We start from the raw sequence: 105,572 nt of genomic DNA on the forward strand, positions 1-105,572 counted from the left end.
TCTGGCCAGCCGGGCTAGCTCCTCATTCGTATAAGGGCAGCCTTCCTGTTTTGGGTCGGCCCATTTCCATTGGGGCTCATTGACCGGACTGAGGTACTTAAATTCTATTCCGGTCAGTTTCTTTACACCTTTTACAGTGTTTACGATGTCATCAGTAAAAAGGTCGAGCTTGCTAAAGTCCAGATTGCATTCGCCTGCCGATGAATAAGCCCTTTCGTTTAACGTAAAGCTTACATGCGGACTGTTTACAAACCCCAGAAAATCTTTTACCCCATATTTTTTTGCAGCTTGCAAAAACCACACCTGTCCGGGCATGGCGGTCCAGTTGTATTTTCCGTCGAGGCCCAGAAAACTCGCCTGTCTTTTCCATTCGTCCCTGATGGTACTCGCAGGGCCCTGTTCGGCACTTCCGGCACCTATGCTAAAACGCCAGAAGTTCAGCCCGATACCAAGCGGTTGCCCATCTTTTGTGCTTTCATTGCTAAACAGCAGCTCAGCCATTCTGTTACGTTTTTCATCCGGCCATTTCCCTGCAAACTGGCATCCCCATGCATCAGAAGCACCGAAGCTCTCTATGGTCTGAACCGGGTGGAACTCGTCTATCGTAACTTTTACAGTAGGTTTTTCTTGCGCAGTTGTATAAAATACCGTCAGCAGCAGTAGGGTGAGGGCTTTGAAGGATTTGAACATAGGAATTGGCTTGTTTGTATGTATTCAAAAATGGGATTTATTTATTAGATTAGGCTACGGATCACATTGATTTTACATTGATAAACCCAAACCAAATGAAAAAAATATTTATAGCAGCCATAGGCTTGCTTTTACTCGATCCTTTTAGCATTTCAGCACAGAGCGGAAAGAGCGGGAAGGTTTTTGATGAACTGACCCTGACTAGCAAAATTCTAAAAAGTGAACGTAAATATGCCGTTTATTTACCGCCAGACTATGAAAGTTCAGGTCGCAGTTATCCGGTACTGTATCTGCTGCACGGGGCAGGTGACGACCAGACGGGCTGGGTGCAATTTGGCGAGGTGCTAAACATTACAGACAAAGCCATCGCAGAGGGTACAGCAACACCGATGATCATTGTCATGCCCGATGCAAATACTGGTAGAAGAGGATATTTTAATGACATAAAAGGCGACTGGAATTATGAAGATTTCTTCTTTACGGAACTGATGCCATTTGTAGAAAAGAAATACCGGGCCAAGACAGATAAACGTTCCAGGGCGATTGCGGGACTGTCCATGGGCGGGGGCGGTACATTTATGTATGCGCTGCATCGTCCGGAAATGTTTTCGTCAGCGTGTCCGCTAAGTGCATCCGTAGGCCCTGTCACTTTAGAAGATGCTAAAAAATCAATACAGAGAAACAATGCGAATATTGCTGATTCTGCCGTTACGAATTACTATAACCGTCATAGTGCCATTGCATTGATCAATAATATGCCTGACAGCCAAAAGAAGGCCGTACGCTGGTATATCGACTGTGGTGATGATGACTTTTTGTACGAGGGCAATGCCCTGGTACATATCGCGTTGCGTAAGAAGGAAGTTCCGCATGAATTCCGGGTACGTGATGGAGGACATAGCTGGACCTACTGGAGGGGATCGCTGCCAAAGGTACTTGAGTTTGTATCTGATGCTTTTCATCAGTTTTAATTTACAAAATACTACCTTTGTAACTACTTAATTGTGCGTCTCAATTAAGTAGTTACCCTATGGCAACCAATGATCTCACAAAATAAACACAGGTTCTTTTTAAGCCTGTTCTTTTTCATTTCCGGCTTTAGTTTTGCTACCTGGGCATCCAGGATCCCGACCATTAAAACTGCTTTTGGATTTAATGAAGCAGAGTTAGGTACCGTTTTATTGGCAATGCCTATAGGTTCTCTCATCGGTCTGCCTATTTCCGGCTGGTTGGTTTCGAGGTACAATAGCCGTGTACCATTGGCGGTAGGGTATGGTTTAAATGCTTTTTCGCTAGCGCTTATTGGTTTTACGCATACTACTTTCAGCCTGGTTGTAGCTGTAGTCCTTTTTGCTTTTACTACCCGGATTTTTAATATATCTGTCAATACCCAAACGCTTACTTTGCAGAAACAGTTTGAGAAGAAGATCATCGGTTCTTTTCATGGATACTGGAGCATTGGCGGGATAGCAGGTATTTTATTATCTACCTTGTTGCTTTCACAGAATGTTTCTATCCAGCATCATTTTCTTGCTGTGGGCATAATTATGGTGCTGATCACCATTTATTCATTTCAGTTCCTGCTGAGGGGCGACAGGTCGAAAACCGGAAATAAGATTATTCTGAGCAAGCCTGACCCCTATATTTTTTACCTGGGTGTGGTAGTGTTTTTATGTGCGATATGTGAAGGGGGGATGTTTGACTGGAGTGGGATCTATTTTCAGGAAGTGTTGAAAGCAGACATTTTCACTTTTGGATATTTGATATTTATGACTTTTATGGCGGCCTCCAGGTTTTTGTCAGATTTCATAATTGCCAGGTTCGGTATGCCCAAAACCTATATCATGAGTGCAGTATGTGTTACTGCAGGGATTAGTTTGGCAATTATTTTTCCAACGTTTTGGATAGCTATGATCGGATTTTCAATGGTAGGCTTTGGCACAGCGTCAATCATACCGATGTCTTATGCACTGGCAGGGGCATCCAAGAAATATTCTCCTGGCATGGCGATCTCTATCATCGCTACATATTCTATTACAGGAATGATGCTTGGCCCGCCATTGATAGGATACCTTGCACATGCTTTTAATCTCAGGTTTTCCTTTGTGATATTTGCGTTATGCGGATTGGCATTTATACCGATCACCAGGATGTTTTTTGACCATCAGCGACGGATATTGGCAGAAGACAACAAGGATTAACCCCTGTTGTCTTCAATTTCACCTTCTATAGCACCATTTGCTTTAGCAATTTCTGCATCCCTGAATTCTTTAAACTCTTGCGATGCCTGGTCTACTTTGGACTTCACATTGTCCACTACGCGGTCCTTTAAGTTAGTAATGCTGTCCCGGCCCATTGCCACTTTGTCTTTGATGGAATACAAGCCGTCTTTGGCATTGTCGGCAAGATCAAGTGCCTTGTCAGTAATCTTTTCCCTGGTTTTTTTACCGCTGTCCGGCGCAAATAATACACCCAACACAGCACCCACTGCAAGTCCGGCTAATAATGCGATAACAGCTCCTGATTTATCATTTGAATGATTTGACAGGTCAGATATACGGTTGGATATTAATTTTCTGTAGTTCATGATTAAAGTATTTTATAAGTACTAACACAATCTGCAACAGAGTGTTTTAATTTTTAAATTTTATCTAAGTTTGTCGTTATGACAAAGAAGCGTTGGATGCTCATGATTTTGCAGATTGTATTTCTCTTAGGCAATACTAAGGCGCAGTCTATTGATCCCGATGATACTGCTAAAGTATTTGCTGCTCTTGTAAAAGCCAGGGCAGCTGTTTTGGCCGGCAAGCTCACAAAGCCGGAGGCCATTAGGGAAATGCTCAGGTTGGGGATGGCCGGTGATGCTAAAGCGGCAATTGATAAACTGGAAGCAAAAACAACTGAAGAGCAACTTGTCTCTGCAGAATATTTGATATTTAACAATAGTTTTAAGGCTGCTGGGGAATTGGTAAATGGGCTGCTAAAGCAATGGCCCAAAAATGAAAATGCACTTTTGTTGAAAGGATTTTTGGAGATTCAGGCCTGGCGCTTACCCGAAGCGGCGGACATAGCTACACAGCTGCTGGTCTACAATCCCGAAAGTGAAAAAGCAGCGCTCCTGCTGGGTAAGGTAAGGCTGCTTCAAAAAAACTATCCGGAGGCGATGGCTATCGTTAAAAAAGTACAGCAAAAGAATAAAAATAGCGCAGGGGCGTACCTTCTTGAAGCAGATGTCTATTTCTGGGACCAGCATCCTGAACTGGCCGAAAAGCCATTGATCAGGTCGTTGAGTCTCGATCCTTTCAATGCAGACGCGCGCTTTAGCTACGGGTATGCGATCTGGAGGAGGGTCGACGCATCCCAGCTGAATGCCATGGCAGCGCAATGGGAACTGGCACTGGCCATCAACCCGCTCCACTATCAGACCCACTGGCATTGGGGAAACGGGCATACCAACCTTACCTATGCTGACTACGTAGAAAAAGACGATGAGGCCATCAGAAAAGTGCTGGAAAGGGCTGATGAACTGGTAAAAAAAGGCGATATACAGGGAGCAATTGCTTTCACGAGAACGGTAGGACTGCAGTACCCAGGTTCGGTATTGCCACAGATGCACAGGGCATCTATTTATTATAGTGCCTTTGATATAGATCGCGGGCTGCGCCTGGATTCTGCCGAGGCGATCTTCAAAATCATATTGTCCAAAAAGAAGCATTATGGCCCTGCCCACAATGGGCTTTCTGCTGTGATCAAAAGCAAACGCATTCCTTACCTGCAGGTTTTCGATTCTATAACCAATGTATTGAAGCATACCACCATCACCGATCCTGAAAACTTTAACAAGGTATTTCCTGATGTGGCCTATTACCAGGGAGCAACTGCAAAGGCAATGGTGTGGAACCAATTGTACACCTCCGTAGTCTATTTTCCGTTTCTATCCAAACAGCATAATTATTTCAGGATTCCGCCTTTACACCATGATCTCGCCATTACTATGAACTCGCCTTCATTTCGGTATATGACCACATTTGACAACAGGCAGTGGATGGATATCCGTGGCGTAGGCAGCGGTGCTGCAGCGATAGAATATGCGGAGCGGGGCGCTTTCCTGGAGCGCAATGTGGTGTTGCATGAGTATGCCCATCTGTTTCATGGTACCGTGCTTACCGATGCAGAGAGCAGGAAAATCCGGGCTTTGTACTATAATGCCATGAAAGAAAAGCGTACGCTTGATTACTATTCCCAAAATAATGAAAGCGAATACTTTGCGCAGACTTATCCCGCCTATTTTGAAGCGGTAAAGGTGCACCCGCTTGATTTTAAATCAATGAATACTACAGCTGATCTTAAAGCCAAAGATCCGGCAATGTACCAGTTTCTGGACCAGATGGTCAAAAAGGAAAAAGCTTACCTGGCCGGCGATAAAAAAGCAATGGCCAGCAATTGGGCAGAGGTGTATGTAAACCTGAGCAACAGGAACGGCAATTCCCCTATTGCAACCAGGTATCTGGATACAGCACTGACTTATGACGGCAGATATTTGCCCGCCTATCTGGCTATGGCCCGGCTAAAGCAGTTTAACAAGGATTTTAAGGCAGCAGAAGCATGGTTGGTAAAGGCAAAAGAATTAGACCCGAAATATGCACCTACATATGCTGCTTATGCTGCGCTAACAGCTTCCCGGTTGGCGGCAGGAGATCTGGATGAAAAAAAGGCGCTCGCCATACAGACCGCTTATCTGCAACAGTCCATTGAACTGGAAGATGATTATCAGGAGCTTGCCCGGTTAAATCTATTATTAAGAGAACTATATCGGAAAAATGCGCTGTTTGCTGAGGCAATAAAGGTGGCAGATCAATATGTCAGGACCGGAGCCACTGTTTCCACCTATCTGAGGGACAGAAGAGATGAGGCAATCGCCTTTTCAGCGGTGCTAAAGACAGGCATGGGGAATAAAGCAGCAGTTGCGGTGTTAAAAAACCTGGTGGACCAGAAACCGCAGAATTTCGAGTTCAGGAATATGTATGCCGATGCGCTGGCTGCAAATGAGGATTATACAGGGGCAATCGCCACCCTTCAGCAGGCACAACGCATACTAAACGCCTCGGGTAATGCCAGATCAGATTACAACCTGAGGATTGCTGAGTATTATCATGCGATCAATGAAAAGGATAGTCTGTTGGCCTATCTAAGTCCATTCCTGAGGGATAAATCTTCTGTTCGCGGTGCAGACCAGTTCAGGTATATTAATCTGCTCATCAAAACAGGGCACAAAGATAAAGCTGCTGAGCTGTTCAGTACCCTGAGTGCAAAAGGAGATAATCCATATAAAGCGGCCTATTTTTATACACAGGGGAAATTAAGTGCAGCCGAAGGAAGGTCAGCCGAAAGTGCAGCCTTTTATGAGAAGGCCATTCAGGCCAATCCATACTATACCCAGGCCTACAAGGACCTGATAGCCTTTGCGAAGGATGCAAAACTTAGCAATAAGGTTAAAGAAATGCAAGGCATGATGAAAAGTATGGATTTAAAATAACCGATATTTTTTACGAAAAAAAGACTATTAAAAGACAATTTTAGTATTACTTTTGCATAGTGTAATTATTACACTAACTAAGGTGTATTTACCCTTCAAAAGTATGTTATGAAAAAGAGCTTGCTTACATTGACCCTCGGCGGACTGGGTATCGGAATCACAGAATTTGTGATGATGGGGCTACTGCCTGACATTGCCAAAGACCTTCATATCTCCATTCCACAGGCCGGCCACCTGATATCAGCCTATGCGCTTGGTGTAGTGATCGGGGCACCCTTGCTGATTGTGATAGCCGGAAGCTATCCGCCAAAAAAGATACTGATTGTTCTGATGATGATGTTTACGGGATTCAATGCACTATCTGCATTCGCACCTGACTATAGCACTATGTTCATCGCACGCTTGCTTGCAGGCTTGCCCCATGGTGCCTTTTTTGGGGTAGGTTCAGTGGTGGCCAGCAGATTGGCCGATAAAGGAAAAGAAGCACAGTCCGTATCGCTGATGTTTGCCGGTCTTACCGTAGCCAATATCCTTGGGGTGCCGCTGGGTACCTATATAGGGCATAACTTTTCATGGAGATATACTTTTGTCATCATTGTCATAGTCGGGTTGATTACCTTATTGAGCCTTAAATATTGGATGCCAGCTATGCCGGCTACCAAAAATAGAGACCTGGGCAAAGAACTGAACTTCTTTAAACTACCAGAATCATGGCTGATTATTCTGATGATTGCCATCGGAACAGGCGGCTTATTCTCCTGGTACAGTTATATTGCTCCATTGCTTACGGAAGTATCAGGTTTCCAGGCTAGCAGCATCACCTATATATTGGTGATAGCAGGAGCGGGGATGATGGTAGGTAACTTCATTGGGGGCAGGCTTGCAGATAAGTTTTCACCTGCCAAGGCAACCATCACTTTGCTGATCGCGATGTCGATATCTTTGGTTATCGTACATTATGTATCGTCCAATCAGATCATGGCCCTTGTAATGACCTTCGTAACGGGTGCCATTGCATTTGCGGCAGCTTCGCCTATCCAGATGCTAATGATCAATACAGCAAAAGGTTCAGAAATGCTGGCGGCATCAGTCAGCCAGGCCAGCTTCAATATCGGAAATGCTTTGGGTGCTTTTCTCGGTGGCCTGCCCTTACTAGCAGGTTATGACTATACCTCTCCAGTGGCTGTTGGTGCTGTAATGGCATTAACAGGTGCAGCATTTGCCTGGATGCTAATTGCCAGGGGCAGCAGGTCGGCCAAGTTTTCTTATGCTAAAACCGCTAGTGCTTAGTTTTTGATCAGCGCAAGGAATTTAGGCAGGTCCTTGTCATTGCTAGACCAAAAAATAAGCTTTTTATCCTGTCCGTAGAGATACAGGGCGGGATATTGCTTAGGATGAAAAAGCGGAAGAAATACGTGGTCCTTATCCTGCAGCACCGTCACATTTTTCATAGCCAATAATGGCTTGCCATATTTGTTCATGAAATAATTTATAGACGTTTGCTCATCATGGGTGACCAGATATAAATCTATATGCCCCAGTTCTTTACTCCTTTTAGACAGTTCGGCAGCTACTTTCTGACAATGGCCACAGGTAGCATCAAAAAACATGATGAGTGATTTTTTGCCTTTACTAATCTGTTCAGTCGTAAAAGTCTTGCCATCAGTTTTGTAAAAAACAGCCTTTGGGAGGTCTGACCCTTTCATTAGTTCCTGTGAACGGACCGCAAGAAAGCAAGAAGAAAACAGCAGGATCAACAGAAAATGTTTCATATCGTTACAATTATTGCAACGAATATCAGCTTCTTTACAAAGATTTATGTCATTTTAAAATCTAAATTTCGCAAATTTGAATCCTGACCACACAATGTAAACCTTTAGCAATACTTATGAAACCGTATGTCTATACTTTTTTAATTCTCATTATTTTTACACTTTATCAATGCCAAACTTATAAGCCACTTTCAAAATCAGCTGAATTTAAACCGGCACCTGTCAGCCTGGATTCATCGCCGGTGATAGCGGCATCCGAATCCATTTCAAAGATGAAAGTAGAAGAAGGCTTTGAAGTGCAACTGATTGCTTCAGAACCCCTGGTAAGTACTCCTGTGGCCATGTCCTTTGATCAGAAAGGACGGATGTGGGTAGTAGAAATGAGCGGCTATATGCCGGATAGTTTAGGAACAGGAGAAGATCTCCCGAGTGGGAAGATCGTGATCCTTGCCGATAAAAATAAGGATGGGGTCTTTGATGAAAGAACAGTATTTCTTGATCAATTGGTATTGCCAAGGGCAATCTGCTTGATAGACAGTGGAATTTTGGTGGCTGAACCACCAAGACTATGGTATTACGACATTAAAGACGGAAAGCCGGTAAACAAAGTACTGGTCGATGCGAAGTATGCCGTTGACGGCAACGTAGAGCACCAGCCAAATGGTTTACTAAGGGCAATGGACAACTGGATCTACAATGCTAAATCCAGCAAGCGTTATAGAAAAATTAACCGAGAATGGATCATTCAGGATACCCATTTCCGTGGACAGTGGGGCATTACCCAGGACGATCACGGCCGTCTTTATTACAATGGCAACTCTACGAATTTAGTTGGCGATTATTTTTCTCCGGGATTTGGCTCGAGCAATAAAAATCAGCATGATGTAAACGGCTATACAGAACGGACGGTAGCTGATAACCGGGTGTACCCGATCAGGCCTACTCCAGGTGTAAACAGGGGATATAGCAAAGGTACGCTGGACGATAGTCTGCGGCTTACCAATTTTACTGCTGCCTGCGGACCTGTTATTTACAGAGGTGATCTTTTTGGAGACGCTTACCAGTTTAATGCTTTCGTAGCCGAACCTTCAGCCAACCTTATCAAGCGCAATGTGCTTACACAAAGTGGCTTTGTAGTAAAAGGAACCCAGGCATACAAAGGCAAAGAATTTTTGGCCAGTCTCGACGAGCGTTTCCGGCCTGTTAACTTATACAATGGTCCAGATGGTGCATTATATGTATTGGATATGTACCGGGGCATTATCCAGCATAAAACCTATGTAACGCCCTACTTGTCTGAACAATTCAAGCGCAGAGATTTGTCTGCGCCGCTCAACTGTGGCCGTATTTATAAGATAGTCCCTAAAAACAAGAAAGCGACACCTGTTGTCCTTCCGGATGATTCAAGACAATTGGTTTCTTTGTTGGGTCATGCCAGTGGGTATGTGCGCGACATGGCACAGCAGCTATTGATAGATAAAAAAGATAAAACAGTTATCCCTTACCTGGAGCAGGCTTTAAAAAACTCTGCAAATCCGATGCAGGTAATCCATTCCATGTGGGTATTGGAAGGATTAAATGGGTTGCAAACCAATGAAGTGCTTGCTTTGTTAAAAAGTACTCAGTGGCCCGTAAGGATGCAGGCATTAACAGTGCTTCCATCAGTGATCAACAGTTCTTCCTATGGTTATTATGCAACTGCGCTGCAGGAGCTACTCAGGCAGAATGATGAGCTTTCGGCACCATATCTTGGCTACCTTGCTTATTACCTGAAGCCATTTGATGAAGTAGCGGCAAATGATATTTTGATCTCCCTGACAAAAAAATATCCGGACAATAAGTTTGTAGCGGATGCGGTGATCAGCAATCAGGCTTACCGTGAGCAAGCATTTGAAAATACAATTGCGAAGCTTGTTCCCGATTCTAATCTGGCAATACGCAAGCAACTGAGCAATGTGATCTCCAGGTTTAAGAGTGCCCAGAAGAACCGCGACCCGCAATTGCTGGCCAAACAGTATCCTAAAGGTGCAATGCTGTTCAAATCCAGCTGCCAGACTTGCCATGCAGTCGACGGAAATGGGATACAGTCACTGGCACCACCGCTCAATAAATCCGCATGGGTAACCGGTAATAAGAATAAACTTATTTCTATTGTGTTATATGGACTTACCGGGCCTATAAATGTAAATGGCCATGTGTATCAGGCTCCGGAGATCTCAGGAGATATGCCGGGCATAGGGCATAGTGAAGAAATCACTGACGAAGACATTGCCGAGGTGTTAAGTTTTATCAGAAGCTCATGGCAAAACGATGCTGCTAAAATAGCGGTAAAAGATATAGCCAACATTCGCGAGAAATATAAGGGGCGTAAAAGTGCATTTACGCAGGAAGAGTTAACCACAGTCCAATAAACAATGTTTTATGTCCCGACAGTTACCGCATGCGTACGGTTCCTGCCGGGAACATTTTTATAGGGAGATATAGGGTATTAATTAATTGCTGATCACTAGTCCGCCAAAAGGCTGCTCTATTTCCAGAGGGGTAAGCAAACCTTTAGAAATTACGGTATAAAACTTTCCTTTTTTAATGTCTACATTAGGCAGGTCCTTATTAATGGTAGCTCCTGTTACTTTGTCCCTGATCTGCAGGGTATATACTTTAGGATTAATCTCTACAAATGCACTGGCCGATTTGTAAGTTTTATCAGATACTACGGCAGCACTGTCTTTAGCTACCAGGCTCAGGGCAGGTGCGTCAGGAGACAGGTTTATAAAGCGTATGTATGCCTTTTCTACAGAAAGTGTCCTGATGTCATCGTTGATTACCAGGTATTCGAGTCCGGCACCTTTACCGATGGCAAACATCGAATAGATTTTGTCTTTTTCAAAAGCAAAATCTTTGGTAAGCAGGCTTTCCGTATTACTTTCGGTAGTAAGTTTAGCAGTGTAAGTACCTGATTTTACCTGGAAGTAATTGATGGTACCTCCAAAAGGCAAGGCCCCATTGTTGACCCGGTTTTGATTCAGGTACAAGTTGAAAGTACCTAAGGTAGGAGAGGTGTTGGTAATACTAAGGAATGAAATATCAACTTCTTCAATCGGCTCTTTTTTGCAGGAAATAAATAGTGTTGTGCTCAGGAGCATTATCAAAGTAACAATGCCTGTGGTCAACTTGTTGAATGAAGGCTTTTGAGTAGAGAGTTTCATCATGAATTGGGCTTAATTTATATATTTAATTGTTAAACGCTCAAACTTAACAAATCGCTACAGGTATTAGAAAATAAACTCGTCTGCTTTGTGTAAAACTTGTTAAAAACAGGTGGATAACTTGTTAAGAACTTGTTTATAAGTATTTTATATTTTATTTGCATTTTAAGGGTATTTCTGGCTATATTAGATCTATCAATTACGGAGTACTTTGACAGTCTGAAGAAAATCCAAAAAGAACACTTAGCCTACGGGCAGCAAGGTTCTGGAAATTTCGAAGATCAGCGGGAGAGGCCGGAGTTCAAAGGAGACAGAGAACGCGGTACTTAAGGTTACCCTAGCTTTAGAGCGAAGGTATAACAGCTGCATCAGGACAGACATTACCTCATATGGTTTATTCTAAGGAAGACGCCATTAAGCAGGAATTTAGACGGGTTTCAAAGTTTTTAGGAACTAAGACAACTACGAAATGTCAGGAACAGACGAATTGATAACTTTTCTCACTGCTAAGGCGGTAAAAAAGTGAAAACGGAGCGCAATAATCGAAAGAAGACAGCCTCCGTTTTCTTTTTTTACCAGTTTATCCAGCTCACATCCCTTTTCTTATTAAATCCTACTTTTTCTGTAGAGTATATTTTCGTGTATTTATTTTTTAATGTGTGTTATTTATGTTACAATTCATGATAGTATTTATTTTGAAATGATAATTTTTAGATTCATATTTATCAAACACACAAAACAAATATAAAATGAAACGACAATTATTAACTGCTATGGCAGTAGTGCTATCCGTATGTGGATACGCCCAGACAAAAGGTACCAATGCTTTAGGATTTGGTGTAAATTTTAGCACTACGAAAAGTGAGCAAAACACCACTGGCTCAGGTCACGAATCAAAAAACAAAATCGCAACCTTCCAGCTTGGATACGGACACTTTATTGCAGACAATAGCAAATTAGGTTTTAATGTGCTCTACGGTAAAACAGAAGTCCAGAATAGTGGCTATGAAAATAACGCAGAGGGTGAACGTGTAAGCGTAGCCCTTGACTACCAGCATTATTATCCGCTAATAAAGAAATTATACGCTTTTGCTGGCGGAAATGTTGGTTATGGCACTTACGACTATACTTCGACATCAAATGATAATCAACATGACTATAGAACTAATGATTATTTTTTGGGTGCGCAGGGTGGCTTGACCTGGTTTTTTTCTAAAACATTTGCACTGGAGACCTCACTGATAAATGCAAATTTTGGATATTCTGAGGTGAAATCGACAAATCAGGGCCCCAATAATAACACAGTCCAGTCCAGCACTAATTTCAACATCAACACCCAAGGTCAATTTACTAACCTCAACTTCAGAATTTACCTAATGTTCTAGTCAAGTTATAAACGTTTTTTTTATTTCAGGATCTCCGCTTCAACATTAGTAAATGCCATGGCCGGGATCCTGAAATAAATTCAGGATTACGTGATGTATAAACTAAAAATCCTTATTTTTAGCTATCATGAGTAAAGCCGTTAAAACCTCTTCTTTGCAGCAAAAGATCTTCGTTCTGGATACCTCCGTTATTTTATATGACCACAATGCGCTAAATAATTTCCAGGAACATGATGTCGCCATTCCCATCGTAGTACTGGAAGAGCTGGATAACATGAAGAACGGGAATGAAACACGCAATGCAGAAGCACGCAACTTTATCCGTTTAATAGACAATGCATCCGGCAGCAAGCTCATGAACCAATGGATTTCACTGAACGGCAACAAGAGCGGTCGCTTTAAAGTAGTAATGGACAAGAAGCCGGACCATGCTGATGCTGAGGCCATCTTTGGCGGAGCTAAGTTTGACCACCGAATCCTAAATACCGCACTGAGTTTAAAGCAGGAATTTCCTGCTAAAAAGGTAGTGTTGGTATCCAAAGATATCTGCCTCCGGCTAAAAGCCAAGTCACTGGAACTACACGCAGAAGATTATGAAACAGGAAAAATCAAGAATGTAGATGAACTGTACACTGGAAAAACTACGCTTACTAAAGTACCGGAATCATTATTTCTGGAGCTTAAAAAAGAAGGATCAGTTGGTGCAGAACTATTAGAAATACCCGACAAAGAAGCAAATCACTTCTGTATTCTCAAAAGCAACAGGAAAACGCTCAATACCTGGTATGATGCCTCCTCCAGGCAGCTTCATGTGGTTGGCACAAAGAAAATATTCAATATTTCCCCAAAAAACCATGAGCAGGCTTTTGCCATTCATGCCTTGCTAAATCCGGAGATCAAACTGGTTACCATTCAGGGAAAGGCCGGTACCGGAAAGACACTTTTGGCCATTGCAGGCGCATTGGAACAGCGCAAAGATTATAGACAGATCTACGTGACCCGTCCAATTATACCGCTTAGCAACAAAGATATCGGGTTTTTGCCAGGTGATGCCAAGTCCAAGATAGACCCTTATATGGCACCCATTTGGGACAATTTAAGATTTATCAAGGAACAGTACAGCCATGATCTCAAAATGCAGGGTAAAATAGATGAGTTCGTGAGTACAGGAAAAATCGTGATCACCCCGCTTGCTTATATAAGGGGCAGGACGCTGTCGAAGATATTTTTTATAGTAGATGAGGCGCAAAACCTGACCCCTCATGAAATCAAGACCATCATTTCGCGGGCAGGAGAAGATACCAAAATTGTGTTTACAGGGGATATTTACCAGATCGACACTCCGTATCTGGATGCCGAGAGTAATGGTTTGTCTTACCTGATAGAAAATGCCAAAAACCATTCGCTCTATGCGCACATTACCTTAGATAAAGGGGAAAGAAGCGAACTGGCCAACTTGGCAAATGACCTTTTGTAGGTATTATTTAGCCTTTTTACAGACCAATATTTTGATTTTCTCTCTAACCATTTGATAATACAGTCAATGTTTTGTTTCTTATTGAAATACAATATTAATTAAAATGTATTATTTTATTTCTTTATTTGTAAATAAGCCTGTATTTTAGCCTGGACTATTAATGTCGTCATGGAAGAAAATAAAGACCCTAAAAAGCAAAAGGAATATACTATCGATGATCCTGTGTTACCCAGTCGCTTGTTTTAGTGATGGGAACGTTAACCTCTTTACCGCTACTGTTTTTAAAGGAAAGAACGAACACCAGGGTATTGGCATCTGTAGTTACGTTCATTTCAAACTCGGTTTGGGATTTAAATTCGTAGGCTACAAGAAATGGCTTGCTGCTGGCAGATGTCAGTTCATAAGTCTCATGCAGTTTTGGCAAGTCTTTTTCCCCCTTTATTCTTATTGTAGTAAGTTGCGAGTTGTTAACCACCGGACTGGTTTTAGCGCTGACCTCAAACAGTTCTTCAGGAACTTCCTTTTTCTTGCATGTAGTAAATGATAGGGTAAGGATGGTAAGTAACAGGAGGACGTTGCGCATATTGTTCTTGTTTGTGACACAAAAGTATTGAAAAAATTAAATTTAAACCGATAACTTTACGGGATAATGAAAGCTTATCTTTTTTTAAGTGCCCTTGCATGGTTGTTAATGGCAAATGTAGTGGCAAACGCCCAAAGTGCGGTCGACTACGCTACACTCCGAATACGTGACCCTTTTATCCTGGCAGACAAGAAGACCAAAACCTATTATGTGGCGGTTAATAATAACCCTTCGTTCAGACTATACAGCAGCAAGGACTTGAAAAACTGGAAAGATGAAGGCAACTGCTTCAGGGCAGATGCAGATTTTTGGGGTAAAAAGGATTTTTGGGCACCAGATCTGATTGAATACAAAGGCAAGTACTATATCTGGGCTACATTTAGCGGCACCGATGGCAAGAGAGGGACTTCAATATTAGTGGCGGATAAACCTACAGGCCCCTATAAGCCGCTGGTAAATCAATCAACTACTCCGGCAGACTGGATGGCATTGGATGGTACTTTATATATCGACAAGAAGAATAAGCCATGGATGCTGTATTGCCATGAATGGCTGCAGGTAGGAGACGGAAAAATAGTAGCGCAACAGTTATCAGATGATCTTAAAAAGACCGTTGGCGAGCCCAAAGTACTTTTTACGGCCAGTGAAGGACCATGGGTAGGACCGATAAATAAAGAGAACGGTTATATAACCGACGCACCCTTTATATATAAGGCTAAAAATGGTGAAATGCTAATGCTATGGTCGAGCTTTTCAAAAAACGGAAAATATGCAATCGGTGTGGCCAGATCAGCCAGTGGAAACCATTTGGGACCATGGACACAGGACGAATTGCCACTTAATGACGATGATGGTGGACATGCGATGATCTTTAAAGATTTCGACGGGAATTTGAAAATATCCTACCATGCACCAAACAGCAAGGCCGAACGAGCGGTTATTTATTCATTAAAAGACGAGAGAGGTAGGCTCAGTATTATCAAATAAATTAGCAGGGAATTTGATATATTTAATCAGGACTTTTACGTTCTATTTGTATATTAAAATCGAATTCATAAAAAAGCATGGAGAAATTTGAAGTAAAAGCATATGGAGCTGAATCGCCTGTAGCTGAATTAAAACTGATAAACATTAACCGCAGGGAAGCAACTGCCAAAGACATAGAAATAGCTATTTTATTTTGTGGAGTATGCCATTCAGATCTGCATACTGCCAGAAACGACTGGGGCGGAACGGTTTATCCTTCTGCACCGGGCCACGAGATTGTGGGCAGGGTTACCAAAGTTGGAAGCGATGTAACGAAATTTAAAGTTGGTGACCTTGCAGCTGTAGGCTGCATGGTAGATTCTTGTCAGACTTGCCCAAGTTGCGCGCAGGATCTGGAGCAATATTGCCAAAATGGCTTTGTTGGTACGTATAATGGAAAAGACAAGCACCTGGGCGGCCGCACATTTGGCGGGTACTCAGAAAAAATAGTAGTAGACGAGCATTTTGTATTGAGGGTACCAGAAAACCTGGACCCGGCAGCTACAGCACCGCTACTATGTGCCGGTATTACCACCTGGTCGCCATTGAGACACTGGAATGTAGGCGAGCACAGCACTGTAGCGGTAGTGGGTTTAGGCGGACTGGGCCATATGGCCATCAAACTGGCCAAGGCGCTGGGTGCAAAAGTAACCCTATTTTCCAGATCACCAGGTAAAGAGCAGGATGCGCTCGAGCTGGGGGCAGATGAAGTAGTGATTTCTACAGATGACGCACAAATGGCCGGCGTGACTGGTAAATTTGACCTGATCATTGACACGGTTCCCTATGTACACGATGTGAACCATTACATCCCTTCGCTGAGTACCAACGGAACATTGGTGCTGGTAGGCTACCTTGGGCCGCTTGATCCTATGCTAAACTCTGTACCTTTGATCATGGGCAGAAAATCTGTAGCCGGCTCGCTTATTGGCGGTATAGCTGAAACACAGGAAATGCTCGATTTTTGTGGCAAGCACAATATTGTTTCGGAGATTGAAGTGGTAAACATACAAGATATCAATGAAGCTTACGAGCGGATGCTGAAAAGTGATGTGCGCTACCGCTTCGTAATCGATATGGCTTCTTTGAAGTAAAAACCAGGGGAGCACCTCAATTGCGTAGTCATTGTTATATTTTCGGGATATATTGTTAGTTGTCTATGTATTTCTGTATAGTTTTGTTAAAATTCTATTTGCTATTGATGGGAACTAGATTGCTGGTGAAAGATATTGCGTTTGAGCTGGGTTTTAATGACCAGAGGTGCAAAAAGCTACCTAGGTGAGTAAGTCTGTACCCTGCCAGGTGCCAATTTTTTCTCAACTTTGTTTCTGATTTCGTAACTTATACCGGATCATAAAAACAGAAAGATTGATATGCAAAGTTCACCAAAAGCAGAAGAACTCCTGGGACAAATCAATAGTAAGACTAAACTTGGCGACCTGCGCAAAATGGCAAAGGAAATCAAGATGGATCATGCCCTGGCTATTGAGCTTTGGACCAGTGGCAATTTCCTTCCCAGGCAACTGGCTATCTTAATTATGAATAATAAAATGCTTACGCAAGAGGTGATCGATAAACTGGATAAGGATATTCAGGTTCACCCGCTTAACGAACGAAATCAATTAATAGACTGGCTCATGGCTAATCAACTTGCCAAAGACAAGAAAACGATTGCATTGATTGCGTCCTGGGAGAACAGCCCTTCACCTCTTCAAAGGCGGGTCTTTTGGTATTATCAGGCACGGTTGAGATGGGTTGGGCAGGTTCCTCCCGAAAACACTGCATACCTGCTTTCTGCAGTTGAAGCTAACATTGCCAGGGAGGCATCGGAAGTGCAGTGGGCCATGAATTTTACCGCGGGCTGGATAGGCGTTTTTGATAAAAAATTCCGGGAACGTTGCGTGTCGATAGGCGAGAAAACAGGTCTTTACAAAGATGAAATGGTGTCAAAAGGATGTACGCCAGATTATTTGCCGGAGTTCATAGCGATTGAAAGTAATAAACGAGGCTTGTAATGACATTCGTGAATAGCAAACGACTTAGCTAATTTACCAGTTCAATTTTTAAAAGATTAGATCAACAGATGCTGGAAATTTTGTAATTTTTGTCATATAAAGCAAATCCTATGACCAAACTCAATAAGCAAATCTTAGAACAAGCGAACGCCGCAGTCACTGCTGGTGACTATGAGGGCTTTCTTTCCTACTGTACCGAGGATACTGAATGGAATTTCATTGGGCAGCAGGTGCTTAAAGGAAAAGAAGCCGTCCGCAGGTATATGCAGGAGACTTACATTGAACCGCCAAAATTCGAGGTCAGTAAGCTGATTTCAGAAGATAACTTTGTCGTCGCCGTTGGAATGATCAGCCTAAAAGATGCGCATGGAGTATCAACCGAATATGATTATTGTGATGTCTGGCGGCTTAGGGATGGGAAGCTGCACGAATTAAAGGCGTATATAGTCGCAACAGTATAATAGTTCAGTATCCTATGGATACGAACAAATCTATTAATGTCGTTTCAATCGATATAATGGCCTTGACTCATATCACGAAAAACAGCCCGGAGGTATTAATCCCCGGACTGCTAACCTTAAAACTATGTTTGTTGACTACTTCTTTTTTGGTTTGCTATCTGATTTGACAGATACGCCTGATTCATTAATAGACCTTGCTGCCGTGTTTTGCCCACTGAGGCCTTGTGATTCATAAAGCGGATTTAGTGTAATGGCATTTGGATCGCCTGTCTTATTGCTCTTCAAAACTTCCACTCTTCTTCTTTGTGCCGCATTTTTAGTGCTGTCTGCTGGGCTAGAAGTAGGGGTGGAAACCCTACCTGTAGCGGCATAGGAAGCAGCTGCTGCACCACCACCTGCTCCGGCAAGTGCACCTACTGACGATATGGCTAGTGTTGGTGCCACGGGTTGGTTTTGAACTTTTACAGGTTCTTGTTTTTGATTTTGAACTGGTGATTGGGCGATAGCTACTGCACTTGTCATTGAAAGGATTAAAGCTGTCAGTATTGATTTCATGATCTTGGTTTTTAAATGTTAATTTATGGTTGTTTACAGGTATATCAACCAGGACCAGATTTTGTTACCCCTCATATTTAACTTTTTATGTTTTAAAGTGTTATAGTATGAAAAGATCACATCCTTATGAGAATTAACTGATGTTAAAAAAGATTTTAGGTATAAACCTGCTGGTGTTTGTGGCATATGCCATACTTATAAACATAAATTCCGCTGTGGCTGACAGGGGATTTAATATTGCCATTGGTATGGGGGTATGCATAGCATTACAGGTTGGACTGAATGTGGTAGCAGGAATCGTGTGTTTAATAATGGGAAGGAAGGAACCTGCCAGATCTTTTCTAATAAGCTCGGCAACACTGGTACCGATTGGTTTCTGTACCTGGCTTATCTTGCTCAGCATTTTTGGATAAAAAATACTGTTGCAGCGTAATTGGAGGATTTAAACCGCGATACATAATCAACCAAATATGTATCCTAAAATGAACTCAATGATCCCTTTTGCCCATTCCGGCAGATATGTCACGACTGCCTGCGGAGCTGTATATTTCTTTTGTGTCTGAAGACCGGAAGCGAATGGCCAAAAGCTTATATGTAGGCCGGGAAGGTGTGAAATTAAATTTTCAACGTTGTGTAGCAATTTGACCATTCATTGCGTCTAAGCATAAATAGGCTTAGGTAAACCAAATATCAGATCAAATGAACAATTTAAATTCACAATTCCTGGTGATAGACAGGGATGACATGGAACAGGTAGAAAACCTGGCGGTGATGTTTCCAAAACTGACTACACTGATAAAGAATAATAGCAATAAAAACTTCGTAATCAACTTTAAAGATGATAGACAGCGTTCCCTCATTGTAATGGTTGTCTCCAAATCCCAGGTTCCGCTGGCGAGCTAGCGTTTATTTAAAACTTTTTTATGGTAATGGTACTTATTTAATAAGAACACTTTATCATGGAATTAAATATAAGTACTGCACCAATAATGATTGGCGCAGAGATTTTTATAGAGCCGGGGCAGACTAAAGAAGAAATAGCAGGCTGGTTCAGAACGATGCAGGACAGCGGAATGACCCTGACAAGGATTAGGATGTTTGAAAGCTATATGCACAAGAAAGACGGCAGCTGGGACTTTACACTATTCGATCATGCTTTTGAAGCCGGGGAGCAATACGGGATAAAGATCTACGCAAATCTGTTTCCGGAAACGGAATTCTCTGATGTTGGAGGGTTTAAATTCCCGAAAAGCAAAGACAACTTTGAAGCAATAGCCAGTTATATTAGGCACATAGTGCCTCATTTTGTCCGCTTTACTTCTTTGTATGGCTGGGTGCCCATCAATGAACCGGGCTCTGGTGAGTTGCCGGCAGATCCGTTTACAGAAGAGAAACTGGCAGAATGGAAACTGAACCGGACCAAGCCGGACTATAACAGTAACGGATTTACCACATTTGAACTTGCAGAACAGCGCTTTCTACTGGATCATAATACCTGGTTTCTAAACTGGCTGACACAGCAGATCAGGCTTTATGATGCTACGCACCCCATTCATGTAAATAACCACGATATCTTTAAGCAGGCAGCGGAATATAACTTCCCTGAGTGGCGGTCATTTCTATCCAGTCTGGGCGGCTCTGCACATGCGAGCTGGCATTTTGGCTATTTTACCAGATCGCAATATGCGCTTGCCATGTCCGCCAATGCAGAGATATTGCGCTCGGGGGCGGGAAACATTCCATGGTCGATGACGGAGCTGCAGGGCGGAAATAATACTTACAGCGGAAAGACCCCTTTGTGTCCCACAAAGGAGGAGATAGCGCAATGGCTATGGATAAACATTGCTTCGGGAAGCAGGGGCGCTATTTTTTGGTGCTTAAATCCCCGGAGGTCTGGCTTTGAGGCCGGTGAATGGGCACTGCTGGATTTTCAAGACCAACCATCTGACAGAATGCTGGCCGCATCGAAGGTCTGCAAGGTGATAGCCGAACATAAGGAGTTCTTCGACAACAGCACGGTATTGGATTCGGGTTTTAATGTGTTGTATATTAGGGAGTCTATGTGGATCGAAAAGGCCCTGCAAATAGCAGGCGCGTCTTTTGAAGGCAGGCAGGTGGGTGGTGTCATGAAATCGGCCCTGGCATATTTTGAAGTGCTAAGCGAAATGGGAATCAATGCCAATTTCAAGGAAATAAGTGAATTTGATTTTGACAAGGCAGATTTTAGCGACGAAGTGATCATACTTTCGCACCAGATAAGTATTCCTTCTATGTATTGGCAGCAGCTGAGGGGTTTTGTGGAACGGGGAGGCAAACTTCTGGTAGAGGGACTGACAGCCTATTATGATGAAAATGCGTATTTAATTATGGGGCCTGGATTTCCGCTAAAAGATGTTTTTGGTGGTCTTGTAAAGGAGTTTAAAATGGTGGGTGATTTGTATGATGTAAAGTTAAACCATCCTGATATTACACTTAAAGCTCATTTATGGGCGGGTAGTCTCGCGCCGGATAAAGGACAGGCGATGGCATATTACAATGATCAGGTAATAGGCTTGCGAAATGATTATGGAAATGGCGAGGTGATTTGGATGCCTGCTTTATTTGGGCTGGCCGCAAGGAATACCGCTGATTACTCACAACTGGCGAAATTGCTGGAGGCTGAATTTTCAGATCGGATAAGGGGATTGTCAATTGTTTTCAGGCATCATCACCCAGGGGTATTGCTGAAAGTTTTGAAATACGGGGAGCAGTTGATAACGGTATTGGTCAACAAATCTAAGCAGCGGCATGAAGTAGCCTTTAGAAAACACAATTTGACAAGTCCAGAGGTACTGTGGTCAGAGAATGCCAGGGTCATAAATTCTCAGCATATCCTGCTGGCTGCAGAAGGGATGCTGGTGATAAAGTGGAATTAGGCGAACGTACTGTTTTAATGAATTATTTTGTATCTTCATCTTGATTGAAACAACAAGTGACCATATGAAAAGACTATTGATACTGATGACTGTAGTGTGCATATATTCGGGCTGCAAGACTACCATGCCTACCGGATCTAAAAACGTTGTTCAAATAAATGGAACCATAGAGAAGCTGGGTATGACTACTTTCCAGTATGGCACGCACCTGATCAAATCAGGAAATGTTACCTATGCCCTGAAAAGCAACAAAGTAAATTTAAATTCTTTTTTGGCAGAAGAAGTCAGGCTTAAAGGAACCAGGGTAGAAGGCTATCCAATTGAAAACGGCCCCGAACTGATAGAAGTACTGGAAGTCGATTTTAAATAAAAGCTTATCTTCGCAGCAAAATTTAAAGATGCTGGAGATTGTATATCAGGATGATCATTTGATCGCTGTAAATAAACCTCATGGATTGCTGGTTCACCGCTCATCCATTGCTGGTGATGCCAAAGAATTTGCCTTGCAGATACTGAGGGACCAGATAGGAAGGCATGTAAGTCCGGTACACCGGCTGGATAGGAAAACAGGGGGACTGCTGCTCTTTGCCTTTGAAAAGGACATAGAGATTGCTATGCACAAGCAATTTATGAATGGCGAGGTTCAGAAGAAATACCTGGCTGTTTTGCGTGGTTATGCTCCTGATAAGGAAGATATTGATTACCCCCTGGCTAGGGAAAACGGGACATTGCAGGAGGCATTTACCAGTTTTATCACCCTTGAAAGAGCAGAGTTGGAAATTGCTTTTGGCAAACACCCCACATCCAGGTATTCTTTGGTAGAGGCTACACCTACAACAGGCAGAATGCATCAACTTCGCAGGCATTTTGCACATATATTCTATCCGATCATTGGCGACCGCAAACATGGTTGTAATAAGCAAAACAGATTTTTTAAAGAACAATGGGAAATGACCACAATGTTGCTCCATGCCTCGGAGCTTATGTTCAAGCATCCGGTCACACAACAGGAAATTCATCTGAAAGCTCCCGTTCAGGAAGCGTTTAAAAAAGTAATGAAATTGATGGGCTGGGATAATTAATCCGCCATTTTTCATTTTCATGTCATAACATTTGAAATCAGACTTATTTCTGACTTTATTACTCTAAAATTCAAAAGTTGAGTATTAGTTTTGTGGCATGTATAAATTTATGTTGGGCTTTTTAGCCGTGGCAATGTTTAGTTTTTCCTCCTTTGCACAGCAAACGGTACTGAGCGGAACTGTTACTGATGCAAAGACCAAAGAAACACTTCCTTATGTATCTTTTTTAATTTCGGGAAGTACCAAAGGCGGCCGCACAGATCTGGACGGTAAGTATAAGATCGTTCTGGAAGGCAGTTCCGCAGAAATCAAATTTAGTTATATAGGGTATAAAACGCAGGCAAGAACGGTGAAAGCGGGAGGATCGCAGACCATTAACATTCAACTGGAGAGTGAATCTACCCAGATGGATGAGGTAGTGATCAGGGCTGGAAAAAAACCTAAGTATACAAATAAAGAGAATCCTGCCGTTGAACTGATCCGCAAGGTAATTGCCAATAAAGGCCGCAACAGGATGGAAAACTATGATTATGTATCGTACAGCAAATACGAGCACATGCAGTTTTCTTTGAGTAACGTATCTGATAAATTTAAGAATAGAAAGGTCTTTAAAAACTATCAGTTCCTGTTTCAAAATCAAGATTCTGCCAAAATTGGTGGGAAGACCTTGTTGCCGGTATTTCAACAGGAGAAGTTGTCTGATAACTACTTCCGAAAGGATCCTGAAAAAATGAAAACCATAGTCAGGGCCGACAAACAGGTGAACTTTGACGAGCGGTTTATAGACAATAAAGGCCTGAGTACGTATTTTGAAAGGATGTACCAGGACATGGATATTTATGACAACAATATCTCTGTGGTAAGCAACCAGTTGCTGAGCCCGATAGCTGATGGGGCTCCTGCTTTTTACAAGTTTTTTATTACCGATACGCTGGTAAATAAACAGCTGATAGAGCTTTCTTTTACTCCAAGGGCTAAAACTGACTTATTGTTTGAGGGAAAGATCTACATCACAATGGATGGAAATTATGCTGTGCAGAATGCATTTCTTACCGTAAATAAAGACATCAACCTGAATTTTGTAAGGGCGCTGGAGGCGAAATTAGAATTTGCCCAGAATCCTGACAAGCGTTATCACCTCAGTAAAAGTAATCTGATAGTGGACTTTGGGATCAGCAAAAATGGTGGGACCGGATTTACGGGCGAGCGCACAGTAACATTTAATGATTACCTGGTAAATCAGCCATCGCCGGATACTGTTTTTAATGGTGCTTCTCAGTTGATAGTAGCAGCAGATGCAGATCAGAAGTCTGATCTCTATTGGGCTAACAACAGGCCTGAAGCACTCAGTGCTGCAGATACAAAGATCTATGGCAATCTGGATACACTACAGAGCATCCCTTCTTTTAGAAGGACAATGGATGTGGTGACACTCTTTTTTGCAGGATATAAGGATTTTGGACCATTTGAAATGGGTCCTGTAAATACGTTTTACAGTTTTAATGAGGTGGAAGGATTCAGGCTTAGGCTGGGGGGGAGGACCACACCTGCGCTAAGTAAGCGCTACTATTTTGAAACGTATGGTGCTTATGGATTTACTGATCAGAAATGGAAGTATTTTCTGAGCGGTACTTATTCTTTAAATAACAAATCGATCTATGCATTTCCTCAAAATTACCTGAGGGCCAGTGTTCAGCGCGACACCAAGATACCGGGGCAGGAACTGCAATTTGTGCAGGAAGACAATTTTCTCCTTTCTTTTAAAAGGGGGGAGAACAACATGAGGCTGTATAATGATTTTTATCGGTTGGATTATGTACACGAGTTTGAAAATCATTTCTCCTACAGCCTTGGTCTCCGTAAATGGAAGCAATCACCTGCCGGATCTTTGTATTTCAGCGATGCTGAGCATGCTAAGTTTGGAGGGCTCAATCAAATCAATACCTCAGAGGTTACGCTGCAGCTTAGATACGCACCACATGAGAAGTTTTACCAGGGAAAAGTATACCGTACTCCTATAGTGGATAAGTACCCGGTATTTAACCTGCGTTATACTGCTGGGATTAAAGGACTGGCTGGCGGAGAATATTCGTACCACAATTTTATGGGAAGCATAGATAAGCGTCTCTACCTATCACAGCTTGGCTATACGGATATGACCCTGGAAGGTGCATATATAGTGGGGCAGGTGCCATTCCCATTGTTGTCTATACACCGTGCTAACCAGACCTACGCCTATCAGTTAAATACTTATAACCTGATGAATTTTCTGGAATTTGTGAGTGACCATTATGCCAGCATCAATCTAGATCACAATTTTAACGGCTTCTTCTTCAACAAGGTTCCATTGCTGAACAAATTGAAATTAAGAGAAGTGATGTCGTTCAAAGCACTGTACGGTGGATTGAGGAATGAAAATAATCCGGCAAAAAACGATGCTGCTATGCAATTTGTGCGTAATCCGGATGGGCTTCAGATTACCAACTCATTAAATAATGAACCATATATGGAAGGCAGCGTAGGAGTAGGGAATATCTTTAAAATCCTTAGAGTGGATATGGTTAAGCGGTTTACTTACCTGGATAATCCGATGGTTTCTGAATGGGGAATACGTGCAAGGGTGAAATTTGACTTTTAATGGCCTGTTTAAAACAATTACCCGATAATGCGGTTATCCAGATATGGAACCGTTTAACATTAAAATTGGTTATGGCGAGAAGGAAGTAACGCTAACCATCTTACCGATAGAAACAGGATATTATAAAGTGATATACTTTGGTGGTATACTTGGTGCGGTGTGTTATGACGAGCCGAGTGATTGCTGGCAGGCTGTTCCTGCAGATGAGATAGAAGCAGGTGATCTTCCGTTTTATAAACATGACCTTAATGCAGACCGACTGGAGATTGTTCTGAATGATGGTTGTATTCAGGAAATAGGTACTGAAATAGAAAACAGGATTGCGTAGATAGGCCTGGATTATACGTATCCGAGGAATTTAAGGTCTTCAACACATTTGGTTAAATGTGTCTTTCCGTTTGCTAATAGGTAAAGGTGGTCACTGATCTCGATAATTGTCTGGTACATGTGATCGGTTACCAAAATCCCTTTGTTGTTTTTAGCTTGGTTGATCAGTTCAGTTATCTTTTCAATCACGAGCGGGCTCTGATGGGAGAACGGTTCATCCAGCATAGCAAATTTAGAATTTGACATGAGTACCATGTAGATTTCTATTATCCTTCTTTGCCCCCCGGAAAGCGTTTTAAGCGTGGTGGTGTATTTGGAATTAAATTCTGGAAAGAATTTTTCAAACACCTGGAAGTCGAGGCTGAAATCAGAAAATATTCTTTTTAGGCTCAATCCTGCCGGGATGAAGTTGAATTGTGGCAGGTAGAGCAATAGATCAGGTCTTTTATACAGTTCAGCTACATGTGATTCATCAAATCTGATGGACTTACTATTGGGCTGGAGCTGACCGTAGATTATTTTCATCAGGCATGTTTTGCCATTGCCGTTTTTACCCAGTAAGCCGGTAACCTTTCCGGTTTCAAATTTCATGTATACGTCTGACAGGACTCTTCTTGGACCAAAATCAAGCACTACACTGTCTACTTCTAACTTGTGGATCATACCTGTTTAAAAGCTATAACAATGGCAAGGACATACATTAGAAAGTCTAGCGTCATAGTAGTGCCCCAAAGTTGTTTTTTGGATAAGCCAAGACTTTGGTAGTAATAAAATTCCTTGTTCTTATAGTTGTTGATGTAATAAATAATGATGCCTGAAGTAAAGATTTTGAACCAGGTGATCAGCGTTAATGCTCCCGGCCCTAATTCTGTAAACATGTAAACACAAATTGCACTGAGCACCACCGTACTCACGATAAAACTGTTGTAAAATGTCCAGAGGATGCGCAGGGTTCTTATTCTAATCATTAATAAAAGCTAAAGTCTTAAAGATAACTCTTTATTTTATCTATGATGCCAGTTTTATTTCGTTTTTCTTTTTCCGTACCTATTAAAAATCCATACGGCTGAAGTTCCGGGACATTGTCGCAGATAATCTTTACAATGCCTAGTAAAGGGATTGCCAGGATCATTCCGGGGATGCCCCAGATTAGTTCGCCGAATACAATTGCCATGATGGTGAACAAAGGATTGATATTTACCTGCTCGCCGACTATCAATGGTTCGAGGATATACGTTTGTATGAACTGGACTACAAAATAAATGCCTATCACGGAAAGGATCATTTTCGTGTTTCCACCTTGTGCCATTACGGCTAAAATGGTAATGGAGGTGCCTGTAAGGTTTCCTACGAAGGGAATGATCTCCAGTAATCCGCAGAGGACGGCAAAAAATATGGCGCTTTCTACCCCAACAAGACTAAAACCAATTCCATACATGACCCAAAGGATGGCTATCATGGCCCCAAGTCCACTTAAGTATTGTTGAGCTACTTTACCAGACTTATGCACCACTTCATCGGCTTCTGATTTCTCAGTTTTAGGTACAAGTTTGAGGATAAACTTTTTGATATGTGTACGATAGAATAGAAAAAGGTACATGTATACCAGAACTAATACCGTGTTAATCAGGATGTCCAGTACTGTGCTGGCAAATCCAGCAGCCATACCACCCCCTGCCGTGCCTCCGCCTTCAGCCTGTTGTTCTATTATATTTTCCTGAGTCTTCTTTGATACTCCGATGGAATCATCCACCCAGCCTTTCATTTCTTCTATGATGGTAGTTACACGGTGTTTCATTGCGTCCATGTTTTCCAACAAACTACTCAATTGCCAGGAAAGCAGAAACAGGATCAGCGCTATTGAGGATGCAAAGATCATAATGCAGAACAGTGACGCCAGACCCCTGGAGATATGCCTGGATTCAAACCAGTTGCACAACCTGATAAAGAGCATTGACAAAATCGCGGCAAGGGCTACCGGAATTAGAAATTCGCGACCGATGTATAGCCCCGCAAAGGCCAATATGAAAAATAAGAGAATATATACGCTGCGTTGAAGTTTATCCATGCCTGTAACAACAAATACTATTGATATAAGTTTAATTATCAAATACCGTTTATGAAAGTCGACTTAGATTGGCTTGGTGGGCAACTAATTTACTTCTTTAAATAAATCTTTTTGCCTTCTTTAGCCGATTGCTTAGCAGCTTCCAGTATCCTGACAACCATAAGGTTATTCTCCAATGAAGAAAGGTCATTTTGCGGATTAATTTGGTTTTTCAACACTCGGGAAAGGTAATTGAGGTGATCGCGGTAGGCAACCTCCAGCGGTTTGGCTGATAAGGTCTGGTAATCTTTACCCCGGTTTTTTATACGCAGGGTATTTGGGTTGACTGCCTGTACGTACCCTGTCTCACCAAAGACTTCAAGGTCTTTGATGCTAAACGGCCAGTTCCATGACCCTTGGATTATGCCGGTGGCTTCTGGATATTCCAGCACAATAGTAGCATCATCGTCTACCTTCGGGTATACTTCTTTTTTAATTTGTTTGGTAACGGCCGATACGGAAATAGGCGCCTGCCCATCCATTAGCCAGGTCATCAGATTCGCACCATAACAGCCAAAATCAATGATCGCACCTCCACCATTCATAACCGGATCTGTAAGCCAGCCTAGAAATTCCTTGCTTACTCCAATCTCCTTTGGCCCCTCATGGCCATCATGCGCCACGATCTTTCTGATCTCACCAATTGATTTATCTTTCTTTATTCTGGTATAAGCTTCCTGATTGCTTGAATACCATGTGGTCTCGTAATTGGTCAGTAAATGGATTTTATGTTGCCGGGCCAGCTGGGCCATGCGTTCGGCATGTTTTACAGATACAGCAAGGGGCTTTTCTACCATTACGGAAATACCGAGCGGTGCGGCTGCTTCTACTACCGATAAATGATCAAAAATGGCATTATAAGCCAATACTATATCTGGTTTCTTAACTTTAAGCAGAGCCTTTATGTCTGTATAAAAGATATTATCAGCTAGCTTATACCTTTTTTTAAATCTTTCTACCAACTCTGGGTTAGCTTCTGCGATTCCAATAATATTTACTTCGCTTTTCTCAAACGCGTTCATAATCAGGTAGACATGATCGTGGTTTAGACCGGCAACAGCTACGTTGAGCTTCTCCTGGGCAATGCTGTTAAATGTGATTACCGTAAAGCCTAGCAGGCATAGTATATAGCTCCTTATTTTCAAATGATGCTTCATTAACCCAGGTTTTGCTATTTTACTTTACTCCAAACCTCATAAATCTTAGCCCCTTTGCTGCTCAGTCCACTATGGTGCCATTTGCCCGCTTCAAGTTTACCGTCAAATGCAAGTGAAGCTCCTACACGGGTATTATCGCGACTAAAAAACTCGATATTTTCTGTATACTTTCCGTCTTTAAAAGTATACGACCCTCCTCCGGTACCAGAAAATTGCTTTTTCTCCGGATCAATTGCTACCCATTGGAATTTGGTGCCGGTCAGCATTTTATAGGTTTGTCTTGAACCGGTCTGGTGAATATCCGCTACTTTTCCGTCCTCGCCCATACGTCCGGTGATGCGCCATACACCTGCCAGTGGAGCATTTCCGTTGTCAACTCTTACAAAACTGGCATTTCCGTCGGATACAGTAACCGTTAATGATTGGTCATCTAAAGAAAATGGTATATTCATTACCTGGCCTACATCGTTTGAATCTGCACTATTGTACATTATTTTAGCACTGATGCTTTCTGCCTTAATTTCATATGAACCACCACGACTCATCCCAAACTGCTTTCCCTGCTGCGCAGTGTGAAAAAAGAATCCGTCCTGGAAAAATAGATGATGGCGGTTTTCACCATCCTCAAGTATCCATGCGCCTGTTACTGACTTGTTTTGAGCCTTCACTGCAAATGCCGAAAAGGTAATTAATAAGAATGCTATAAAAGTTTTCATAATGGTAGTTTTTGATAAACAGCTTATTTAAAGGTAGGTAAAATTTATCAATCTTCCTTTTTTCTTCTTTGGGTTCGGTACTGGTTGGGTGACGTCCGCATGTTCTTTTTAAAAAGCCTTGAAAAGTGAAACGGATCATCATAGCCCAGTTCAAGCGCAATATCTTTCACTTTAATTTCAGAGGTATACAACAATACACAAGCTTTTTGAAGCTTAAGGTGGATAAAATAATCAAGAGGGGACATGCCGGTAGCTTTTTTAAACAGGTTGGAAAAATGAGAGGTAGACAGGTCGTTTTTCATCGCGATATGCTCTACGGTCAGTTTTTCAGAAAGGTTATTTTGCAGGTATTGAATGGTATCCTTTATCATGGTTTTTTCATCCTCCACTTTCACATTGGTATGTTTGTCAGGAAAAAAGAAGGTGGCCAGAAAGTGGTAGAGGCATAAGTTTGTATTGATGAGGTTTTCTTTACTGTAGCCCATTTCGAGGTTCTTGTACATGGCTTCCCAAAGCTGTATGCCTTTTTCGTTAAATACGATCTGCCTCGCACCGTCAAATAGCTTGATGTTGAAGCCCTTATTAAAGGTGTCCATATCTTTTCCACTGAAGTGGACCCAATAAATAGTCCATGGATCATTCTCATCTGCACCATAGCTCATGGCTGCCTTAGTACTTGGCACGACGATGAATTCATTGGGGCCCACCTCAAACTCTTTACCGTCCAGCATAAACCAGCCCCTTCCTCTCACACAATAAATCAGGATATTGTCTGTACATCCGTTAAATCTTTCCCTGTAATGATACGCGGCTTTTGGAAAATATCCGATATAGGTGATATACAGCTGACTCATCAACTGATTGTCTTTAATAGCGCTTCTCCAGGCGGGTTCAGGTATACAAATATACTTCTCACCCTCAAACCCAAGGTTTCGTTTTATATCGCTCATAAATTTCAAATACTACTTATAAACCATGCAAAATTAACCCGCCAGTCGAATTAGATGAAAATACTATAACGATTTAGTTAAACAGTTAGGAACTGTGTTCTAATACGCTATTTCTAGTTCAATAATCAGCGGATAATTCATGATAATAAACGAATGTACTATTTTTCTCCGGCTGTTGAACCTATAGATTTGAGTTGTCAGTAAAATTTCGGCTCAATGGTCAAATGTGGCTGATAAAATAATAACCTAAATAACCAAATAAGTATGAACCAAATGTTACTAAAAATTTGCAAAAATCCATGCTGTTTATTGTTCATTCTGCTCCTGTGTAATTGCGATGCTTTTGGTCAGGGCCAAAGAAAGACGATAACTGGTAAAGTCACTGACACACTTGGCATGAGTATGCCTGGGGTAATCGTAGCCGATATCAACAGATCAACTGTTGGTACACAAACAGATAACAACGGCAGGTTTGTGCTGGATGTTGAACCCGGTACTACCTTAAGATTTTCCTATGTGGGATTCGTTGAAAAACGTGTCACGATCACCGCGTCCACCTCGGTAGTCAATATCGTCCTTGCCGAAAGCAATGTACAGGCAGAAGAAGTTGTTATTACTGCCTACGGAAGGAAAGAAGCACGCGAAGCACTCGTTGGTGCCGTAACGACAGTGAAACCCGGGAATCTAAAAATACCTGCCAGTAACCTGACAAATGCACTCGCTGGGCAGGTAGCGGGTATTATTGCCTATCAGCCAAGCGGTCAGCCGGGGCAGGACAACGCAAGCTTCTTCATCAGAGGTGTTACCACGTTTGGATATAAGCAAGACCCATTAATTCTGATCGACAACGTTGAGCTCACCTCATCAGACCTTGCCAGGCTGCAGGTGGATGATATTGAGAGTTTCTCGATCCTGAAAGATGCAAGTGCTACTGCACTATATGGCGCCAGAGGAGGGAATGGGGTTATTCTGGTAAAAACCAAAGAGGGTAAGGCCGGTAAAGCCCAGATAAACATGCGCATTGAAAACTCCATTTCGCAATCTGTGAAATCTCTGGAGTTTGCGGACCCGATTACCTATATGAACCTGTTTAATCAGGCGACTGTGACCCGCGACCCATTGGCCGACAGGCCTTTTACAGCCAACAAAATCCTGAACACGCAGGCCACCATTGATGGTGCACCGGGGAGTAACCCCTATGTTTATCCCGCGGTAGACTGGATGGATATGCTGTTTAAGAACCGTACCAGTACGCAGCGTGCCAACCTGAGTGTGCAAGGTGGAGGCGGAGTAGCCCGATACTACATTGGCGGTTCTTATACGAATGACAATGGTATTTTAAAAACAGATATCCGCAACAACAACAATAACAATGTAAAGTTTCAGAATTATCAGTTGCGCTCTAACGTAAACATCGATCTTTCAAAAAGTACGGAGCTTGTTCTTCGTTTGTCCGGTACCTTCAATGAGTACAATGGCCCGCTTACCAGCGATGGATCCTTCTCAACGGATATATACAATCTTGCTACGCATTCCAGTCCGGTATTGTTTCCGGCATTCTTCGAGCCAGATGCTGCAAATGCAAATGTAAACCATATCTTATTTGGAAATACACCAGGAAGCAGTGTGGGTTCGTTTACCGACATTAATCCATATGCTTATCTACTAAGGGGCCACCGGACATTTTCCGAATCCAGGATGCTGGCGCAGGTTGAGTTAAATCAAAAGCTGGATTTCGTAACAGAGGGACTTGGATTTCATGGCATATTCAGTACCAATCGCTATGGAAGCTTTGACTCGTCTATGCAGTACAGCCCATTTTACTATAGCATAGGTTCTTATGATAAAGTATCAGATGTATACACCCTCAACTGGTTAAACAACCAACCCGGACAAGCACAGGAATACCTCACTTACTATCCTGGCGAAGGGTCCTTAAATACCTTTATCTATTTTCAGGGTGTGATGGACTATTCCAAAACATTTGCCGAAAACCATAACTTGAGCGGCGCATTGATCGGAACACGTCAGCAGACGCTTTATTCAAACGCGAAAGATCCAGATACAGATCAGAGAACTTTGCAATATGCACTTCCATTCCGCAACCTCACACTTGCCGGCCGTGCCACTTATTCTTACAAGAGCAAATATTTTCTGGAGTTCAATTTTGGATACAATGGTTCTGAGCGTTTTTCAGATACACATAGGTTTGGTTTCTTTCCTACAGTGGGTGGTTCCTGGGTGCTTTCCTCAGAGAAATTCTGGGATGGCAATATCAGCAATGTCTTTAACAGGATGAAGCTGAGAGCAAGTTACGGTCTTGTTGGTAATGACGCGATCAGTAACAGACGTTTCTTCTACCTCTCCGACGTCAACCTAAATGGCGGCAATTCTGCAGTATTCGGTACCAACAACGGTTATCAGAGAAATGGCGTGAGCATCAGAAATTATCAAAATGACGATGTAACCTGGGAAAAATCAAGACAGACCAATTTAGGACTGGAATTTACCTTGCTAAAAGATTTCAATTTCATCGTTGACGTTTATAACAACGACAAATTTGATGTACTGCAAAACCGTAGTTCTGTTCCCACTACCATGGGTCTGGAAGCTGGCATTACGGCCAATATTGGCAAAGTCCGCTCAAGAGGGATTGACTTCTCTGTTGACGGCAAGAAGAATGTGGGATTAAATGGCTGGGTTTCTGCCAGAGGTAACCTTACCTACAGTGTCAATGAATATATGCAATATGAAGAGCCCGACTACAATGAGGCGTATAGAAAAATTACAGGCCAGCCGCTCAACAGGAATTACGGATATATTGCCGAACGTTTGTTTGTTGATGATAATGAGGCACTGAATTCACCTACACAGATTTTCAGCACAAATGGATTTGCACCTATGGGTGGAGACATCAAATACCGGGATTTGAACAATGACGGTAAAATAGATGGTGCAGACCAGACCTTCCTTGGCAATCCAAACATACCTCAAATCGTTTACGGATTCGGACTTTCATCAGGATACAAAGGATTTGATCTGTCGGCCTTCTTTCAGGGACAGGCGATGGTATCGTTTTTTATCGATCCGGCCCGGACCAGTCCATTCATCAAAAGCCCGGATACACAGTTTACTGGTAATACACAATTATTGATGGATTACGCGAACGATCATTGGTCAGAAGAAAATCAAAACATGTATGCCTTGTATCCGCGTCTTGGCGCAAACGGGGCACAGATTGAGAACAACAGACAGCAAAGTACCTGGTGGATGAGAGATGGAAGTTTCCTGAGGCTTAAATCTCTTGAAATAGGCTATACTCTGCCCAAGCCGCTTTTGCAGAACCTCAAGCTAAGAAATGCCAGGATATACTTTAACGGTCTGAACTTGATTACCTGGAGTCCTTTCAAGATGTGGGACCCGGAGCTGGGAGGCAGAGGATTTAACTATCCTATACAGAAAGTATTCAACGTAGGCCTAAATGTCAATTTATAGTACTAACCGATTATCACTTAAAATATGAAATCATATTACAAATATTTATACATGATCGTACTTGCAATGACGACTATGTCATGTAAAAAGTACCTCGATGTCACACCCGAAAATGTGGGTACAATCGATTATGCATTTAGGAACCGCAATGAAGCAGAGAACTATCTTTTTAGCTGTTATGCTACCTTGCAGCAATTTCAATATCCACAACAGAATGCCGGTTTTACCACCTCCGGTGAGGTTGTTTTCCCTAATAACCTGACAGACAACCAAAGCATAGAACCCACAGGATTCAACCTAATCAGGGGCACCCAAAGCGCTGCCAATCCGGGTCTGAACTTCTGGGACGGTGAAAATGGCGGACAGGCCATTTTCAGGGCACTGAGAAGGTGTAATACCATGTTGGAGAACATTGACAAACCGATAGACCTTACTCCCGGCGAGAAAGCCAGATGGATATCGGAAGTCAAGTTTTTGAAGGCCTATTACCATTTTTATCTTTTCAGGATGTATGGGCCTATTCCCATTACAGATGTAAATCTACCCATCAACAGTCAGCCACAGGATGTAAAAGTCAAACGTGATCCGGTTGATTCAGTGGTAAATTATATGGTTAGGCTACTGGATCAGGCAGCGCCCGATCTTCCACTTGCCATTCAAAATCAGACACAGGAGCTGGGCCGCATCACCAGGCCAATTGCGCTGGCGGTGAAAGCAGATATCCTGACCACTGCAGCTAGCCCATTGTTTAACGGCAACCCTGCTTATGCAAGTTTCGTAGACAAAGACGGGCAAAACTTATTCAGCGGCACCTATGATGCCACTAAATGGGACAGGGCGGCGGCTGCCTGTGTGGCGGCTATACAAATATGTGAAGCTAACGGTTATGCACTGCATACATTCAATCCCTCTGCGAGTATCCCGGCCAATCTTACAGATTCCCTAAAGACGGTATTAAATCTTCAAACGACAATTACGGATAAATGGGAAACAAATACCGAATTAATCTGGGCATTGAATCCGGTATTCGGGTTTGGCCGCCAGGAATACAACATGCCAAGGCTCACGCCTGATGCTGCTGCTAATTTAATCGCCCAGGGTACTTTTGCAGTCCCAATTGGTCAGCAGGAACTCTATTATACACACAATGGGGTGCCGATTACTGAAGACAAAACATGGGATTACACGGGTCGTTACGGAATTAAAACTGCACTTGAGAAAGACCGTTTTTACATCCACAATGGATATGAGACGGTGAAGGCACATTTCGACCGTGAACCAAGGTTCTATGCAAATGTGGCATTCGACGGCGGAGTATGGTATGGTAATGGGAAGCTTGATCCTGAAAATACCTTATACGTTCAGGCACGGGGCAGCGGATCATATGCAGGTCCGAAAGACAATATCAGGTTGAATGTCACCGGATACTGGGCCAAGAAGCTGGTTAATTACCTCACCATTTACGATAAGAGCATGACCTGGGAAAATTTTCATTACCCAATGATGCGTTTGTCTGGCTTATATCTTTTATATGCCGAGGTATTGAATGAGCAGGGCAAATCCTACGCGGAAGTAGTTCCCTATCTGGACAGGGTGAGGGCCCGTGCCGGATTACCGGGTGTAGTAGCGGCATGGACCAATTTCTCAAGAAATCCGGCAAAGTACACTTCTCAGGATGGTCTTCGTCAGATCATACATCAGGAAACGCGCATTGAACTTGCATTTGAAGGTCAGGCTGGATGGGCATTGCGCAGATGGAAAGAGCTGCAGGCAGTAATGAGCAGGCCATTGCAGGGCTGGAATATTTACGAAGAGGCACCGATCAATTATTACCGCCCGCGTACCTTAATTTCGCCGGTTTTCAACGAGCGAAATTATCTGTGGCCTATTAAAAATGACAATTTGATCATCAATGGAAACCTGGTGCAAAATCCAAACTGGTAGTAAAGGAGATTAGAAATTATGAAAAAGACGAACTATAAAATATTCATCATCTGCCTTGTATTTCTGGCTGCAGCGTTTTCAGCTTGCGAGAAGAACAATGGCTACAATACAGATCCAGTTTCCAAGGATACAGCCAAGCCGGAAACTGTCACTAACCTAAAGGTAGACAACTTCAACGGTGGGGCATATATCACCTATGACCTTCCTAACTCTGACAACATTCTCTATGTATTGGCTAAATACAATATAAGGGAAAACGTAGCCAGGGAGACTAAATCCTCCTATTATACGGATACGATAAAGGTTGAGGGATTTGCAGAAGCACAGGAATATGAAGTAACACTCTATACAGTGACTCGTGCAAATGTAGTCTCAGATCCTGTTACGGTAAAAGTAAATCCTAAAACACCAGTATATCAATTGGTGAGGCCGTCTATAGCAATCTCAGCAGATTTTGGCGGAGTGAACGTCAAAACATTCAACCCATTGAAAAAGGAAATAGGGGTCATATTGATAGCTTACGATGACGTAACCCGTGATATGGAAGTTCAGGACCAGCATTTTACTAGGTTAGATACAGTAGATTACTCGATAAGGGGTTATAAAACGGACGCACGTGACTTTGGGGTATATATTACTGACCAATGGGGCAATGTATCTGATACGCTTAACGTAAAGCTAAGCCCCCTTTATGAAGAACTTTTGGATAAGAGTAAGTTTAGCCCATTCACTTTAGCTAGTGATTCACCACCATACGATGGCAACTGGATTGTATCCAGATTGTGGGATGGCAACAATGGGGAGCCGGGATGGCATACTGGGTCCAGCGGTAAAGCGCCATTTGTTGCTACTTTTAACATAGGCAACACCTATAAATTAAGCCGCTTCATCATGTGGCAAAGGCCTGATAGCTGGGCTTACGGACATGGTAATCCGCGTGATTTCAGTCTTTGGGGATCAAATTCTGCTTCTCCAAGAGATGCTCAGCTTCCTGTTTCTGCGGCAGCCGGTACGGTAATCGGAGATTGGGTCAACCTGGGTAATTACAACTTTCCGCCACCTCCGTCAGGAATGCCCGTTCCGGGCAACTCTGCGGATAACGAGTTTGTCAAAGCAGGTGTCAACTTCAACGTTCCGTTCAATGCCCCATCGGTCAAGTTTCTGCGGCTCTCAGTAACAAGAACCTGGTCTGCCGGCTCATTTGCACACGTATTGGAAATGTCGTTTTATGGCAAACCGGAATAATTATCCATTGATCAAAAATTAAAAGATAAACTATAAACAGATGAAAAATTATCTATACACCGCCATTTGTCTTACATTGTTTTCCATAGTGTTTGGATGCAGTAAGCACGAAACGGACTTCAGGGATTTCCTTGGCGACAAAGAACTTACCTATACTGGTGCGGTAGGGGACGTGACTTCCCAGCCAGGCAACCTTCGCGTGCAGCTAAAATGGAAGTCGAGCACAGACCCAAGTATCACCAAATATGTCGTTTACTGGAACAATAAAATTGATTCCCAGGTAGTGAATGTGACCGAAAGGACTGATAGCGTAAAAACCATCATCAGTGGATTGCAGGAGTTTGTGTATACCTTTACCATTCACTCTTTTGATGCAAAAGGGAATACTTCTATTGCAAGGGAAGTAAACAATGTGAAAGTTTATGGGCCTATTTACAGCAGTACATTGCTAAACAGGGCTTATGATGCTGCTACTCCGTATGTAGTGAACAGCAATGGGAGTATTACCCTGAATTTTATCACGGCAGATACAATTCATGTAAAAACCATGATCAATTATACCAATGCCGCCGGTGCTGAAGCTACCGCCTCACTGCTCGGCACAGACGGTACGGTTGTCCTTCCAAGCTATAAGGCCGGTACCAAAGTGTTGTTTCAGTCTTTCTACAAGCCTGAACAGCAGTCTATTGATATATTTACTGTAAATAAATTTGATGAATATCCGAGTATCTTCCAGTTTATACAGTGTGATAAATCTTTGTTTAGGGAGGTTCGTCTGCCAAATGATGTAAATACCTACGAATCGGGAACCAGCATCAGTAAACTTTGGGATGGCAGTGTAGGTCCGCAGGGATACCCTAATATTTTCCATAGCGATGGCAATCACCTGGCGCACGTACTAACGTTTGACATGGGTAAAGTTTACAATAACCTAGCGCAAATGGAAGAAGTTGGCAGAGATTGCTGCAATAACCCAAGCAGATTTGAGGTCTGGGGTATTGCTGATATTACCAATGCAGCTACCACACTAAGGGCCGATGCTTCAGGTTGGAAAGCAGAAGCGATAGCCAAGGGCTGGACGCTGCTTAGAGAGGTCAACAGGAGTGATAATGGGGTAAATGCCATTAAAGTGGATCTGATCAGCAATCCTCCTCCGGTAAGATATATTCGTATCCGTGTATTGAATACCACTACCGGATCTGCTTACAGTAATATGAGCGAATTAACTTTTTGGAATAAACAATAAGGTCAATTAATCCATTATTTAACAAAGATTGTCCATTTTTAGGGTCAGATATCTGTGATAATTTTATTTTCAACCAATTAACTAATTAAACAACCCATTCTTTCGCATGCATACAGGTGTTTTTTCAAGAAGCTTTTCGTTTATAATGCTGTTATCTCTGTTTTACATGCCTGCTATTGCGCAGCAAAAACCATTAAAGCTCTGGTATGCCGAACCTGCAAAACTATGGGAGGAAACCTTGCCGCTTGGCAATGGCAGGCTGGGGATGACGCCAAATAGCGGATTAGCAAAGGAAAAAATTGTTTTAAATGACATCACATTGTGGTCTGGATCGCCACAGGACGCAAATAATTATGAGGCAAATAAAAGCCTTGCAGCAATCAGGCAACTGATTCTGGAAGGGAAGAACGACGAGGCTCAGGATTTGGTAAACCGCGACTTTGTATGCAAAGGCCCGGGTTCGGGCGGTGCGCAATGGGGAAAATTTCAGACCCTGGGTGCCCTTGAACTCGACTTTGATCATAACGGTGTACAGGGCGAGCCCGCCATACCTAAAGATTATCGTAGAACGCTTTCGCTGGATAACGCATTGGCCACTTGTACATATACGTTGAATAACGTTAAATATAAGCGGGAATATTTTACCAGTTTTGATGATGATGTAAATATCATCAGGATCACCTCGGATAAACCCGGTATGATCAATTGCCGGATCACAATCAACCGCGCGGAGCGTTTTGAAGTCAGCACGGAAGGGCAGGAGCTGCAGATGTCAGGGCAGCTTGACAATGGTACCGATGGTAAAGGCATGCAGTACCTGGCAAGGGTCAAGGCAAAACTAAGCGGTGGCAAACTCAGTGCCGATCAAAATTCACTGGTGGTTAAGGACGCTACTGAACTAATCATTTACGTTTCTGCGGGTACAGATTTTAAAGGTTTCGCATTTAAGGAAAAGACACAGGAAATTCTTGCAGCCGCAATCAAGAAGCCTTATGCTACGCAAAAGGCCAGGCATATTGCCAATTTTAGTAAATTGTTTAAAAGATTAAGCCTGGATCTTGGCGCTGGTCAGGCAGAAGAGCTGCCAACAAATTTCCGACTGAGTGCTTTTTATAAACAGTCAGACCTCGATCCGGGGATGGCAGCCCTCTTTTTTCAGTTCGGAAGATACCTGAGTATCAGCAGCACGAGGGTAGGGCTTTTACCTCCAAATTTGCAGGGACTTTGGGCCAAGGAAATCAATACTCCCTGGAATGGCGACTACCACCTGGATGTAAACGTGCAGATGAACCACTGGCCGGTAGAGGTTTCGAATCTTTCTGAGTTGAACTTACCCCTGGCTAACCTCGTAAAAGGTCTGGTAAAGCCTGGAGAGAAAACCGCTAAGGCTTATTACAATGCCGAAGGCTGGATTGCGCATGTCATTACCAATGTATGGGGGTTCACCGAGCCCGGAGAGAGCGCATCATGGGGAGCTGCAAATGCAGGTTCAGGATGGCTGTGCAACAATCTTTGGGAGCATTATGCCTTTAGCATGGACCTGAAATACCTCAGGGATATCTATCCGGTATTAAAAGGTTCGGCGCAATTCTACAAAAGCGCTCAGATAAAAGATCCCAAAACAGGCTGGATGGTTACTTCTCCTTCCGTATCACCTGAAAACACTTTTTACCTGCCTAACGGCAAGACGGCCAGTATCTCTATGGGGCCTACCATTGACAACCAGATCGTAAGGGAGCTTTTCAATAATGTGATTACTGCTTCTAAAGTTTTAAACATCGATGCAGCTTTCAGAAAAGAGCTGGAAGAGCGCTTAAAGACAGTACCTCCGGCAGGGGTAATCAGCAAGGACGGCCGTATTCAGGAGTGGATAGAAGATTATAAGGAAACTGACCTTCAGCACCGTCATATATCGCATTTGTATGGCTTATTTCCTGCCGCCCTGATCACACCTACTTCCACTCCCGAACTCGCAGAAGCTGCCAGGAAATCGCTGGAAGTAAGGGGAGATGATGGCCCGAGCTGGACCATAGCCTATAAATTACTCTTCTGGGCAAGGCTTCAGGATGGCAACCGGGCATTTAAGCTTTTCAAGGAGATCCTTAAGCCAACCCTCAGACTGGATATTAATTACGGTGCAGGAGGGGGAGTGTACCCCAACATGCTGTCTGCCGGCCCGCCTTTCCAGATAGACGGAAACTTTGGTGCCGCAGCTGGTCTGGCTGAAATGCTGCTGCAAAGCCACGATGGTTTTATTGACCTGCTTCCCGCTATTCCTGATGCCTGGAAGGCCTATGGAAATGTAAAAGGAATGAAAGCAAGGGGAAATTTTACAGTCGACATGAGCTGGAGAGATGGTAAAATAACCGCTTACAGGATCAGTTCACCCCTAGCGAAAAAAGTGAAAATCAAATTTAACGGACAGATTAAAGAGATCACTTCTGTAAAAGGATAATACTTTCACCGACGATTATTAACAACTCACCTAGGTTTTGTCCGGTCTGGCCGGACAAAACTATTCATGAAAAGTAAAATATCACATCTTTACATTAATTATTGTAACATGGAGGCGCAAAACTGCGTCTTTCTACACAACACATACATTATAAGAAAGATGGACACAATTGTATTTAAAACTTCAGTACAAAACACCTACGATCTGGGTGCTATCAAGCCTGTTATGGATCTTATTTTTGGAAAGAACTGGTCTGTCAATTTTGAAGGGATGGACAGGATTTTAAAGGTGGTGAGTTCCATTCCCTGTGCAGCATTGGTAAAAGATATCTTCAGGGATAAAGGTTTTCAGTGCGACGAACTCCAATACGCTTAGTTATCCCGACATTTCTTATGCTGGTTTTAAGATAATAATTCTATTTTTGCCACAGCCAATGCATTAATCAGCATACAGGCATACTAACATATTATCGCTCCAACATGAAAAAAATCTTATTATTGATTTTACTACAGTCAATTTGCGCATCTTATGGCTTCAGCCAGCAACTTGATATTCAAAAAATACAATCCCTTACACAAAATGCGATAAAAAAAGCCTATCCTGCCAGTGTCAGAATGTGGGCTTTCGATACAGTTAAAAGGCAACAGGCAGGCCCGCAGTTTAGCGGAGTAGTGGTCACACCAGAAGGGCATATACTGACCGCCGCTCATGTAAACACACCTGGACAAAGCTATCTGGTAACATTCCCTGACGGAAAAACCGGTATAGCCAAAGGCCTTGGAAAGATTGAATTTGCCAAAACACCAAACATGCCTGACGTGGCTATGATGAAGATCATCACAGTGGGCACCTGGCCCTATGCTGAGATGGGCTGGTCCTCGGCCATTAAGATAAATGAACCTGTGATCAGCATTTCTTATCCGGAAAGCCTCAACCAGCCATTGCCCCTGGTCAGGTTTGGAAGTATTACCAATGTAAAGAACGAATATGGCTTTCTGCAGTCGACCTGTATGATGGAACCCGGTGATTCAGGTGGGCCGATATTCGATTACCTGGGCCGTGTCATTGGTTTGCATAGTGCAATAAATGTGGATGTAGATTATGAAATACCCGTAGATTTCTACCGTAAATATTGGAAGGCGCTAAATGTGCCGAGGACATACGCGGAGTTACCTGAACAGGAAGATGCAGTTGGGAATGATCCGGAAATAATCCTCAGTATTCCTGCATTGGCCAACCTGAATTCGAATTTTATAAAGACGGCAAAGCAGTTTAGTGATCATGTGGTTTCGATCAATAGCATGGTGGACGGAAAACAGCAACAGGTAATGGGTACCTTAGTTAAAACTGAAAAAGGAACCTGCATCATTAGTAAGAGCTCATTAATCGGAGTTGATCCTGTGGTCAGAGTAGCTAATGGTAAAGATCTAACAGCTAAGGTGATTAGCAGAGACAGGAATACAGACCTGGTTTTACTCCAAGCTGGTTCAAAGTTAAAGGGTGGTGTAAGTCTCAACGCTCTCAATGCTCTTAACGCTCTCGACGCTTCGGTTAAAGATACGATAGCAGTAAAGCAGCTTGGGATGTTTCTGATTTCAGTCCAGCCAGGTGCCGGAGATAGTCAGGTAAGTGTGATGGGAAGTACCGTGTTTTCGTTGAATAAAATAGCGGGAATGGCCTATCTGGGAGCTGCAGTGGCTTACACAGCGCCTGTGGCTATCACCGTGGTACAGCCGGGTAGTCCGGCAGGCAATGCTGGTTTGCAAATTGGCGATCAACTGGTTAGCATAAATGATACAGCCATCAATAAACCGGAAGACTATGGAAATCAATTGATGAAATACTGGGCGGGGGACACCATTCAATTCGATATCCTCCGTGAAGGCAGCAGGCTAAGCAAGCAGATTATCCTTGCTTCCAGACCAGAAAGACCGGTTACACATCCTGTAGATATGTTTGTGGGGGGTAAAAGCAGCAGGAGGGACGGCTTTGATGCTGTTTTTGCCCATGGTGCGAAGATCAGGCCTGAGCAATGTGGCGGGCCAGTATTTGATACTGCGGGTCATTTTTATGGAATAAATATTGCCAGGTTTGGCCGGGCCAGCACAATCGCCATTCCGGCCAAAACCATTTTAGCATTTATAAAAACAGGTCTTAATTCTACTCAACTCCCTTAGCATTCACCGGAATGCTATATACCGAATTGTGTGCGGTAATGAATAAAATATCATTGTTCTTTCCATAGAAACATACATTGCTGGCACCTTTTGGTACTTTAATCGCTCCAATGGCATTACCTGAAGCGTCAAAGATATACACACCACCGTTGCCGGTCAGGTAGACATTACCTTTATCATCCAGCGTCATGCCGTCAGAGCCACGGTTGATCAGTAATTGTTTCTCACCCAATACCCCATTTTTTATGATAGGATACTTATATGTCTTGCCTGATGCAATATCCGAAACAAAGAGAAACTTACCATCCGGACTGCCTACTATTCCATTTGGTTGTTTAAGGCCATTTGCGATCATCAGGGCAGTTTTTGTGCCTTTTGCCAGATAGTACACATCTTCCGTAGGAATATCTTTGCTTTTTCTGGTCCAATACGGGCGCTGATAGTAAGGGTCTGTAAAATAGATACCTCCTTTGGCATCCATCCACACATCATTGGGGCCATTAAGTTGCTTTCCTCCGAAATTATTCAGCAGCACCTTAACTTTTCCTTTTTTGTTCACCGACCATAGTTCTCCTTTTTCATCCGCACAGGTGATCAGATTGCCTTTTTTATCAAAGAAAGTCCCGTTTGAACGGCCAGTTTTATCTAAGAAAACAGACAATTTACCGTCCAGATCGTACTTCCAGATTTTATCATTCGGCTGGTCAGTAAAGAAAACATTACCGGCTTTGTCCTTTGAGCAGCCTTCGGTAAAGCTATAATCTGAGCCCACCAGTTTTAACTGGTCTTGTACAAATAAGGTGCTTTCCTGTGCCTGAGCAGCAACAGTAGTTAGTAAAAAAGCAAATAAGTAATTTAAGCGGGTAAGTCGTGATAACATGTCTAAATATTTGGTTTCATTAAATAATTAAGTCTAAAAATACACATATATTTGGTTATATGACAATTGAAGCAAATTCTAATGACTTTCGGTGCTACCCACTTGGAGATTCGGCTATAGTCATACAATTTGCTGATGAGATCAGTATTCCCATCAATCAAAAGATCAGGGCCATTGGCGAATTTCTGGATGAATATACCTTTGAGGGCTTTGTGGAGTATGTTCCTGCATTTAGCAGCATTACCATCTACTATCAACCAAGCCTGATATCTTTTCAGGAACTGGAAACCATGGTACAGGAAATGATGGAGGATTTGCCGGAAGCAACCACAGGCAGCCAGTCGGCGGCCATAGAAATACCTGTTGTATATGGAGGGGAATGGGGCCCTGATCTTGAGTTTGTTGCGCAGCACAATAAGCTCAGCATAGAAGAAATAATACATATACATAGCAGTACAGAATACCTGGTGTACATGATTGGTTTTGCACCTGGTTTTCCATATCTGGGCGGCATGGACAGCAGGATTGCTACGCCCAGAAAAGAAACGCCAACATCCAGCATCTCTGCGGGGTCGGTTGGCATAGCAGGTATGCAGACGGGTGTATACCCAATAGAAACACCCGGGGGATGGCAGATCATTGGCAGGACTACCATAGACCTGTTTGACAAGGAAAGTGATACGCCTGTACTGCTGAAAGCAGGCGACCGCATTCGTTTTGTACCTGTAGAAGCTGATATTTTAATGGAAGAGATATATGGGATTTAAGGTGGTCAAAGCCGGTATGCTAAGTACCATTCAGGACCTGGGCAGGTACGGTTATCAGAAATCCGGGATCATTGTAAGTGGGGCGATGGATAAGCTGGCACTCAGGATAGGCAACCTGCTTTTGGGAAATGAAGAAGACGAGGCGGGCTTGGAAATTACCCTGATTGGGCCGGTCTTACTGTTTGAGGAAGCACACCTAATCATCCTTACAGGTGCGGATTTGTCGCCTTCCATAGATGGTGCGCCTTTGACCATGTGGCGTCCAGTCCACATTCCAAAAGGTTCATTACTCACATTCGGTAAACCAGCAAGCGGCTGTCGCGCCTATTTGTCGGTAGCCGGAGGCTTTAAGATAAAACCAGTCCTGGGCAGTTGCGCTACCTATCTGCAGGCAGGCATAGGTGGATGGGAAGGGAGGGCATTAAAGCCCGGCGACCGGATTCCCTTCAAGCAGGCCTATAAAGCTAACGGTAAATTTAACTGGACACCCGATCTAAAATTATACCCCAGGCTGGATAAGCAGACAATTGGTGTAATAGCCGGTCCAGAGTTCAGCTTATTTACCAAAGATAGCATAGCTGCATTTTTCAGTCAGGAATTTAGCATCAGCAAGGACAATAACAGGATGGGATACCGACTGGACGGCGCTGGTATCCACCAGACTAAAACTGAAGAAATGCTATCTTCAGCGGTGACATTCGGAACCATACAAGTTCCGCAGCAAGGGAAACCAATTATCCTGATGGCCGATAGCCAGACCACAGGCGGCTATCCAAGGATTGCTCAGGTGATAACGGCCGCCCTAAGTATCCTTGCGCAAAAGCAAACCGGCAGTCTGATAAAATTTGAATTAATTACCTTAGCTGAAGCACAAAAGCAACTGCAGCAGCAGGAAAAGCAGATACAGCAACTAAAACATACCATTAGCTTAAAATATGGCTGATTTTTATACGGACTTAAATTGTGATATGGGAGAGTCCTTTGGTGCTTATACCATGGGAAATGACGAAGCCATTATGCCCTTCATCTCTTCAGTAAATATAGCCTGTGGCTTTCATGCAGGCGATCCTGCTACTATGCAAATGACGGTAAAGGCCGCTATCAGACATGGCCTGAAGATAGGTGCCCATCCAGGTTTTCCTGATCTGCAAGGCTTTGGAAGAAGAGAAATGAAACTTAGTGCTACCGAGGTTTACAATATAACACTCTATCAGATAGGTGCTTTGTCTGCTTTTGTTAAAGCGGAAGGCAGTGCCCTGCATCATGTAAAACCGCATGGCGCCCTGTACAATATGGCTGCTGTAAACCCTGAACTAGCCGATGCCATAGCGGAAGCGGTATATGCTGCCAATCCTTCACTAATACTTTACGGACTATCCGGCAGTGAACTCATCAAATCCGCAGAACGAAGAGGGTTGAACGTGAAAAACGAAGTATTCGCAGACAGGACTTACAAGCAGGATGGTACTTTGACACCAAGGAGCCAGGCGGGCGCATTGATTAATGACAGTAAAACCGCCATCAATCAGGTGATGAGAATGGTAAAGGAAGGTATAGTGACCTCTTCTGAGGGACTCGATATAGCCATCCGGGCAGATACCATCTGCCTTCATGGAGATGGCGGTCATGCACTGGAATTAGCCAGAGAGATTAGCCATCGTTTTAAACAGGAGGGGATCATTGTAAGATGAAAAACAGAAGCGTACTTCTGGGCGCCGCCTTTTTGATGGCAACCTCGGCGATAGGTCCGGGCTTCCTTACCCAGACCACGGTTTTTACCCAATCGCTGGGTGCCAGCTTTGGCTTTGTGATACTTACTTCCATCATTATTGACATAGGCGTACAGCTAAATATCTGGCGCGTTATTGCTGTCTCTGAAAAACGTGCGCAGGACATTGGCAATTTACTTTTGCCAGGTCTTGGCAGTTTCATCTCCATACTGATCGTGTTGGGCGGACTGGCCTTCAATATAGGAAATATAGCAGGGGCGGGCCTTGGGCTGCAGGCTTTGCTGGGCATTCCTGTAGCCACAGGTGCGGTTATTTCAGCAGCAATGGCCATTGCGATTTTTGTGGTGAAAGAAGCAGGTAAAGCGATGGATAAATTTGCACAGCTAATGGGTTTTTTAATGATCATGGCCATCGTTTATATTGCTGTCAGTTCTGCACCTCCTGTTGGAGAAGCAGTATTGAGGACTATTGTGCCAGCCAAAATAGACCTCATGACCATTCTTACCCTGGTGGGCGGAACGGTGGGCGGCTACATCACTTTCTCCGGCGGACATCGCTTGCTGGACGCAGGCATTAAAGGAAAAGAATCACTTAAAGAAGTGAACAGGAGTGCTGTTATGGGTATTTCCATAGCATCTTTGGTGCGTGTCTTTTTATTTCTCGCCTCCCTTGGGGTGGTAGCAAAGGGATTGTCTATTGATGCTGGAAACCCTACCGGATCGGTATTCCAGCTCGCTGCTGGAAACATCGGTTACAAACTCTTCGGACTGGTAATGTTTTCTGCCGCCATTACTTCCGTAATTGGGTCCGCTTATACCTCTGTTTCATTTATTAAATCTTTTAGTCCGGCTATTCAGAAAAACGAAAATAAGCTAATTATTGGCTTCATAATAATCTCAGCCATGATATTTATTGCAGTAGGAAAGCCAGTAAGCCTGCTGATCATGGCGGGAGCAGCCAATGGTCTGATTTTGCCGGTCACACTCGCAACCATTCTTTTCGCAGCTCATAAGAAAAAGATTATCGGGGATTACCAACATCCAATATGGCTTACGCTATTCGGAATCCTGGTAGTTTGTGTCATGACCTATATGAGCGGATCAGTGCTGATAAATACTTTTTTTTGATATGGAATCCGTGTAGCTCCGCTTGATCACCGTTGTATGTGAGTCCGGTCTGAGGGCCGAGTCACACGGAGTGACAGTTTATTTAATTGGGATTCACATCGAACAGTGATACAACCCATCTAATATCCGTGTGGTTGGAGAGTTTTGAGGGTATGATTATTTAATCAAATATAGCGCTAAATGACAATTGAATCAAGTCAAGCCTTGATTTTAAAGTCAATTTTTGTAAGTTAGCAAAATCAGCTATCAACCCAAATTTTGATACTTATGAAGTCGAATCTGATCATCCTATTTATTTTCATTGTTTTTTTGCAAAGCTGCGGACTTAACGAGCGGGAGAAAAATCTGCAAATACTGCAAAAGGAAATCGCCCAGAAAGAGCAGGGCTTACTGGCCTGGGAACAGCGGTTGAAACTGAAAGAAGAGGCACTGGAACATGCAAGGCAGTCGCTGGACAGCGCAAAGATGCAAGCCGATTCTGCATCGGTATACGACCCTGCTATTGTGGGTAAATGGATTGTTAAGATGAGCTGTATAGAAACTACCTGCGACGGGTCTGCATTGGGAGATACCAAGACAGAGCAATGGGATATCAGCTACAATCAAAAGTCCATCGTTGTAAAAGCATATTCGGGTCCTGTACTCATTCGGGTGTATGTAGGCAATTATAGAGACAATCAACTAAAAGTTTTGGATGAGCGGCCAAACGTAGATGTGTCTTTTAAGGCGGCCCTTAATTTTATTAATGAGAAAAGGATGGACGGAACCAGAGAGATCCTACAGGCAAACTGTAAAATTGTATATGCGCTAACTGCAGAAAAGTCGAAATAATACTAAACAAAGCTTTATGATTTTATTATCCGCCCTGGACTTTTCTTTACCGTTACGCAATCCGGTGATCATCTTTTCGCTGGTATTGTTTATCATTTTGTTTTCCCCGATCATCTTTAAGAAAATAAAAGTACCTCATATTATCGGGTTAATTGTGTCGGGTGTAATAGTGGGACCGTATTGTTTAAACCTGCTGAGACGGGACAGCAGCATCGTATTGTTTGGGACTGTTGGCCTGCTGTACATCATGTTTCTGGCTGGTCTGGAAATTGACCTGGCCGAGTTTAAGAAGAACCGGAAGCGGATACTGGTTTTTGGCTTGTTAACCTTTATATTTCCGCTGACGTTCGGTACACTTGCCAGTTATTACCTGCTGGGTTACGGGTTTTTATCCTCTTTATTGCTGGCCAGTATGTTTTCTACCCATACGCTTGTTTCTTATCCCATAGCCAGTAAATACGGGGTCATCAGAAACAGGGCAGTGAGCATGACGGTAGGCGGGACAATGATCACTGATATCCTCGCACTATTAATCCTGGCGGGGATTGCGGGAATGACAAAAGAAGATGTTTCTGCTACTTTCTGGTTGCAGCTGGGAGGTTCTACAATCGTTTTTGTCGCCATCGTATTTGCTCTATTTCCTTTGATCATCAGGTGGTTTTTCAAACATTTTGAGGACAGCATCTCGCAATATATTTTTGTACTGGCAATGGTTTTTCTTGCCTCATTTCTGGCAGAGGCTGCTGGTGTGGAAGCCATTATCGGTGCGTTCTTTTCTGGCCTGGTACTCAATAAATTTGTGCCACATACATCTCCATTGATGAATAGAATAGATTTTGTAGGCAACGCGATATTCATTCCTTTTTTCCTGATCAGCGTAGGTATGCTGGTGGATGTAACGGTATTGGTAAAAGGTTGGGGGGCGCTGAAAGTAGCCGGGATTATTCTTTTTGTGGCATTGGCTACCAAGTACCTGGCAGCCTGGCTGACTCAGCGGATCTTTAAACTGAGCCCTACGGAAGGAAAAATGATCTTTGGGCTGAGTTCTTCCCATGCAGCGGCTACGCTGGCCATTATTTTGGTAGGTTATAACATTATCACAGGAGAAACAGCATCGGGTGAACCGATCAGGTTATTGAATGAAGATGTGCTGAATGGTACGATTTTGCTGATACTGGTAAGTTGCGGGGTAAGTTCTTTTGTGGTAGAGGGGGTATCTAAGAAGCTGGCTTTTGATCAGGAACAGGAGGATACGAATGACGAAGCCGAACAGCCTGATGAAAGGATACTGGTGTCGCTTGCCTATCCGGATATGATCACGCAGCTGGTTGATTTTGGTGTTATCTTGAAGCCCAGGAAGACGCATACTTCGATTTATGGACTGAATGTGATCGATGATGAAAGCACAAAAGGCAATCATGCAGGTGCCTCCCGGAAAATTCTTGAGAAGGCTGTCTCACATGCGGCAGCATCAGAAAATACCATTATTCCCATCACAAGGTATGATTCGAGTATCAGTAACGGAATTGTTTATACGATCAAAGAGCACGGAATCAGTGATATTGTAATCGGACTTCATAAACAGGCTGATCAGCACACTTTTCTTGGTACCAAAGCTGAAAATATTATCAGAAGGGTACATGAGACCATTTATATTTACAAACCGACACAGCCTTTTAATACCTTTAAACGGATTGTTGTTGTCATGCTGCCAAAGGCAGAGACAGAGCCTGGATTTTTGCATTGGCTAAGGAAAGTCATGGTCATGGCAAAGGAAGCAGGGATCTCTATTAATTTTTACGGTACAGCTGTCACCAATCAGCTTATCGGGAAGGTGATGGAGAGAAGCTCGTATGTGGTTAAGGTACAGTTTAATGAATTTGATAACTGGGATGACTTCCTGATCTTTAGCAAGGAGCTGAAGCTGAACGATCTTTTTATTATTGTTTCTTCACGTAAAGGGCATAATTCGTATATTCCTCAGTTAAAAAAACTTCCTTATTATCTATCAAGTTATTTTCACAAACAAAGTTTGATCATTCTCTATCCCAAGCAATTGGAGTCAGGTATAAATATGGGTGATATAGAGCAGGCAGACAGTAACCTGATAGAAACCATTTCAGATCAGCTGGATGCTATAGGAAAAGCAGGTAAGTATGTTAAAGGCCTGTTTAAAGGTAAATAGCATATAGCAGGATAGTTCATTAAAATAGAAGAATAAACTATGGTGTCAGCTATAAATTTGGTCTAGTTTTGATTAGCTTAAACAGCTTCATTAACTTTCAGAACAACCAAATGAAACAAAGACCCAGTATTTTAATAGGCCTTACCTTACTTTCAATATGCTTTGCTGTAAACCCTTATAGTAGTTACGCACAAAAAAAAACCCTTTCTGAACTTCAACAGGGATTTGTAGACCTACGCTTTGGTATGTTTATCCACTACAATATCCCGACCTATCAGAATGAAGACTGGGCAGATCCTGAAGCATCAGCAGCTATATTTGACCCTAAAAAACTGAACTGTGACCAATGGGCAAAGGCTGCAAAGTCTGCAAACATGACCTATGGTTGCCTTACCACCAAACACCATAGTGGATTTGCCATCTGGAATACAAAGACGACCGATTACAGTGTGATGAGCAGTCCGCTAAAAAGGGATGTTGTAAAGGAATTTACAGATGCTTTCAGGGCCGATGGCCTTAAAGTGATGCTTTACTATTCTATCCTGGACACGCACCATAAACTGCGTCCGAACAGTATTACCCCAGCGCATATCAAAATGGTAAAGGCACAGTTGACAGAGTTGCTGACAAATTATGGGGAGATCGGAGCGATTATCATTGATGGCTGGGACGCGCCCTGGTCCAGGATCTCTTATGATGAAATACCTTTTGAAGAGATCTACACTTTAATAAAATCGATACAGCCAAATTGCCTGGTAATGGACCTGAATGCGGCAAAATATCCTGCCGAGGCACTTTTTTATACGGATATCAAATCTTATGAGCAAAATGCAGGTCAGCACATTTCCAAGGAGAGCAACAGGCTTCCGGCAATGTCCTGCCTTCCGCTGAATAATTCATGGTTCTGGAAGAGCTCTTTTCCGAATGAGCCGGTGCGGAAACCATCTTCTATGGTGAACGACAACATTATACCGCTCAATGAGGCTTTATGTAATTTTATGCTCAATGTAGCACCTAATAGGGATGGACTACTGGACGACAATGCACTTGCTGCCTTGAAAGAAATAGGGGATACCTGGTCTAATAAAGGTCCTGTCGCTAAATTGCCGGTTTATGATGCGCCTATTATTTCAACCAATCTGGTTAAAAAAAGACCGTCCAATTCGAGTTGGGGTTATGATTCTAATATCATGGACTTTGCCAACGATGATAATTTTGGCTCATCGTGGGTATCCAACCCCATTGTAAAACAGCCCTGGCTGGAGGTTTCTCTGGATAAAGAAATGCATTTTAACACAATTGTGGTTACAGAAAACAAGCCCAACATAAAAAAATACCGCCTGGAATACTATCAGAAAGGAGTATGGAAGCCGATTCTTTCTGGAGAAAACAGCAGCAGGGTAAAAGTTCACCGTTTTCCATCGGTGCAGGGAAGTAAAGTAAGGATCACCATTGATGGGTCTGATAAAATAGCAAGCCTGGCTGAATTCGGGGTTTACCAGGAAAAAAGGTAAATTTAATGCTATAAAAGGCATGGTTAGCTGTTTGTTAATGTTTTTTTAATGGTTAACCTGTTTTTTGTGCTTAATTTTAAATTCACACAAAGCACATGAGTAAAATTTACATCCAATTACTAATTGTATTGTTTTTTTTGAGCAATGCAATGGCCCAGATCAAGCACAGCAAAAATTCGAGGTTCAAAAGCTATAAAGGGCTGATCATGGCCGGATATCAAGGCTGGCACAATGCACCTGAGGATGGGGCGGGGCGCGGCTGGTACCATTATACATCAAAAGGAAAGTTTGAACCAGGAAGTACCAATGTAGATCTGTGGGCAGAGACTAAAGAATATCCGAAGGTATACAAAACACCTTTTCTCCATGCTGATGGTACACCTGCGTACCTGCAAAGTGCCCATGATGCCTCTACGGTAGATGTTCATTTCAGGTGGATGAAAGCGTATGGACTTGATGGCGTGTTTATGCAGCGTTTTGTAGCAGAGATCAGGGGGAAATCAGGTAGAAACCATTTTAATACTGTGCTGCGCAATGCGCTGGCTTCCTCAAGAAAATATGGCCGGGCGATATCTGTCATGTATGACCTTTCGGGGACCCGGGACAGTGTAGATGTGCCGGTATTGATCAACGACTGGAAAAATCTGGTAGACAGCATGAAGATCACCAGTCAGGGAAATAACCAGACCTATCTGTACCACAATGGTAAGCCATTGGTGGTATTGTGGGGGGTAGGATTTAACGATAACAGGAGGTATACACTTAAAGACATTGAGAAAATGATTGATTTCCTCAAAAATGACCCTGTATATGGTGGTTGCTCGGTGATGTTGGGTGTTCCTACCTACTGGCGTGAATTTGGAAGTGATACACAAAAAGATCCTCTCCTGCACAAGCTCATTTTAAAGGCAGATATTGTCCATCCATGGACGATAGGGAGGTATGATACAGAGGCGGCGTACGAACGGTATGCGGTGGTACAAAAATCCGATATACAATGGTGCCTGGAGCACAAGATAGATTATACAGGTGTCGTATTTCCTGGATTTAGCTGGCACAACATGAATCCGGGATCTCCGTCAGATCAGATACCAAGAAACAGGGGGAAGTTTTTCTGGAAACAGTTGTCTACCGCAATAAAAAACGGGGCGGAGATGCTGTATGTAGCCATGTTTGACGAAGTCGACGAGGCCACAGCCATCTTTAAGATTTCTAAAAATCCGCCAGTGGGTGCGAGTAAATTTGTAGCTTTTGAAGAAGATATCCCCTCAGACTATTACCTGTATCTTACGGGTTATGCAGGGAAGATGCTGAGGAAGCAAGTTCCTTTTATTCAGGAAGTTCCATTGCATAAGTAAGGTTTTTAGTATGGCTGATTATACATGTCGCCTTAATGTTGCAAACATACAATTGCTTTTTTATGAATAAGATTAGGGATTAACCAAATGTTTAGTATGTTTGTCTAGATTTATATTTATAAATCTAGACAAACATGAAATATTCTATATCAGATCTGGAGCAGTTATCAGGAGTGCAGACCCATACCATCAGGATTTGGGAGCGCAGGTATAAGGCACTGGAACCTATGCGTTCTGCCGGTAATACGCGCTTTTATGATGACAATCATTTGCTAAGACTGTTGAATATAGTTGGCCTTAGCAAAACGGGACTAAAAATATCTCAGGTTTGTGCTTTGTCTGATAATGAAGTAGATGACTTATTGAAAGAAGAAATAGATAAGACGCTTTCAAGCGATGCACAGTTTGAATACTACATTTCTAAGTTGCTGAACTATGGTTTGTCATATAATGAAACGGATTTCGATCAGCTGATCAGTAAATGTATCCTGGATTATGGAATGACAAGTACTTACAAGAATGTGATCTATCCTTTACTTTTAAGGCTGGGGCTGATGTGGAGAAGAGAACACATTTGTCCGGCCCAGGAGCACTTTTTGTCAAACATTATCCGGCAGAAGATGTTTGTAGCGATTAATGATCTCCCTCTTAAGTCCGGTCACGGTCCTTGCTGGCTACTTTTTTTACCTGAGGATGAAGACCATGATATAGGATTGTTATTTGCTAATTATGTACTAAGGCTGATGGGACATAAAGTATTATTTCTGGGTGCAAAAGTACCATTTGAATCGGTAAAGGATGCGGTATCCAATAATAAGGTAGCTCATTTGCTACTTTTTTTTGTACACTCCAGGCCGGTTAGTGATGCTAATGAGTATCTGAACCGCTTAAGTAATGATTTTAAAGACCTATCTATCCATATAGCAGGCAATACCAGACTGATTGAAGAACTTCAAATTGGCAGTAATGTTAGTTGGTTTAAGAGCATAGAAGAATTTGAGGATATAATAAAGGGCGTTCAGCATGTTTCATAAACCAAACACCCATATACCAGAAATTGCGGTAATAGGTTCCGGTTTTGCCGGCATCAGTGCTGCGGCTTATCTGGCCAAATCAGGTTATAAGGTAGATGTTTATGAAAAGAACAACGATCTGGGTGGCCGTGCCAGGCAACTGCATACAGAAAATGGTTATATTTTTGATATGGGCCCGAGCTGGTACTGGATGCCGGAAGTATTTGAGAAATTCTTCAATGATTTTGGCCATAAGGCAAGTGATTTTTATGAACTGGAGTTGCTGGATCCCGGTTTTTCGATAGTATTTGGGATTGATGATGTGATGGATATTCCCGCAGATTATCAATCGTTGACAGCGTTGTTTGAATCTATAGAGAAGGGGAGTGGGGAACAGCTTGCTTCGTTTTTGACGGAAGCGGAATACAAATACAAAATTGGGATGGATAAACTGGTATATAAGCCCGGATTGTCGGTTTTTGAATTTCTGGATGCAGATCTGATTAAAGGTATGTTTAAGCTGCAGGTATTTACTTCGTTTAGCAAACATGTAAGAAGCTTTTTTAAGCATCCAAAATTGATTGCTTTGATGGAATTTCCAGTGCTTTTTCTAGGTGCCATGCCGGAAGATACTCCTGCTTTATATAGCCTGATGAACTATGCCGGCTTAAAGCTGGGTACATGGTATCCAAAAGGTGGATTTGGAAAGGTGGTACAGGCGATGAAATCAGTAGCTGAAACCAATGGGGTAAAGTTCCATACAGATGAAGCAGTTGTACATTTGGAGGTAAAAGACAAATTAATTAGCAGCGTGAGAACCAAAACCCTGGATAAACGCTATGACGGGGTGATTGCAGCTGCAGATTATCACCATGTGGAGGAGCAGCTGCTGGGTAATGCTGACAGGAACTATACAGCAGCATACTGGGATAAGCGTGTGCTTGCTCCTTCCTCTTTGATCTTTTATCTGGGACTGACAAAGAGGGTTAAGCGCCTGGGCCATCATACGCTATTCTTTGAAGAAGAACTTAAACAACATGCAATAGAAATTTATAAAACCCCTCAATGGCCTTCAAAGCCACTGTTTTATGTTTGCTGTCCGTCTAAAACAGATGATAGTGTAGCTCCTGATGGGCATGAGAACCTGTTCATACTGATGCCCCTGGCACCGGATATGGAAGATAATGAAGATTTGAGAGAGAAATATTTCCATATGATCCTCGATCGTCTTGAAGCTTATACTGGTGATCAGATCCGTGTTCATCTGGATTATAAAAAAAGCTATTGCGTGTCAGATTTTAAAGCGGATTATAATTCTTATAAAGGGAATGCTTATGGGTTGGCAAATACCTTAATGCAAACAGCTAATCTTAAACCCTCCATCAGAAATAACCATATAAACAACCTTTTCTATGCTGGTCAGCTTACGGTGCCAGGCCCGGGTGTACCCCCGTCTATCATATCGGGCAATGTAGCGGCCAAACAACTTATAAAGTACTTTAACAACAAGGAAACCCTATGAAAGAAACGTTCGATAAGCTGTCTGCAGAATGCAGCAAAATAACTACTCAGCGCTATAGCACAAGTTTTTCTCTTGGAATCTATTTTTTGGCTAGAAAATTAAGGAACCCGATCTATTCCATTTATGGATTTGTAAGGTTGGCAGATGAGATTGTGGATAGTTTTCATAATTATGATAAACCTTATTTGCTGGCAAAGTTCAGGCAGGACTGTTTTGAGTCTATCGAGCATGGAATCAGTTTGAACCCTGTTTTAAATTCTTTTCAGCAGGTGGTGAATGACTATGGGATAGCAGAAGAGCTGATTGATCTGTTTTTGAAAAGCATGGAAATGGATCTTGAAGAAAACAATTATACACAAGAAAAGTACGATCAATATATCCTTGGGTCTGCGCAGGTAGTGGGCCTGATGTGTCTGCGTGTATTTACAGAGGGAAATGATGCAGCGTATGACAAGTTGAAGAATTCGGCCATGAAACTTGGTTCGGCTTTTCAAAAAGTAAATTTCTTAAGGGATGTAAATGCCGACTATAACAACCTGAGCCGCAACTATTTTCCTAATGTAAATTTGTCGGCTTTTTCTAACCTGGAGAAGAAGATTATTGAACAAGATATAGAAGAAGAATTTAAGGAAGCACTGGAAGGAATCAAACAACTTCCATCTTCATCCAGAAGTGGTGTTTATCTTGCGTATATTTACTACAAAGAATTGTTTAATAAAATAAAAAAGGTAACAGCAGAACGGGTAATGTCTGAAAGGATCAGGATCTCAAACAGCCATAAATTTGGCTTGATGTGTGATTCACTGATCAGGTATAAAATGAATGCACTATGAGGTTAATTTTGCTTTTTATATTTATTGTTGCCGCTAATGCAGCGATCGCAAATCCCGATATTACGGAGTTGAGAGAATTGTATTATAAAGCAGCGATGAGCAAAAAGTCGTGGAAGCAGCTGTCAAAATTACTTTCACCGGTAGATACTAAATCCCCAGCTGTCTTAGTTTGTTATAGAGGAGTATCAGATATGATGGAAGCAAAATATCTAGTCAGCCCCTGGAGTAAACTGAAGAGCTACAGATCCGGGAAAAGATTAATTGAAGAAGCCGTTAGGAGAGACATTAAGAACCCGGAGATTCGTTTTTTGCGGTACTCAGTTCAGACCAATTTGCCTTCTTTTCTTGATTACAAAGATGACATAGCGTCGGACAGGCTGTTTTTAATAGCCAATGTGGACCAAATAAAAGATAAGGTATTGAAAAATAATATTATACAGTACTTAACTGAAATAAAGGCTTTTAAAGAGGAAGAAATAAAAAGATTAAAAAATGACAGATGAGGTAATACTGGTCGATAGTGAAGATAATGTAATCGGAACCATGCAGAAGATGGAAGCACATGTAAAAGGAAGATTACACCGTGCGTTTTCAGTGTTTATTTTTAATACAGAAGGAGCGCTTTTACTGCAACAGCGTGCCTATGATAAATACCATTCAGCTGGTAAATGGACCAATACCTGCTGTAGTCACCCAAAGATGGGCGAAGATACACTTGATGCGGCACATCGAAGACTCAGAGAAGAAATGGGGATGGCTTGTAAACTGGAGCATGAATTTAGTTTCTCTTACCAAGCTGAAATGCCCGAGGGTATTTCCGAAAATGAATACGACCATGTTTTTTTTGGTGTCAGCAATGAACTTCCTGTTCCGGATCCGGCAGAGGTGGCGCAATATAAATACATGGACATGAACGTATTGAAAGCAGATATGGAGTCAAATCCTGATGCCTATACAGCCTGGTTAAAGATTTGCTTTGAAAGGGTAATGGAGGGATATAACAGATTATTTTAAGCTTATGAACAATTGGGTAATTAATTTATTGATTGTGCTGGCTACTTTTATAGCGATGGAAGGAGTAGCCTGGCTAACGCATAAATATGTGATGCATGGTCTGTGCTGGTTTTTGCACAGGGACCATCACGTTAAGGATAGTGAGGGATTCCTGGAGCGAAATGACTTTTTCTTTTTGATATTTGCTATTCCGGGAATCATCTGTCTTGCACTCGGTTCCTTTTATGAGGCAGATACTGCCCTCTTTATAGGTATAGGAATTACGGTATATGGAGCAGCCTATTTCTTTGTGCACGAGATATTTATCCACCAGCGTATCAAGTACTTCCGGAATACAGACAACTGGTACTTTAAAGCGATCAGAAGGGCGCATAAAATGCACCACAAACATACGACAAAAGAGCATGGTGAATGTTTTGGAATGCTTTGGGTGCCATTTAAGTATTTTATGGACAGCAAGAAAAATACTACCTCATGAAATACACCTACCTGCTGATTAACCTTTTTACGATCATTGTTCCTTTCTTGTTTTCCTTTCATCCAAAGCTCAACTTTTATAAGACCTGGCGGGCATTCTTCCCGGCGGTAACGATATCCGGACTCTTGTTTATATTATGGGATGTGTATTTTACCGGTTTGGGTGTATGGGGGTTTAATCCCGATTATCTCGTTGGAATATATATCAGCAATTTGCCTCTGGAAGAAATACTCTTTTTTTTTTGTATCCCTTACGCCTGTGTTTTTACCTATCATTGCCTCGATCTATTTATCAATAGGGCAATCGGGGATAAGACAGAAGCCATTCTGACGCCTGTATTGATCCTGATTTTTTTAATTGCGGCTGCATTTAATTATGACAAGATCTATCCATTGGTAACTTTTATCATCCTTCCGGTATCAATGATACTGACTAGATATTTGTTTAAACAGCGGTGGATTTCAAAGTTTTATGTAATATATGCGGTGCTGCTGTTTCCATTTCTTATTGTCAATGGACTGTTGACAGGAACGGGACTGAAAGCACCGGTAGTTTGGTACAATGAGCAGGAAATCATCGGTTTAAGGATCATGACAATACCTGTTGAGGATGTGTTTTATGGCATGGCCCTGATCCTGATAAACCTGCAGATCTATTTATATTTAAAACGTCCGGCTAAAAAAATCAGTGGCTAAGTTTGATAATGTGTTAAAACAATCCTTATTTTGCTGATCGATTTTTATTAACCATCTCTAATATTGCAATAAAATAAAAACTATTTATGATTATAGAGCCTAAAATACGCGGGTTTATATGCCTTACTGCTCATCCTAAAGGATGTGAACAAAACGTGGTCAACCAGATTGATTATGTAAAGTCGAAAGAACCTGTAAAAGGACCTTCAAAAGTGCTGGTGATAGGAGCTTCTACAGGATTTGGCCTGGCGTCAAGAATAACCAGCGCTTTTGGATCTAACGCGGCTACCGTTGGTGTTTTTTATGAAAAACCACCAGCTCCGGGGAAAACTGCTTCACCGGGATGGTATAATTCTGCCGCATTTGAAGAGCAGGCGCACAAAGCCGGTCTGTATGCCAGGAGCATAAACGGTGATGCATTCTCTGACGAAATCAAGCAGAAAACTATTGAACTGATCAAGGCAGACCTGGGACAGGTAGACCTGGTGATCTACAGTCTTGCTTCACCGAGAAGGACCAACCCTAAAACTGGCGTTACACACAACTCTGTACTGAAACCGATTGGTGATACTACCTTCAGCAATAAAACGGTGGATTTCCATACTGGAAAAGTTTCTGAAGTTTCGATAGCGCCTGCCAATGAAGAAGAAATTGAAAATACAGTAGCAGTAATGGGCGGTGATGACTGGGAAATGTGGATAGACGATTTAAAAGCCGCAGGTCTGCTGGCTGAAGGTGCAGTAACTGTAGCCTATTCCTACATAGGCCCTTCTGTAACTGAGGCTGTTTACCGCAAAGGTACAATTGGCCGGGCTAAAGATCATTTGGAAGCTACCGCTTTTAAAATCAGTGATAACCTCAGCGACCTTCATGGTAAGGCATATGTTTCAGTAAATAAGGCATTGGTAACACAGGCAAGTTCTGCTATTCCCGTTATTCCGCTTTATATTTCATTACTATATAAGGTGATGAAGGAAAAAGGGGTACATGAAGGAACGATCGAACAGATTCAGCGTTTATTTGCAGACAGGTTATACAAAAATGAAGTTCCTCTTGATGAAGCAGGAAGGATCCGTATAGACGACTGGGAAATGGACGAGGATGTTCAGGAAAAGGTGGCAGCTCTTTGGGCTGAAGCCACAGACGAGACTTTGCCTCAAATTGGCGATCTTCAAGGCTATAAAAAGGATTTCCTAAATCTTTTTGGATTTGATGTGCAGGGCGTTGATTATGAAAAGGATGTAGACGAAATGGTGGCTATTCCAGGCTTGGTTTAGTGTTTTAATTATTTTACACAAACGGTTGCATTGGTGAATGCAACCGTTTGTGTTGTTTCTTTGGCCTAAGGCATTATCTACTAGCTGATTATTTGGTTATTATTGTGTTAACAAATGTAACCACACTATGATCAGAATCACTCGATGGGTAATTGCTGCTGTACTATTATTGAACACTGCTTCAAGCTATGCACAGCTAAATATTATTCCGCTTCCTAAAAACATCAAAGAAAATGGCAGTTCCTTTACGGTGTCTGCAGGAACAAAGATTTTTTATGCTAAAGGCCTTAAACCACAGGCCGAGCTTTTGTTAGCAGCCTTATCGCCCGCCACAGGATTTGACCTGAAGACAGCGGAACTAACAAGTTCCGTAACAAATGGCATCGTATTGAAGCTGGACAATTCTCTCGCAGCTAATAAAGAAGGCTATCGTTTGTCAGTTAAAACTGGATTGATTACGCTTAGTGCCGGCAGTGCTGCAGGTGTGTTTTATGGTACACAGACTTTGCTGCAAATGCTTCCTGCAGAAATCTATAATAAAGCGCGTAAGAAAGATGTATCCTGGAAAATAACAGGGGTCGATATAGAAGATGCGCCATTATACGAATGGCGTGGAATGATGCTGGATGTATCGCGTTATTTCTTTGGAAAGGACTATGTGCTAAAATTTATAGACATGATGGCCATGTACAAAATGAATGTGCTGCATTTGCATTTAGTTGACGATGCAGGATGGCGCCTGGAGATCAAGAAATACCCAAAACTTACATCAGTGGGTGCCTGGAGAGGCGAAGGTGCTGAACGTACAGGTGGCTACTATACCCAGGAAGATATTAAGGAGATCGTGGCGTATGCTACTTTAAGAAATGTAGATGTTATCCCTGAGATTGAGCTTCCTGCACATACGCTGTCATCAATAGCGGCATATCCTCATTTATGCTGTACAGGTGAACAATATGTGGTACAGACACAGCATTCTATCAGCCGTGAGTTATACTGTGTAGGTAAGGAAAGTACATTTGATTTTCTGGCCGATGTATTTGAAGAGACATTTAAAATGTTTCCGTCAAAGTATTTTCATCTAGGTGGTGATGAAGCTCAGTATGACCGTTGGAAAGTCTGTCCTGATTGTCAAAAAAGAAAAGCCGATTTAGGACTCAAGACTGAAAAGGAGCTGCAGGTATATTTCAATCAGCGTGTACAGCAAATGGTAAAGAAGTACGGTAAAACGATTGTAGGTTGGGACGAAATCATTGAGGATGGCTTGAAGGAAAAAGCTGTAGGCATGATTTGGCATGATCCAAAAAAAGCTTTTAAAGCATCAGAAGATGGTCACTATTCAGTTATGACGCTGACAACTCATACTTATTTGGATATGTCGCAAAGTAGCATTCCCGGCGAAGTGAAAGCTGCAGGCTGGAGTAATCCCATCACTTTGGAAAAGGTATATTCTTTAAACCCGATGTTGAAGGGACTGGATGAGAAGTACAGGCCTCAAATACTTGGGGCACATGGAGCATTGTGGGGAGACCAGTTCATCCACGGAACACTGTTGCAGGAAATTTCCTTACTGAACGAAAACCGATCTGAAAAATACTTTGATTATTTGACGTTCCCACGTATGTCGGCACTTGCAGAAGTATCCTGGACACCGTTAGCCAAACAAGACTTTGGTGATTTTGAGAAGCGTTTGAGCAGTCATTACAGAAAGTATGATAATGCAGGGTACGGATACCGCGTACCTGTACCTAAGCTTGTTAGTAGTGAGCAAGCCAATGGAGGGTATTTAATTAAGGTGGAAAATGTGGTGAAGGGAGCAGAGATCAGGTATGCTATTGATGGTATACGGGCCAATGCATATTCCGCAGTTTACACAGGACCGGTACAGGTGAGCCAGTTGAAAGATTTTAGTGCTGTTACTGTGGTGAATAGAGACGTTTACTCGCTGCCTTTGTACTTTCCGGAGAAGTACGAAAAGTTTCAAAAAGACGGGGAGTTGATCGGTGAGTGGAAGCCTTCATTAATCGAGGGTGAACAATTTTCTATCTTTGAAATGAATGCTTCAGGTAAGGTCAATGGCAATGGTGAATACCAGGTTAGCTTTTGGTTTACAGAAGGAAGTTCACGTCTGGAAATTAAATCTATAGAAGTATATAAAAATGGTGTTGAGATAACTGAAGATGTTCATGACGGCTTTACCGGTAGTGCTGCCGATCGTAACCGGTATAAATTTAATATCAGCGGGTACGAAACAGGAGCAGTTTTTACGATTAAGGCAAATGTGCGCGGAGATATCAGCAATGATTCAAATGGAGCAGTTTTTATAAAGAAATTGTAACTTAGGGGCTATGAATAATAGCCATCCTCAGTTGAGGACAGTGAATGTGACCCGTTATGTAACCCCTTTGAGGGAAGGCGGGTCTATGCCGGCCATTGCCGAGGCAGATGATGAGTTTCTTTATGTACTTAAATTCAGGGGTGCAGGTCAGGGAGTAAAAGCCCTGATTGCAGAAATAATAGGAGGTGAACTGGCAAGGGCCTTGGGTTTTAAGGTTCCTGAAATTGTGTTTGCGAATCTGGACAAAGCATTTGGCCGTACAGAACCTGATGAAGAGATACAAGATTTATTGAAAGCAAGTGTAGGGCTGAATCTGGCACTGCACTACCTTTCAGGTTCCATTACATTTGATCCAACAGTAGCAGTAATCGACTCCAAACTGGCCTCACAAATTGTGTGGCTGGATTGTTTGCTGACCAATATGGACCGGACTGCAAGAAATACCAATATGTTGTTTTGGCATAAGGAACTCTGGCTGATAGATCACGGTGCCGCATTATATTTTCACCATTCTATGGAGAACTGGGAAGAACAGGCTAAAAAACCATTCATTTTGATCAAGGATCACGTTTTATTACCCCAGGCCTCTGAGTTGGATGAGGTGGATGAAGCATTTAAAGCCATGCTAAGCGATGAGCTAATAGAGGAGATAGTGTCGTTGATCCCAGTAGACTGGCTATCTCAGGATCTTGAAGAGGAATCTGCAGAAGACCGTAGAAAAGTATACGCTGCCTTTTTAAAATCAAGAGTAGCAAATTCTCAAATTTTTGTAAAAGAAGCGAAGCATGCAAGGTCAGGACTTATTTGAGTATGCAGTGATCCGGCTGGTGCCCAGGGTAGAGCGGGAGGAGTTTTTAAATGTGGGACTGATCTTGTATTGTGCCAGGAAAAAGTATTTGAAAGCGGTATTTACACTGGATGAAGTACGCTTAACTGCCTTTTGTAAAGATTCTGATCTGATGGAATTGAACAGAAACCTGGATGCTTTTGTAAATATCTGTAAAGGATCGGCAGAAGGCGGTCCTATCGGGCAATTGGATATCGCTTCCAGGTTCCGTTGGCTTACGGCAACCAGGAGCACCGTACTCCAGAGTTCAAAGGTACATCCTGGATTTTGTAAGGATCCTGAAAAGAAATTACAACAACTTTACAGTGAAATGGTTCTTTTGCCCTGAAAGCACTCGCAAATAGGAAATAATTTTCTTTCTTTTACAGTTTCAAATACCATTACTAAAATGAGCGAGGAGTTTTACCTTCATATATTTAATAAGCAGCGCGGTATAGAAGCCGTTCCTTCCAATGCAGAAGTTGCAGAATGGGCCCTGGGACTATTGGATCTTATCTATCCTGAGCGGCTGACCTCACCAGACTATTCTATCAATGAAATTAAAAGATCATTTGCAAGGCAGCAAAATGCTTTGATAAGTCTGTTAAATGCTACAAAGGCATGTGAGAATAGTGATAATGAAAAGATCGTAGCAGGAATATTTGAGCAACTTCCGGAAATGTACCGGAAAATGAACACCGATATCAACGCCATCCTGCAAGGGGACCCCGCGGCTAAAAGCGAGTTTGAGATCATTAGAAGTTACCCTGGTTTTCTGGCCATCGCACTCTATAGGATCGCTCATGCATTACTGGAGGCAAATGTTCCGATCATTCCCCGGATACTGACTGAATATGCACATTCTATTACAGGTATTGACATTCACCCGGCGGCTAAAATAGGGGAATATCTGTATATAGATCATGGAACGGGACTGGTAATAGGCGAGACCACCGTGATCGGTAACCATGTAAAGCTTTATCAGGGAGTGACACTAGGCGCATTGAGCGTGGAGAAATATATGGCCAATACCAAAAGGCACCCAACTATTGAAGACCATGTGATCATCTACTCTGGAGCAACGATATTGGGTGGTGAAACTATAATAGGGCAGAATTGTATCATTGGCGGGAATGTATGGCTTACTAAAAGTGTTCCGGCAGGATCAACGGTATACCATCAGTCGGCAGTAAAAGTTGAAACCAAGAATTTATAGCATGGGAAATATCATAGATTTTGTGGGGAATACCCCTTTAGTTGAAATCCAAAAGCTGAATCCAAATCCCGCTGTAAAGATTTTTGCCAAACTGGAAGGAAATAATCCCGGAGGGAGTGTCAAAGACAGGGCCGCATTGAATATGATCCGTAGTGCGATAGAACGGGGAGATATTAAAAAGGGAACTAAGCTAATCGAAGCGACTAGTGGAAACACTGGTATCGCACTAGCCATGATAGCAGGGATTTATGAGCTTGAAATTGAACTGGTGATGCCGTCGAGTTCAACGAGAGAAAGAACACTCACTATGGAAGCTTACGGAGCTAAAGTAACGCTGCTGGAATCAATAGAAATATGCCGGGATTATGCAGATGAAAAGGGCGCTACCGAAGGTTATTTTATACTAGATCAGTTTGCCAATCCTGACAACTATCTGGCACATTATAAGACTACAGGTCCGGAGATCTGGAAGGATACGAATGGTCAGATCACCCATTTTGTGAGTTCGATGGGGACAACCGGAAGTATCATGGGGAATTCTATGTTTTTGAAAGAACAGAATCCGGAAATTCAGATCGTAGGATGTCAGCCTACCGAAGAATCGGCTATTCCAGGTATCAGAAGATGGCCTGAAGCCTATTTGCCCAGGATATTTGATCCGTCAAGAGTAGACCGGGTAATGGATGTTTCACAACAGGAGGCGACAGAAATGGCGAGGAAACTGGCAAAGACAGAAGGTGTTTTTGCCGGTATGAGCAGTGGTGGGGCTATGGCATGTGCCTTAAAATTAGCAGCCGAATTGGAATCCGGACTAATTGTGTTTATTGCCTGCGACCGTGGTGACCGGTATCTTAGCAGTGATCTGTTTGGCTAGGTAGCCGAGATTTTTTGTGGCTGCACGATAACGATTGCGTAAATAAATTCAGCAGGAAGTATTTATTCTTTGTAAATATTATGTAGAATTGTTTTGCACAGCATCGCTTGTATATGATTATAGCCAAATATATTTTAGACAGTATCGAGATTGAAAACGTTGTCATTCCTGATGGTGAGTTATTAAATCTACCTGAGAAAGTACTGCAGTTCGGGACAGGTGTTTTATTAAGGGGACTTCCTGATTATTTTGTAGATAAAGCCAACAGAGCAGGAATGTTTAACGGCAGAATAGTTGTCGTTAAATCGACCAGCAAAGGCGATCTGACTGATTTTAAGCAGCAAGACAACCTGTATACCATCTGTGTAAGAGGCATTGAGAATGGGAAAAGTATAGAAAAAAATATCCTTTGTTCTTCCATAAGCAGGGTATTGTCGGCTTATGGCGAATGGGAAACTATATTGGACGTAGCCAGAGATCCTAATGTGCAGGTTTTTATTTCTAATACAACAGAAGTAGGGATCGTTTTATTAAAAGAAAGTATCCATCAATCTCCACCAGAATCATTTCCTGCAAAACTATTGGCTTCATTGTATGCACGGTATAAAGCACTGGGTGATGATGAGCGCGCAGATCTTGTGGTAATAGCTACAGAGCTGATTCCTGATAATGGAAAAAAACTCGCGGCAATTGTGGATGAATTAGTTGTTTTCAATGAACTGGAAACTGAATTCACTGTATGGCTAAAATCGCGTGTCAACTTCTGTAATTCATTGGTTGACCGGATCGTACCGGGAAAACCAGATGATCAGACACTTTTGAAGCTTGAAGAGCAGTTGGGATATGAGGATAACCTGCTGATCATGGCCGAACCTTACAGACTATGGGCAATAGAGGGTGGTGCGAAAGTTTCGGCGTTGCTTAATTTGGAAGCGGCAGACACCGGAGTTATTGTAAAGCCTGATATCGAAATCTACAGAGAATTAAAGGTTAGGTTGCTGAACGGATCGCATACCCTCACTTCAGCGATAGCTTATTTATCCGGTATTGAGACAGTGGCAAGCGCGATGGCTGATGAGGCCCTGAAAAGTTATATTACCGATGTGATGGAGTCTGAAATCATCCCAGCCATTCCATACGAAATTAATGGAAATGAAGCGATAGATTTTGCCCGGGCGGTATTGGATCGATTTGCCAATCCTTACATAGAACATCTTTGGATCAATATTACTTTTCAATATACCATGAAGCTCAAGATCAGAATATTACCCGTTCTGTTTAAGTATTACCAGTTGAACAATAAGGTTCCGCAACATATCGCTTTTGGTTTTGCGGCCTATTTGTTATTTATGAGGTGTGATCAACAAGATGGAAATAAATATTTTGGAAATTACAAAGGGAAGCTATATCCGATCACTGATGATAAAGCAGCCTATTTTTATGATAAAAGTAAGTTGGATGAAGCCGAATATGTAAGTTCTGTATTGTCTGACAGCTCATTATGGGAAGCAGATTTATCAAGTCTTGAAGGATTTATTGAAGCAGTAGCAGATAATTATCAGTATATTTCAACACATGGAATGACAATGGCATTGTCCAAAACAGATTAAACCTAATTACCTTACCACATACAACCAAATATAATGAGTGAAAAGAAAGTACCCAATTACAGATGGACGATCTGTGCCTTATTGTTTTTTGCTACAACGGTCAATTACCTGGACCGCCAGGTATTGAGTTTACTAAAACCCCGGCTGGAAGAAATTTTTGGCTGGAGTAATAGTGATTATGCTAATATAGCTTCCGTATTTCAATTTACCTATGCCATATCTATGCTGTTTGCCGGACGTATCATTGATAAGTTGGGTACTAAAAAAGGATATGCCTGGGCCATCATCATATGGTCAGTAGGAGCGATAGTACATGCGCTTGCTATTCCTATAGGTCAGGGTATTTCCACCATTTTGGGTTTCATTGGAATCGGTGCGGTATCCATTTCCGTAGCCGGATTTATGTTTTCAAGAGCTTTATTGGGGTTTGGTGAATCGGGTAACTTTCCTGCGGCAATCAAAGCTACGGCAGAATATTTCCCAAAAAAAGAACGTTCTTTTGCAACGGGAATTTTTAATTCCGGGACAAATGTAGGTGCAATACTTGCACCGCTTACCGTTCCATATATAGCTACGCATTGGGGCTGGGAAGCTGCATTTTTAGTGATAGGTGCGATTGGATTTCTATGGTTGATATTTTGGTATAAATATTATGATAAGCCAGAGAAATCATCAAGATTGTCTCCTGAAGAATTTAGCTATATTAATGAGGGCGAGCCTGAAGTGGTCACTCCGGTAGATGAACCAGTGGCTGCAGAGGCAAAGATATCCTGGTTTAAATTGCTTGGATACAGACAAACCTGGGCCTTTACTGCAGGTAAATTTATGACCGATGGCGTATGGTGGTTCTTCTTATTCTGGCTGCCGGCCTATCTTAAAGATGGGTATGGTATGGTTGATACGCAGGTGATGCTGCCACTTGTAGTGTTATACAGCATGACTATGTTTGGAAGTATCGGGGGTGGTTATTTCCCAATGTACTTTATAAATAAAGGTCATTCCCCCTATGATGGAAGGATGAAAGCCATGCTTTTAATTGCTGTAATTCCATTAGTTGTACTTGCAGCGCAACCATTGGGCCATATTACGTTTTGGATGCCGGTGATACTGATAGGAGTCGGTGCCTCTGCGCATCAGGCATGGTCTGCCAATCTCTTTACAACTGTTTCTGATATGTTTCCAAAGAAAGCAATCGGATCAATAGTGGGTATTGGAGGCATGGCAGGTGGAATTGGCGGTGTGCTAGTAACTAAAGTCGGCGGTGCTTTATTTGATAAATACAAAGCGCTTGGGCACATTGAAACTGGCTATACGATTATGTTTGCTTTTTGTGCAGTAGCTTATTTGATTGCCTGGAGCATTATGAAATTATTGGTGCCCAAGTATAAACCTATCACCAACTTATAACCCTAATTTATACCTAATAACTTATATAAATGAATTTTAAAGATCAGATCGAGTCAATTTTTATTGACGAGCAGGCGATTCCTGAAGAATTTAGACTGGAAAGAGAAGTCCACCAGCGTGAATACCTGAGCAATGGTGAAATGCATTCATGGAACGGCGAGGTACATGAAGTATTATCTCCGGTATGTATAAAGACTGCTGAGGGACTTAAACGTAAGGTGATTGGAAGTTACCCTCTTTGCGATGAGAAAGAAGCTGCTGAGGCGCTTAGTGCGGCGGTAGCCGCTTATAACAATGGAAGAGGTGAATGGCCTACCATGAGTGTGGCAGACAGGATTACTTGTGTGGAAAAATTCACACATAAGATCATCGAGAAAAAAGCAGAAGTGGTAAAATTGCTTATGTGGGAGATCGGTAAGTCACATGGGGATTCTGTAAAGGAATTTGACCGTACTGTTGAATATATTTATGCTACAATCGATGCATTAAAAGACCTCGACCGCCAGTCATCCAAGTTCAGTATAGAGCAAGGCATAGTTGCACAGATCAGAAGATCACCATTGGGCGTGGTCTTATGTATGGGACCGTTTAACTACCCGCTTAATGAAACTTTTACCACCTTGATCCCTGCACTGATCATGGGCAATACCTTGTTGTTTAAACCACCCAAGCACGGTACGCTTTTGCATTATCCTTTGCTTACTGCATTCAGAGATTGCTTTCCCAAAGGAGTAGTCAATACCATATATGGAAGGGGCAATAAGATCATTCCTGACCTGATGAAATCCGGTGACATCAATGTACTTACATTGATCGGCTCTAGTAAAGTAGCAAACGAACTAAAGAAGTTGCACCCTAAAGTAAACCGCCTCCGTGCAATATTGGGGCTGGATGCAAAAAATGCCGCCATCATCACAGCAAAAGCCGATATTAAGCTTTCTGTACAGGAAACTGTATTGGGTTCCTTATCATTCAATGGGCAGCGCTGCACTGCTCTGAAGATCATATTTGTGCACAGAAGTCTTGCGGATGAGTTTTTAACTGAACTGTCTGATGCGGTTTCTAAGCTTAAGTTTGGTATGCCTTGGGAGGCAGGAGTATCACTTACGCCATTGCCGGAGCCCCATAAACCAGCGTATCTTAAAGACTGTATCAGTGATGCTGTTGAAAAAGGTGCCCGTGTAATAAATGAAAATGGTGGTGCAACCAATGAATCTTTTGTATTTCCGGCAATAGTATATCCAGTAAGTAAAGGAATGAAGTTATATACTGAGGAACAGTTTGGTCCGGTTATACCTGTAGTACCTTTTGATGATGTGGAAGAAACGATAACATACCTGATTGAATCTACTCATGGACAGCAGGTAAGTATCTTTAGCAATGACGATGAGGAGATTGCAAAACTGATAGATCCGTTGGTAAACCAGGTGAGCCGGGTTAATATCAACTGCCAGTGTCAGCGTGGCCCTGATGTATTTCCATTTACGGGAAGAAAAGACAGTGCTGAAGGAACATTATCAGTAATTGATGCATTAAGATCCTTCTCTATCCGGTCTCTGGTAGCAACCAAACTCAATGACAGTAACAAGCATCTGATTAATGAAATTGTGGATAGTAATAGATCTAATTTCCTGAGCACAAAGTATTTATTTTAGAAATTACTATAATGCCAATTTTACATAATCAATTGGCATTATTACAGAATTAGTTTGTTGCTTTCCTACTTACTTTGTTGCAACCAAAAATGTAACTTATATAAGTATGAAAAAAAGCATTTTGCTACTGACCGGACTGGTATTGTTGACCTGCTCGGCAATTGCTCAAAAGAATTACCTGCAAGAATCTAAGGCTGACAAGGTTAAGCGGATGCAATGGTGGACAGATGATACATTTGGGATGTTCATCCACTGGGGCCTTTACGCAGTACCCGCAGGAGAATATAACGGTAAGGGAGGCGGAGCTGAATGGATCATGGAAACCCATAAGATTCCTACTGCAGAATATGAGAAATTTGCCGGGCAGTTCAATCCCCAAAAATTTAATGCGAAAGAATGGGTACAGATTGCTAAATCGGCGGGTGCGAAGTATATAGTCATCACTTCCAAGCACCATGACGGGTTTAGCATGTGGGACAGTGAGGTTACCGGGTATGACATTATGGATGCTACACCATTTAAAAGAGATATTTTAAAGGAGCTTTCTGATGCCTGTAAGGCAGCCGGTATTAAATTTTGTTTGTATCATTCGATCCTGGACTGGCACCAGCCAGACGCTAAATCTAAGGATTATCTTCGACAAGCGATTGAACATCCTGATTTTAATAAATACAGAGAAACGTATTTGAAACCGCAACTTGCAGAGCTGATCAGGAAGTATAACCCTGAGGTACTTTGGTTTGATGGAGAATGGATTCCAGAATGGTCAGAACAGCAAGGAAAAGATTTGTATAATTACCTGCGCAACATCAAGCCATCGTTGATTATAAACAATCGTGTAAGCAAAGCCAGAGGCGGTATGGAAGGCATGAATAAGTATGAAAATGCGGCTGGTGATTTTGGTACACCTGAACAGGAGATACTGAAGGGCGCATCACAAGACTATTGGGAGAGCTGTATGACATTAAATGGCAACTGGGGTTATGTAAAGAACGACAACAATTGGAAATCCGCTCAGTTGCTGATTGATAACCTGGTAGATATTGCTGCCAAAGGCGGCAATTATTTGCTGAATGTTGGTCCGACTGCAGAAGGACAAATTCCTGCCCAAAGTATAGAACGGCTGGCTGAAATGGGAAAATGGCTGGCTATAAATAAGGAAGCCATCTATGCCACCAATGGTATAGCGAATTATAAAGAAGGAGATCATATCAAATTCACGCAAAGCAAAGATGGTAAAAGCACCTATGCATTATTTAACAAGTATGAAAATAATGAATTGTTGCTGACTAGTGTACAACCAAAAACTGGATCGAAGATCTATATGCTTGGTGTTAATAAACCACTTAGCTGGACTAAAAATGGGGATGCTATAACGATAAAGCTTCCTGAGCAGCTGCCTGGTAAATATACCTGGACTTTAAAGATTCAACATTAAGAATTAACATCACAATAATTAATTTATGTTCAGACAGTTCCGTTTATTGTGTGTGTGCTACGTCCTGATATTCGTTTTACCTCTTAATGCGACTCCTGTAAGTTTTGCAAAACCCGGTGACCAAATAAGTATACCCTTTGGGTCTGCCTCTAAAATAGTTTTTGATACTAAAGCAAAGACTTATAATGTTTTCTCGGCCGGCATAAAGATTATCTCGAACGCCTATAGTTTAGTTAAAAATAATCGTCAGTCGATTACCAGCAAGGACTATGATGAAGTAAAACCCATTGTATTGGCAATTAATGATGGATTTGGGGACGGGAAAAAATATACCATTGTGCTGAGTAAACCTGGTTTGCCCAGTCTGGAGCAGGTATTCTATGTCTATCCCGGGCATGAGTATTTTCTTACGGAAGTCTCTCTGAAAGGGACAGATCTGAAGAGCAACTATATGTCTCCTTTAGTGTCAAATGAAGTGAACATCAGTGCCAATGGAGAGAACAGGACACTCTTTGTGCCGTTTGACAATGATACTTTCATCCGTTACAATGCGAAATCGATGAATACTGATATGGAGAATACCAGTTCAGAAGTCGGAGCGGTTTATGAAAATCAAAGCAGAAAAGGACTAATCCTGGGATCGGTAGAACATATGGTCTGGAAAACGGGTGTCTTTAGTAAGGGTAAGTCTGGTCAACTGACTGATCTTCGCATCTGGGGCGGTTATTCTGATGAGAAAGTAACCCGCGACAAAATAGAACACGGATACCTTTCGGGTAATGTAATAAAGTCGCCAAAAGTATTTGTCGGTTATTTTGCAGATTGGCGAAAAGGAATGGAAGCCTATGGTAAAGCCAACCGGATACAGGAAGTGCCGTATGTGTTTAACTGGACTAAGCCCGTACCATTTGGCTGGAACAGCTGGGGTGTGATACAGGAAAAACTGACATTTGAGAAGGCAACAAAGGTGGTTGATTTCTTTGCAGATGAAATTCCTGCATTTAGAAATGGACAAACGGCATATATTGATCTGGATTCCTTTTGGGATAATTTTACGGGTGGTATGAAGGGTGATTATGGAAAGCTTAAAGAGTTTGCCGATTACTGCAAAAGTAAAGGTTTGGAACCAGGTGTATATTGGGCACCGTTTACAGACTGGGGGTTTAAATCAACCCGCGACAGAGAAGCAGAGGGAAGCAAGTATAAGTTTTCGGAAATGTGGACGAAAGTAAATGGATTGTACCATGATTTTGACGGGGCAAGGGCGTTAGACCCAACACATCCCGGAACTTTGAGGCGTGTGGATTACATTGTAGATAAGCTGAAAACATGTGGTTTTAAAATGATTAAAATCGATTTTTTGGGGCATGCAGCTGCTGAATCGGATATTTTCTATGATAAATCAGTAACAACAGGAATGCAAGCCTATAAAATGGGAATGGAGTATTTGGTAAACAGGCTTGATGGTCAAATGCTGATTTATGCGGCGATATCGCCAGGCATGGCAACGGGAAGATATGCTCATGTCAGAAGAATAGCCTGTGATGCCTGGAAAACCATAAAGGATACCGAATATACACTGAATAGTGTCAACTATGGATGGTGGCAGACCTATGTATACAATTACATTGATGCCGATCATGTTGTTTTCGGAGCTGAAATTGATAGAAGTAACAAAGCCAGATTAACCTCCTCACTGATCACCGGAACATTGATCACTGGAGATGATTTTTCTGCAGATGGAAAATGGAATGATGCCGCCAAAAAATGGCTGCAAAATCCGGAACTTTTAAAAATATCAGCATCCGGCAAAGCATTTATGCCAGTTGAGGGAAATACCGGCGACAAAGCCACAGAAGTATTTATGAGGTTGATAGAGGGGGAGGTCTATGTTGCGCTTTTTAATTTTGGCAACCAAAATAAAGAATTTAATATCACATTGGATAGGCTGGGGTTAAAAGGCACTGCATACAATGCAAAGGAGCTTTTCAGCAATCAATCGCTGACAATAGGTAAAGCTATTAAAGTAGATCTGATGGGTAGCGATGCCGCAATTATTAAATTCAAAATAAAGTAATAATTTCGTAGATAAATCAAATCATTCACAGGTGTCACGTTACTTCATTTTGCGAGCATTTTTGAACCTTAAACGGTTTGGATTGTAGCAGATAACTCTACTATTTCCTATATTTACGTATTAAAGACCAAATATGGAAAGACGCATAGCAATTAAACAAGTGCTTATTTTTGCAGGGGGAATGGCACTTTTACCCTCCTTCCTAAAAGCAGCAGGCAAAGCATCAGTACAGCTCAATAATCTGGACGTAGGTATTGAGCAAGAAAAGTTGCTTTCTCAAATAGCCGAGATTATTATTCCCAAAACAACCACACCAGGTGCTACAGAGCTGGGCCTGCATTTATTTGTGCTCAAAATGGTAGACGACTGTTACGATGCAAATGCACGTCAGAAGTTTATGTCAGGTCTCAAATCATTTGAAGGTTTGGATGATGCAGCATTGAAGCAAATGGTATCAGATACCAACTATGGTAAATCTTCTATATCTGAAGATGCAAAGGCGTTCTATAGGATAATGAAACAGCAGATCATCAATGGGTATATGAATTCAAAATATGTGATGACCAATCTGGTCAAATGGGAGCTTGTTCCTGCTCGTTATAACGGATACTTTCCAGTCAAAGCTTAAATAAACACAACATGTCAAATCTGAATATAGACCATATAAAAAATAATACTTTCGACGCCATTGTGATAGGCTCTGGCATTAGCGGTGGCTGGGCAGCTAAGGAATTTACAGGTAAGGGTTTAAAAACACTTGTACTGGAACGTGGGAGGGATGTAAAGCACATCATTGATTACCCTACTACCAATAAATTTCCATACGAATTTGAACATCGTGGTGAACCTGTACTCAGCATAAAGAAAGAAAATCCAATTGCTGCCAGATGCTATGCTTTTAAGGAAGATTCTATGCATTTCTTCGTGAAAGATAAGGAACACCCTTATATTCAGGAAAAGCCATTTGACTGGATCAGAGGATACCAGGTGGGTGGAAAATCATTGCTTTGGGCCAGACAGACCCAACGCTGGAGCGACTTTGATTTTGAGGGACCTATGAGGGACGATTTTGCGGTAGACTGGCCTATACGTTATAAGGACATCGCTCCATGGTATAGTTATGTCGAGAAATTTGCCGGGATATCAGGTAATAAAGATGGCCTGAATGAACTGCCAGACGGTGAGTTTTTACCTGCCTATCCTTTGAATGCGGTTGAAGATTATTTCAAGAAATCTATGATCACAAAATATGGCAACAGGCATGTGATCAGCGCCCGCGGGGCACATATTTCTAAGGGTAGTCAAACATTTTATGACCAGGGACGTGCGCAATGTCAAAACAGAAGACTTTGCCAGAGAGGGTGTCCTTTTGGGGGTTATTTTAGCAGCAATGCTTCTACCTTGCCCTGGGCTCAAAAGACCGGTAAGATGACGCTTAAGCCTTTTTCCGTAGTAGAATCTGTGATCTACGATGATAAGCTGGGAAAGGCAACAGGGGTTAGGGTAATAGACACCAATACAAAAGAGGTAACAGAGTATTATGCCAAAGTGATATTTGTGAACGCTGCTGCCATAAACACTAACCTTATTCTACTCAATTCTAAATCATCTCGGTTTCCAAACGGATTGGGGAATGATAGTGAGGTACTCGGTAAATATGTGGCTTTTCATAATTACAGTGCGCGGATCAGTGCAGAATATGATGGTTTGAAACAATTTACTACCGATGGCAGAAATCCGGTAGGGGGCGGATATATTCCACGCTTCAGGAACTTAATGAAACAGGAAACCGATTTTAAAAGAGGATATGCTGCAGGCTTTTCTGCATATCGCAGTACTGACAATGACACTTCAGGAATCGGTGAGGAGTTGAAAACACAATTGCAAAGTAAAAAACTTGGACCCTGGAGAGTAGGCTCGCATATGATGGGCGAAACCATTCCTAAGGAAAGTAATTTTGTAGCATTGGATACACAAAGAAAAGACGACTGGGGCATCCCCCTGTTAAAAATCTCTATAGATTATGATGAGAACGATGCGAAGATGAAGAAAGATTATATTGAGCAGCTTACGGAAATGTTTACGGAGGCAGGATTTAAAAACATCAGGCCAAATAGAGCTTCTCAGGCCCCGGGACTTGATATTCATGAAATGGGCGGTGCCAGGATGGGTAATGATGCCAGGACTTCTATATTAAATAAATGGAACCAGATACATGCATGTAAAAATGTTTTCGTAACTGATGGTGCCTGTATGACATCTACATCTACACAAAACCCGTCGCTCAGTTATATGGCATTTACCGCAAGGGCAGTGGATTATGCCGTTAATGCAATGAAACGGGGAGAGCTATAGCTCCTCAGCTTCCAATTTAAAATATTCTTTTAACAGGGTTATCTGATTGATTGCCCTGTTGAAATTCTGGCCATCATATTTCTGTCCGTAATACACATCATTTTGAAGATAATCAGTTAAGAAACGGATCGCCTGCATGTAAATAATGAATTTACCAGCATAGTTGAAATACTGTTTTTCAGTATCCGTTAATACACCTTTCATTTCTTGCATATATCCTTCATGAATGGCATCAAAAAAATTCTTTCTGATCCTGATTTTGGACAGGTCATTTTCTTCTTCACTTGCCTCTGCCAGGTAGGTTCTCATCATATCACCTACATCACTTATAAAATAACCAGGCATTACGGTATCAAGATCGATAACGCAAAGGCCATTTTTCTTTTCATCAAACAGCACATTGTTAATCTTCGTATCATGATGAATAACCCGCAACGGCATTTCTTTGTTGTCTACAAGCTTGCGATAGGTATCTACAATAGCTTTATGCGCATTGATAAAATCGATACTTTCCCCTGACTTTTCCAGTCTTTCGCCCGAAGCATTCAGACATGCGGTTACAAATTGTTCATACCTTAACGAAAGGTTATGAAAATCAGGAATAGTAATAGATAATTGTTCCGCATCAAAACCGTCCAGAATTTTGGAAAATTTACCAAACTGCCTGGCAGCTTCATAAGCTTCCGCTTCATTCGTTAGAGAATTTACAGAGGCAGAACCTTCAATGAAAGGGAATAACCTGTAATATCCAGAAGGTGTATCTAAAAGTGATTGCCCGTTTAATGCTTTAACCGGAGAAACAAACAGGTAATCGGGATAATTTTTATCAAGAAAATTTTTGATTAATGAAAGATTCTTATCAATACCTTCAGGTGTTTTAAATACCTGATTATTTACCTTTTGAAGGATATAGTTTTTTTTGTTTGCGTTTACTTTCCATGTATGGTTGATTAAACCATCACCAAACAACTTAAACGTTGTTTCACTTGAATCCAGACCGTAAAGTGGTAAAATATTTTCGAGCATGATTGTGATAAAAATTTGATGTCAGATTCAAACCTAACAAATTCAATTTTTAAACCATCATGCAAACGGTTGCGCAAAATTACTTAGAATCGCTGATGATTAATTCTGATGCTACTACGACATTAAAATAAGCGTGTTCAGCGCCTAGCTCATTCTTTGGCCTGTTGATCAGATCAATCAAGATATCAGCAGCTTTTTTACCCTGTTTATGCGGGAATTGCTCTACAGATGCGATTGGTGAGTAGTCCATATATTTTATGATTGGAAGATTTGCGTAGCTTACAAAATCAATTCCATTTAATCCGACAGATTTCGTATGTCTCATCGCAAATAATGCCACATAATCATTAAAAGTCACTATTGCTGTAGGTTTTCTGCGATGATTGATCAACGTATCCATTGCTTCAATTGTTCCTGATTCAGAAAGATCACAGCTTACGATAAGCGAGGGATCAAATTTTAAACGATTGGAGATCATCGCTTTGACATAACCTTCCTTTCGTTCATTACTGGCTACCAAGGTATTTGGCCCATTGATCATGCCGATAACACGGTGCCCCTTTTTTAACAGGAAACTTACCGCATCATAGGTTCCTGATTCTAAATTGGAAGCTACATAATGAATGTTTTTTATGGGAGGTATCCGGTCAAAGAACACGACCGGGATGTTTAATTTTTTAAAGATCTCAAAATGTTCGTAAGTACTGGTAGTTTTTGAAACAGACACGAGCAGGCCATCTACACGCTGCATCTTCATTTTTTCAACAAGAAGTTTTTCGCGCTCTGCGTCATCATGTGACTGAGCGAGTAGTACGGTATAATTCCTTTTATAAGCCACGTCTTCAATGCCACTGATAGCTGCCGAAAAAAATGACTCAGATAGTTCAGGTAGGATAACACCAATAACAAATGATTTGCCATGTAAGAATTGAATTGCTTTTTGATTAGGCTCATAATTGAGTTCTGATGCTAATTTCTTAACTCGGATCTTTGTGGTTAAACCTATGCTGGGATGGTCATTTAATGCCCTGGATACGGTCGAAACCGAGATCTTGAGCAATTTGGCAATCTCTTTTATTGTTGTTGGTTTATCAGACATTATATTCAAACTTAGACAAAACTGCGTAAGCATTCAATAACATTTTGAAAAAAAGTACATTTATTGTTAAGAAAGCAATTTAAGCTGTCTTTAAACAAACGTTTGCGTGTATATTTCAAAGTTTTGTAGTATCAGTTTCTTCAATAGTATATACCTTGCAGTAAGTTTTTCAATATCCTTTAAATTTAATAAATACCCTTGAAATTTATAGCAGCATAAATTCAATTAACTATGGACAGAAGACAATTTGTTAGAAACTCAGGTATTGCCGCAGCGGCAGCTACTATTTTACCTGAAAACTCTGTATTTGCCAGCTCAAGAGCAGATAAGGTTAAGATAGCAATAATAGGTGTAGGATTGCGTGGGCAAAACCACCTGGAACTATTATTGAAAAGAGAAGACGTAGACCTGGTGGCAATATGTGATGTAGAACCAAGAATGTTAGACACTGCAAAAGCTATGATAGCAAAAAGTGGAAAACGAATGCCTAAAATTTTTACTGGTGATGACAATGCCTGGAAAAAAATGCTGGAATTAAAGGAACTGCAGTCCGTGTTAATAGCAACTCCATGGGAATGGCATAAAGAAATGATCATCAAATCTATGGAGGCCGGAATCAAATATCTGGCTACAGAGGTTATGCTGGGCATCACACTCCAGGATCACTGGGATGTAGTGCAGGCAGCGGAAAAGAACAATGCTCATGTAATGATGCTTGAAAATGTATGTTATCGAAGAGATGTGCTGGCAGCATTAAATATGGTTAGACAAGGTCTGTTTGGAGAGATACTTCATTTACAGGGTGGTTACCAGCATGATCTTAGAGAAGTAAAATTCAACGATGGTATAAAACCTTATGGTGGTGGTGTAGAGTTTAATGAAAAGGGATTCTCTGAAGCAAAGTGGAGGACCAATCATTCTGTACACCGTAACGGTGATTTATACCCTACCCATGGAATTGGGCCAGTAGCCAATTATATTGATATTAACAGAGGAAATAGATTTCTGAAATTAAATTCTTTTGCAACCAAATCAAGAGGCCTGCACAATTATATCGTTGCAAAAGGAGGAGAAAACCATCCAAATGCTAAAGTAAATTTCCGTTTGGGCGACATTGTAACTACTACAATTGATTGTGCTAACGGCGAAACTATCATTTTACAGCATGATACCAATTTACCAAGACCTTATTCTTTAGGCTTTAGGGTCCAGGGAACAAAAGGACTTTGGATGGATGTTAATAAGAGCATTTATGTGGAGGGTGTGAGTAAACCACATGAATGGGATCCTGCAAAGGAATGGCTGGATAAATACGACCATCCGTTATGGAAAAAATATGGTAATGATGCGCAGGGTGCAGGACATGGCGGGATGGATTTTTTTGTTTTGCACGCGTTTATCGAATCAATCAAACGTAATACAACTACACCTTTGGATGTTTATGATGCGGCAGCCTGGAGCGCCATTACACCCTTAAGTGAGCAGTCTATCGAAATGGGAAATGAAACTGTTGATTTTCCAGACTTCACCAGTGGGAAATGGATGAACAGAAAACCCATCTTTGCGCTTAATGATGAATACTAATGAATTAGCTGATTAAGTCACCATCTGAAAACCATCATTTATCTGGGGTATACAATATAAAAATTAATAATAAAACAACGGATTCAATAAATAATCTCAAAATATTGTAATAATATCGTAATATTTTATTTAATAATTCTTAAATTTATTTCAGCCAAAATTGGTAAAAGTTATTAAGATAATTGACTATGAAAACACTAGGGGAGAAATTTAGGATTTTGCGTCAGAAAAAAGGCGTTAATCAGAAGGCAATGGCAGATTTATTAGAAATATCCATTCCAGCTTATTCTAAACTTGAAACAAGTATTACTGATCCTAATTTCAGCAGGATTAATCAGATAGCAGACGTTCATCAATTAACTTTAAGAGAACTTCTTGATATTGGAGAAGAAGGTGTGAATGAAGAAACCCAATTAATAGAGCAGTTAAAAGAAAAAATAAGTGAACTTGAAAGTACAGTAATCAGACTTCAAAGCAAGCTCATTGACCTTTACGATAAAGAAGATGAAAGAAGCAAAACTTAGCTTCTGTTTATTAGCTTAAAAAGTAGTTCGCATCTTTCTGTAAGCCATTGGTAGTCAGTGGAATCGTTGGGATTTTGAAAAAGTTTCGACCCAAAACCTAAGGCAGTGACCCCTGCATTTAGCCAGTTATCTATATTTTCCCTGTTTACATCTACTCCACCAGTGGGCATAAATTTCAAATTTGGAAATAATGGTTTGATAGCTTTTAAAAAGCCTGGGCCCAATGTATCTCCTGGAAAGAGTTTAACCAATGGGGCACCTAACTCTTCTGCAAAGTTTATTTCCGTAGGAGTCATGCATCCTGGAATCCATAGCAAGTTATTTTCTGAAGTAATCCTTGCCAGATCCTCCCTTACAATTGGACTTACAATAAAATCTGCTCCTATTTTTATATACTGAGCTGCTTGTTCAGTTGTTTTTATTGTGCCTATTCCCAGTTTAAGTTCCGGGAAATGCTCATTTCTATAATTCAATAATGTTTTAAAGTTCTCTACTGCAGCAGGACCTCTGTTAGTAAATTCAAATACCCTTATTCCACCTGCATAACAGGCAGCCAGAACTGCTAAGCAGGTATCGGGATTTTCATCATAATAAACGGGGATAACAGGGTAATTCTTTATAAATTCCAGCGTAGATTCAATTGTTTTCATCAATATGTTATTTATTATTAGTTATAATTAAACGGACCCATCACCAAAGTCGCCCTTTACAAAAAGTTTTTGATAACCCGATTTTGTTGCCCTCTCAATCACATTTTGAGCATTCTCCTGATTGGCAAGACCGAATATAAGACCAGCCATAAAAGCATCACCACTACCTATTCTGTCTACAACTGCATTGGTTTCATATATTTTAGAGATATAATTTCCATCAAGAGTATGGTAAGTACCGTAGAACAAATTGTGTTTAGGATTATCCATAAAGCGGAAAGTATTGGCTACGTGCCGGCAATTCGGAAACAATTTGAAGATCTCCTGTGCAGAAGTTTCAGCATGTAACCTGTATTCTTCTGGAATGATATCGCGGTTTAAATTTTCTTCTACATGGGTTCCCAGCATCTTATTGGCCGCCCAGATATTACCCATGATAACATCGCAATACTGCACCAATTCAGGCATTACTTCAATCGGCTCTTTCCCATAGTCCCATAATCTGTTTCTGTAGTTTAAATCTACTGATATCTTTAGTCCATTTTTTTTTGCGGCGACCAATACTTCTTTGCAAACAATAGCCGTATTTTCATTCAGGGCAGGGGTAAGGGCAGTCCAATGAAACCATGTATGGCCTTTCATTATACAATCCCAATCTATTGTCCCGGGTCTGATCATGCTAAAAGATGAGAATTTCCGGTCATAAACCACCTGACCACTTGTGAGTCCGTTTGCTGACAATAAAAAATATAACCCAAGCCGATCTCCCTGCAAAGCGGTTTTAGAAGTGTCAGCTCCCAGTTCATTTAAGGTATTCAATGCACTTTTTGTCAGGGCATTATCAGGCGCACAGGTAACATAACTGCATGGCAGTTTCCACTGGCCTAATGAAGCCGCCACATTGGCTTCAGAACCACCTGGGAAGAGCGAAACTGTATGGTTTTTAGAAATGAATTGATCTTCTGAAGAACTGAACCTAAGCAATAGTTCACCAAATATCAATATGTTTTCTTTATTCTGCATGGTTTAATAGTATCTGTATGCAATTATACAAGTTAAACCAGTAAATTCAATGTCAGTATGTATATATATAAACGCAAACGTTTTAGTTTACAGTTTTGAAATCACTGGACGACCTTGCTTTGATATTGGTTTCCAGCATGATTGTCTCAAATTCAGGTGCATGGTTTTTTCGTTCTATTAATGAGATTAGTTTTTGTGCAGCCAACTGTCCAATTTCAAAAGCGGGCTGGTGAACAGTACTTAATGAGGGACTGAATGCTTCAGCAAGATCTGTATTGGTAAATCCGATCAGTGCAATGTCGCCGGGAATGCTAAAACCGAGTTTATTCAATAAAACCAGACATTTAGTGCTGATCTGGTCGGCTGCTGTAAAGATCGCATCTGGTTTATTTTCTAAAGTCATATAATACTTAATAGATTCCTCCAGATCTGCATTGAGCTTTTGCGTATCTGAATAATCACATGAGCGCAACAGTTCAGGCCTGAAAGGGATATTGCTGTCAGCCAGCGCCTGCTTGTAGCCATTTACACGTTCTGTAGCAATACTTAAAATCGTATTGGTGTTCAAATGGGCAATATTTTTATAACCATTTTTAATCAAATGTATAGTAGCATCATATGCACCTTTAAAATTGTCAGCACCCACTTTGTGGGTTTCTATCTGGTCACTTAATCTGTCAAATAATACAACAGGTAAACCGGAATCCTGCAACGATTGCAAATAACTAAAATCAACTGTCTCACACGCAGGTGAGATCAATATTCCATCTACCCCACCGGCATATAGTAATTCAATGCAGGCAGTTTCCTGTATTGGCGATTCCTTACTCTGCATAATGATGATCTGATAAGACTTATCAGTGCTGAACTTATCAATTCCGTCAAGCATTTGGGCAATTACGTTGTTGTCCAGCGAACACACAACCACTCCAATAGACCTGCTTTTGCCTTCTTTAAGTCCTTTTGCAAGGCGATTAGGCGAGTAATGTTGTTTCTGAGCATATTCCAACACCATTTTCTTGGTGTCTATGCTAATCTCATGACTGTCGTTTAACGATTTAGAAATAGTAGAAATAGATAAATTGAGCGCTTTAGCAATGTCTTTTAAAGTAAGGCTGTTGTTCATAGCTTGTATCTATTTGGTAATGGCAACATACAATTATATGGCTAATAGGGTAAATGTAGGGCTTTTTTAAGTATTTGACAAATAAATGATAGAGTTCTTGTGAACTCTATCTACATTTGCTTAACAGTGTTAAATTATTTATTAACTGTAAGGGAAGTCATGGGAAGTAAAGAACGTATAGCTAGGGTAAAAGAAGAAACGAGATTGAATATTCTTGATGCCGCTCTGGATATAGTGAAAGAGGAGGGCTGGAATTCTTTAAGTATGCGTAAGATAGCCGAAAAGATTGAATATACTGCCCCGATCATTTATGAATATTTCGCCAATAAGGAAGGTATTTTATTAGAACTAACCAGAAAAGGATATATTATTTTAGCTGGTGAAGTAAGAGCTGCTCTTAAAAAGCATAATGATGCGGCTGAGCAGTTGGAAGCTATGTGGATTGCTTATTGGAATTTTGCATTTAAGTACAAAGAATTATATCAGCTTATGTATGGCGTAGATATGAATTGTTGTGAATTAAAAAAGTCCATGCCTGAATCAGCGCTGGTTGATGACCTTATCTATGAGGTAATAGAGAAATTAATTGTAGTTGAAAACCGTTCTGAAGATTTTGTATGCAGAAAGTATTATACCTTTTGGTCAATCATACACGGACTAATTTCTATCAATCTTGTGAATAAAGGAAGAAATGAAGAAATGAATCAGCGAATTCTAAAGGATGCCATAAAAGGAATCATTAAATATATAAATGATTAAGTAATGCCAATGCCCAGGATTCTTATTTTTTTAAAATCTACTTAACACTGTTAAATAATTTAAATAGGTTATTAACTAACTAAAACTATTACAATGAAAATTATTGCCCCTCACACTCAATTACTTAACACTGTTAAACAATTTAATAACGTTATGAAAGCAACAATCTTTACCCTTATAGCTGTATTACTATATAGCTGTTCAAATGAAAAACTTCAAATCTCGGCTCCTGTAGTGCCATCATTACCCGTTATATCGGTCAATAAAAGTACAGAAACTACTTATCTTGAATATCCTGCGGCTATTCAAGGTACTGTTGATTTGGAGATTCGCCCTCAGGTTGGAGGATATCTTGATAAAGTCCTGGTAAATGAAGGTCAGCTGGTAACTGCCGGTCAGCCATTATTCAAAATCAATGAACTTCCTTTTCGCGAAGCATTAAATAATGCAAAAGCGAATTTAAGGGCTGCAGAAGCTTCGGTATTAAATGCAAAGCTGGAAATTGACAAGCTGGTTCCGCTAGTGCAAAACAACGTAATTTCAGATATTCAGTTAAAAACAGCCAGAACAAGCCATTCAATCGCGCTTGCAAATGTCGCACAATCCAAAGCAGGAGTTGCTACGGCACAGATCAACGTTGGTTATACTGTTATTAAAGCTCCGGTGAACGGTTATGTAGGCCGTTTGCCAAAAAAACAAGGCAGCCTGGTTTCACCCGCTGATCCGACACCTTTAACGCAGCTTTCCGATGTACATGAAGTGCATGTTTATTTCTCATTGGGAGAAACTGATTTTATCAATTTTAATGCAAAATATCCCTCTTCTACCACTGCTGCCAAGCTAAAGCAATTGCCGCCCGTGTCCCTTATCCTGTCTGATAATACGGTTTATGCACAAAAAGGGAAGATTGATATGATTGACGGGCAGTTTGACAAAAACACAGGTTCGATCACACTGAGGGCCAGTTTTATAAATGCTTCAGGACTATTAAGGTCTGGTAATACGGGCAAGGTTAGATTAAGTATGCAGCATGAAGATGCCATTCTGGTGCCTCAATCTGCCACGATAGAAATCCAGGATAAAATATTTCTATATACCGTAGACAAAAATAATAAAGTAGCAAAACAACCAATTATAGTTCTTGGTACAAGCGGTACGAACTATCTGATTAAAGAAGGATTAAAATCAGGCGACAGAATTGTATCCAAAGGATTTGAAAATTTAAAGGATGGCGATGCCATCCAGCCAGAAGTTTTGAAAGAAGAAACTTTAAAAGTAGCAGCTAATTAATAAAGACCATGTTCAGAATATTTATACAAAGACCAGTCCTCGCCACAGTTATCTCTGTTTTATTGGTGATACTTGGGGTACTAGGATTGACAAAACTACCTTTACAACAATTCCCTGATATCGCTCCTCCAGCGGTACAGGTGATTGCCCTTTATCCCGGTGCAAATGCCGAAACCGTACTCAGATCTGTTGCTCCATCCTTAGAAGAGTCCATCAATGGAGTAGAAAACATGAGCTATATGAGTTCTACTGCCAGTAATGATGGATCATTAGTAATCACAGTCTATTTTAAACTGGGTACAAATCCAGACCAGGCGGCTGTAAATGTTCAGAATAGGGTAGCCCAGGCAACCAGCCAGTTGCCCGCCGAAGTTGTTCAGGCTGGGATATCCACCTCCAAGCAGCAGAACAGCCTGATCATGGTAGTAGATATGTTTTCTGAAGACACAAAAAATTATGATCAAACCTTCCTGGCCAATTATGCCCAGATCAATATCATTCCTGAGATCAAAAGGATTCCTGGCGTAGGCCAGTCAGTCATATTTGGTGGAAATAAAGATTATTCAATGAGGGTCTGGTTAAAACCGGCTCAGATGGCTGCTTATAATCTCACACCTAAGGAAGTAATGGCCGCGATACAAGATAAAAGCCTTGAAGCTGCTCCCGGTAAATTTGGAGAAAGCAGCCAGGAATCTTTCGAATATGTGATCAAGTACAAAGGGAAATTAAATAAGCCAAAAGATTATGAAAATATCACTATAAAATCCAATACCGATGGCTCTGTGCTACGATTGAAAGATGTTGCCAGAATCGAATTTGGTGCATATAGCTATAGCAATTTTACAAGGGTAAATGGAAAGCCGGGTATCAATATTGCAGTAATGCAGCTGGCAGGGTCCAATTCAAATGAGATCCAGATCGCTATCGACAAATTGATGCAAAAAGCGGCTAAGGATTTTCCGAGAGGAGTGAAGCACCTGATCCTTTACAATACCAAAAACTCGCTTGACATCTCCATAGATCAGGTAAAACACACATTAATCGAAGCATTTATACTCGTATTTATAGTGGTATTTATATTCCTGCAAGATTTCAGGTCTACCCTCATACCCGCTATAGCTGTTCCTGTTGCGATTATCGGAACCTTCTTTTTCATGCAGTTATTTGGTTTCTCTATTAATTTGCTGACACTCTTTGCCCTTGTTCTGGCCATAGGAATTGTAGTGGATGACGCCATAGTTGTCGTCGAGGCCGTCCATGCAAAAATGGAACACAAACACTTGTCTGCCAAAGCGGCTACTGTATCCGCCATGAGTGAAATTACTGGTGCCATCATATCTATTACACTGGTTATGTCGGCTGTATTTTTACCGGTCGGTTTTATGGAAGGTTCGACGGGAGTATTTTACAGACAATTTGCCTTTACACTGGCCATTGCCATTGTGATATCTGCAGTAAATGCCCTTACGCTTAGTCCGGCACTTACCGCTCTTTTCCTTAAGGAGAACCATGTGAATGCCACTGAAAAAAGGACATTTAAAGAGAAATTCTTTATTGGTTTTAACACAGGTTTTGAAAAACTAACCAGCAAATACCTAGGTTCATTACGTTTCTTGATCCGCTATAAATGGGTTGCCATAACTGGGCTGGTTATCGTGATTATCTCAACAACAATACTGGTAAAGAAAACGCCTTCTGGTTTTATACCTTCAGAAGATCAGGGTTTTATAGCTATATCCTTATCTATGCCTGCAGGTGCTTCCCTGGACCGGACCACTGAGGTAATCAAAGAGCTTGAAGCCAAATTAGGGAATCTTGAATCCAAGAAAACCCTTATGGGATTATCCGGCTTCAATATGCTTACTCAGTCTGCCAGCCCCTCAATGGGTGTTTCCTTTATCCTGTTAAAACCGGCTGAGGAAAGAGGTAAAATAAAAGACATTAACGAGATTATGAATGAGGTAAGAGGCCGGCTAGCTGCTATTAAAGGTGCAAGCTTCTTTGTATTCACTTTTCCTACTGTACCGGGCTTTAGCAACATTGACGGACTGGATATGGTTTTGCAGGACCGTACCGGAGGAAGCTTAGATAAATTTAGCGGGATCAGTCAGAAATTCATCGGTGAGTTAATGAAGCGCCCGGAAATAGCTGTTGCTTTTACTGCCTTTAGATCAGATTATCCCCAGCTTGAGCTGGAAGTAAATGATGAAAAAGCAGAGCAGTTGGGTGTGCATGTTAAAGATATTATGCAGACCATGCAGGCCTATTTTGGAAGCGCACAAGCATCAGATTTTAACCGTTTTGGAAAATATTACAGGGTGATGGTGCAAGCAGATAAAGCAGACAGGGCTGCACCATCATCTATGGATGGTGTGTTTGTGAAAAACACCCTGGGAGATATGGTACCGATTAATACACTGGTCAAGCTAAAACGTGTGTACGGACCTGAAAATGTGTCCCGATATAATCTTTTTAATTCCATTGGGATCAATGCCATACCTAAACCAGGATTTAGTTCAGGAGATGCCATAAAAGCGGTAGAAGAGGTGGCCCTGCAACAGCTCCCATTTGGTTATTCCTACGAATTTTCTGGTTTGACAAAAGAGGAGATCACCTCTGGTGGACAGTCAACTGTAATTTTTGCGCTATGTCTGCTGTTTGTGTACTTCCTGCTGGCCGCGCAGTATGAGAGTTATATTTTACCATTGGCAGTAGTGCTTTCTATTCCTACAGGTATATTGGGCGTATTTCTTGCCATTAATCTTACGGGAATAGATAACAACATTTATGTGCAGGTCGCTTTGGTTATGCTCATTGGCCTGTTGGCAAAAAATGCCATCCTGATCGTAGAGTTTGCCGTACAGCGAAGACGTGCCGGCAAAACAATTACAGCCGCAGCAATAGAAGCTGCCAAATTACGCTTAAGGCCAATCATCATGACCTCACTGGCCTTTATTGTAGGTATGATTCCAATGATGAATGCTGTAGGGCCCTCAGCTTTAGGAAATCATTCCATCAGTATTGGTGCCGCGGGAGGCATGATCTCCGGTGTGGTACTTGGCCTGTTCATCGTTCCCGTGCTGTTTATCATATTCCAACATTTGCAGGAAAAAGTAAATGGCAAACCTGAAGTTCTGTCTCCCGGAAAAAGCAATATCATCGTGCAGCCTGAGACGAATATCATCTATTCATAATTACCAGAAATATCTCAATAAATGAAAACATACACATATGCATCAGCCGTTGTCATACTCATCGTATTTGTACTAGGAGGATGTAAAATATCTAAAGATGTGGCTTTACCTGCCGGTGCTGTTCCCGAAAGTTTCAGAAACTCAAATCAGGTAGATTCTTCTAGTATTGCCAGTCTTTCCTTAAAAGATTTCTTTACCACAGCAGGAGTAAAGGAACTCATTGATACTGCACTTGCCAGAAATTACGACCTGCAGCTCGCTCTAAAAAATATTGAGTCGGCAGATTTACTTTTCAAGCAATCCAAACTTGCTAATATGCCAGACCTTAGACTTCAGGTCACTGCTAATTCCAATCGTCCTTCAGACAATAGTTTGAACGGGTTAAGTGCCAGTCAGTTTCTGGATACCAGGCATATTGAAGATTTCAATGCAAATATCGGACTGGTTTGGGAAGCAGATATATGGGGAAAGATAAAAAACCAAAAACACGCTGCGCTTGCCACTTACCTGCAGACGGCGGAGGTAAAAAAGGCCATCCAAACCAGGCTGATCGCGAATGTAGCGCAGGGTTATTATAAATTATTGATGATGGATGCCCAAATGGCTGCAGCCAAAAGAAACCTGACTTTGAGCGATAGTACGCTTAGGATAATAAAACTTCAGTTTGATGCCGGACAGGTTACCTCACTGGCCATCCAACAGGCCGAAGCCCAGCAATTAGTAGCTGCTCAGCTCATTCCCCAACTGGAACAGAACATTACCATTCAGGAAAATGCGTTACGTATTTTAGCAGGTAAATTGCCAGGCCCGATATCACGTCTGGGGAGCCTCGAGCAAACCAAAATCCCAGAACAGCTAACTGCAGGAATTCCATCAGAAATGGTAAGTAGAAGACCTGATGTTAAAAGTGCTGAACTGTCGTTAAACATTGCCAATGCTAAAGTGGGCATCACCAAAGCCGGATTGTATCCTACACTCAGCATTACCGCAGGGGCTGGTTTAAATTCCTTTAGGGCTAGTGACTGGTTCAACATACCGGCCTCCTTGTTTGGAATTGTAGCAGGAGGAATTACCCAGCCAATATTTCAGCGCAAGCAGTTGAAGACACAATACGAGCTTGCTAAAATAGACCGCGAAAAGGTAGTAATCGTATTCAGGCAATCAGTACTGAATGCAGTCGGAGAAGTATCTGATGAACTTGTGAAAATAGAGAAACTTAAAACTCAATACGATATTTCCTCACGAAGGGTAAATACCTTACAGCAGGCCGTTAAAAATTCAAACCTGTTGTTTAGAAATGGAATGGCCACTTATCTTGAAGTGATCACGGCTCAAAGTAATTCATTGCAGAGTGAATTGGAACTGGCAGCAATTAAAACTGCACAGTTAAATGCTGGCGTGGAACTTTACCGCTCACTAGGTGGGGGAATATAAGCTGTAAATACGGGTTGTTTTAAACCAATGTGTAATTATACAGTCAATATGACAATGATTGTGAAACAATTTCGTTGAAATTACCAGATTGTTTACAATAATATATAAGTTTGCTAACACATAAAAAAACAACAAAACACAAACATGAAGAATTTATTTTTATTTGCAGTTGCCCTGCTATTCAGCTTCTCAGCCAGCAGCCAGATCCTGAAGCCTGTAAAATGGAGTTACGTTTCAAAAAAGATCTCAAAAAACGAGGCAATAGTCGTTCTTAAGGCGACGCTGGATGAAGGTTGGCATTTGTATTCGCAGAATATGGCTGATGGCGGTCCTATAAAGACAACATTCTCTTTCGCTCCGTCAAAAACTTACACCTTAGTTGGCAAAACAATCGAACCAAAGCCAATTACTAAATTTGAGAAAACATTTGATATGAATGTAAGCTATTTTGAAAAAACAGCGTTATTCCAGCAAAAAGTTAAGTTTACCGGTGCAAATCCAGTGGTAAAAGGAACTGTAGAATTTATGGTTTGTGATGATCAGCAATGTCTTCCACCAGAAACTGTGGAATTCTCTGTTCAGCTTGATCCCAAAAAATAAAGTATTTTAATAAACAAAAAGCCCTATAATTGGTAGATTTATACCGGTTATAGGGCTTTTTGTTTATTAAAATAACTTTATTTACAACCATGATAAAATTTGATTTTACACAGGATTACACACTCGAAAATGAAGTAGCGCTGCTGCGTCCGCTAAGCCTGCAGGATCTGCCAGAACTTTTATATATAGCCGGTCAACCGGAAGTCTGGAAATATTCTACCCTAAAAGCAGATACAGCAGCAGATCTGGGCAATTATATTGACAGTGCTTTAGCAAACAGAGTGGCTGAAAAAGAATATCCTTTCGTAATCATAGACAAAAGAACGAATGGCTATGCCGGTTCTACCCGGTTTTACGACATTAAATTAAACCAGCATAACGTGTCATTAGGCTATACCTGGTACGCAACGCAGCATCAAGGTACCGGATTAAATAAACATTGCAAATACCTCCTGTTGGACTTTGCCTTTCAGCAGGGCTTTGAACGGGTAGAGTTTGCTGCTGACACCCTCAATGAACGCAGCATAGCAGCGATGAAAAGTATTGGATGTATGCAGGAAGGTATATTAAGAAGCCATACCATCAGGCAGGATGGCAGCCGACGCGATACCATAGTCCTTAGTATGCTAAAACCAGAATGGGATCAATACTTAAAAGAAAGACTGCAAAACAAGCTTAAATAATTCTAATTGGCCTTTGTCTCAAACACCCCCTTATATTGTCGTATCATCCCATTATAGATATGCTATAATTGATGTAAATTAGTCTTATCAAATTAACAAATTAAAAAAGATAACTATGAAAATCGCAGTAATTATTGTACGCTCACTTATGGGACTAATGTTCCTTTTTGCATCAGTAGCAGTACTTTTTAACCTCATGCCCCAACCACCAATCCCTCCTGGAAACATGAAGACTTTTAATGAGGGAATCGCAGCCAGTGGTTATCTGATGACTTTTATTAAAGTTACAGAACTGGTATGTGCGCTTGCTTTTCTGAGTGGGCGTTACGTTACCTTAGCTACTGTAGTTATCTTTCCAATCATGCTCAACATTGTATTTGTCCATGCAATTCTTGCACCTGAAGGATTGCCTATAGCTATTTTATTATTATTGGGAAATTTGTTTCTGGCGTATTATCACAGAGAAAATTATAAATCCCTATTTATAGCAAAATCATTTTAATACTCCTGTAAGAAATAATCTTAATTATTTTTTTAATGACAAAAGCCGGTATCTAACCGGCTTTTGTATTTTCTCATAGGTAATGATTGTATTGAGAGCGTGAAAAAGAACTAGCGTTATTTGTTGTAAAGATACACGCAGTAATACATCCTATCAACTGTGAAAAGACACAGTTGTAAATTCGCTGGATAATATTTATGTGTATATTTACTGTAACCAAAAGTTTATGAAGAAAATCCTTTCTATTGATGGAGGCGGCATAAGAGGCATTATTCCCGGTATGTTCCTCGTGGCACTCGAAGATAAATTGAAAAAAGAAAGTAGGAACCCAGACGCAGCCATTGTAGATTATTTTGATTTTTTCGCAGGTACAAGTACGGGAGGCATTTTGACCTGTTTATTGCTTTGCCCCTCTAAAGATCATCCAACCCGCCCTATGTTTTCAGCAAAAGCCGCTTTGGATCTGTATCTGGAACACGGCAATGAGATCTTCAAAATGAGCTTCTTTAAAAGACTGAGAGCAAAATTTGGTTTGGCTGGAGAGCGTTACAACAGTCAGATATTTGAAAGAGTACTTGAAAAATATTTTGGAGAAACCCGGCTAAGTCAGCTCATTAAACCTTGCATCGTCAGCGCATACAATATAGAATTGAGAAAGACACATTTCTTCAGACAGCAGAATGCCATAGCCAGGGGCAACTCAAGAGATTTCTACCTTAAAGATGTCTGTAGGGCCACTTCGGCTGCGCCTACCTACTTTAGCGTTGCAGAAATTTACTCGCTTGCCGGGGTAAGATATCCGTTGCTTGATGGAGGAGTGTTTGCCACAAATCCTGCTTTAAGCGGATTAATAGAGGTTACAAAAGCTTATCAGCAAACCAGAATCAATGACATACATCTGGTTTCATTGGGTACAGGTCAGTCCAAACGGTCCTATGACTATGAACACTTTAAGAAAAGTAGTGCGATGGCAATTGTACCAGCTATTTTAGATATCATGATGAGTGGAGTGGCAGAAACAAGTCATTTTTTTCTGCAGCAATTGTTCAGGTCGGCAGGCAAAGAGAAAAATTACATACGTATAGAACCCAGCAGCCTAGAGAGCATTAAAGAAGGACTGGATGCTGCCAGCCCTTCAAATATTCAAAAGTTAGTAGCGCTGGGAGACCGCACTGTGAGTGAACATGAGCATGCACTTAATGACATAGCCAAATTTCTGGTAGAAGAGCAAAAACGTACGATATCCAAGCTTCCCTGGGACTTTTTAAAAGTAGCCAGATAACTTATAAAATTTACGGTGTTGTAATTTTACATGCATAATAAAAGCAGAACACAAACAATACAAAAGCAATAAATTTTAGAATACCGATTGAGAAGCGCGTTACGGAAGACTTGTTTAGATTTTTGAGATGCATAACGACAATGTTTAAATAATTTTGTTATTAATAGTAAGTCAAAAATAGTTGGAAATGAATATGCCGTCAACTGAGAAAATACACAGTTCAATTCCGATAATTTATAAGTTGCTTTAAAGAAACATTCTGTTGTCCAGGTTGTTTGAAAAAATAACAGAAAAAAACCTGTTGCCTAAAATAGGCAACAGGGACATATAGGGATGATTATAGGGAAGATTATTATTATTGAATTATTTTTCCGTCTTTATCAATTTTAAGTGATCCTATTTCCTGATCTTTTTTTACATTGATTAAATAATAAGACGATTTATCCGGATTAGTAACCAAAAATGCATCCACTGGAGTCCATGCTTTTACAGGTTCAGACTGTAGCGTTTTTTGAACTGAGTCTGGCAGGTTCTTTAGTTCCACAGGAACCTTTGTTGTACTGTCTTGTACCGTTGTTAGAATTGGGTTTTTGATTTCGTTTGCGCTTACTGTAGTTAAACCGGCTAATGCTAAAAAGGCTGCTGATAAGATGATCTTTTTCATAATATGTTTTTTAATGTTATTTAATAGTTGTACTACTACTATTGTTAACAATTATGCCTTAATAAGTAATTTATGGCACATCATTCATTATGAGGGTTTTAAGATTATCGATCAGATGGAAAGGTGTAGAATAAATCCACATATTGATGAAGATCTAAACACACATACCAAAAGACGATTTCAATTATTCAAATAATTGAAGCTGATATGGGTCTCCGGATTTGGGTTCAATAGTAATTTCATTGAAATTAGAAATAGAAATACCCAAAAGCCTGACTGATTTATCATCCAATGATACATTCTCAAGTAACTTTTTTACGGTATTTAATATCGTCTCATAGTCAGATACCAGATTATTCAATGACAAACTCCTCGTTATGAGACTAAAATCACTGTATTTAAGCTTTAGGGTGATGGTACGTCCTTTAAGCTGGTGCTTGTCCAGCCTTACTGATACTTTCTCGGTTAGCCGCCCCAATTCGGTATGCATTTCTTCAATGGTAATCAGATCATGCTGAAAAGTATCTTCAACAGCTAAAGATTTGGTCTGTCTGTATGGCTGTACTTCCCGCTTATCAATTCCACGTACAATAGAATAATAAAACTTACCGGCTTTACCAAAGTGCCTGGCCATATCCTGTTCACTAAGTTTTTTTAGGTCGGCCCCGGTATGCAGCTGCATGCTTTTCATCTTTTTTGCAGTTACCTTACCCACACCAAAGAATTTCTCAACGGGCAGGCTTTCCATAAAAGTGGCTATTTTGGATGGCCCTATAAAGGTCAGTCCATCCGGTTTGTTCATATCAGATGCGATTTTAGCAACAAACTTGCTGGAAGATACCCCTGCTGAGGCTGTCAGGTTCAGTTCATCTCTGATCGCTTGTTTGATCTGTTTCGCTATTTCCAATGCAGATCCAATATTCAGTTTATCTTCTGTAACGTCAAGATAGGCTTCATCCATAGAAAGCGGTTCAATAAGTGCTGTATACCTGCTAAAAATCTCTCTGATCCTTAACGAAACTTCTTTATACGCCTCAAATCTGGGTCTTACAAATATTGCATAAGGACAGAGTTGGATCGCTTGTCTGGATGACATGGCAGATTTTATACCAAACTTACGGGCTTCATAACTGGCAGTTGCAACTACGCCACGTCCATCCGGTGAACCACCAACTACAATTGGCTTTCCTCTATATTCTGGGAAATCACGTTGTTCTACCGATGCATAAAATGCATCCATATCTATATGGATTATTTTTCTGACCACAGCTAAATTTAGTCAATAAATTTAAATGAACTATCTTTTTGTGAATGGATCATAGCAAACAATGACCTTGCTTTTTTGTTTTACTTCCAATCAAATACAATCAAATGGAAAACACACAGGAAAAAGATCTGAACCCTCACGAATTTACTTTAGAAATAGACGGTGAACCCACTGCAATACGTGTGGAGGTTCCAAAACCAGGTGACTATATTGTATACGTCAACGGCGAACGCAGTGGTCATATTTATCCGGTTGTTGGAAACACAAAACTTATTTGGAAAACCAATGACGACATTAATGAGGCATTGGTCGATGAAATAGGAGCGCAAATCGAAATTCTGGAAAAAAATCATCTTTAACCAAATTAACCTCATATTTGGTAAAAAAATAAGATGCAACAACTGAAATGGGGAATTATTGGTTGCGGGGATGTTACCGAGATAAAAAGCGGACCTGCATTCAATAAAGTTAATGGTTCATCACTGGTAGCTGTAATGCGCAGAGATCCGGTAAAGGCTGAAGATTATGCCCGTCGCCACGGAGTGCCACGATGGTATAGTGATGCTGAAGCATTAATTAATGACCCTGAGGTCAACGCCATTTATATTGCTACACCACCGCTCCAGCATGAAGCGTATACAGAAATGGCCCTTGCTAAAGGGAAACCTGTATACGTAGAAAAACCGATGACATTAAATACCAGGTCGGCCATTAGAATGAAAGCCGCATCTGAAAGATATCTTACCAAACTCAGTGTAGCACATTATCGCCGGCAGCAGCCAATGTTTTTAAAAATAAAAGAACTGCTTACCGAAAAGGTCATCGGAGATGTGCGATTTGTAAACCTGAGCATGTTTCAGTCGCCAAAAAATGAATTGATCGCCAACTCTGAAAGCAACTGGCGAATGGATCCTGCCATTTCCGGAGGCGGACTTTTCCACGATCTCTCTCCGCACCAGCTGGATCTGATGATCTATTATTTTGGTGAGGTAAGTTACTCATCTGGTATAGCCCTTAATCAGACTAAACAGCATAAAGCTGATGACCTGGTGACCGGACACATATTATTTAAAAATGGTATCGTTTTTAATGGCACATGGTGCTTTACTGTTGCTCAGGGTCAGGAATCAGATCAATGCGATATCATCGGCTCAGGAGGAATAATCAGTTTCCCGATGTTTGGGAATAAGGTTTCGGTGACCATAGACGGCCAAACGGAAGATTACATCTTTGAAGCACTGGCACACGTGCAGCAGCCAATGATAGAAAGTGTAACCAGTTACTTTTTAGGAAAAGGAACCAATCCCTGCAGTGCTGATGAAGCTATCCAGTCTATGCAGCTGCTGGATAGCTTCACTTCTTCTTAATGACCTGCGCTTTCAGATTTATTTTTCCTGATGAACGACAAATAAAAGGCCGTTACTATGATAATTACAGCTAATGTAACCAATGCGATTGTGATCTGTTGTCCCTGAACTGATTGTGTATGTTCCATCATTTAAAATTTTTTGTGAAGGTAAAAAAAATAATTGTAGAGTTTTCTCTAGATTTACGCAAACCTCAGACCAATTTTTAAAATGATTTCCAAGTATACTTTTTTACCAGCTCTGCTGATTTTGTCTAATTTTTTTCCTGCAAACGCTCAGGGTAAATTGAGCGATTATCAAAGAGCGGAAGTGATGAATGGGGCAATACAGAATAAAATACACTATTCGCCTGATAATTTTCAATGGATATCCGGTACGAAAAATTTTCTCTATTCCATGTTAACTCCAAGAGGTGTTGAATATATACTGGCAGACACAAAGACGCTAACCAAAGCTGCAGCATTTGATCAGCAAAGGCTTGCAGCTGAATTATCTGCTCTTTCCAATAAAACCATTCAGCCATTTCAGCTTCCAATTTCAAAAGCTACTATAACAGCTGATGGTAAGGAACTTAAATTTATCTATGACAGCGCATGGTGGACATACAACTTAACTACGTTTAAAGCAATTGAAGTCAGCAAAGTTGTTCCTCCAAGATCGCAGGGATATTGGGGAGATAATAATAATAATAATAATACGATTAGGAGAAGCAAATCACCGGATGGAAAATGGGTAGCTTATATAAAAGAATTTAATTTATATGTTTCCTCCAGCGACAGTATATCCGAACCCCATCAATTGAGTAACGATGGCTCGTCCGTCAACTATTATTCACCATATCTGTATTGGTCGCCCGATTCAAAAAAAATTGCGGCGTATAGAGTAAAAGCAAATAAACCTCATACCCTATATTTGATAGAATCATCACCAACAGATCAGTTACAGCCCAAATTACATACACGTAATTATTTAAAGCCGGGAGATGAAGTTCAGCAATTTACGCCATGCTTATTTCTGATTGATTCTATGAAACAGGTTTTTATAGACACCACAACTATTCAGGATCAATATGACTTGTCTGAACCTGTTTGGCGTAAGGATAGCCGCGCTTTTACTTTTGAATACAACAAACGCGGGCATCAAAATTTTGCAGTAATGGAGGTCGGCGAGACTGGAAGTATAAGAAAGCTCATTAATGAAGAATCCAAAACTTTCATCAATTATAGTGGCAGGAAATACCGATATGACCTGGCAGACGGCAAAGAGATTATTTGGGCATCTGAGCGCGATGGCTGGAACCACTTGTATTTATTTGATGAAAACGGGGTGTTAAAGAATCAGATTACTAAAGGAGAATGGGTAGTAAGGAGAGTGATTAATGTAAATGAGGCCGATAGGACATTGTTGTTTGAAGGGAGTGGGATGGAAGCTGGTATGGATCCTTATTTTATCCAGTACTATAAAATTAACCTGGACGGGACAGGTCTGAAGCGGCTAACAAATGAAAATGGCAATCATAAGGCTGTTTTTAATGATGATTATTCTTTATTCACCGACAGTTACTCGAGAATTGATAAGCCATCGGTAAGCTTGTTAAGAGATGGCAACACAGGCGAAATACTTATGGAACTCGAGAAGGCGGATATCACTCCTCTGTTAAACACTGGCTGGAAAATGCCTGAGGTTTTTACGGCTAAGGGGCGGGACGGAGAAACAGATATATGGGGGATGATCATCCGTCCGAGCAATTTCGACTCCACAAAAACCTATCCAGTGATAGAATATATTTATGCCGGGCCACATGATTCTTTTGTGCCCAAAAGCTTTGTGAATGACTCAAGAGGTTCTTTGCACGAGTTGGCTGAGCTTGGATTTATTGTAGTGCAGTGTGATGGTATGGGTACGTCAAATCGTTCTAAAGCTTTTCATGATGTATGCTGGCAAAATCTAAAAGATGCTGGTTTTCCTGACCGCATTGCCTTTATGAAGGAAGCAGCAAAGAGCTATCCTTATATGGATTTGAACAAGGTGGGCATTTTCGGCAACTCGGCTGGCGGGCAGAGTTCATTGGGTGCATTGCTCTTCCATCCGGATTTCTATAAAGTAGCGGTATCTTCATCAGGCTGCCATGATAACCGCATGGATAAAATCTGGTGGAATGAGCAATGGATGGGGTATCCTATTGGTCCGCAGTATGCTGCTTCGTCAAATGCGGAGCATGCAGATAAACTGCAGGGCAAGCTACTGCTGATATTGGGAGAACTTGATGACAATGTGGATCCATCATCTACTATGCAGGTAATCAATAAGCTGATCAAAGCAAATAAGAACTTTGACTTTCTAATGGTTCCGGGAATGAAGCATTCGCTGGGTGGTGATTATGGTGAGCATAAAAGACGGGACTTTTTTGTAAAACATCTGATGGGTATAGACCCGCCGGAGTGGACCTGGACACAAAATATTGTAGTGCCCAAGCCCTAAGGAAAATTTCTTTTCGATGATTTATCAGACAGTCTTACGTACCCTTGTTTCTTTGTAAACTGCGCCCAATAACACAAGTACAAGCAGGAGCGAACCCGCTAGTGAGATCTTTTCACCCGTATAATAAGGTGTTGGATGGAAAATAAATTCTATTTTATGACTACCAGCCGGCACATAAGCAGCGCGAAGCAAGTAGTTGGCTCTGAAGTAGGGCGTTTCCACACCATCTATCAGCATTTTCCAACCCTTTTTATAGAATATCTCTGAAAACACGGCGATGCCTGGTTTCTCCGAACTGCTCTGATAGACGAGCACATCAGGATTGTAGCTGGTTAATGTAATCGTGCCAGTTGTACTGCCGGTATCCAGTGGCTTGTCCGCAATATCTTTGTATTGCTGATCAACAATTACTTCTTTCTTAGGTGCTAAGTTTGTGATTGCCTGCATCTCTTCATCGGCATTCTTTACGAACCTTACTTTATTTACAAACCAGGCATGTCCACATGCTGCCGGGTTTAATTCAACTGTCTGTTTCTGAGTGTTAGGATCTGACGTGATAATGTATTTGGTGTTCATCATACCAAGGATATTCAGATTAAGCTCTTTGCTAAACTGGTTTTCAATGACTTCGTCAAAACGTCTCAATCTTGCTGCCGAATAGCCACCTATGGACTTATGGAAATAAGGAGTGGTTGCATCGCTAAGGACGCTTTGACTTAAGTCAATCACTTTATAGTTAGGATCTTTATCAAGCCATATCTGATGATCCACCTCACGCGGTTGTGGTTTTGCTGCCTCGTGTTTGGCCATAAAAGTACCGGTGTTCAGGTAGCGTTTATCAATGCTCCACATATCGACAATTACCAGTGCCAGAAAAGCAAATGACAGGGTGGAAAATGTCGTTTTGTTCTTAATATACGCCCATAACAGACCAAATGCCAGTGCAACGAAAATGCAGGACCTAACAGCGTCAGACTGTGCAGCAGATTGTCTGTCGGCAATCAGGGCGCTACCTATTGAATTGGCTGTTGCACCGTCTATTTTTAGTGTTGCTGCTAAATTACTGATCAGATCAGCATGGGTGCTGCTTGTAAAGGATAAAAATAGCGCAGGAATCAGCGCTACGATCAATGAAATCCCGAAAGTAATGTAGAAAGAGATCTTTACTTTTTTCAGGAGCTCGGCTTTATCTTTAAATGAAGACACCTCTTGCAATGCGAGCAGGGCCAATAAAGGAAAACAGAGACCTGCTACGGCGAGTATGGATTCGACAGTGCGGAATTTATTGTATAATGGTACGTAGTCAAAGAAGATATCTGATACAAGGGGCCAGTTTTTTCCGAATGACAAAAGCATAGTGAGGATAACAGTAGCGAGTAACCACCATTTCAGCCGGTTCTTTACGATCGTCAACCCCAGGACGAACAGAAAACAAATCACAGCTCCAAAATAAAAGGAGCCTTCGGTAAAAGGCTTTTCTCCCCAATATAAGGGTGTTAGGCCCTGAGCTATGTAAGCAGCCTGGTTTGGATCGGCACCTATTCCGTTCAGCGTTTTCACCACATTTTCATGTGCATTGACATCTCCTCTGCCGGCCCCGCCGTAGGCACCGGGGATCAGGAAAGTAATACATTCCTCCACACCCTGACTCCATTGGTAGGCGTACTCCCTTGATAGCCCACTCCCGGTTTTTCCCCCTGCAGGCTGGGTAAGGTTGGCGGGCCCCCTCAGTGTCTCGGTGCTGTAATCGTAAGTACTCCATAGCGAAGAAGCATTTACGCCAATAGCCAGTATCAAGGCAGCAGCAGCATAGCCCGCAGATTTTAGAAACGAAGTGGTCAATTTATTTTTAACAGCATGGTACAACTCGATGCCTACTAATATCAGTATGGCAAGCATCAGGTAATAAGTCATTTGTATATGATTGGCCCGGATCTCCAATGCAAGAAAAAATGCAAGTATGGCAGTTCCGGTGATATAATTTCCCCGGAAAATAAGAATTAGCCCGGCCAGAACAGGAGCAAAGAAGGCGATAGCAAATACCTGGTTGGCATGTCCTGCAGCAAGCAGGATGATGTTGTACGACGAGAATGTAAAGGCGATGGCACCAGCTGCTGCAAGCCAGGGATCCAGCTTTAGTACACAAAACAATAGGTAAGCACCCAGAATAAGCATCAAGACTGTACCGAGAGGAGCAGGCAGGGCATAGCTGATTACCTTGACTATCCAGGTGGTAATGTTATAAGGATAGGGCGCCCAGATCTGGAAAGCCGGCATGCCCGCATGGATCTGGTTAGTCCATAAGACAGTATTTCCTTTTTCTTTGTAATGATTGATTTCTGTTGCAGTTGATTCTGCTCTGGTTACATCATTTTGACCAAGTGTTTTACCAAAAAGGACGGGATTAAAGTAAACGAAGCAGATTACTATTAGCACTGCAACGACGATGAAATGAGTAGTATTTCGCTTAAACCAATTATTCATAGCTGTATATATATTTTCTAAATATAGGATAAAAAGCTATTTTACAAACTCCGAATTTTATATTGATAGCTGATTTTTGTAAGGACGAACAATAAGGGACAGTCCTGTCAGCCTTGTGTCTTTACACACATAGTCCTGGATTTACTGTAACCTATTAGTAGAGACAATCCTACCTTTTGGTTGAAATAGCGATTATTTGTTGGCCTGTTTATATTGAACTTAAGGTTGCAAAGAAGATCAGGCGAAATAGAAGCGATAATGATTGACTATTGCAATTTTAGAATTATATATAAAAGTGCGCTTAAAAGCACTTTTGTAGGGGGATTAAAAAAATAATTCTATTTTTGTATAAAATAGAGCGTTAAAATGCACTTTGAGAATATTATAAAAACAATAAAGGAACGAAGGGAATCTCTTCGGGTTACGCAGGAAACACTGGCAGATTTGTCGGGAGTAGGGCTGAGAACGCTCAAACAGTTTGAAGCTGGAAAGGGCAACCCAACACTGTTGACCCTTAAAAAACTGGGTGATGCACTTGGCCTTGAATTGACATTAAAGATAAAAGGGGGGTAAATAAACCATGAGACAGGCAAAGGTATTATTCAAAGGAGAAGAGGCCGGGTTATTGACCCAGCATGATGATGGGTCTTTTACGTTCCAATATCATACGTCGTGGGTAGAAAATGCAAAGAAGCCGGGCATCAGTCTTACGCTTCCCAAAATGGAAGAGGCATATCATTCTGCATTCTTATTTCCCTTTTTTTATAACATGCTACCAGAAGGCTTCAATAAAGAAGTGGTCTGCAAAATCAACAGGATCGACCGGGATGATTATTTTGGATTGTTGATGACTACTGCTAAAACAGATACAATAGGTGCGATAACCGTTATAAAAATTGAGGAATAATGAGTTTGCCAGAAATAAAATATTGCCCAGGAACATTGGCGGAAGGTTTTGATACCTATAGTCGGACTTGTCTAAAACGTGTTTTTAATGACAAAAAGGTCAGTCATATTTTATCCTACCAATCCCCTGCCTCCAACGCGGAAACAGATGAGCTTTTCGAAGAGAATACGAATAGAATGTCTATTTCCGGAGTACAGGAAAAATTTTCTGTGCTGCTGGATAAAAACAAGCTGCGCCTCATTAACGGGGGAGAACGGGGTACCTACATTCTAAAGCCTATCCCTAAAACGGGAAGAAAACCTGACCAGATGCCAGCAAACGAGCACCTGACCATGCAGATTGCCCGCCAGGTATATAAGATCGAAACTGCTGAGAATGCCCTGATCTTTTTCAGCAACGGGCGGCCTGCTTATATAACCAAGCGGTTTGATGTAAAAGACGATGGTTCAAAATTGGCTCAGGATGATTTCGCATCTCTGGATGGAAGAACGCCTCAGAGACAAGGAGCGCATTACAAATATCTTGGGAATTACCTTCAACTGTTTCATTTGATGGAAAAGCATGTGCCTGCTTATACATTGGAAGCTCCGAAACTGCTCCGCACACTGATGTTCAATTATCTGTTCTCTAATAGCGACGCTCATTTCAAGAATTTCTCTTTACTCGAAACCCCACAGGGAGATTACAGGCTCAGCCCTGCATACGACCTGCTAAATAGCCAAATCCACATCAATGATAAAGATTTCGCACTGGACGATGGACTATTGCCCAGAAAGCTCAGCCAAGGGAAAATAATGCATCAATTCACAGTATTGGCGCAGGAGGCCCGTATCAGCGCGAGTGCCTTTAACGGTATTGCATCGGATATGCTTTCAAATTTAGATCAGGTGGAACGATTGGTAAATGCTTCCTATCTGGATGATACAACCAAAAAGAACTATTTGCAGTCTTACCAGGGCAGGTACAAACAATTCATGAAATAAAAATTTGAATTCGTTAATGCAATATCTTATTGCCACAAGCATTTGTGTATTTTGCCTTCAGATATGGATCTGTAATTATTTCTTAATTTAAAACTTATCGTTTAACTTAGGTTTAAGATTTTATATAATGAAAAAAATTACGCTCTGTATAGTTCTAATCAGTATTCTCAGTCTTTCGTTCATCATATGGCCTTTTTTCTCTTTGAGTGGAAGTACATGGATTGCGCGTCTGGATTTTTTACAGGTCTTTCGCCTTTATCTAAGTATTGACGGCGGAGGGTCAGCTTACTTTATCTGGCTCAATATAATGCTGAACTTTCTGATGATAGGCAGTGCACTTGTTTATTATTTCAGCAGAGGAAAGGAGACAAGATTTCTGCGGTTTTAATCGGGATTGTGTTGTTTTCTAAATTTATTGTTGTGTTATCATCAATACTTTTTATGGTATTTGGTGATTTAGAGATTGGTAGTTACGGACTCATTCGGAGTTTTTTGTATTGAATTATTCAAATTGCCTTTGTTTATGGTTCTTATAAGCTACTTGTTTATCTGAATGCCCAAAGAGAGTTAGAAATTGTTTACAAAGGCGACCCGCCCTACTCAGACAAATAGTTATTCAGATCCTCGTTTTTAATCCTGGTATTTTTTCCTTCCCTGACCTGTTGTTCACTTTGTTTTATTTTAGCAACAAACTCAGGATCATAAAGGCTTTCCATTTCCTTTGTTTCAAAGCTCATTTTTAGCGCTTTAGCAAAAGCTTTAATAGCTGCAAGTTGTTCCATATTGTTTGGATACTACAAATTTAAATAATATTCTCTCACAGTAAGCAAATCAGCTGAATAAAGAGTCTGTCCAATGCATTCTCTGAATTTCTGGCAATGTCGGTGCTTTATTTGTCTTTTATCTGTGTACGTTTTGCCTGCGGACGACCGACCGACAACCAACGGGCCAGCTGCGGATCACAGTCGGGTTTTTCCGAACGTGGTCCGAACCTGAGCCGAAGCTGGCCCGAAGCTGACCCGAAGCTGAAAGGGTGTCAGATCAAACGCAAATCGAAGTGTCTTATACTGAATTGTCCTTACAAAAATCGGATAGTTAAACGGTTAAATCCTTACAATTATAAAAAGATATACTGATATATCCTTACATCAAATTTTCATCATACAGATATGCCCTTACACTGTTTTTTTGGTATTGGCTAAATTCCTGGTTGTGTCTTTTGTCGGGTGTCATYATTTCACAGCTCATGTGGGGTCTTACGTTGTTATATTTTTCTATTGCCTTGCAGACCGGTCCCACCGCCTTGGAATAAGATTGGAATGTCTGATACAGGCCAAATTCTGTTTTTAAGATGCCATTTACCCTTTCGGCGACTGCATTATCATATGGGGATCCCGACTGGGTCATGCTAATAGCAATGTGGTTTCTTTGTAAGATCTGCACATACTCATCACAACAATACTGTATTCCACGGTCGGAGTGRTGTATCAAAGGCCTCTTTTTATATTTYCTTGCCCCRATTGCCTTTTTTAGCGCAGAAATGCATCCAGAGGCTTTTAGGGATTGGCTAAGGTGATAGCCTACAATTTTCCTTGAATAGGCATCTGTGATCAGGAAAAGATAGATAAACCCTTTACYTGTTCTTAGATAAGTAATGTCGCTTACCCATACCTGTTCGGCCATGATGGGGCTTGTACGATTGATCATATCAGGCCATTTCCTGTAATGGTGAAAGGACATAGTAGTCGTTACGTATCTTTTTTTTGGGTATATCAGCATCCCGTTATCCCTCATCAGTGCGGAAAAAGCATCCCTCCCCAGGGTGATATTGTGGGTCGTCAGGTTGTCTTGCAGCATGTGGAGTAGCTTTACGCATCCTATACGCGGAAGAGAGGCCCTGATTTCCCTGACCCATCCAATTACCATCGCCTCCCGAATCAGCGAGCCGTCACGTCTTGCATTCATTTCGTACCAGGACTGCCTTGTCCTGCCAAACAGCGAGCAAATGGTGCCAAGAGATATATTAGTGAATACCTCCCTCATTTTACCGGCGGTTTGGTACCAGACTTTTTTCTGATATCAATATCCAGCTCCTTCTCTGCAATGTTAATCATCATCTCAAGAGCAGTGATCTTTAATTTGGCAAGCCTGAGCTCTTCCTGCAGACCCTGATCAGCATTTGACGCAAGCGGGCTGCCCGACTCCCAAACCTCGGCCTGGCTGATGTACTTTTTGTACCAGTTCACGAAATAGCGAACTACTTCGCCGCTGCTAAGCCCATACTTACGGCCAAGCTGCGCCTGGCTCAGTTTGCCTTCAAGGTATTCCCGGGCAACGGCAATTTTAAAAGAATCCTCATAGGTAACAAATGTCCCTGTCTGTGTCCCTTTTCTCGGTTTTTCCATAGTAATATAAAGTTAAATGGTTAGTCCGAATTTGGTAAGGCAATTTTAGGAATAGACA

At 41.6% G+C, this 105,572-nt stretch carries 94 protein-coding genes (1 of these 94 only partly in view); 70 read left to right on the forward strand and 24 right to left on the reverse strand.

Annotation, left to right across the window (positions count from 1 at the left end):
- On the reverse strand, positions 1-690 hold the 5' portion of the coding sequence (locus EZ437_RS20055; RefSeq protein ID WP_131597905.1) for a glycoside hydrolase. It extends 819 nt beyond the left edge of the window; 690 of the gene's 1,509 nt are visible here — the first part of the coding sequence; its start codon is at positions 688-690; its stop codon lies beyond the left edge, outside the window.
- 95 nt (positions 691-785) lie between these two features.
- Here EZ437_RS20055 and EZ437_RS20060 point away from each other — a divergent pair, with 95 nt between their 5' ends.
- On the forward strand, positions 786-1,661 hold the full coding sequence (locus tag EZ437_RS20060; protein ID WP_131597907.1) for an alpha/beta hydrolase: 876 nt from the start codon (positions 786-788) through the stop codon (positions 1,659-1,661).
- A 69-nt stretch (positions 1,662-1,730) separates the two neighbouring features.
- On the forward strand, positions 1,731-2,891 hold the full coding sequence (locus EZ437_RS20065; protein ID WP_131597909.1) for an MFS transporter: 1,161 nt from the start codon (positions 1,731-1,733) through the stop codon (positions 2,889-2,891).
- Here the strand turns inward: EZ437_RS20065 and EZ437_RS20070 are convergent.
- The gene (locus EZ437_RS20070; protein ID WP_131597912.1) at positions 2,888-3,277 is read right to left on the reverse strand and encodes a YtxH domain-containing protein; all 390 of its coding nucleotides are present in this window, start codon (positions 3,275-3,277) and stop codon (positions 2,888-2,890) included. The genes EZ437_RS20065 and EZ437_RS20070 overlap by 4 nt on opposite strands.
- Before the next feature lie 78 nt (positions 3,278-3,355).
- Between EZ437_RS20070 and EZ437_RS20075 the strand changes: the two genes are divergently transcribed.
- Both EZ437_RS20075 and EZ437_RS20080 read left to right on the forward strand, forming a co-directional pair.
- Positions 3,356-6,226: a tetratricopeptide repeat protein gene (locus tag EZ437_RS20075; protein ID WP_131597914.1), complete on the forward strand. Its 2,871-nt coding sequence runs from the start codon at positions 3,356-3,358 to the stop codon at positions 6,224-6,226.
- A gap of 108 nt (positions 6,227-6,334) precedes the next feature.
- On the forward strand, positions 6,335-7,516 hold the full coding sequence (locus EZ437_RS20080) for an MFS transporter (protein WP_131597915.1): 1,182 nt from the start codon (positions 6,335-6,337) through the stop codon (positions 7,514-7,516).
- Here the strand turns inward: EZ437_RS20080 and EZ437_RS20085 are convergent.
- A complete protein-coding gene (locus tag EZ437_RS20085) occupies positions 7,513-7,998 on the reverse strand; it encodes a TlpA family protein disulfide reductase (protein WP_131597917.1) in 486 nt (161 codons plus the stop codon). The genes EZ437_RS20080 and EZ437_RS20085 overlap by 4 nt on opposite strands.
- A 116-nt stretch (positions 7,999-8,114) precedes the next feature.
- Between EZ437_RS20085 and EZ437_RS20090 the strand changes: the two genes are divergently transcribed.
- On the forward strand, positions 8,115-10,409 hold the full coding sequence (locus tag EZ437_RS20090) for a DUF7133 domain-containing protein (protein ID WP_131597919.1): 2,295 nt from the start codon (positions 8,115-8,117) through the stop codon (positions 10,407-10,409).
- A gap of 81 nt (positions 10,410-10,490) precedes the next feature.
- Here the strand turns inward: EZ437_RS20090 and EZ437_RS20095 are convergent, their stop codons facing one another.
- Positions 10,491-11,207, reverse strand: a complete 717-nt coding sequence (locus EZ437_RS20095) for a DUF4397 domain-containing protein (protein ID WP_131597921.1) — start codon at positions 11,205-11,207, stop codon at positions 10,491-10,493.
- Positions 11,208-11,953: 746 nt separating this feature from the next.
- On the opposite strand from EZ437_RS20095, the gene EZ437_RS20100 reads away from it, so the two are divergent.
- Together EZ437_RS20100 and EZ437_RS20105 are read left to right on the forward strand one after the other, a co-directional pair.
- Entirely contained in the window at positions 11,954-12,589 is a 636-nt protein-coding gene (locus EZ437_RS20100; RefSeq protein WP_131597923.1) for an outer membrane beta-barrel protein, read from the forward strand.
- A gap of 127 nt (positions 12,590-12,716) precedes the next feature.
- Positions 12,717-14,066, forward strand: a complete 1,350-nt coding sequence (locus EZ437_RS20105) for a PhoH family protein (protein WP_131597925.1) — start codon at positions 12,717-12,719, stop codon at positions 14,064-14,066.
- A 208-nt stretch (positions 14,067-14,274) separates the two neighbouring features.
- Here the strand turns inward: EZ437_RS20105 and EZ437_RS20110 are convergent, their stop codons facing one another.
- Positions 14,275-14,649, reverse strand: coding sequence for a hypothetical protein (locus EZ437_RS20110; protein ID WP_131597927.1), 375 nt, complete (start codon positions 14,647-14,649; stop codon positions 14,275-14,277).
- Between the two features lie 66 nt (positions 14,650-14,715).
- Here EZ437_RS20110 and EZ437_RS20115 point away from each other — a divergent pair, with 66 nt between their 5' ends.
- The 4 genes from EZ437_RS20115 to EZ437_RS20130 all read left to right on the forward strand — a co-directional run bounded on the left by EZ437_RS20115 (position 14,716) and on the right by EZ437_RS20130 (position 18,151).
- Entirely contained in the window at positions 14,716-15,636 is a 921-nt protein-coding gene (locus EZ437_RS20115) for a glycoside hydrolase family 43 protein (protein WP_131597929.1), read from the forward strand.
- A gap of 77 nt (positions 15,637-15,713) precedes the next feature.
- Entirely contained in the window at positions 15,714-16,769 is a 1,056-nt protein-coding gene (locus EZ437_RS20120) for an NAD(P)-dependent alcohol dehydrogenase (protein WP_131597930.1), read from the forward strand.
- A gap of 279 nt (positions 16,770-17,048) precedes the next feature.
- The gene (locus tag EZ437_RS20125; protein WP_131597931.1) at positions 17,049-17,690 is read left to right on the forward strand and encodes a DNA alkylation repair protein; all 642 of its coding nucleotides are present in this window, start codon (positions 17,049-17,051) and stop codon (positions 17,688-17,690) included.
- A gap of 89 nt (positions 17,691-17,779) precedes the next feature.
- Positions 17,780-18,151 (forward strand): nuclear transport factor 2 family protein, encoded by a 372-nt coding sequence (locus EZ437_RS20130; RefSeq protein ID WP_225869639.1) that lies wholly within the window; start codon positions 17,780-17,782, stop codon positions 18,149-18,151.
- 135 nt (positions 18,152-18,286) lie between these two features.
- Here the strand turns inward: EZ437_RS20130 and EZ437_RS20135 are convergent, their stop codons facing one another.
- Positions 18,287-18,706 (reverse strand): hypothetical protein, encoded by a 420-nt coding sequence (locus EZ437_RS20135; protein ID WP_131597932.1) that lies wholly within the window; start codon positions 18,704-18,706, stop codon positions 18,287-18,289.
- 140 nt (positions 18,707-18,846) lie between these two features.
- Between EZ437_RS20135 and EZ437_RS20140 the strand changes: the two genes are divergently transcribed.
- The 7 genes from EZ437_RS20140 (at position 18,847) to EZ437_RS20170 (ending at position 25,669) form a co-directional block, all read left to right on the forward strand.
- Positions 18,847-19,119 (forward strand): hypothetical protein, encoded by a 273-nt coding sequence (locus tag EZ437_RS20140; protein ID WP_131597933.1) that lies wholly within the window; start codon positions 18,847-18,849, stop codon positions 19,117-19,119.
- A gap of 286 nt (positions 19,120-19,405) precedes the next feature.
- Positions 19,406-19,609 carry a hypothetical protein gene (locus EZ437_RS20145; RefSeq protein ID WP_131597934.1) on the forward strand — a complete coding sequence of 68 codons (204 nt, stop codon included), beginning with the start codon at positions 19,406-19,408 and terminating at the stop codon, positions 19,607-19,609.
- Positions 19,610-19,665: 56 nt separating this feature from the next.
- Complete coding sequence (locus EZ437_RS20150; protein ID WP_131597935.1) at positions 19,666-21,621, forward strand: beta-galactosidase trimerization domain-containing protein; 1,956 nt, start codon at positions 19,666-19,668, stop codon at positions 21,619-21,621.
- A 64-nt stretch (positions 21,622-21,685) separates the two neighbouring features.
- A complete protein-coding gene (locus tag EZ437_RS20155; protein WP_131597936.1) occupies positions 21,686-21,991 on the forward strand; it encodes a hypothetical protein in 306 nt (101 codons plus the stop codon).
- 28 nt (positions 21,992-22,019) lie between these two features.
- On the forward strand, positions 22,020-22,703 hold the full coding sequence (locus EZ437_RS20160; RefSeq protein WP_131597937.1) for a pseudouridine synthase: 684 nt from the start codon (positions 22,020-22,022) through the stop codon (positions 22,701-22,703).
- A gap of 97 nt (positions 22,704-22,800) precedes the next feature.
- On the forward strand, positions 22,801-25,341 hold the full coding sequence (locus EZ437_RS20165; RefSeq protein ID WP_131597938.1) for a DUF5686 and carboxypeptidase-like regulatory domain-containing protein: 2,541 nt from the start codon (positions 22,801-22,803) through the stop codon (positions 25,339-25,341).
- A 43-nt stretch (positions 25,342-25,384) separates the two neighbouring features.
- Positions 25,385-25,669 carry a hypothetical protein gene (locus EZ437_RS20170; RefSeq protein ID WP_131597939.1) on the forward strand — a complete coding sequence of 95 codons (285 nt, stop codon included), beginning with the start codon at positions 25,385-25,387 and terminating at the stop codon, positions 25,667-25,669.
- Between the two features lie 11 nt (positions 25,670-25,680).
- On the opposite strand, the gene EZ437_RS20175 is transcribed toward EZ437_RS20170, so the two are convergent.
- The 6 genes from EZ437_RS20175 to EZ437_RS20200 all read right to left on the reverse strand — a co-directional run bounded on the left by EZ437_RS20175 (position 25,681) and on the right by EZ437_RS20200 (position 30,598).
- A complete protein-coding gene (locus tag EZ437_RS20175; RefSeq protein WP_131597940.1) occupies positions 25,681-26,331 on the reverse strand; it encodes an ATP-binding cassette domain-containing protein in 651 nt (216 codons plus the stop codon).
- The gene (locus EZ437_RS20180) at positions 26,328-26,636 is read right to left on the reverse strand and encodes a hypothetical protein (RefSeq protein WP_131597941.1); all 309 of its coding nucleotides are present in this window, start codon (positions 26,634-26,636) and stop codon (positions 26,328-26,330) included. The genes EZ437_RS20175 and EZ437_RS20180 overlap by 4 nt, the downstream gene beginning before the upstream one ends.
- 17 nt (positions 26,637-26,653) lie before the next feature.
- The gene (locus EZ437_RS20185; RefSeq protein WP_131597942.1) at positions 26,654-27,736 is read right to left on the reverse strand and encodes an AI-2E family transporter; all 1,083 of its coding nucleotides are present in this window, start codon (positions 27,734-27,736) and stop codon (positions 26,654-26,656) included.
- Between the two features lie 89 nt (positions 27,737-27,825).
- Positions 27,826-28,932 carry a Gfo/Idh/MocA family protein gene (locus EZ437_RS20190; protein ID WP_131597943.1) on the reverse strand — a complete coding sequence of 369 codons (1,107 nt, stop codon included), beginning with the start codon at positions 28,930-28,932 and terminating at the stop codon, positions 27,826-27,828.
- A 14-nt stretch (positions 28,933-28,946) separates the two neighbouring features.
- Positions 28,947-29,648: a membrane or secreted protein gene (locus tag EZ437_RS20195; RefSeq protein ID WP_131597944.1), complete on the reverse strand. Its 702-nt coding sequence runs from the start codon at positions 29,646-29,648 to the stop codon at positions 28,947-28,949.
- 47 nt (positions 29,649-29,695) lie between these two features.
- Entirely contained in the window at positions 29,696-30,598 is a 903-nt protein-coding gene (locus tag EZ437_RS20200; protein ID WP_131597945.1) for an AraC family transcriptional regulator, read from the reverse strand.
- Positions 30,599-30,862: 264 nt separating this feature from the next.
- Between EZ437_RS20200 and EZ437_RS20205 the strand changes: the two genes are divergently transcribed.
- The 7 genes from EZ437_RS20205 to EZ437_RS20235 all read left to right on the forward strand — a co-directional run bounded on the left by EZ437_RS20205 (position 30,863) and on the right by EZ437_RS20235 (position 43,160).
- On the forward strand, positions 30,863-34,093 hold the full coding sequence (locus tag EZ437_RS20205; protein ID WP_131597946.1) for a SusC/RagA family TonB-linked outer membrane protein: 3,231 nt from the start codon (positions 30,863-30,865) through the stop codon (positions 34,091-34,093).
- A gap of 24 nt (positions 34,094-34,117) precedes the next feature.
- Positions 34,118-36,037, forward strand: a complete 1,920-nt coding sequence (locus EZ437_RS20210; RefSeq protein WP_131597947.1) for a RagB/SusD family nutrient uptake outer membrane protein — start codon at positions 34,118-34,120, stop codon at positions 36,035-36,037.
- Positions 36,038-36,055: 18 nt separating this feature from the next.
- Complete coding sequence (locus EZ437_RS20215; protein WP_131597948.1) at positions 36,056-37,282, forward strand: DUF4959 domain-containing protein; 1,227 nt, start codon at positions 36,056-36,058, stop codon at positions 37,280-37,282.
- 40 nt (positions 37,283-37,322) lie between these two features.
- A complete protein-coding gene (locus EZ437_RS20220; protein ID WP_131597949.1) occupies positions 37,323-38,528 on the forward strand; it encodes a DUF4998 domain-containing protein in 1,206 nt (401 codons plus the stop codon).
- 166 nt (positions 38,529-38,694) lie between these two features.
- Entirely contained in the window at positions 38,695-40,983 is a 2,289-nt protein-coding gene (locus EZ437_RS20225) for a glycoside hydrolase family 95 protein (RefSeq protein WP_225869640.1), read from the forward strand.
- A gap of 159 nt (positions 40,984-41,142) precedes the next feature.
- Positions 41,143-41,358 (forward strand): hypothetical protein, encoded by a 216-nt coding sequence (locus EZ437_RS20230; protein WP_131597951.1) that lies wholly within the window; start codon positions 41,143-41,145, stop codon positions 41,356-41,358.
- Positions 41,359-41,462: 104 nt separating this feature from the next.
- A complete protein-coding gene (locus tag EZ437_RS20235; protein WP_131597952.1) occupies positions 41,463-43,160 on the forward strand; it encodes a S1C family serine protease in 1,698 nt (565 codons plus the stop codon).
- Here the strand turns inward: EZ437_RS20235 and EZ437_RS20240 are convergent.
- A complete protein-coding gene (locus tag EZ437_RS20240; RefSeq protein ID WP_131597953.1) occupies positions 43,144-44,040 on the reverse strand; it encodes an SMP-30/gluconolactonase/LRE family protein in 897 nt (298 codons plus the stop codon). The two genes, EZ437_RS20235 and EZ437_RS20240, sit on opposite strands and share 17 nt — an antisense overlap.
- Positions 44,041-44,099: 59 nt before the next feature.
- On the opposite strand from EZ437_RS20240, the gene pxpB reads away from it, so the two are divergent.
- From pxpB to EZ437_RS20380, 28 genes are all read left to right on the forward strand, one after another.
- Complete coding sequence (pxpB, locus tag EZ437_RS20245) at positions 44,100-44,807, forward strand: 5-oxoprolinase subunit PxpB (RefSeq protein WP_131597954.1); 708 nt, start codon at positions 44,100-44,102, stop codon at positions 44,805-44,807.
- Complete coding sequence (locus EZ437_RS20250; RefSeq protein ID WP_131597955.1) at positions 44,797-45,750, forward strand: 5-oxoprolinase subunit C family protein; 954 nt, start codon at positions 44,797-44,799, stop codon at positions 45,748-45,750. The genes pxpB and EZ437_RS20250 overlap by 11 nt, the downstream gene beginning before the upstream one ends.
- Positions 45,743-46,498, forward strand: a complete 756-nt coding sequence (locus EZ437_RS20255; protein ID WP_131597956.1) for a 5-oxoprolinase subunit PxpA — start codon at positions 45,743-45,745, stop codon at positions 46,496-46,498. The genes EZ437_RS20250 and EZ437_RS20255 overlap by 8 nt, the downstream gene beginning before the upstream one ends.
- Positions 46,495-47,664, forward strand: coding sequence for an NRAMP family divalent metal transporter (locus tag EZ437_RS20260; protein WP_131597957.1), 1,170 nt, complete (start codon positions 46,495-46,497; stop codon positions 47,662-47,664). The genes EZ437_RS20255 and EZ437_RS20260 overlap by 4 nt, the downstream gene beginning before the upstream one ends.
- A gap of 267 nt (positions 47,665-47,931) precedes the next feature.
- Complete coding sequence (locus EZ437_RS20265) at positions 47,932-48,495, forward strand: hypothetical protein (RefSeq protein ID WP_131597958.1); 564 nt, start codon at positions 47,932-47,934, stop codon at positions 48,493-48,495.
- 16 nt (positions 48,496-48,511) lie between these two features.
- Complete coding sequence (locus EZ437_RS20270; protein ID WP_131597959.1) at positions 48,512-50,680, forward strand: cation:proton antiporter; 2,169 nt, start codon at positions 48,512-48,514, stop codon at positions 50,678-50,680.
- 110 nt (positions 50,681-50,790) lie between these two features.
- Positions 50,791-52,194: an alpha-L-fucosidase gene (locus tag EZ437_RS20275; RefSeq protein WP_131597960.1), complete on the forward strand. Its 1,404-nt coding sequence runs from the start codon at positions 50,791-50,793 to the stop codon at positions 52,192-52,194.
- Between the two features lie 95 nt (positions 52,195-52,289).
- Positions 52,290-53,552 carry a glycoside hydrolase family 71/99-like protein gene (locus EZ437_RS20280; protein WP_131597961.1) on the forward strand — a complete coding sequence of 421 codons (1,263 nt, stop codon included), beginning with the start codon at positions 52,290-52,292 and terminating at the stop codon, positions 53,550-53,552.
- Between the two features lie 134 nt (positions 53,553-53,686).
- A complete protein-coding gene (locus EZ437_RS20285) occupies positions 53,687-54,586 on the forward strand; it encodes a MerR family transcriptional regulator (RefSeq protein ID WP_131597962.1) in 900 nt (299 codons plus the stop codon).
- Positions 54,576-56,087 carry a phytoene desaturase family protein gene (locus EZ437_RS20290; RefSeq protein WP_131597963.1) on the forward strand — a complete coding sequence of 504 codons (1,512 nt, stop codon included), beginning with the start codon at positions 54,576-54,578 and terminating at the stop codon, positions 56,085-56,087. The genes EZ437_RS20285 and EZ437_RS20290 overlap by 11 nt, the downstream gene beginning before the upstream one ends.
- Positions 56,084-56,920: a phytoene/squalene synthase family protein gene (locus EZ437_RS20295; RefSeq protein WP_131597964.1), complete on the forward strand. Its 837-nt coding sequence runs from the start codon at positions 56,084-56,086 to the stop codon at positions 56,918-56,920. The genes EZ437_RS20290 and EZ437_RS20295 overlap by 4 nt, the downstream gene beginning before the upstream one ends.
- A complete protein-coding gene (locus tag EZ437_RS20300) occupies positions 56,917-57,423 on the forward strand; it encodes a hypothetical protein (protein ID WP_131597965.1) in 507 nt (168 codons plus the stop codon). Before EZ437_RS20295 ends, EZ437_RS20300 begins: the two co-directional genes overlap by 4 nt.
- Positions 57,413-57,934 carry an isopentenyl-diphosphate Delta-isomerase gene (gene idi, locus EZ437_RS20305; RefSeq protein ID WP_131597966.1) on the forward strand — a complete coding sequence of 174 codons (522 nt, stop codon included), beginning with the start codon at positions 57,413-57,415 and terminating at the stop codon, positions 57,932-57,934. The genes EZ437_RS20300 and idi overlap by 11 nt, the downstream gene beginning before the upstream one ends.
- 4 nt (positions 57,935-57,938) lie before the next feature.
- Positions 57,939-58,412, forward strand: a complete 474-nt coding sequence (locus EZ437_RS20310) for a sterol desaturase family protein (RefSeq protein WP_131597967.1) — start codon at positions 57,939-57,941, stop codon at positions 58,410-58,412.
- Positions 58,409-59,107 (forward strand): lycopene cyclase domain-containing protein, encoded by a 699-nt coding sequence (locus tag EZ437_RS20315; RefSeq protein ID WP_131597968.1) that lies wholly within the window; start codon positions 58,409-58,411, stop codon positions 59,105-59,107. The genes EZ437_RS20310 and EZ437_RS20315 overlap by 4 nt, the downstream gene beginning before the upstream one ends.
- A gap of 86 nt (positions 59,108-59,193) precedes the next feature.
- Positions 59,194-60,384, forward strand: coding sequence for an enoyl-ACP reductase FabV (gene fabV / locus EZ437_RS20320; RefSeq protein WP_131597969.1), 1,191 nt, complete (start codon positions 59,194-59,196; stop codon positions 60,382-60,384).
- Between the two features lie 127 nt (positions 60,385-60,511).
- On the forward strand, positions 60,512-62,722 hold the full coding sequence (locus EZ437_RS20325) for a beta-N-acetylhexosaminidase (protein ID WP_131597970.1): 2,211 nt from the start codon (positions 60,512-60,514) through the stop codon (positions 62,720-62,722).
- A gap of 10 nt (positions 62,723-62,732) precedes the next feature.
- Positions 62,733-63,530 carry a HipA family kinase gene (locus EZ437_RS20330; protein ID WP_131597971.1) on the forward strand — a complete coding sequence of 266 codons (798 nt, stop codon included), beginning with the start codon at positions 62,733-62,735 and terminating at the stop codon, positions 63,528-63,530.
- Positions 63,508-63,897 carry a DUF3037 domain-containing protein gene (locus tag EZ437_RS20335; protein ID WP_131597972.1) on the forward strand — a complete coding sequence of 130 codons (390 nt, stop codon included), beginning with the start codon at positions 63,508-63,510 and terminating at the stop codon, positions 63,895-63,897. The genes EZ437_RS20330 and EZ437_RS20335 overlap by 23 nt, the downstream gene beginning before the upstream one ends.
- 60 nt (positions 63,898-63,957) lie before the next feature.
- A complete protein-coding gene (gene epsC, locus EZ437_RS20340; protein WP_131597973.1) occupies positions 63,958-64,764 on the forward strand; it encodes a serine O-acetyltransferase EpsC in 807 nt (268 codons plus the stop codon).
- A 1-nt stretch (position 64,765) separates the two neighbouring features.
- Entirely contained in the window at positions 64,766-65,638 is an 873-nt protein-coding gene (gene cysM, locus EZ437_RS20345) for a cysteine synthase CysM (protein WP_131597974.1), read from the forward strand.
- Between the two features lie 113 nt (positions 65,639-65,751).
- The gene (locus EZ437_RS20350; RefSeq protein ID WP_131597975.1) at positions 65,752-67,248 is read left to right on the forward strand and encodes a tagaturonate reductase; all 1,497 of its coding nucleotides are present in this window, start codon (positions 65,752-65,754) and stop codon (positions 67,246-67,248) included.
- Positions 67,249-67,281: 33 nt separating this feature from the next.
- A complete protein-coding gene (locus EZ437_RS20355; protein ID WP_131597976.1) occupies positions 67,282-68,655 on the forward strand; it encodes an MFS transporter in 1,374 nt (457 codons plus the stop codon).
- Between the two features lie 29 nt (positions 68,656-68,684).
- Positions 68,685-70,310 carry an NADP-dependent glyceraldehyde-3-phosphate dehydrogenase gene (locus EZ437_RS20360; RefSeq protein ID WP_131597977.1) on the forward strand — a complete coding sequence of 542 codons (1,626 nt, stop codon included), beginning with the start codon at positions 68,685-68,687 and terminating at the stop codon, positions 70,308-70,310.
- Positions 70,311-70,416: 106 nt separating this feature from the next.
- Positions 70,417-71,748: an alpha-L-fucosidase gene (locus EZ437_RS20365; protein WP_131597978.1), complete on the forward strand. Its 1,332-nt coding sequence runs from the start codon at positions 70,417-70,419 to the stop codon at positions 71,746-71,748.
- A 25-nt stretch (positions 71,749-71,773) separates the two neighbouring features.
- A complete protein-coding gene (locus EZ437_RS20370) occupies positions 71,774-73,825 on the forward strand; it encodes an alpha-galactosidase (protein WP_131597979.1) in 2,052 nt (683 codons plus the stop codon).
- Positions 73,826-73,958: 133 nt separating this feature from the next.
- Positions 73,959-74,453 (forward strand): gluconate 2-dehydrogenase subunit 3 family protein, encoded by a 495-nt coding sequence (locus tag EZ437_RS20375; RefSeq protein WP_131597980.1) that lies wholly within the window; start codon positions 73,959-73,961, stop codon positions 74,451-74,453.
- A gap of 11 nt (positions 74,454-74,464) precedes the next feature.
- The gene (locus EZ437_RS20380; RefSeq protein ID WP_131597981.1) at positions 74,465-76,180 is read left to right on the forward strand and encodes a GMC oxidoreductase; all 1,716 of its coding nucleotides are present in this window, start codon (positions 74,465-74,467) and stop codon (positions 76,178-76,180) included.
- Here EZ437_RS20380 and EZ437_RS20385 read toward each other — a convergent pair.
- Positions 76,175-77,206 carry a phosphotransferase enzyme family protein gene (locus EZ437_RS20385; protein ID WP_131597982.1) on the reverse strand — a complete coding sequence of 344 codons (1,032 nt, stop codon included), beginning with the start codon at positions 77,204-77,206 and terminating at the stop codon, positions 76,175-76,177. The genes EZ437_RS20380 and EZ437_RS20385 overlap by 6 nt on opposite strands.
- A 79-nt stretch (positions 77,207-77,285) precedes the next feature.
- The gene (locus EZ437_RS20390; RefSeq protein ID WP_165500484.1) at positions 77,286-78,305 is read right to left on the reverse strand and encodes a LacI family DNA-binding transcriptional regulator; all 1,020 of its coding nucleotides are present in this window, start codon (positions 78,303-78,305) and stop codon (positions 77,286-77,288) included.
- 231 nt (positions 78,306-78,536) lie between these two features.
- On the opposite strand from EZ437_RS20390, the gene EZ437_RS20395 reads away from it, so the two are divergent.
- Together EZ437_RS20395 and EZ437_RS20400 are read left to right on the forward strand one after the other, a co-directional pair.
- Positions 78,537-79,889 carry a Gfo/Idh/MocA family protein gene (locus tag EZ437_RS20395; protein ID WP_131597983.1) on the forward strand — a complete coding sequence of 451 codons (1,353 nt, stop codon included), beginning with the start codon at positions 78,537-78,539 and terminating at the stop codon, positions 79,887-79,889.
- Positions 79,890-80,077: 188 nt separating this feature from the next.
- Complete coding sequence (locus EZ437_RS20400) at positions 80,078-80,413, forward strand: helix-turn-helix domain-containing protein (RefSeq protein WP_131597984.1); 336 nt, start codon at positions 80,078-80,080, stop codon at positions 80,411-80,413.
- Here EZ437_RS20400 and EZ437_RS20405 read toward each other — a convergent pair.
- The 3 genes from EZ437_RS20405 to EZ437_RS20415 form a co-directional block, all read right to left on the reverse strand.
- Complete coding sequence (locus EZ437_RS20405; protein WP_131597985.1) at positions 80,410-81,063, reverse strand: beta/alpha barrel domain-containing protein; 654 nt, start codon at positions 81,061-81,063, stop codon at positions 80,410-80,412. The genes EZ437_RS20400 and EZ437_RS20405 overlap by 4 nt on opposite strands.
- Positions 81,064-81,090: 27 nt before the next feature.
- Complete coding sequence (locus EZ437_RS20410) at positions 81,091-82,086, reverse strand: sugar kinase (protein ID WP_131597986.1); 996 nt, start codon at positions 82,084-82,086, stop codon at positions 81,091-81,093.
- An 82-nt stretch (positions 82,087-82,168) separates the two neighbouring features.
- Positions 82,169-83,212 (reverse strand): LacI family DNA-binding transcriptional regulator, encoded by a 1,044-nt coding sequence (locus EZ437_RS20415; RefSeq protein ID WP_131597987.1) that lies wholly within the window; start codon positions 83,210-83,212, stop codon positions 82,169-82,171.
- Between the two features lie 159 nt (positions 83,213-83,371).
- On the opposite strand from EZ437_RS20415, the gene EZ437_RS20420 reads away from it, so the two are divergent.
- The 8 genes from EZ437_RS20420 to EZ437_RS20455 all read left to right on the forward strand — a co-directional run bounded on the left by EZ437_RS20420 (position 83,372) and on the right by EZ437_RS20455 (position 92,956).
- Positions 83,372-83,971: a TetR/AcrR family transcriptional regulator gene (locus EZ437_RS20420; RefSeq protein ID WP_131597988.1), complete on the forward strand. Its 600-nt coding sequence runs from the start codon at positions 83,372-83,374 to the stop codon at positions 83,969-83,971.
- 153 nt (positions 83,972-84,124) lie between these two features.
- Positions 84,125-85,261: an efflux RND transporter periplasmic adaptor subunit gene (locus tag EZ437_RS20425; RefSeq protein ID WP_225869642.1), complete on the forward strand. Its 1,137-nt coding sequence runs from the start codon at positions 84,125-84,127 to the stop codon at positions 85,259-85,261.
- 8 nt (positions 85,262-85,269) lie between these two features.
- Positions 85,270-88,455 (forward strand): efflux RND transporter permease subunit, encoded by a 3,186-nt coding sequence (locus EZ437_RS20430; RefSeq protein ID WP_131597990.1) that lies wholly within the window; start codon positions 85,270-85,272, stop codon positions 88,453-88,455.
- A gap of 21 nt (positions 88,456-88,476) precedes the next feature.
- A complete protein-coding gene (locus tag EZ437_RS20435) occupies positions 88,477-89,889 on the forward strand; it encodes a TolC family protein (protein ID WP_131597991.1) in 1,413 nt (470 codons plus the stop codon).
- 144 nt (positions 89,890-90,033) lie between these two features.
- Positions 90,034-90,489, forward strand: coding sequence for a protein-disulfide reductase DsbD N-terminal domain-containing protein (locus tag EZ437_RS20440; protein WP_131597992.1), 456 nt, complete (start codon positions 90,034-90,036; stop codon positions 90,487-90,489).
- Between the two features lie 89 nt (positions 90,490-90,578).
- Complete coding sequence (locus EZ437_RS20445) at positions 90,579-91,172, forward strand: GNAT family N-acetyltransferase (protein WP_131597993.1); 594 nt, start codon at positions 90,579-90,581, stop codon at positions 91,170-91,172.
- 115 nt (positions 91,173-91,287) lie between these two features.
- Complete coding sequence (locus tag EZ437_RS20450; protein WP_131597994.1) at positions 91,288-91,674, forward strand: DoxX family protein; 387 nt, start codon at positions 91,288-91,290, stop codon at positions 91,672-91,674.
- A gap of 226 nt (positions 91,675-91,900) precedes the next feature.
- On the forward strand, positions 91,901-92,956 hold the full coding sequence (locus tag EZ437_RS20455) for a patatin-like phospholipase family protein (RefSeq protein ID WP_131597995.1): 1,056 nt from the start codon (positions 91,901-91,903) through the stop codon (positions 92,954-92,956).
- 355 nt (positions 92,957-93,311) lie between these two features.
- Here the strand turns inward: EZ437_RS20455 and EZ437_RS20460 are convergent, their stop codons facing one another.
- Together EZ437_RS20460 and dinB are read right to left on the reverse strand one after the other, a co-directional pair.
- Positions 93,312-93,620 carry a hypothetical protein gene (locus tag EZ437_RS20460; protein ID WP_131597996.1) on the reverse strand — a complete coding sequence of 103 codons (309 nt, stop codon included), beginning with the start codon at positions 93,618-93,620 and terminating at the stop codon, positions 93,312-93,314.
- Positions 93,621-93,804: 184 nt separating this feature from the next.
- Positions 93,805-94,887, reverse strand: coding sequence for a DNA polymerase IV (gene dinB, locus EZ437_RS20465; protein ID WP_225869643.1), 1,083 nt, complete (start codon positions 94,885-94,887; stop codon positions 93,805-93,807).
- Positions 94,888-94,991: 104 nt separating this feature from the next.
- Here dinB and EZ437_RS20470 point away from each other — a divergent pair, with 104 nt between their 5' ends.
- From EZ437_RS20470 to EZ437_RS20480, 3 genes are all read left to right on the forward strand, one after another.
- A complete protein-coding gene (locus EZ437_RS20470; protein ID WP_131597998.1) occupies positions 94,992-95,246 on the forward strand; it encodes a hypothetical protein in 255 nt (84 codons plus the stop codon).
- 33 nt (positions 95,247-95,279) lie between these two features.
- A complete protein-coding gene (locus EZ437_RS20475; protein WP_131597999.1) occupies positions 95,280-96,254 on the forward strand; it encodes a Gfo/Idh/MocA family protein in 975 nt (324 codons plus the stop codon).
- Positions 96,255-96,503: 249 nt separating this feature from the next.
- Positions 96,504-98,735: a S9 family peptidase gene (locus EZ437_RS20480; RefSeq protein WP_225869644.1), complete on the forward strand. Its 2,232-nt coding sequence runs from the start codon at positions 96,504-96,506 to the stop codon at positions 98,733-98,735.
- A 24-nt stretch (positions 98,736-98,759) separates the two neighbouring features.
- On the opposite strand, the gene EZ437_RS20485 is transcribed toward EZ437_RS20480, so the two are convergent.
- Positions 98,760-101,219 carry a hypothetical protein gene (locus EZ437_RS20485; protein WP_131598001.1) on the reverse strand — a complete coding sequence of 820 codons (2,460 nt, stop codon included), beginning with the start codon at positions 101,217-101,219 and terminating at the stop codon, positions 98,760-98,762.
- Positions 101,220-101,585: 366 nt separating this feature from the next.
- Here EZ437_RS20485 and EZ437_RS20490 point away from each other — a divergent pair, with 366 nt between their 5' ends.
- The 4 genes from EZ437_RS20490 to EZ437_RS20505 all read left to right on the forward strand — a co-directional run bounded on the left by EZ437_RS20490 (position 101,586) and on the right by EZ437_RS20505 (position 103,497).
- Positions 101,586-101,792 (forward strand): helix-turn-helix domain-containing protein, encoded by a 207-nt coding sequence (locus tag EZ437_RS20490; RefSeq protein WP_131598002.1) that lies wholly within the window; start codon positions 101,586-101,588, stop codon positions 101,790-101,792.
- A 7-nt stretch (positions 101,793-101,799) separates the two neighbouring features.
- Positions 101,800-102,126, forward strand: a complete 327-nt coding sequence (locus EZ437_RS20495) for a HipA N-terminal domain-containing protein (RefSeq protein ID WP_131598003.1) — start codon at positions 101,800-101,802, stop codon at positions 102,124-102,126.
- Complete coding sequence (locus EZ437_RS20500; RefSeq protein ID WP_131598004.1) at positions 102,126-103,109, forward strand: type II toxin-antitoxin system HipA family toxin; 984 nt, start codon at positions 102,126-102,128, stop codon at positions 103,107-103,109. Before EZ437_RS20495 ends, EZ437_RS20500 begins: the two co-directional genes overlap by 1 nt.
- 127 nt (positions 103,110-103,236) lie before the next feature.
- The gene (locus tag EZ437_RS20505; protein WP_131598005.1) at positions 103,237-103,497 is read left to right on the forward strand and encodes a hypothetical protein; all 261 of its coding nucleotides are present in this window, start codon (positions 103,237-103,239) and stop codon (positions 103,495-103,497) included.
- Between the two features lie 208 nt (positions 103,498-103,705).
- Here EZ437_RS20505 and EZ437_RS20510 read toward each other — a convergent pair whose 3' ends face one another.
- The 3 genes from EZ437_RS20510 to EZ437_RS20520 form a co-directional block, all read right to left on the reverse strand.
- Entirely contained in the window at positions 103,706-103,891 is a 186-nt protein-coding gene (locus EZ437_RS20510) for a DUF2683 family protein (RefSeq protein ID WP_131598006.1), read from the reverse strand.
- 361 nt (positions 103,892-104,252) lie between these two features.
- Positions 104,253-105,152, reverse strand: coding sequence for an IS3 family transposase (locus tag EZ437_RS20515; RefSeq protein ID WP_131598007.1), 900 nt, complete (start codon positions 105,150-105,152; stop codon positions 104,253-104,255).
- On the reverse strand, positions 105,149-105,514 hold the full coding sequence (locus tag EZ437_RS20520; protein WP_131598008.1) for a transposase: 366 nt from the start codon (positions 105,512-105,514) through the stop codon (positions 105,149-105,151). Before EZ437_RS20520 ends, EZ437_RS20515 begins: the two co-directional genes overlap by 4 nt.
- Positions 105,515-105,572 lie beyond the last annotated feature (58 nt).

Origin of the sequence: Pedobacter psychroterrae (assembly GCF_004331695.1) — a bacterium.
GTDB classification, from domain to species: domain Bacteria; phylum Bacteroidota; class Bacteroidia; order Sphingobacteriales; family Sphingobacteriaceae; genus Pedobacter; species Pedobacter psychroterrae.

Bases quoted from the DNA above. Each gene is read 5' to 3' on its own strand.
- EZ437_RS20350 (WP_131597975.1), top strand. From the start codon at position 65,752: ATGATTATAGCCAAATATATTTTAGACAGTATCGAGATTGAAAACGTT.
- EZ437_RS20070 (WP_131597912.1), bottom strand. From the start codon at position 3,277: ATGAACTACAGAAAATTAATATCCAACCGTATATCTGACCTGTCAAAT.
- EZ437_RS20500 (WP_131598004.1), top strand. From the start codon at position 102,126: ATGAGTTTGCCAGAAATAAAATATTGCCCAGGAACATTGGCGGAAGGT.
- EZ437_RS20495 (WP_131598003.1), top strand. From the start codon at position 101,800: ATGAGACAGGCAAAGGTATTATTCAAAGGAGAAGAGGCCGGGTTATTG.
- EZ437_RS20140 (WP_131597933.1), top strand. From the start codon at position 18,847: ATGTTAAAAAAGATTTTAGGTATAAACCTGCTGGTGTTTGTGGCATAT.
- EZ437_RS20170 (WP_131597939.1), top strand. From the start codon at position 25,385: ATGGAACCGTTTAACATTAAAATTGGTTATGGCGAGAAGGAAGTAACG.
- EZ437_RS20455 (WP_131597995.1), top strand. From the start codon at position 91,901: ATGAAGAAAATCCTTTCTATTGATGGAGGCGGCATAAGAGGCATTATT.
- EZ437_RS20295 (WP_131597964.1), top strand. From the start codon at position 56,084: ATGAAAGAAACGTTCGATAAGCTGTCTGCAGAATGCAGCAAAATAACT.
- EZ437_RS20355 (WP_131597976.1), top strand. From the start codon at position 67,282: ATGAGTGAAAAGAAAGTACCCAATTACAGATGGACGATCTGTGCCTTA.
- EZ437_RS20275 (WP_131597960.1), top strand. From the start codon at position 50,791: ATGAAACAAAGACCCAGTATTTTAATAGGCCTTACCTTACTTTCAATA.
- EZ437_RS20255 (WP_131597956.1), top strand. From the start codon at position 45,743: ATGGCTGATTTTTATACGGACTTAAATTGTGATATGGGAGAGTCCTTT.
- EZ437_RS20405 (WP_131597985.1), bottom strand. From the start codon at position 81,063: ATGAAAACAATTGAATCTACGCTGGAATTTATAAAGAATTACCCTGTT.
- EZ437_RS20410 (WP_131597986.1), bottom strand. From the start codon at position 82,086: ATGCAGAATAAAGAAAACATATTGATATTTGGTGAACTATTGCTTAGG.
- EZ437_RS20365 (WP_131597978.1), top strand. From the start codon at position 70,417: ATGAAAAAAAGCATTTTGCTACTGACCGGACTGGTATTGTTGACCTGC.
- EZ437_RS20155 (WP_131597936.1), top strand. From the start codon at position 21,686: ATGAAAAGACTATTGATACTGATGACTGTAGTGTGCATATATTCGGGC.
- EZ437_RS20085 (WP_131597917.1), bottom strand. From the start codon at position 7,998: ATGAAACATTTTCTGTTGATCCTGCTGTTTTCTTCTTGCTTTCTTGCG.
- EZ437_RS20360 (WP_131597977.1), top strand. From the start codon at position 68,685: ATGAATTTTAAAGATCAGATCGAGTCAATTTTTATTGACGAGCAGGCG.
- EZ437_RS20520 (WP_131598008.1), bottom strand. From the start codon at position 105,514: ATGGAAAAACCGAGAAAAGGGACACAGACAGGGACATTTGTTACCTAT.
- EZ437_RS20065 (WP_131597909.1), top strand. From the start codon at position 1,731: ATGATCTCACAAAATAAACACAGGTTCTTTTTAAGCCTGTTCTTTTTC.
- EZ437_RS20235 (WP_131597952.1), top strand. From the start codon at position 41,463: ATGAAAAAAATCTTATTATTGATTTTACTACAGTCAATTTGCGCATCT.
- EZ437_RS20060 (WP_131597907.1), top strand. From the start codon at position 786: ATGAAAAAAATATTTATAGCAGCCATAGGCTTGCTTTTACTCGATCCT.
- EZ437_RS20475 (WP_131597999.1), top strand. From the start codon at position 95,280: ATGCAACAACTGAAATGGGGAATTATTGGTTGCGGGGATGTTACCGAG.
- EZ437_RS20260 (WP_131597957.1), top strand. From the start codon at position 46,495: ATGAAAAACAGAAGCGTACTTCTGGGCGCCGCCTTTTTGATGGCAACC.
- EZ437_RS20285 (WP_131597962.1), top strand. From the start codon at position 53,687: ATGAAATATTCTATATCAGATCTGGAGCAGTTATCAGGAGTGCAGACC.
- EZ437_RS20240 (WP_131597953.1), bottom strand. From the start codon at position 44,040: ATGTTATCACGACTTACCCGCTTAAATTACTTATTTGCTTTTTTACTA.
- EZ437_RS20160 (WP_131597937.1), top strand. From the start codon at position 22,020: ATGCTGGAGATTGTATATCAGGATGATCATTTGATCGCTGTAAATAAA.
- EZ437_RS20470 (WP_131597998.1), top strand. From the start codon at position 94,992: ATGGAAAACACACAGGAAAAAGATCTGAACCCTCACGAATTTACTTTA.
- pxpB (WP_131597954.1), top strand. From the start codon at position 44,100: ATGACAATTGAAGCAAATTCTAATGACTTTCGGTGCTACCCACTTGGA.
- EZ437_RS20180 (WP_131597941.1), bottom strand. From the start codon at position 26,636: ATGATTAGAATAAGAACCCTGCGCATCCTCTGGACATTTTACAACAGT.
- EZ437_RS20120 (WP_131597930.1), top strand. From the start codon at position 15,714: ATGGAGAAATTTGAAGTAAAAGCATATGGAGCTGAATCGCCTGTAGCT.
- EZ437_RS20300 (WP_131597965.1), top strand. From the start codon at position 56,917: ATGAGGTTAATTTTGCTTTTTATATTTATTGTTGCCGCTAATGCAGCG.
- EZ437_RS20425 (WP_225869642.1), top strand. From the start codon at position 84,125: ATGAAAGCAACAATCTTTACCCTTATAGCTGTATTACTATATAGCTGT.
- EZ437_RS20250 (WP_131597955.1), top strand. From the start codon at position 44,797: ATGGGATTTAAGGTGGTCAAAGCCGGTATGCTAAGTACCATTCAGGAC.
- EZ437_RS20150 (WP_131597935.1), top strand. From the start codon at position 19,666: ATGGAATTAAATATAAGTACTGCACCAATAATGATTGGCGCAGAGATT.
- EZ437_RS20185 (WP_131597942.1), bottom strand. From the start codon at position 27,736: ATGGATAAACTTCAACGCAGCGTATATATTCTCTTATTTTTCATATTG.
- EZ437_RS20440 (WP_131597992.1), top strand. From the start codon at position 90,034: ATGAAGAATTTATTTTTATTTGCAGTTGCCCTGCTATTCAGCTTCTCA.
- EZ437_RS20165 (WP_131597938.1), top strand. From the start codon at position 22,801: ATGTATAAATTTATGTTGGGCTTTTTAGCCGTGGCAATGTTTAGTTTT.
- EZ437_RS20450 (WP_131597994.1), top strand. From the start codon at position 91,288: ATGAAAATCGCAGTAATTATTGTACGCTCACTTATGGGACTAATGTTC.
- EZ437_RS20385 (WP_131597982.1), bottom strand. From the start codon at position 77,206: ATGCTCGAAAATATTTTACCACTTTACGGTCTGGATTCAAGTGAAACA.
- EZ437_RS20270 (WP_131597959.1), top strand. From the start codon at position 48,512: ATGATTTTATTATCCGCCCTGGACTTTTCTTTACCGTTACGCAATCCG.
- EZ437_RS20315 (WP_131597968.1), top strand. From the start codon at position 58,409: ATGAAATACACCTACCTGCTGATTAACCTTTTTACGATCATTGTTCCT.
- EZ437_RS20125 (WP_131597931.1), top strand. From the start codon at position 17,049: ATGCAAAGTTCACCAAAAGCAGAAGAACTCCTGGGACAAATCAATAGT.
- EZ437_RS20210 (WP_131597947.1), top strand. From the start codon at position 34,118: ATGAAATCATATTACAAATATTTATACATGATCGTACTTGCAATGACG.
- idi (WP_131597966.1), top strand. From the start codon at position 57,413: ATGACAGATGAGGTAATACTGGTCGATAGTGAAGATAATGTAATCGGA.
- EZ437_RS20145 (WP_131597934.1), top strand. From the start codon at position 19,406: ATGAACAATTTAAATTCACAATTCCTGGTGATAGACAGGGATGACATG.
- EZ437_RS20325 (WP_131597970.1), top strand. From the start codon at position 60,512: ATGATCAGAATCACTCGATGGGTAATTGCTGCTGTACTATTATTGAAC.
- EZ437_RS20090 (WP_131597919.1), top strand. From the start codon at position 8,115: ATGAAACCGTATGTCTATACTTTTTTAATTCTCATTATTTTTACACTT.
- EZ437_RS20265 (WP_131597958.1), top strand. From the start codon at position 47,932: ATGAAGTCGAATCTGATCATCCTATTTATTTTCATTGTTTTTTTGCAA.
- EZ437_RS20220 (WP_131597949.1), top strand. From the start codon at position 37,323: ATGAAAAATTATCTATACACCGCCATTTGTCTTACATTGTTTTCCATA.
- EZ437_RS20430 (WP_131597990.1), top strand. From the start codon at position 85,270: ATGTTCAGAATATTTATACAAAGACCAGTCCTCGCCACAGTTATCTCT.
- EZ437_RS20310 (WP_131597967.1), top strand. From the start codon at position 57,939: ATGAACAATTGGGTAATTAATTTATTGATTGTGCTGGCTACTTTTATA.
- EZ437_RS20115 (WP_131597929.1), top strand. From the start codon at position 14,716: ATGAAAGCTTATCTTTTTTTAAGTGCCCTTGCATGGTTGTTAATGGCA.
- EZ437_RS20390 (WP_165500484.1), bottom strand. From the start codon at position 78,305: ATGTCTGATAAACCAACAACAATAAAAGAGATTGCCAAATTGCTCAAG.
- EZ437_RS20100 (WP_131597923.1), top strand. From the start codon at position 11,954: ATGAAACGACAATTATTAACTGCTATGGCAGTAGTGCTATCCGTATGT.
- EZ437_RS20335 (WP_131597972.1), top strand. From the start codon at position 63,508: ATGCAAGGTCAGGACTTATTTGAGTATGCAGTGATCCGGCTGGTGCCC.
- EZ437_RS20435 (WP_131597991.1), top strand. From the start codon at position 88,477: ATGAAAACATACACATATGCATCAGCCGTTGTCATACTCATCGTATTT.
- EZ437_RS20195 (WP_131597944.1), bottom strand. From the start codon at position 29,648: ATGAAAACTTTTATAGCATTCTTATTAATTACCTTTTCGGCATTTGCA.
- EZ437_RS20400 (WP_131597984.1), top strand. From the start codon at position 80,078: ATGAAAACACTAGGGGAGAAATTTAGGATTTTGCGTCAGAAAAAAGGC.
- EZ437_RS20330 (WP_131597971.1), top strand. From the start codon at position 62,733: ATGAATAATAGCCATCCTCAGTTGAGGACAGTGAATGTGACCCGTTAT.
- EZ437_RS20075 (WP_131597914.1), top strand. From the start codon at position 3,356: ATGACAAAGAAGCGTTGGATGCTCATGATTTTGCAGATTGTATTTCTC.
- EZ437_RS20415 (WP_131597987.1), bottom strand. From the start codon at position 83,212: ATGAACAACAGCCTTACTTTAAAAGACATTGCTAAAGCGCTCAATTTA.
- EZ437_RS20380 (WP_131597981.1), top strand. From the start codon at position 74,465: ATGTCAAATCTGAATATAGACCATATAAAAAATAATACTTTCGACGCC.
- EZ437_RS20080 (WP_131597915.1), top strand. From the start codon at position 6,335: ATGAAAAAGAGCTTGCTTACATTGACCCTCGGCGGACTGGGTATCGGA.
- EZ437_RS20205 (WP_131597946.1), top strand. From the start codon at position 30,863: ATGAACCAAATGTTACTAAAAATTTGCAAAAATCCATGCTGTTTATTG.
- EZ437_RS20110 (WP_131597927.1), bottom strand. From the start codon at position 14,649: ATGCGCAACGTCCTCCTGTTACTTACCATCCTTACCCTATCATTTACT.
- EZ437_RS20290 (WP_131597963.1), top strand. From the start codon at position 54,576: ATGTTTCATAAACCAAACACCCATATACCAGAAATTGCGGTAATAGGT.
- EZ437_RS20420 (WP_131597988.1), top strand. From the start codon at position 83,372: ATGGGAAGTAAAGAACGTATAGCTAGGGTAAAAGAAGAAACGAGATTG.
- EZ437_RS20445 (WP_131597993.1), top strand. From the start codon at position 90,579: ATGATAAAATTTGATTTTACACAGGATTACACACTCGAAAATGAAGTA.
- EZ437_RS20490 (WP_131598002.1), top strand. From the start codon at position 101,586: ATGCACTTTGAGAATATTATAAAAACAATAAAGGAACGAAGGGAATCT.
- EZ437_RS20135 (WP_131597932.1), bottom strand. From the start codon at position 18,706: ATGAAATCAATACTGACAGCTTTAATCCTTTCAATGACAAGTGCAGTA.
- EZ437_RS20200 (WP_131597945.1), bottom strand. From the start codon at position 30,598: ATGAGCGATATAAAACGAAACCTTGGGTTTGAGGGTGAGAAGTATATT.
- EZ437_RS20370 (WP_131597979.1), top strand. From the start codon at position 71,774: ATGTTCAGACAGTTCCGTTTATTGTGTGTGTGCTACGTCCTGATATTC.
- EZ437_RS20375 (WP_131597980.1), top strand. From the start codon at position 73,959: ATGGAAAGACGCATAGCAATTAAACAAGTGCTTATTTTTGCAGGGGGA.
- EZ437_RS20105 (WP_131597925.1), top strand. From the start codon at position 12,717: ATGAGTAAAGCCGTTAAAACCTCTTCTTTGCAGCAAAAGATCTTCGTT.
- EZ437_RS20395 (WP_131597983.1), top strand. From the start codon at position 78,537: ATGGACAGAAGACAATTTGTTAGAAACTCAGGTATTGCCGCAGCGGCA.
- EZ437_RS20095 (WP_131597921.1), bottom strand. From the start codon at position 11,207: ATGATGAAACTCTCTACTCAAAAGCCTTCATTCAACAAGTTGACCACA.
- epsC (WP_131597973.1), top strand. From the start codon at position 63,958: ATGAGCGAGGAGTTTTACCTTCATATATTTAATAAGCAGCGCGGTATA.
- EZ437_RS20225 (WP_225869640.1), top strand. From the start codon at position 38,695: ATGCCTGCTATTGCGCAGCAAAAACCATTAAAGCTCTGGTATGCCGAA.
- EZ437_RS20230 (WP_131597951.1), top strand. From the start codon at position 41,143: ATGGACACAATTGTATTTAAAACTTCAGTACAAAACACCTACGATCTG.
- EZ437_RS20505 (WP_131598005.1), top strand. From the start codon at position 103,237: ATGAAAAAAATTACGCTCTGTATAGTTCTAATCAGTATTCTCAGTCTT.
- EZ437_RS20510 (WP_131598006.1), bottom strand. From the start codon at position 103,891: ATGGAACAACTTGCAGCTATTAAAGCTTTTGCTAAAGCGCTAAAAATG.
- EZ437_RS20460 (WP_131597996.1), bottom strand. From the start codon at position 93,620: ATGAAAAAGATCATCTTATCAGCAGCCTTTTTAGCATTAGCCGGTTTA.
- EZ437_RS20175 (WP_131597940.1), bottom strand. From the start codon at position 26,331: ATGATCCACAAGTTAGAAGTAGACAGTGTAGTGCTTGATTTTGGTCCA.
- fabV (WP_131597969.1), top strand. From the start codon at position 59,194: ATGATTATAGAGCCTAAAATACGCGGGTTTATATGCCTTACTGCTCAT.
- EZ437_RS20280 (WP_131597961.1), top strand. From the start codon at position 52,290: ATGAGTAAAATTTACATCCAATTACTAATTGTATTGTTTTTTTTGAGC.
- EZ437_RS20215 (WP_131597948.1), top strand. From the start codon at position 36,056: ATGAAAAAGACGAACTATAAAATATTCATCATCTGCCTTGTATTTCTG.
- EZ437_RS20485 (WP_131598001.1), bottom strand. From the start codon at position 101,219: ATGAATAATTGGTTTAAGCGAAATACTACTCATTTCATCGTCGTTGCA.
- cysM (WP_131597974.1), top strand. From the start codon at position 64,766: ATGGGAAATATCATAGATTTTGTGGGGAATACCCCTTTAGTTGAAATC.
- EZ437_RS20190 (WP_131597943.1), bottom strand. From the start codon at position 28,932: ATGAAGCATCATTTGAAAATAAGGAGCTATATACTATGCCTGCTAGGC.